Raw genomic sequence first — 81,603 nt, 5'->3', positions numbered from 1 at the left:
CCGATACCGGAGGCCCTCACCTGTTCACCGGCGCCACGCCGTTCACAACCTCCCCGAGAGTTACAGCTAGCCCATCGCCGCAGTGACCGCCTGGGCGATGAAGCGCACGGCGTCGTTGCGGCTCACTGAAGCCATCAGTTGCGCAGCTGCCTGGATTTCCGGGCCGACCAAACACGTCGGCCCGTCGGTCAGGTTGGCGAATGCCGCCGCCACCACTTCCGCGACGGCTGCCGCACCCGGCGGCACCTGGTCCGGGGAGTCGATCTGGCCGCGTTCGTGCTCGAGCTTGCGCAGCGCGGGGGTGTCGGTCTTGCCCAGGATCAGCCCGAGCACGTCAATGCCCTTGTCGTGCAACTCGGTCCACAGTGCCTCGGCGAACACCATGTCGAACGCCTTGCTGGCCCCGTAGGCCACCATGTTCGGCCCGCCGGCGAATCCGGCGCCGGACCCGAAGATGACGATGCCGCCGCGGCCCTTGTCGACCATCGGCCGGGCGTAGTGATGGCACAGCTGCATCGGCACCACGCAGTTGCGCTGCACCATCGATTCGGCATCGGCAATTGGGCTGGTGAGGAACGGCGCGAAGTGGGGATCGGCGCCCGCGCAGTACACCAGAAACCCGATGTCGAGGCCTTCGGTGGCTTTGGTCACCTCGGCGGCGGCCCCGGGTGCGGCCAGATCGATTGCCAGCGTGCGGGTTTGCACACCGGTGCGGGCTGCGATGCCGGCCGCGACCTCATCGAGAACCGTTTGACGCCGGGCCAGCAGCACCACGTTGAGTCCGCGCCGGGCCAGTTCGTCGGCCATCGCTGCGCCGACCCCGTCGGAAGCGCCCGCCACGAGCGCCCAGGGCCCGTACTTGTCTGCGAATTCCATGCGCATCTCCCTAGACCGCGATGACCCGGACCGGGGTGAAGCGCCGTCGCGCGATCTGCCAGCCTCGTTCGGTGCGTATCAGTTCGTCGTCGTAGAAGCCGATGGCGTTGACGCCAGAGTTGTTGTCCTGCGCCATGATCAGTCCATCGATGTATGTCCGCGCGGTTGCGGTGTCGCCCTCGATGGTGATCGCGTGGTTGCTCAACCGGTGCATGGTGTGTCCGGCCATCGCGTGGGATTGATCCATGAACTCGGTGACCGCGTCCGCTCCGGTCCAACTGCCGATCTCGCCGTAGTCCAGCACACAGTCCTGCGTGAACACGGTGCGAAACAGCGGCCAGTCCCGGCGGTCGATCCCGGTGGCGTAGCGCACCAGTACCTCGATGATCTCTTCGCGGTCTGTCATGCCTGATCTCCATTCGGATGCACGATGATTCGCGCCGGACCTGCCGACCGGCGGGCCAGGTCGAGCGCGTCGGGAACCTCGTCGAGCGTGACAGTCATGCCGATGCTGGGCGTCGGGTCCAGATCTCCGGCCACGATGGCGTCCAGAGTTCCGTACCAGTCCTGCGGCCACGGCCCGCCGCCGAACTGCAGGGTCACCCCCTGGCGGGTGGCGGTGGTGATGTCGAGGGTGTCGCCGGTGTACCAGCCGCCCGCGCAGTAGATGCGGGTGCCCATGTCGGCGTCCTCGACGATCTTCTGGATCAGACCGGCGGCGCCGACGCATTCGAACACCACGGCCGGGCCCCACAGGTTGTGTTCGGCGCGTACCTTGCGCCAGACGTCCAGCGGCGCGCGCTCAGCCGGGTCGACGGCAATATGGGCGCCAAAAGCCTTGCAGGCCAGAGCGCGCCGTTCCGCCTGGTAGTCCGAGACGATGATCGGTTCGACACCGCGGCGGGCCAGGGCCGCGACCGCGGACAGCCCGATCGCCCCGGCGCCGATCACGATGGGGATCTCGCCGGGCTCGAGACGGGCCGAGCGGACGTAGAACTCGCCGACCGCGAAGGCGTCGGTGAGCGCGACGGCGTCGTCGGTGGCGCCGGACTGGTCCGGGACGGCTCGAGCGATGGATTCGGCCACCACCAGCAGTTCGGCGAAGCTGCCGGGGGTGTCCGGGTGTTGGCCGATGATGTGTGCGCCGTCGGCTCCGCCGTTGACGAGCCTGATGGGGATCGACGTGACCCGGGTGCCCACGGGGAACTGATCGCCGCAGCCGGGCCCGTGCCCGATCACCTCACCGATGAACTCGTGGCCCAGCACCACGTCCCGGTCGGCGTCATAGAGCGAGCGGCCGGTCGGATCGTTGAGCCCGAGTTCGGGGTGGTCCATGAAGTGGACGTCGGATGCGCAGATAGCGGTACTGGTGACCCGGAGCAGGAGTTCACCGGGACCTGGTGCCGGATCGGGGATCTCGCGCACTTCCAGCGCACCTTGCCGCAGCACCACCGCCCGCATCTGGCCCTACCGTTTCTCTAATATTCGAGATAATCTCTCGAATTACCAAGCCTGACTGTAGGAACTGCCGAGAGGGGAGTCAAGGGTGCGTGGCGCGAGTTCGGCACCGACGAGTCGGGTGCTCGACGTCATCGAGTTGGTGGCGAGTGCCGGAGATGCGCGGCTGCGGTTCTCCGATGTGGTCAGCGCCCTCGACCTGACCCAGGCCACCGCACACGCGATCCTCAAGACGTTGTGTGACCGGGGCTGGCTGATCCGTGATCCCGCCACCTTGACGTTCGTCCTCGGGCCGGGGCTGGCCGTGGTGGCTGCCCGCACCGAGGCGGCGCGACCGCTGGCACACGCGGCCCGCATTGCCGCGCAAGAACTCTCACAGCAGCTCGGGCATGCCGCTTCGGTACTGGAGCGGGTCGCTGACGAGCTGGTGATCACTGCCTTCGAAGGTGCCGGGCCGCGCCCGTCGGGCACCCCGGGTGACCGGATTCGGTATGCCCCGCCGTTCGGTGTCGCCTTCGCCGCCTGGGACTCGGCCGCCGAGCAGCGCGCCTGGATCGGGCGCGCGCCCACAGCGGGTGAGGCGCTCACCGAACGGCTGGTCGAGGTGCTGGCCCAAACCCGGGCGCGGGGCTTCGACGTCGACTGGACGACGCCGGAGCTGACCCGGGCGGCGCAGATGGTCGGCTCGCTGTCGAGCGACGGGTTGCCCGACCACGTCCGCGGCATCACCGATCAACTGCTCGCCGAATTCACCACGATCGGGCTGGCGCCGGCCGGTGACGCCGTGGGCAAGTCGCAGCCAGTGGCCACGATCGCCGCGCCGGTGTTCGACCCTCAGGGCCGGGTCGCGCTGATTCTGTGCGTGCACCCCTTGCGTCCCATGACCGCCCGGCAGGTGGACACCGCCGGACAGCGCGTCAGACGGGCCGCCGATCGGCTGAGCCGACGGTGAACGTGAACTCCGCGACCCCTGCGACGCCGCCGGACACCACGTCGCCGGGCTGCATCGGACCGACGCCGGCCGGGGTGCCGCTGTAGATCAGGTCACCGGGTGCGAGGTCGACAGCCGTCGAGATCGCGCTGATGACTTCCGGTACGGACCAGATCAGGTCCTTGAGATCCCCGTGCTGCCTGAGCTCGCCGTTGACCCGCAGCCAGATCTCGCCGCTGTCGGGGTGACCGACTTCGGCGACCGGACGGATCGGCGTGCACGGTGCCGACGCGTCGAACCCCTTGGCCCAGTCCCACGGCCGGCTGAGTTTCTTGGCCTCGTCCTGCAGATCGCGCCGGGTCAGGTCGACGCCCACCCCGTAGCCCCAGACCAGAGCCAACGCGTCGGCCGGCGCCACCTCACGGCCACCGGCGCCCAGCGCCACCACCAACTCGATCTCGTGGTGAAACGACGAGGTCAGCGACGGGTAGGGGATCGTGCCCGCGGCGCCGATCACCGCGTCGGCCGGCTTCATGAAGAAGAACGGCGGCTCGCGGTCAGGGTCCTTGCCCATCTCACGCGCGTGGGCGGCGTAGTTACGTCCGACGCAGAACACCCGCCGGACCGGGAAGCGGCCCTCACCGGTGCTCACGGGAAGCGAAGCCTGCGGTGGTGGTGGGATCACGTACTCGGTCATGCGGTCATCTTCCCGGCGTCGCCCGAGGCCGGCGAGTCGCACCCGCGCCGGGGCGCAGTTCTGAGTGGCATGATTGTGGCATGAATCGCACACGTCTGAGCACTACCGTAGATGCGGAGTTGCTCGGCAGCGCGCGTAGGGCACGGTCCGGGATCACTGACGCAGCACTGATCGACGAGGCCTTGAAAGCCTTGCTCGCACGTCATCGTTCCGCCCAGATCGACGCCAGTTACCGAGCCTATGAGAGCCACCCGCCAGACGAGCCTGATGAGTGGGGCGACCTGGCTTCGTGGCGACGCGCCGCAGGCGACTCGTGAGCGGTCTGCCCGCCCGCGGCGAGCTGTGGTGGTGTGAGCTGCCTCAAATCGGCCGGCGCCCAGTGGTGGTGTTATCCCGTGACGCGGCCATCCCGAGGCTCCGACGCGCGCTGGTCGCACCGTGTACGACGACGATCCGCGGGCTGCCCAGCGAGGTTGTCTTGGAACCAGGGACGGATCCCGCTCCCCGTCGCTCGGCCGTCAATCTGGATTCGGTCGAGAGCGTTTCGATCGCAGTCCTGGTCGATCGCCTAGGCCGATTGGGCGATGTCCGCATGCGGGAGATCTGTGCGGCGCTGGCGGTAGCGGTCGACTGCGCGGACTGATTCGATACGCCGCTACCCTTACAGGAGTGTCCGACCGTCAAGACCTGCGTGCGCTGCGGGCCCGCCTCGACGGCCTGACCATCCGGGACGCGGCGCGGCTCGACCGCAGGCTGAAGAACCTTCGCGGCGGTGACATCTCCAAGGTGGCCGAGCAGATCGCTGACGCCGAAGCGCTGGTGCTCACCCGTCAGGCCGCCGTCCCGGCCATCACCTATCCGGACCTACCGGTCAGCGAACACCGCGACGAGCTGGCCAAGGCCATCAGCGAAAATCAGGTGGTCGTGGTCGCCGGCGCCACCGGGTCGGGCAAGACCACCCAGCTGCCCAAGATCTGCCTCGAACTGGGCCGGGGCATCCGCGGCACGATCGGCCACACCCAGCCCCGGCGGTTGGCGGCCCGCACCGTGGCCCAACGCATCGCCGACGAACTCGGCACCCCGCTGGGCGACGCCGTCGGCTACACGGTGCGCTTCACCGACCAGGCCAGCGACTCCACCCTGATCAAACTGATGACCGACGGGATTCTGCTCGCCGAGATTCAAAGAGACCGCCGGCTGCTGCGCTATGACACCCTGATCCTCGACGAGGCCCACGAACGCAGCCTCAACATCGACTTCCTGCTCGGCTATCTACGTGAGCTATTGCCGCGCCGCCCCGACCTCAAGGTCATCGTCACCTCGGCCACCATCGAGCCGGAGCGGTTCTCGGCCCACTTCGGGGACGCCCCGATCGTCGAGGTGTCGGGGCGGACTTACCCGGTCGAGATTCGGTACCGGCCACTGGAAGTCCCCGTCGCGCCATCGGACGAGGATGATCCCGACGACCCGGACCACGAGATCGTGCGTACTCCGGCTATTGATCTTCGCGCAAGCGGCTCATCCGAGCCGCGCGACCCGACTGAAGCCATCGTCGACGCCGTCCACGAGCTGGAGTCGGAACCGCCGGGTGACGTGTTGGTGTTCCTGTCCGGAGAGCGCGAAATCCGGGACACCGCAGAGGCATTGAAGGACCTGCGGAACACCGAGGTGCTGCCGCTGTATGCTCGGCTTTCCACCGCCGAACAGCAGAAGGTGTTCCAGCCCAGCCATAGCGGGCGGCGAATCGTGTTGGCCACCAACGTGGCCGAGACCTCACTGACGGTGCCGGGCATTCGTTACGTCGTCGACCCGGGCACCGCGCGGATCTCCCGCTACAGCCGGCGCACCAAGGTCCAGCGGCTACCGATCGAGCCGATTTCGCAGGCCTCGGCGGCCCAGCGGGCCGGCCGCTCGGGGCGCACCGCACCGGGCGTGTGCATCCGGCTGTACTCCGAAGAGGACTTCGAATCCCGGCCCCGCTACACCGATCCGGAGATCCTGCGGACCAACCTGGCCGCCGTCATCCTGCAGATGGCCGCCCTGCAACTCGGCGACATCGCAGAATTCCCTTTCTTGGACCCGCCCGACTCCCGCAGCATCCGCGACGGGGTCCAGTTGCTGCAGGAACTCGGCGCGTTCGACACCAAGGGTGCCTTGACTGATATCGGGCGTCGCCTGGCCCGGCTGCCGCTCGACCCGCGGGTCGGCCGGATGATCTTGCAGGCCGATACCGAAGGGTGTGTGCGCGAGGTGCTGGTGCTCGCGGCCGCGCTGTCCATCCCCGATCCGCGTGAACGCCCGAGCGACAAGGAAGAGGCCGCCCGGCAGAAGCACGCCCGGTTCGCCGACGCCGACTGCTCCTCTGATTTCGAGGCGTACCTGAACCTGTGGAACTACCTGCGAGAGCAGCGAAACCAACGCTCCGGCAATGCCTTCCGGCGGATGTGCCGCGAGGAATTCCTGCACTACCTGCGGATCCGGGAGTGGCAGGACCTGACCGGTCAGCTGCGCAGCATCGCCCGCGATATCGGGATCCGTGAGGGCGATGAGCCCGCCGAGCCGGCCAGCATCCACGCCGCGCTGACCGCGGGCCTGTTGTCGCACGTCGGGCTGCGCGAGGGGGAGTCCCGCGACTATGCCGGCGCCCGCAATTCCAAATTTGTACTGGCGCCGGGTTCGGTGCTGACGAAGAAGCCGCCGCGCTGGATCGTGGTGGCCGACCTGGTCGAGACCAGCCGGCTGTTCGGCCGCATCGCCGCCAAGGTCGAGCCCGAGGCGATCGAGCGGGTGGCCGGACATCTGGTGCACCGCAACTACAGTGAGCCGCACTGGGAGGCCAAGCGCGGCGCCGTGGTCGCGTTCGAACGCGTCACGCTGTACGGACTGCCGCTGGTGCCGCGCCGCAAAATCGGGTACACCCAGATCGAACCGGACCTGTGCCGTGAGTTGTTCATCCGGCACGCCCTGGTCGAGGGGGATTGGCAGACCCGGCACCACTTCTTCCGCGACAACGCCCGACTTCGTGCCGAGCTCGAGGAGATCGAGGAACGGGCCCGCCGGCGCGACCTGCTGGTCGGCGACGACGACATCTATGCCTTCTACGACGCCCGCATCCCCGCTGACATCGTTTCCGCGCGGCACTTCGACGCCTGGTGGAAGAAGCAGCGGCACAAGACACCTGACCTGCTCACCTTCACCCGCGACGACCTGCTGCGTTCCGAGGACGGTGCGGACAACCCCGACACCTGGCAGGCCGGCGATCTCGAACTCCCGCTGACCTACCGTTTCGAGCCGGGCGCCGCCGACGACGGCGTCACCGTGCACGTGCCGGTGGGGGTGCTGGCCCGGCTCGGCGGTGACGGCTTCGCCTGGCAGGTCCCGGCTCTGCGGGAGGAACTGGTCACCGCACTGATCAAGTCCCTACCCAAGGATCTGCGGCGCAACTTCGTTCCTGCGCCCGACACCGCGCGGGCCATCCTCGGTGACATCGATCCCTCCGCAGGGTCACTGTTGGACGAGGTCCAACGTGAACTACGCAGGCGCAGTGGCATTCTGGTACCGATCGACGCGTTCGATCTGAGCAAGGTACCGGATCACCTGCGGATGACGTTTGCGGTCGAGACCGCCGAGGGCAAAGAGGTGGCCCGCGGCAAGGACATCGACGCCCTGCGCGAACGGTTGGCGGTGCCCGTCGCGCAGGCCGTGGCCGACGCGCTGGGCGGTGACCTGGAACGCACCAGGCTGCGGGCATGGCCCGAGGATCTCGACGAGTTGCCGCGGACGGTGGAGAACGTCAGCGGCGGACACACCGTCCGCGGCTACCCCGCCTTCGTGGATGCCGGGAAAGCCGTCGACATCAAGGTGTTCGCGAACCCGGCCGAGCAGGCCGCGGCCATGGGTCCGGGCTTGCGTCGACTGCTGCGGCTCACCGCGCCGTCTCCGGTCAAGGCGATCGAACGAAGTTTGAGCACCCGGACCCGGTTGGCGCTCAACGCCAATCCGGACGGCACTCTGGCCGCCCTGCTGGAGGACTGCGCGGACGCTGCCGCCGACGTCGTGCTCGGAAAACCGGTGTGGACCAGAGCCGAGTTCGCAACCATCGTGGAGCGGGCCGGCAAGGAACTCACGCCCACCACGCAAGCCGCGGTGACCCGGGTGGAGAAGGTGCTGGCCGCCTCGCACGAGGTGCAGGTTGCGTTGCCAGACAAGCCGTCAGCCGCCCAGGCGGACGCGGTCGCCGATATCCGGTCGCAGCTGGAGCGGCTGCTGCCCACGGGTTTTGTCACGGTGACCGGTATCGCCCGGCTCGCCGACCTGACCCGGTATGTCACCGCGATCGCCCGCCGGCTGGAACGGCTGGCGCAGGCCCCGGCCGCCGACCGGGAGCGGATGGCCCGGGTGCATGCCGTCGAGGACGACTACGACGATCTGGTGGCCGCCTTGTCACCGGCCCGCGCCGAGAATCCCAAGGTTCGTGATATCGCCTGGCAGATCGAGGAATTGCGGGTCAGCCTGTGGGCACAGCAACTCGGGACACCGCGACCGGTCAGCGAGCAGCGCATCTACAAGGCGATCGACGCCGTCACCAAATAGCGGCCGTCGCCCTCCCAATACCCGCCGAAACGGCATTCCAGCAGGGGTCTTCTCGTACTTTTCCTGCTGGAATGCCGTTTCGGCGGGAGGTTCAGGGGTGGAGCTCAGCCGATGGCGTGCTCGAGACGGCCAACCCCGTCGAGCGTCAAGGTGAGGGTGTCACCGGGGCGCAGCCAGTGCCCGGTTTCCATGCCGCTGCCGCCGGGCAGCGTTCCGGTACCGAAAAGCTCACCGGGGTATAGCGGTTCGCTGCGGGAGGCATGAGCCAGCACTTCGCCCAGACTGAACTGCATCCCGGCGCTGCTGACTGTGCTGACCACGGTTCCGTTGAGCGCCACCGACCCGGTGAGGCTGTCGATACGGGGCAGGATCTCGTCGGCCGTCACCGCCGTGTCCGACATCGAGCTGGCGAAATGCTTGGACTTCTGCGGTCCGAAACCGCTGAGCATTTCCGCGCGCTGCACGTCGCGGGCGCTGAAGTCGTTGAGCACGACGAACGCCCCGATCGCCTGGGCCGCCTCCTCGGGTGCCGCGTTGAACAACGGTGCGGCCAGGACGAATCCGATCTCCAGCTCGAAGTCCAGCGCCTGCGTATAGTCCGGCACCGCGACCGGGGTGCCGGTGGGTACAAAGGACTGGGCGTTGGACATGTAGTAGATCGGCTGCCGGTAGAACAGCGGCTTTGGTTTGAACTGCGGCACCGGGCGGCCGGTGACGCGCTCGTAGAGCGAGGTCACCCGGTACAGCCCGGGGTGAAAACGCCGGATCAAGCCGCGGGCCGCGTCGATGTTGTGCTGTTCGTAGAGCATGAAGTCACGGAAGGACAGCGGCTGCACCGGAAGGAGATGAGCACTGCGTTCGAGCTGACGATCGGCTGCCGCGGCCAGCCAGGCATCGTCGAACACCTGGCCGCCGAGCGCAGCGGCATCGGGGTACGCGACCCAATCACCGTCGGGATCAAGGGTTTGCACGCCGATACCGGAGCCGGTGCGGACCCGTCGCAGCTTCATCGAACACCTCCGAGACGGGGACGCAGGAATGCCGTGACAAGACCGGCCACCAGCTCGGGCTGCTCAAGCCAGGGCCAGTGCCCCGCGCCCGGTACCGACTGCACCGCACAGCTGCGGAAGATCCGGCGGTAGTCATCGGTCTGTGCAAGGGGCACGTAGCGGTCGTCGGCACCCCACACCACCAAGACGTCACCCCGGTAATCGGCCAGCCTGTCGACATATGGCGCAAGGGCATTCGGTCCGGTCGACCGGTACAGCTTGGCCACCGCCTGGGGCGTGCCGCGGGCGAACATGTGCTCGGCGATCGTGTCCACTGCTCCGGCGGGCAGCCCGGGGTCGCGCCTCGCGAGCAGCCAACGGGCCACGGCCGGATTGCCCATTCGTGACAACGTCTCGGCGACCACGGGTGTTCGCCACAGCTTGGCGGCGAAGTGGTTGATGGTCACGGGCGTGTTGATCAGGGTGATGCTCGCGACCGAATCGAGATGGTCCACGGCCCATGCCAGTGCCCAGGGCCCGCCGAAGTCGTGGGCCACCAGATGGGCACGTTCGACACCGAGTTGGCGCAGGATCGCGTCGAGGTGCGCCGCGTAGGCAGCCACGGTGTAGGGCCACTGGGCCGGTTTGTCGGCGGCGCCGAAACCCGGCATCTCCGGGGCGATCACCCGGGCAAACCCGGCCACCGGCGTCAGCAATCGGTCCCACCGGGCCCCGGCGTTGTTGCCGTGTACGAACACGACAGCCTCGTCTGCCCGCACTCCTTCTCGCGCTGGCGGGCCGGCGACGAGCACTGGCGACCGCACGCCGTCGACAGCCAGCGTGCGGTGTTCGACGGTGCCTTCCATCAGCGGAATTTTACGGTTGGCCCGCACCGGCCGCGTGCTTTCAACCGATCAGTGCGCGACGGCAGGTAGCGTCACCGACCGTGGATCGCAAGCGGGTGGTGATCGCCGGGCTCGGCGACTCCGGTGTGCTCACTGCGATCCGGCTGGCACCCCGCTTCGACGTTGTCGGTATCTCGCTGAATCCCGGTCTGGTCTCCGGGCAGGAGTTGGGTACCCGGCTGGCCCGCCCCGATGATTGGGCACGCAACTATTGGATCGCCTTCGACAGGTTCCGGGCGCTCGACGGCGTGCGGACCGTGCACGGCACGCTGACCGGAGCCGACCTGTCGGCTGGGACCGTCAACCTGCGTGACGTCGATGGCAGCCCGCGGGTGGAAGGCTACGACGCGCTGATCATCTCCAGCGGAGTGACCAACGGCTTTTGGCGGCAGGGTGTTCTGCAGTCGGCCCCGCAGGTCGCTGCCGGGCTGCGGTCCACGCACGACCGGTTGAGCGCTGCGCGGTCGGTGGCGGTGATCGGCGGCGGCGCGGCCGCCGTCAGCAGCGCGGTCAACCTCGCGGTGCGGTGGCCGCAGACCCGGGTCGCGCTGTACTACCCGGGGGAACATGTTCTGCAGCAGCATCATTGGCGGGTGCGGCGCCGTGTCGAGCTCAGGCTCACTGCTGCCGGTGTCGCGCTGCACCCAGGGTATCGAGCGGTCATACCCGACGGATTTGACTGCGCGGTCATCACATCGGAACCGGTCTCTTGGAGCACCGGCCAGCCGCCGCTGACCGTCGACGCAGTGCTGTGGACCATCGGCGCGGTGCGTCCCAACACCGGGTGGCTGCCGCGGCACATCCTTGACGACACCGGGTTCGTGCGAGTGACGCCGGAACTGGAAGTGCCCGGTGTCGATGGCGTGTTCGCGGTCGGCGATGTCGCGGCGACCGACCCGTTGCGATCCTCGGCCCGCAACCGCGCCGATGGATTGCTCGCCCACAACGTGGCCGCCCACTTCACCGGCCGGCGCATGCGCAGCTACCGCCCTCCGGCCCGGCGGTGGGGATCGGTGCTCGGCGTGCAGCCCGACGGGTTGGAAGTGTTCGCCCCCAACGGGTTGTCGTTTCGGTTTCCGGCCTGGTCGATCGACCGGGTCCTGCAACCGTGGATCGTCCGCCGCGGCATCTACCGGGGCGTGCGGGCCCGGGATCAGGGCCTCGTCACCAAGGGCTGATCGACGGGCACCACGTAGGTGGACAGCATCAAGGTCCGCACGCTGCCGACGTTCCGGGCGTTGTGAACCACGTTGGCCGGGATGAGGAACGGATCGCCGGAATGCAGATGCTGGGTGGGCCGGTCGTCGAAGAGCATGTCCACATCCCCCTGGACGATGTAGCCCAATTCCGGCCCCGGGTGGCTGTGACGACCGGATTCCTTGCCCACCGGGATCTCGAACCTGGTCTGGATGATCTCGAATCCGGGGGTGGGCGCGGCGGAACGCTGCAGCTCGGTGCGCGAGACGCCCGCGGTGGGATCGTCAGCGGAGTTGTCGGCGTGCGCGACGGGGCTCGTCAGTGCAGCAGCGGTCAAGGCGAGGGCGGCCAGGGCGAAGCGTGCGCGTGTCATGTCTCCATGACAGCCCCTGAGATGCCATCACGTCCAACGATGACTATCGATCAAAGTCATCTGTAATAGCGATGATGCCCCCGCGTGCTACGCACGCGGAAGCGCTACCGGCACCGTCTGCAGGCCTGGGGACACCGGAGCGACCGGCGTCGCCGCGCGGGGGACACCTGCCACGCCGGGAACTCCGGCTACCCGAGGTACTCCGGCCACGCCGGGAGCCTGGCCGACCCCAGGCACTGCGGGCACTGCGGGCGCCGCTGCGACTCCGGGAATCTGGCCGACCCCGGGAATCTGGGCGGGAACGGGAGCTTGGCCGGGCACCGGAGGAACCTGGCCCGGCGCCGGCGGTGGCGCGGCCGCCGCGGCAGCATTCTCGTTCAGCACCCGCAACAGGTCCGGCTTCATCTGCTGCAACTGCGATCCCCAGTAGCCCCAACTGTGGGTTCCGTTGGGCGGGAAGTTGAACACCGCGTTGCGTCCGCCCGCGGCGACATACGCCTGCTGGAACTTCTTGTTGGTGTCGATCGTGATGTTCTCCAGGAACTGCGCGCTGTACATCGTGCCGAAGTTGCCGCCGGGAGCGTCCAGGTCGGACGGGGCGCCATTGCCGCAGTACACCCACACCGCGGTGTTGTTGGCCACCAGCCGGTTGATGTTGACCATCGGGTCGTTACGGCGCCAGGCGGGATCGTTGGAGGTGCCCCACATGTCGGTGGCGTTGTAGCCGCCGGCGTCCTTCATGGCGAACCCGATCATGGTGGGCCACAAGCCTTGTGACGGGTTGAGGAATCCGGACAGGGCACCGGCGAAGATGAACTGCGTGGGATGCCAGATTGCCAGGGTCAGCGCCGCCCCGCCCGACATCGACAGTCCCACCACAGCATTGCCGGTCGGCGCGACATCCCGTTTGGCCGCCAGATACGCCGGCAGCTCCTGGGTCAGAAAGGTTTCCCACTTGTAGGTGGTGGTGCCTGCGCTGCCGGTCGCGGGGCGGTACCAGTCGCTGTAGAAGCTGGACTGCCCACCCACCGGCATCACCACCGATATCCCGGACTGGTAATACCATTCGAATGCAGCGGTGTTGATGTCCCAGCCGTTGTCGTCGTCCTGGGCGCGCAATCCGTCGAGCAGGTACAACGCATGCGGACCGCCACCCTGGAACTCGACGGTGATGTCGCGGCCCATCGCGGCCGACGGCACCTGCAGCCGCTCCACCGGCAGTCCGTCGCGCGAATAAGCTGCCGCCGTGGGCAGCGGGGCGGTCAGCGCCATCGCAGGCAGCGCCAGCCCCGCCATCACGGCAGCCACCAGGCGACGCGATTTCCGACTGAATCCTCGCAGTCTCACACCGGCACGCTAACAACGGCGAAGCGGTGAGGATCAGGGCCGCGCCCGGCGTAACTCCTCCGTTATCAAGGTGATTCGGTTCCGATGCCGGAGGCGGAGGGGTTGAATGCGGCCGGATCCGCCAGGGGGATGAGCAGGCTCGACGGGGTATCCCCGCCCTGGCGGACCCGGTAGGTACCGGCGAACAGTGCCTCACGGGCCGGCGCCGTGGGGACCAGATGCGGGAAGTCGAAGGTGGTCAGGGTCAGCCGCAGGCGATGGCCGGGTTCGATCTGCGCGGCGGTGGGAAAGATCTCGACGTCATAGCGGGTGAGTTCGCCGCGGACGACGGGCGCGGCCGCGGCGCGGGTGCTCAGGTGCTGTGGTCGCAGTGGCATGCCGTCGGGCAGATACCACGTCGTCTCGGGGTCCAGCGCTCGATGCGATCCGAGCAGCGCACCCTGGCTCAGCGGTCGGCTGGCGCCATCGGGCGCCACGTCGTCGAGGTGGGCCACCCAGAGGGTCTCGGTGGTGTCGGCGGTCGCGTACACCGTCAAAGTGATTGGGCCGGCGATGAGTTGGGCGGTGTCGAACTCCGCTGTGGTGTAGGTCAGGGCTTCTCGCTGGATCCGGCGGTTGTCCAGGTCGTAGCGGATTTGCCGGCCGCGCTGGGCGGCCATGAAGCTGCCCATCCCCAGACTCCACTGTTCCAGGCTGCGACCCGAGATCGGACCGCGCATCGTGTAGCGCAGCGTGGCCGCGGTCTGCGTGTCCGCCGGCCCGTCGGTGAGATGTCCGCCTTCGGACAGGTACAGCCGGGTCGGCGTGGCTTCGGGGAACGGGTAATCCCGTGCCTGGTACCAGGTTCGGCTGCCGATGGCTTGGAAGCGGATGGGTGCACCGGTCACTTCGGCGTCGGCGTCGTCCTTGAGCCAGCGGTCAAACCAGCGCAGCTGCAGCGCATGTAGGTGCAGACCGTCCAGGTCCGAGACGTGGTACCAGGGACCCATGATCAGCTGCACCCGGTCCGAGAGCGGCTGGCCCGGCTGCATCGGCGCGTTCGGCGGCCGGCCCGCGTAGGCGTTCTGCAGTGCGGCGTAGTTCAGTGGGGCGCCGCGCTGGAACGCGTCGTGCCAGCCACCGACGAGGAAGACCGCGACATTGTTGCGCGCGATCTCGGGCAGCACGCTGGAAGCTCGCATGGTGTCCCAGAACGGCCCGTCGTAAGCGGCGTCGCCGCCGGCGGCAGCGTCGGCAATCATGGTGCGGAAGTACTGGCGCTGGTCCCGTCCGCGTTGGCGGACCGCGGCCAGCCCGCCGACCCGGGGACGCTCGTGCGCGCCGCGCTTGGCGAATTCCAGCACCGGGTTGACCACATTGAGCAGCGAATAGACCGCACCGTAGGCCCGCACGGTGCGCATGTGGGGCACCCCGCCCATGGTGACCACGTCACGGTAGAAATCGTTGGCGGCCATCACCGGGAAGATCGCCTTCAACGGTGAATCGGGGCCCACCGCGGCCGCGGTGAGAAGCTGGTTGATGGCCAGATAGGAGATCCCGAACATGCCGACCCGGCCGTTCGAATTCGGCAGTCGTGCAGCCCAATTCACCAGATCAACGCCGTCCTGAACCTGGACGGAGCCCAGCATCTCGAACGATCCGCCGGAGGCGCCGGTGCCCCGCACGTCGGCCATCACCTCGATGTAGCCGCGGCGGATCAGATACGGGGTGGCCCCGCCGCCGATCTGGGCGGCCGGCGGCGGAGCCTTCTTTCCGTAGGGCGTGATGGACAGCAGCACCGGGAACGGGCCGGGCGCCGGGGCCCCGGTTTCGGGGACGGTCGGATAGTGGATGTCAGCCCGCAACACGGTGCCGTCGGAGGCGCGGACCGCGACGTTGTGATGGACCCCGACGCCGTAGCGGGCCGGTGGCGCGGTCCACTCCGGTTCCAGCGGTGACGGGGTGCGCTTGCGGACGCGTGCCGCTTTCTGCCCCGCCACCTGCGGGTTTCGGTTGTCTCGGGCCCGCTGCCACCGGATCGCCATCCGTCCTCCTCGACGTGTTGAGCTCAATCCACGGTACCGGCGGTACCGCAGCGGTCCGCGGGTGTTCAGCCGGCCATGAACTCGCTGTAGGCCGACGCCAGTTCCGGCGACAACGCCGTCACGTTGCACGCCCGTTGGGTATCCCCGATGGGCGCCAGGATGCCGCGCAGGTCGTGGTACTCCTGCGGATTGGCGGTGAAGTACCCGCGCAGCGTGGCAGCTGCCTCCGGGCGCGGCTGCGTGAACGCGGTACTGACGGCCTGGTTCGCGCCGGGGTGGCTGTCCAGGTAGGCGCGCGCGGCACCGGTGGTGGTGCTGACGGTGCCGGCGACGCCGCTGGCACTGCAATCGGGTGCCGCAGCCGCCGTCGGTGCGCCGATCATTGCCGCGGCAACGCCGCCGAGCAGGCCCGCGGCACACGTGCCGGCAATTGAGCGGCGCGCAGTGATACCAGTGAATTTCATGATCATTTCCTTCGGCATGTGATGTCGCGATGGAATATCGCGAAGGCCCCCGCCCGAGTTCGAAAGTAACCGTAATGCCGTTGAGCAAAACATTTCTGGAGTGAAACGGCTGTGACGGGTGTGGTGGTGTTACGCCTGCCGAGGTGAATTGCGCCTCAATTACCGGGAATCGGCGAATGATGATCTTGAAATGTCTCAGAGGCCGGCGCCGGTTCTTAATTGATCGTGATGTGGCGCCGAGAATGTGGTGACCAAATCGTTATCTGCAGCACCGCACAGCTAACTGTGTGGCTCACCGTTTGAGGGTTAGCCCGGACAGGGAGTTGCGCAGCCCGCCATCCTGGTAGATCTGCACGCCGGCCACGGCGAGCATCACCGCAGCGGTAGCCAGGTGCACGACCGCGTCGGTCAGGTTGTTGGGGAAGGCGAATACATAGGCCACCTGATTGGAGAAGAACGCCCAGATTCCCGGCAGGGCGCCCGCGACCGCGGCGAGCAGCAGATAGAGGACGGCCCAGGATTTGCGCCGGCACAAAATCAGGCCGGGGCCGAACAGGGCCAGGCCGGCCACCGCATGCCAGCCGTTGTAGTCCATGCCGAGGATCGGTGTGGTCGGGGCGTCCGGGCCGATCGCGAAACTCGGCTCGGCAATGAATCCGATGATTGCCTGCACCACGTGGAAAAGCGAGATGACCAGCAGTCCCCATTGTGCGAAGCTCCATCGCCGCATGAGGCGAACGCTACGTCTACTACAGCGTGTAGTCAACGGGTCTGCGCAGGCGGGATCGGCGTTCAGCCCAACGGGATCTCGTCGGCGATCCGGTTCAGCACCGCGGGGTAACGGTTGGGCTCGCGGTGTGCGCCCGGCTTGCCGCTGCTGACGATCGCAGCCGACAGGCTGCGCGCAGGATCGGCCCACAGCGCGATGTCGACCAATCCGGTGTGCCCGAAGGCGCCGGGGGTGTGGTGGCCGAAGGGGCCGAATCGTTTGCCGCCCAGCATGTATCCGGTACCCCAGCGCATGGGTTTGAGCCCGGTCGCGACATCCGGGCGCATCCGGCGGCACGGCTTTGTCGCGGCCTGCAGGGTCTCCGGCTTCATGATCCGCACCCCGTCGAGTTCTCCCCCGCAGCGCAGGATTTCGGCGAACCGGGACAGCTCGTCGGCGTTGGACACCGTGGTGGACGACGGGATGACGCTGGTGAGGAACAACGGCGTGTTGCTGAGCGGGATGATGCGGTCCAGTGTCCCGCCCACCGCGGCGCGGAACGCCGCGGCGATCGGTGCGGGCAGCGGTTTACCGGTGACGTGGCTGGGCGCCACCAGCGGAACCTCTTCGGGGGCAACGCCGTAATTGGTCCACCGGAAGCCCAGCGGGTCGAGGATCTCGGTCGCCAGGATGTCGCGGATGTTGCGTCCGGTGGCCGCCGAGACGATCTCGCGGACCAGCGGGCCCCACGTCAGCCCGTGGTAGATGTGCACCAGGCCGGGTCGGTACACCGGCTTGAGCAGGGCCAGTTGTTCACGGGTGTACTCACTGTCGTCGACGCGGGTGACGTCGGGCCGCGGCCCGGTGTGGATCGGAACTCCGGCACTGTGGGTGATCACGTGCCGGATGGTGGTGCGGTCCTTGCCGTGGCTGGTGTAGCTGGGCAGGTAGTCGCAGACCCGGTCGTCGAAGGAGAAGTGGCCCTGCTCGACGAGCATGTGCACCACGGTGGTGCTGATCGCCTTGGCTGCCGAGTACACGCAGAACGGGGTCTGGGTGGTGACCGGGATCTTCTCCGCGTCGGGGGCATCGGTGGGTCCGTTGCCCCAGCCGTGGCCGATGGCCCGGTTCAGGACGGTTTTTCCGTTGCGCCGCAAGCACACTTGGATCGCCGGGTGCAGGCCGGCGCCGTACCAGTGCCGTACCGATTCCCAGATCCGCTCGACGGCTCTCGGGTCGATCTCCGAATGGTCCTCGTCGCCGATGTCGGTGACCGCATCCAGATCGGTGGGTAGCGCGATCTTGCCGGTGGGGGCTGGTTGGCTCATTCGCTCTTCCTGGTCAGGGTGGCCGACAGATGGTGCTGCAGGGGGAGTCCGACCGCACCCATCTGCAGGCTGTAGGTGAGTTGGTCACCATCGACGTGCACGGAACGCGACAGTGCCGCAACGTTCTTGGCCGACGCGGTCAGGCCGATGGTGGTGGCGGTGAGTTCCAGGTCGAGACGTCCGTCGACGACATCCACCGTGCCCTCGGAGATCTCGGTGATACCGGTCGGGTGTGCCAGCACCCATTCGACCCGCCGGGGTTCGGGGACGCGCAGGTATCCGGTCTCGGCGTGCAGCGGCCGGCCGTCATCGCGGGCCCTGGTGCGTTGGCTGTAGGTCAGGAACGGTTTACCGACGTGGCCGAAGGTGATCTCTTCGAGGTATTCGAAGGACTCGATCGTCGGGTATTCACCGGCGCCGGGCCCGGCCCATGTGCCGAGCAGCGGGGCCAGCACGGTCAGGTTGGGGTGAAGGTCGGGCACACCGACAGGGTACGGCGACGGTCGGCTCACGCCACCGGGTGCAGGGTCAGCAACAGCCGCACCAGCTCGACCTGGCGGTGGGTGTCGGTCTTGTCGAACACCCGGTGCAGGTGGGTGCGCACGGTCGTGATGGACACCGACAGGTCTTCGGCGATGTGTTTGGGATCGGCGCCGTGCGCGACCCGGAGTGCGATGTCGGCCTCGGTGCGGGTCAGGTGGTACAGGCGTTGCAGGAGTGCACTGCTGGGTTCGGCTTCGTGTCCCGGGTCGATCAGGACCACCAGGGCCCGCCGGCGGTCCGGCTCGTCCTGCCGGTGCAGGGGCAGCACGTGGATGACGAATGGTCGTTCCCCCGAGGGTCTTTGGGCCGTGAAGGAGAATCCGGCGCGGATGCCGTCGGAGGTGCCGGTCAGGGCCGAGTGCAGGGCGCGGCTGAGGGTCCGGTTCGTCGGTGCGTGGGCCGCCGTGATGCGGCCGGAGGTCACCGCAAGGCCGTCGCCGGCACGCAGCACCGCTTCGGCGGCCGCGTTGAGATTGAGCACCTGGCTGCCCGCGCCGACCACCGCGATGCCGTGGTCCACGGTGTCCAGGGCGGCGTGCAGGTCGGCGTCCTCGTGGGCGACATCGTCGAGCGTGCGACGGGCCCGCAGGGCCTGCTGCAGGTGCGGGACCAGGCCGCTGAACTGCCGGACCCGCTCCCGGGTGCCGAATGGTTCGGAACTGAGATCGGTGTGCAGCAGGAAGCAGGCCGGGTGCGGGCCCTGCGAAAGCCGGACGAACATGCCGTCCTCCAGCCCGTTGGGGTGCAGCCAGTCGGCGTAGAACTCCGATTTGCGGTGCGGGACGACGAGTTCTGTCCCGGTGCGGATCGTGCCCACGGCACCCTTCTCGACGGCGGCCATCGGCGAGTCGAGGCGGTGGTAGTACTCCGAGTAGCTGGTGGCCGCACCCACCGGCAGGATCGAGTTCTGGATGGACCAGATCGAGCGGTCGGCGGTGAGCAGTGCGCCGCCGTTGCCGCCGATGGCGCGGTTCACGTCGCGGATCGTGGACTCCCAGTGTTGGGGAGCGATCGCGGCGGCGTAGATGCCGGCTACGAGGCGTGAGAAACCTTCGACGGTGAGCATGTCACGGGTCTCGTTCGATCGTCGGTGGAGGCATAGCTGGCGTGGGTCGGTGGAACCGGCAGGTGCTGACGTAGGAGTAAATCTAAGTCAATATCCACCGGATGGATGACGTCTCCTCGAGATTGGGGTGGTTTTCTGCGGTGACGGATGGCGCCCGCTGCGGATCGCCGGGTCGCCCAACACCTAGCCAGCGAAGGGGGCTTGCCATGTTTTCGATCACTCCGCCCCGGCCCGCGGGGATTGCTCACCCGCCGTGGCATCAGCCGATCGACGGACACGACCACGGACGGCATCCCGGTGAGTGTGCGTCGCGGTTGATCTATTTCGAGTGGTCGGTCATGGCGCGCGAAATGGATCGGCTCTGAGCTGACGGTTGCGCCGGACGGAGCACCGAGTGCTGATCTACGCTCGCGGGTATGACCGATCACGATAAAGCTGCGGCCCGGCGCGAGATTGCCGATGCTCTGCTCAACGCACTGAACCGGCGCCACGAAGTGCTCGACGTGATTGTGGACGCCGACGATCGCGCAGCCGCCGTCGAAGCGGTGGCCGGATTGCTCGGCACCTCGCACCTCGCGTCTGAAGCCGTGGTGGGGTTGTCGTTCGCGCAGATCACCAAGGATTCGCGGCGCGGGATTGCCGCCGAGCTCGATGATCTGAACTCGCAGCTGAGTTTCACCGTGGCCGAGCGTCCCGCGGCCTCCGGCGATTCCCTGGAGCTGCGGGCGTTCAGTCCCGACGAAGACCGTGACGTGTTCATCGCGCGGACCACCGACGTGGGTGCCTCCGGTGACGGGTCCGGGGCTCCGGCGGCCGATGTGGACGACGAGATCCGGGCGGCACAGTCCCGGGTGGACGCCGAGGAGGCGGCCTGGTTCGTGGCGCTGGAGGGCGGCCAGAAGGTCGGCATGGTCTTCGGCGAGCTGACCCACGGCGAGGTCAACGTCCGGATCTGGATCGTCCCGGAATACCGCAAGCGTGGCTACGGCACCGCTGCCCTGCGCAAGTGTCGCTCGGAGATGGCGACCTACTTCCCGGCCGTGCCGATGGTGGTGCGCGCGCCGGGCGCCGAGCCGCCGGCCTGAGGCAGGCCGGCGACGATCATCCGGGCCATGGCTTCGGCCCGCTCCGGCGGGTAGCTGCGTCCGTCGGACAGGATCGGGTAGACCACGCCGCCGAGCAGGGCGTCGGCCGCTGTCGACGCCAGGTCGGCATCGATGTGCTCGGCCATCAGCCGAGTGCGCACGGACTCCTGTAGGGGCCGGCTGAAACCGGCCCGCAGCCGCGCGGCGGTGTCGTCGTGTTCCAGGGAGGCCGCGGTCAGGATGCGCAGCATGGCGTTGCCGCGTTTGGTGGTCAGGGCCGAGGCCAGCCGGCCGGCCCACGACACCAGATCCGCGGTGAGGTCGCCGGTGCGGGGCATGGCGGCCAGGATCTTGTCCGCGTCTTCCAGCAGCACGTCGGCGACCAGGGCGGGACGGCTCGGCCACCAGCGGTAGATCGTCTGCTTGCCGACCCCGGCCCGGGCGGCGACGGCCTCGATGCTCAGCCCGTCGAAGCCTCGCTCGAGCAGCAGTGCCCGGGTGGCGTCGATGATCGCGACCCGCGACTTTTCGCTGCGTCGCCGCGGTGGCGAGGCCGGGTCTTCGGCTTCACTCATCGGTCATCCTTGAGTCTTTACACGGAAAGCTACCGGCCGTAGTCTCCCACAAGACGAGACGTAGCGTCTCGTGAGTATCGGAATGGACGACGAACGCAAGGGCGCATGGCAAAAACGAAACTGGTCATCGGGGCCAGCGGTTTCCTCGGTTCGCATGTCGCCCGGCGGCTGGTCGAACGTGGCGAGGATGTTCGGGTGCTCATCCGCAGCACCAGCTCCACCCGGGGGATCGACGACCTCGACGTCCAGCGCTGCGTCGGTGACATCTTCGACCCCGAGTCGGTGCGCGCCGCGATGGACGGGTGCGACGTCGTGTACTACTGCGTGGTCGACGCCCGGGCCTGGCTCAGCGACCCGGCGCCGCTGTGGAAGACCAATATCGAAGGGCTGCAAGAGGTCCTGGATGTCGCCGTCGAGGCCGGGCTGGACAAGTTCGTCTTCACCAGTTCGATCGCCACCATCGGTATCGCCGAATCCGGCTGCGCCACCGAGGAACTGCCGCACAACTGGCTGGACGTGGGCGGCGACTATGTGCACACCAGGGTGCTCGCCGAGCAGATGGTGCTGCGCTACGCCCGCGAGCATGACCTGCCCGCGGTGGCCATGTGCGTCGCCAACACCTACGGCCCGGGCGATTGGCTGCCGACCCCGCACGGTGGAATGGTCGCCGCCGCGGTCCGGGGCAAGCTACCGTTCTACGTCAAAGGTGCTGCGGCCGAGAGCGTCGGGATCGCCGACGCCGCCGAGGCGCTGATCCTGGCCGGCGAGCGGGGGCGGGTCGGCGAACGCTACATCGTGTCCGAGCGGTTCATCACCGCCCAGGAGATCTACCACACCGCCTGTGCCGCAGTGAATGTCGAACCACCTCGGCGCGGCGTGCCGATCCGGCTGCTGGCCGCCGCCGGCACCGTGGCCGATCCGCTGGCGCGGCTGCGCAAGAAGGAGAACCAGCTCAGCCCGCTGACCGTGCGGTTGATGCACGTGATGTCGCCGATGGACCACGGCAAGGCGGTGCGGGAACTGGGCTGGCAGCCCAGGCCGGTGACGGAATCCATCGCCGAGGGTGCCCGCTTCTTCGCGGCCAGGCGGCGGCGCGCATGAGCCACGTCTCCATCGCCCTGACCCCCGAACAGCAGCAGCTGGAGACGGCCGTCGCCCGGTTCGCGGCCCGGCACGCACCGGTGGACGCCACCCGGGAGCAACTGGAGGCGTTGGCGGCCGGCACGCTGCCACCCTGGTGGGCTGACCTGGTGGACAACGGCTTTCATGCCGTGCACCTGCCGGAATCCGTGGGCGGGCAGGACGGCGGCCTGGCGGACATGGCCTGCGTGCTGGAGGCGGCCGGGGCGGCCTTGCTGTCGGGCCCACTGCTCACCACGGCGGTCGCCGGTGCCGTGGCGGCGAGCCTGCCCGGTTGTCCGGCCGCCGACACCCTGCTCAAGGAGATCGCCGCGGGTACGCCGGCCGTCGTGGTGGCCGCCGAGCATGCGCAGCTGCGGGGCTGTCGTGACGAGCACGGCTGGCGGCTGACCGGGACGTCCGGCCTGACGCCGGGCCTGTGCTCGGCCCAACGCCTCGTGGTGCCGTTCGCCGACGAGACAGGCGCCCGCCTCTGGGTGGTTCTCGACGCGGCGACGGTGGAGGTGGAATCGCGGCGCGGCACCGACCTGACCACCGATCTGGGGATCCTGCGCCTGCACGATCACGCGGTGCCCGGCGCGGCCACGCTGACCGGGCTGGACGCCGACCGGGTCAGCGCGACAACCGTGGCGTTCACCGCGGCGACGGCGGCCGGCATCACCCAGTGGTGTGTCGATGCCGTCACCGAACACCTGTGCACCAGAGAACAATTCGGCAAGCCGATCGGGACGTTCCAGGCGCTACAGCACAAGGCGGCGATGCTGCTGGTGAACAGTGCGCTGGCCACGGCGGCGGCGTGGGACGCGGTCCGGGCGCTGAGCGCACCCGACCCCGACCAGCACCGGTTGACGGCGTGTTCTGCCGCGGTGATGGCGGTCATGCCGGTGCCCGGTCTCGTGCTCGAGGCGCTCACCATGCTGGGCGCGATCGGGTTCACCTGGGAACACGATCTGCACCTGTATTGGCGCCGGGCCACCAGCCTGGCCGCCTCCGTCGGCCCGGTGGCACGCTGGACCCGCGCCCTCGGTGAGCTCTCCTCCAGTGCCACCCGGGACGTGACGGTCGACCTCGGAGTCTCCGACGCCGACTTCCGGGCCCGGGTCGCCGACGTGCTGGATCAGGCTTTGACGGTCTCCGACAAGGGTTTCGGGCGCCAAGGTGACTACCCGGAGTTCTCCGTCGGGGCGCGGCGGGAACTGCTGGCCGACGCTGGGCTGATCGCGCCGCACTGGCCGGCGCCGTGGGGCTGCGACGCCACCGTGCGCCAACAGCTCATCGTGGACGAGGAATTCGGCAAGCGCGATCTGGTGCGGCCGTCGGTGGGCATCGCCGAATGGATTCTGCCGAGCCTCATCGCGGCCGGATCTGCGGAATTGCAACAACGTTTCATCCCGGCCACGCTGCGCGGCGACCTGGCCTGGTGCCAGCTGTTCAGCGAACCGGGTGCGGGGTCGGACCTGGCCGCGCTGAGCACGCGCGCGGTTCGGATCGAGGGCGGCTGGCGCATCAACGGACACAAGATCTGGACCTCGCTGGCCCACCGCGCCGATTTCGGGGCGCTGCTGGCCCGCACCGACCCGGACGCACCCAAACACCGGGGCATCGGCTACTTCATCCTCGACATGCGTTCGCCCGGAGTGGAATCCCGGCAGATCACCCAGTCCAGCGGACGCGCCGAGTTCAACGAGGTGTTCCTGACCGACGTGTTCGTCCCCGATGATGCGCTGCTCGGCGAGCCCGGCGCGGGCTGGCAGCTGGCGATCAACACCATGGCCCACGAACGGGTGGCCATCAGCGGTTACGTGAACATCGACCGGATGGGGGCGCTGCGCGAACTGGTGAGGACGAGCCCCGATCCCGATCCGGTGCTGCACGCCATCGGCGAGATCGATGCCTACACCAACGCCCTCAAGGCGCTGGGGGTGCGGGAGACCTTGCGTCTGCTCGACGGGCAGGCCCCGGGACCGGCGTCGAGCATCGCCAAGGTCGCCACCAACGTGATGTTGCGTCGGGCCGCTGAGCTCACCCTCGGACTCACCGGGCCCTTGGCGCTGGAGTCCGACAGCAGGCCTCCGGTGGTGGCGCCGTATCTGGACTTGCCCGCCGAGCTGATCGGTGGCGGCACCACCGAGATTCAGCTCAACATCATCGCCCAGATGATTCTGGGTTTGCCCCGAAAGTGAGGTACGCACATGGGTTTGCGTGGTGAGGCCGCGATCGTCGGCTATGTCGAGCTGCCGCCGGAGAAAGTGAGCAAGGCGGGGCCGGCCCCGTTCACCCTGGAGCAGTGGGCGCTGTTGGCGGCCGCGGCGCTGGAAGACGCCGGCCTGCCGGCCGAGCAGGTCGACGGGATCATCACCTCGCACCTGGGTGAGTCGGAGATCTTCGTGCCCTCGACGGTGGCCGAATACCTCGGGGTGCGGGCGAACTTCGCCGAGCTGGTGGACCTCGGCGGAGCCAGCGCCGCGGGCATGGTGTGGCGCGCGGCCGCGGCGATCGAACTCGGCCTGTGCGACGTGGTGCTGTGCGCGTTGCCGGCGCGCTACATCACCCCGGCCTCGGAGCTGAAGCCGAAGCCACTGACCGACGCGGTGTTCTTCGGCTCGTCCAGCAATCAATTCGGTTCGCCCCAGGCCGAATTCGAGATCCCCTACGGCAACCTCGGCCAGAACGGCCCGTACGGGCAGGTGGCGCAGCGGTACGGCTACGAGTACGGCTACGACGAGCGGTCGATGGCCAAGATCGTGACCGACCAGCGCACCAACGCCAACCACACCGACGGCGCCATCTGGAAAGACACCCCGCTGAGCATCGAAGATGTGCTGGCCAGCCCGGTGATCGCCGACCCGCTGCACATGCTGGAGATCGTGATGCCGTGCGTGGGTGGGGCGGCGGTGGTGGTGGCCAGTGCCGAGCTGGCCGGCCGGGCCCGCAACCGGCCGGTGTGGGTCAAGGGTTTTGGTGAGCACGTGCCGTTCAAGACACCTACCTACGCCGAGAACCTGCTGGACACCCCGATCCGCAAAGCGGCCGACACCGCGTTCGGGATGACCGGGCTGACCCGCGACCAGATGGACATGGTGTCGATCTACGACTGCTACACGATCACGGTGCTGCTCAGCCTGGAGGATGCCGGATTCTGCGAGAAAGGCAAGGGCATGTCCTTCGTGGCCGATCACGACCTGACCTTCCGCGGAGATTTTCCGCTCAACACCGCGGGTGGCCAACTCGGTTTCGGGCAAGCCGGTTTGGCCGGCGGCATGCACCACGTGTGCGACGCCACCCGTCAGATCATGGGCCGGGCCGGCGCGGCGCAAGTGCGCGACTGCAATCGGGCGTTCGTGTCCGGTAACGGTGGCATCCTGTCCGAGCAAACCACCCTGATCCTGGAAGGCGAGTGACGCCGATGACCGGATTCGCCCGGCCGATGCCGGTGAAAACCCCGACCAGCGCACCGTTCTGGGAGGCGTTGGCGCAGCACCGCATCGTCATCCAGTACTCACCGTCGGCGCAGGCCTACGTGTTCTATCCCCGGGTGCTGGCGCCCCGCACGCTGGCCGACGACCTGCAGTGGCGGGAGATCTCGGGGCTGGGCACGCTGTACTCGTACACGGTGGCCCGGCGCCCGGTGGGCCCGCACTTCGCGGATGCGGTTCCGCAAATTCTCGCGATCGTGGAATGGGATGAGGGGCCGCGATTCTCAACGGAGATGGTCGATGTGGCCCCCGAGGATCTCAGCGTCGGGATGCGGGTGAAACCGGTGTTCTGTGACTATCCCGACGCGTTTGCCGGAGCCGGTGTGACGATGCTGCGCTACACGCGGGCTTGATCACAATACTTGGCAGGAGGCTCACAGGGGAGCAGTATGGAGTCATGCTAACAATACGAAAACTCGTGGGGTCAGTGTTCGTAGCGGGAGCCGCAGCGGTGGTTGCAGCCGGACCGGCCGCCGCTCTGATAACTGACGCACCCACTGCGACAACGACGATCAGCGCCACCCCCAGCGGCAGCGGTGATGCCGGCGGCGGCGGTGGCTGTGACAGCGGTCCGGGCTGGCAGGGCTGTGGCGGCTGGAATCCGGCCCAGGGCGGCTGGGGTCACGGCTGCCTCAACGGCATCTGCGGTGGCTGGGACGGCCAGCGCGGCTGGGGCGGCTGATAACCCGGACTGAGAACGCCGGGCGCACCGGAGCGCCATGACCACCACATGGACGTCCCGTCGCCTCGGCGATCTCACCGGCAAGCGGATCATCGTGACCGGCGCGACCAACGGCGTCGGCCTCGGCACCGCAAGGGCGCTCGCCGGCGCCGGTGCGCACGTCATCCTCGCCGTGCGCAACACTGCGCTGGGCGCGCAGCGCGCCGCCGAGATCGGTGGATCCACCGAGGTGATCGAACTGGACCTGGCCGAGCTGTCCTCGGTGCGAGCCTTCCCCGGCCGTCTCGACGGCGACGTCGATGTCCTGATCAACAACGCCGGGGCCCTCACTCAACATCGCACCGACACGGTCGACGGTTTCGAGATGACCATCGGCACAAACCTGCTCGGGCCGTTCGCGTTGACCAACCTGCTGTTCGGACGGATCCGGACACAGATCGTCAACGTCGGCTCGGACGCACACAAGTCGGCGACACTACGGCTCGACGACATGCACCTGCGCCACCACAAGTGGACGGTGATGGGGGCCTACAGTCGGTCGAAGCTCGCCGTGATGTTGTGGGGACTCGACCTCGACCGCCGGCTCCGTGCTGCGAAATCCCCTGTCACCACCCAACTCACGCACCCCGGCTGGGTCGCCTCCAACCTGCCGAACGTCTCGGACAAGCCGCTGATGAGCGCGGTGCAACGCGGCGTCAAGGCGGTGGCCGATGTTTTCGCCAACGACATCGACGCCGGGGCCGCGCCGACGCTGTACTGCCTGAGTGAACCGATCCCACCCGGAAGTTACGTCGGCGTGGACGGCAGGTTCGGTCTGCGCGGCGGGCCGGTGCTGATCGGACGGTCGGCTCTGGCGTGCGACTACGAGATCGCGGCTCGGGTGGTCGAATTCGCCGAGCGGGAGACGGGCACCGTCATTCCGGTCTAATTGCCCGCGCCGGGCGCTGTCAGCACCTGGGCTGCCGGGCCGAACATGACCTGCTTGATGGCACCGAGAGTGCCGGAATCCTTGCCGCCCAACGGGCGCAGGAGTTCGGTGGCCGCAATGGTCACCGCCCCCTCGGCGGCGGTCGCGTCGACCAGCCCATGGCCGTGCGCGTCGTGGCCGCCGAACCGGCGCCCGGTCGTCATCGACGCCACGGCCGCCTGTGGGGTGAGCTTGGCCTGGATCAGGGCCGCCATTCCCGGGGTGAACGGGATCCGGATGTCCACCTCGGGGAAGCAGAAGAATCCTCGATCGGCGCGCATCACCCGGAAATCGTGGGCGATCGCGAGCATGGCGCCGGCGCCGAAGGCGTGACCCACCACGGCCGCCGCCGTCGGGATCGGAAGCGTCAGCACCCGGGCCAGCAGCGCCTGTACCCGGCCCACGTACCAATCGCCCTGATCACTGTGGGCGCCAAGCCAATCCAAATCCAGTCCGTTGGAATAGAACTTGCTGTCGGCGGTTGTCACAAGACCGTGCGCGGCTCGGTCCAGGACGGTGTCGAGATGGGCGTTGACCTCATCGAGGAACGCGGGGGAGAACCGGTTCTCGTCGTCGCCGAGATCCAGGATGGCGATGTCGCCGTGGTAATCGAGGGTGGCGGTCATGAGATTCCTTCCGTGCGGGGCAGTGTCGGGATCGATCGGGGTGTTGGGCCCACCTTCAGCACGGCATCGACGGCCGCAGCGAGGTGATCGCGGGCGGTGGTGTTTGCGAGGCGATTGCGGTGCAGCAGGATGGCTGTCGGCAGATCGACGATGCACGTCGTCACGGTGTCCACGGCCGCCCGGTCACGTCGGCCCCAGGTGCTCGTCGACAGTTCGATCATCAAGTCCACCAACTGTTTTTCCAGGGCCTGCACTTGCTCGGCGAGCTCTTTGGGCAGATCGGGCCCCAGCACCTGCTGCCGCCGGATCTGCAACAGCAATCGCGCCGATGTGGGATGGCGCTCGGCGAAGATCACCGGTGCACCGGCGGCCGCGGCAATCGCGTCGGGACCCTGGCCGGCCGCGTCGACCAGCTCACGTTGCAGGGTCAGAAACCGCCGGCCGGCACGCAACCAGACCTGGCCGAGCAACCCGGCCCGGGAGCCGAACGAGTGATACAGCGCGCCGTTGGACACCCCGACCGCCGCACCGAGGGCCCGGACGGTCACCGAGGCCGGCCCGGACTGCACGGCCAGCGATTCCGCGGCGTCGAGCACCGCATCCGGATCGTAGACGCGAGGGCGTGGCACGGACCCACCATAACAGAGCAACTGCTCTGTTATAAGGGGAGCGGTTGACGGCCACTAAGGTGACCCTTAGTTTGTGGGGGTAACTTTCCGTCGGAGGTGATCATGGCCGGACCCGGTGTCGCCGCTCGCGTGGGAGGCCGCCCGCCGCTCATCGCAGTGTCCGACATCGTCGGGGCCGGGCGTGAGCTCGGGATGCGCAACCTCAGCATCAACGGGGTGGCCGCCAAGCTCGGCGTCTCGGCGACCGCGCTGTACCGGCACATCAGCGGCCGCTGGGAGCTGGAACGGCTGGTCGGGGAGAGCCTGCTCGCGGAGCTCGAGCTGACCGACGATCCGGCTCGCCCGGTCGACGAACACCTGCTGGCCTTCGGGGTCAGCCTGCATGGGTTCGCGCTGGCCAACCCCGGCCTGGCCACCTACATGCAGGTGCTGTTCCCGCGCGGGGACGCCGGTGCCCGGCTGCTGGCCGACGAGATCGCCGCACTGGGCCGGCGCGGCTACACTGCCGAGCCCGCCGCGCTGCTCAGCAGCTCGGTGGCGGTGCTGGCCATCGGCCTGGCCGCCCAGCATGAGCTCAAGGCCGAGGCCAGCGGCAGCGATGACGGATTCGTCGTGGAACGCGACGCCGCGGCCGAACGGCTGGCCGGCGACGCCGCCCTGGCCCCGGTGCACACCGCAGGAACACAGTTGAGCAGCCGGCAATACCTGGAGCTGCTGATGAACGCACTGATTCGGGGACTGCTGAGCGCTGTGGTGCCCGACCGGCCGATTGCAGACATCGTGGCGGATCTGACCGCCACGGGAGAGGACCGCTGATGGCACGCGGATTTCAGGGAGTGATGATGCGCGGCTTCGGCGCGCGCGATCACCAGGCGACCGTGATCGGCACCGAAGAGGTGACGCCGAATCTGCTGCGGATCCGGATGGTGTCCCCCACGGTGTTCGACGACGCGGTGGCCACCCCGGCGTCCTACCTACGGTTCTGGGTGCCCGACCCGGACGGCTCCAAGACCGAGTACCAGCGCGCCTACACGATGACCGAGATGGACCCCGACACCGGGCATTTCACGATCGACGTGGTGCTGCACGAACCGTCGGGCCCGGCCGCGAAGTGGGCCCGCGCGGCCCAACCCGGCGACACCATCCCGGTGATGTCGCTCGGCTCACCGGGATTCAGCGTGCCGGAGGACCTTCCGGCCGGATACCTGCTCATCGGTGACGCCGCCGCCATCCCGGCCATCAACGGCATCATCGGGGCGCTGCCGCACGACATCCCGATCGAGCTGTACCTCGAGCAGCATGACGAGCACGACCTGCTCATCCCCATCACCGAGCACCCCCGGCTGCGACTGCACTGGGTGGTGCGCGAGGACACGACGTCGCTGGCAGCCGCCATCGAGGCCCGGGACTGGTCGGATTGGTACTGCTGGGTGACGCCGGAGGCCGGCTCGCTCAAACACCTGCGCACCCGGCTCAAGAACGAATTCGGCTTCCCCAAGACGGAACTGCACCCGCAGGCGTACTGGACCGAGGGTCGCGCGATGGGTACCGATCGCGACGAGAGCCAGACCGGGGATACCGCCGGCAACGCCACCGAGAGCAATGGCGCGGCCGCCGCGAGCGCTCCCGCGGCGGAGGCGAAGCCGGCGCCGGCCGCACCTGTTGCGCAAGGCAATTGGCGGGCCCAGGCCGCGGGCCGGTTGCTGGCCCCGCTGAAGAACCAGCTGATCGTCTCCGGTGTGCTGCAGGCGATCATCACCCTGGTGCAGCTCGCGCCGTTCGTGCTGCTGGTCGAACTGGCCCGGCTGTTGCTGTCGGGGGCGGACGCCGACCGGCTGTGGACGCTGGGGCTCACGGCCGTCGGGTTGCTGGGTACCGGGACCTTCCTGGCCGCCGCGCTGACGCTGTGGCTGCACTGGATCGACGCCCGCTTCGCGCGCGATCTACGGACCCGGATGCTGACGAAGATGTCGCGACTTCCGTTGGGCTGGTTCACCGCCCGCGGCTCGGGCTCGATCAAGCAACTCGTGCAGGACGACACCCTGGCCCTGCACTACCTCGTCACGCACGCCATCGGTGACGCGGTCGCGGCGGTGATCGCACCGGTGGCGGTCCTGGTGTACCTGTTCGCGGTGGACTGGCGGCTGGCGCTGGTGCTGTTCATCCCGGTGTTGACCTACGTCGTGCTGATGTCGGTGATGACCATCCAATCCGGACCGAAGATCGCCCAGTCGCAGCGTTGGACCGAGCGGATGGGCGGCGAGGCCGGAGCCTTCCTCGAAGGTCAGCCGGTGGTCCGGGTGTTCGGCGGTGCCGCAGCGTCGAGCTTCCGCCGTCGCCTCGACGAGTACATCGGCTTCCTGGTCGCCTGGCAGCGGCCGTTCACCGGCAAGAAGTCGTTGATGGACCTGGTCACCCGGCCCGGTACGTTCCTCTGGTTGATCGCGGTGGTGGGTACGCCGATGATCGTCTCCGGCGCGATGGACCCGGTCGACTTGCTGCCGTTCCTGTTGCTGGGCACCACCTTCGGGATCCGGCTGCTGGGGATCGGCTACGGACTGGGCGGGATTCGCGGCGGCATGCTGGCCGCCCGGCGGATCCAGACCGCCCTCGACGAGTCCGAACTCGACGTGCAGGCCGACGCGGCGGCCGCGGCCCCCGGGCAACCCGGCGCCGTGGTGTTCGACCACGTGACCTTCGGGTACCGCCCAGAGGTCCCGGTCATCCAGGACGTGTCGCTGACCTTGAAACCGGGCACCGTCACCGCGCTCGTCGGCCCCTCGGGCTCGGGGAAGTCCACCCTGGCCGCGCTGTTGGCCCGCTTCTACGACGTAGATCAGGGGTCGATCAGCCTGGCCGGCACCGACATTCGTGCGCTGACCGCGGACGAGCTGTACCGCCAGGTCGGGTTCGTGCTGCAGGAAACGCAATTGGTGCAGGGCAGCGTTGCGGAGAACATCGCGCTGGCCGAACCGGATACCGGCGCCGACCGGGTGCAGGAGGCCGCCCGCGACGCCCAGATCCACGAGCGGATCCTGCGGCTGCCCGACGGCTACGACACCGAACTCGGCGCGGCCTCGGCGCTGTCCGGCGGTGAGCGGCAACGCCTCACCATCGCCCGCGCCATCGTGGCCGACACTCCGGTGCTGATCCTCGACGAGGCCACCGCGTTCGCCGACCCGGAGTCGGAATACCTGGTGCAGCAAGCACTCAACCGGCTGACCAAGGACCGCACCGTGCTGGTGATCGCCCACCGGTTGCACACCATCACCCACGCCGACCAGATCGTGGTGCTCGACGGCGGACGCATCGCCGAGATCGGCACCCACGAAGAACTGCTGGCCGCCGCCGGGCGCTACCACCAACTGTGGGAAAGCGGCCGGTCACTGCGTCCCAGCGACACCGTCACCGCCGGGGAGGCAGCCCGATGATCCGCACCCTGATCGCCCTGGTTCCGGCCGCGCTGCGCGGCAAGCTGACCCTGTATTCAGTGCTGACGCTGGTCTCGGTGCTGGTCCGGGCAGCGGGCACGGTGCTGCTGGTCCCGCTGGTGGCCGCGTTGTTCAGCGGAGCCCCGTCGGACGCCTGGCCCTGGCTGGGCTGGCTGACCGCGGCCACCGTGATCGGGTGGGCGGTGGACACCACCACTTCGCGGCTGGGTTTCGACCTGGGCTTCGCGGTGCTGGACAACACCCAGCACGACGTCGCCGATCGGCTGCCCAACGTTCGGCTGGACTGGTTGACGTCCGCGAACACCGCCACCGCGCGCCAGGCCATCGCCTCGACCGGACCGGAACTGGTCGGTCTGGTGGTCAACCTGCTGACACCGCTGATCGGGGCGGTGCTGCTGCCCGCCGCCATCGCGGTGGCCCTGGTGGCGGTCTCGCCCCCGCTGGGGCTGGCCGCCCTGGCCGGGGTGGTGGTCCTGCTCGGTGCGCTGTGGGGCTCGGGACGGCTCAGCCGCAAGGCCGACGCCGTCGCCGACGCGACCAACAGTGCGTTCACCGAGCGGATCATCGAATTCGCCCGTACCCAACAGGCTTTGCGTGCGGCGCGGCGCGTCGAGCCGGCCCGCAGCCTGGTGGGTGGGGCGCTGGCGGCCCAGCACGGGGCCAGCGTGCGCCTGCTGGGGATGCAGATCCCGGGGCAGTTGCTGTTCAGCCTGGCCAGCCAGCTGGGTCTGATCCTGCTGGCCGGTATGGCCACGGTGCTCACGGTGCGGGGCGAGCTGACCGTGCCCGAGGCCATCGCACTGATCGTGGTGATCGCCCGCTATCTCGAACCGTTCGCCGCCCTGAGCGAGTTGGCCCCGGCGATCGAGTCCACTCGGGCCACCCTGGACCGGATCCGGACCGTGCTGAATGCGCCGGAGCTGACCGCGGGCAGCGCGACGCTGTCTGATCTGCAGGCCGCCCCGCGCATCGAATTCGACCATGTGAGTTTCGGTTACGGCACCACCCCGGTGCTCGAGGATGTCAGCTTCGTGTTGCAGCCCGGGGGTATCACCGCGATCGTCGGGCCTTCCGGCTCGGGCAAGAGCACGGTCCTGTCGCTCATCGCCGGACTGCATCAGCCCACCGCGGGTCGGGTCTTGATCGACGGTGTCGACACCGCCCAGATGGATACCGAAACCCGCAGGGCCGCAATAAGTGTGGTCTTCCAGCATCCCTACCTGTTCGACGGGTCGATCCGGGAGAACATCCTCGTCGGGGACCCCGGTGCCGATGCCGAGCAGCTTGCCGCCGCGGTGCGGCTGGCCCGGGTGGACGAGCTGACCGCGCGGTTGCCCGGCGGTGACGCCGCCAAGGTGGGCGAGGCCGGCACGGCCCTGTCCGGCGGTGAGCGCCAACGGGTCAGCATTGCCCGCGCCCTGGTGAAGCCCGCGCCCGTGCTGCTGGTGGACGAGGCGACCAGCGCGCTGGACACCGAGAACGAGGCCGCGGTGGTGGATGCCCTGACCGCCGACGAGCGGTCCCGGACCCGGGTGATCGTCGCGCACCGGTTGGCCAGCATCCGGCACGCCGACCGGGTGCTGTTCCTGGACGGGGGACGCATCGTCGAGGACGGCAGCATCGACGACCTGCTGGCCGAAGGCGGGGGCCAGGGCCGCTTCCGGGAGTTCTGGACGCAGCAGCGTGAGGCCGCCGACTGGCAGATCGCCCACTAGTCCTTCGCCCGGGCCGCCTGGGGCCGGAGACTTGAAACCAACCTACTGTAACCATTACAGTTAGGCGTCCCGGAGTGATGTCGGGGCAGGTTTCGGTGTTCCGGCGGGAGGTCAGGTGACGACGTCGCAAGTGGTGTTCGACCCGTTCTCGGCGGACTTCTTCAACGGTCCGTACGAAACGTATCGACGCATGCGGGAAGAGGCGCCGGTCTATTACAGCGCCGAGTACGACTTCTACGCGCTGACCCGGCACACCGACGTGGCGGCCGCGTTCCGGGACTTCGAGACGTACTCGTCGGCCTACGGTGTGGACCTGGCCATGGTGCGCACCGGGGAGAAGGCGCCGGCGAAGATGATCATCTCGCTTGACCCGCCCGAGCACCGGCAGATGCGCAGCCTGGTGAACAAGGTCTTCACCCCCCGGGCGATCGGGGCGCTGCGCGACATGGTGTCCGAGCAGATCGACCGCTACCTGGCCGGCGTCGACCCGCAGGGATTCGATGTGGTCTCCGACTTCTCGGCGTTCTTCCCGGTCGAGGTCATCACCGCGATGCTCGGCGTGCCGCCGGAGGCGCGACAGCAGGTGCGGCTGTGGATCGACGAGTCACTGCACCGGGACGTGGGCCAGATCGAGATGTCGGAATCCGGGATCGAGGCCATGGCCCAGTCCTGGCTGATGTACTACGACCTGATCACACAACGCCGCGCCGAACCACGCGACGACATGATCAGCGGGCTGATCGCGGCCGAGGTCGAGCGGGAAGACGGCGAGATCAGTCGGCTGCGGGGCTCTGAGATCGCCGGTTTTGCCACGCTTTTGGGCGGTGCCGGAGCCGAAACCGTGACCAAACTGGTCGGCGCCGCCGCGGTGATGTTCGCCCGCCATCCCGAACAATGGCGGATCCTGGCCGCCGACCGCAGCAAGATCCCGGCCGCGATCGAGGAACTGCTGCGCTACGAGGCACCGGCCCAGTACAACGTGCGGCGGTCACAGCGCGATATCCACCTGCATGGCACCACGATTCCGGCCGGCAAGCCGGTGTTCCTGGTCGGTGGATCGGCGAACCGTGACCCCGAGGCCTGGACGGATCCCGATGTCTTCGACATCGACCGCAACCGGACCGAGGCCCAGAACTTGGGTTTCGGGTACGGCATCCACAGCTGCCTGGGTGCGGCGCTGGCCCGGCTGGAGTGCGGCATCGCACTCGACAAGCTGCTGGACTTCATGCCGGCCTACGAGGTCGACTGGGATCGATGTGAGCGGGTGAGCATGCAGAACGTCGTCGGATGGTCGCACGTCCCGGTGCGGGTGCTGCGATGAAGAGCGAGAAAGCCTGCGGCACCGTGGGATACCGCATGCACGTGATCGCACGCGACGCCGCGGAACTCACCGCCAACGCCGGCGGCCTGATCGTCGACCGGATGATGAGCGGCTGGCGGGTGAGTGTGCAGCTCCTCGAATCCGATACCGCCGCGGGCGCGGCCCGGCCGGTGCAGATTCTCGGTGCCGAGTTGGTCGACGGCGCGGTGGCGGCCGCCCGGCCGGACGAAGAGAAATGCGTGTTGGTGCTGGGCGGTGAGATGTACCGGGACGCGACGACGCCTGAGGTACAACAGATTTTGTCCGGCTGCGCCGAGGTGCTGGTGTGGGGCGCAGTTGCCGACCAGGCCCATCGGTTCGGGCATCAGCTGAGTGCGGCCGCGCGGGCGTTCAAGGCCCGGGCCGGCGCCGCGGCAGGCATTGCGGCCGATACCGTCACCGCCGCCGAGACATTCACGTCCATGAACGCCCAAGCGGGCACCACCCTGCGGGCCTGACCGAGATCGACTCTGCGCCGAGGGCGTGGGGTTCTCGGCCCCTTCCGCCCTCGGCGCAGACTCGACGACAGATCAGGACTGGGCGAACTGCTGTTTCTGCTCGTAGAGCTTGGCCCACTCGGCCCGCGGCCGGATCGAGGTGTCCACATCGGTGGCCTTGGCCCGCAGTGCACCGACGGTGGCCTGGTCACGCGGGGTCAGCGCGAACGGATCCCAGCCGAAGAACCGGGCCGAGTTCTCCCAGGTGATCTTGTTGATGTCGGAATCGCTTGCGCCGGCAGCGTTCAGCTCGGCCAGCACCTGCTCGGGCGCATCGGGCCAGAAGCAGTCCGAGTGCGGGTAGTCGCACTCCCAGGCGATGATGTCGATGCCGATCTCGTGGCGCAGCTTGAGCGAGGTCTTGTCGGTGACGTAGCAGGCCAGTGAGTGCTCGCGGAACACGTCGGACGGCAGCTTGTCGCCGAAGTCGCGGCGCAGCCACTTCTGGTTGGTGTAGTGGCGATCGCTGCGGTCCAGATAGAAAGGAATCCAACCGATTCCACCTTCGGAGAAGGCGAACTTGAGGTCGGGGTAGTTCCGCATGGCCGGGCCCCACAGCAGATCCTGGGCACACATCGCCGACACCTGGGTGGCCAGGATGATCAGGTTGTCGATCGGCGCGTCCTTGGCCATCGAGATGGCGCCGAAACCGGTGCCGATGTGCAGGCACATCACCACGTTCTCTTCGGACAGGGTGCGGAACACCGGGCCCCAGTAGTCCTCGTCGAAGTAACTGGGCAGGCCCTCCAGGTGCGGCAGCTCCGGCATGGTGACCGCGCGGCAGCCCTTGGCCGCCACCCGGCGGATCTCACGGCACATGGCCTCGGGATTCCACGTCGGCAGGATCGCGATCGGGATGAACCGTCCGGGCGCCGAACCGGCCCACTCGTCGATGTGCCAGTCGTTGTAGGCCGACACCATCACCAAGGTGGCCTCTTCGCGGTGCATGTTCAGGTGGCGTGCGGAGAAACCGGTGAAGGTCGGGAAGCACATCGAGGCCAGGATGCCGTTGCGGTCCATGTCGCGCACCCGCTCGTGCACGTCGTAGACGCCCGGACGCATCTCGGCGAAGCCGGCCGGGTCGCGGCCCCACTCCTCGGCCGGCCAGGACACCACGGCATTGAGCCCGGACACCCCCTGCGGGCGGCCCTGGTACATCCACTGGTCGACGCCCTTGTCGTCGGTGACCACGATCGGTGCCTCGGGCTTGTACTTCTCGGGCACGTGCCGCAGGAACATGTCAGGCGGCTCGACGACATGGTCGTCGATGCTGATCAGAATCAGGTCGTCGGTCTTCATATCTAACTAGTACCCTCGGACGGCATGACCGTCTCTGCTGCTTCGGACAGAGATTTGACCGAATCGGCCAATACCCGCCACATCGATCTGCGCCGCGGCGGCCACGCGCCGTCGGGCAGCTACCTCTACGAGGGCGAAGGCCTGATCACCGGCTGGCACTTCCACGACGTACACCAGATCGAATACGCCCTCCACGGTGTCGTCGAGGTGGAAACCGAGGCCGCCCACTACCTGCTACCCCCGCAGCAGGCCGCCTGGATCCCCGCCGGCCTCAAGCATCAGGCGGTGATGAATCCCGACGTCAAGACGATCGCGGTGATGTTCGACCCGGCTCTCATTCCGGACGGCGGCGATCGCGCCCGGATCATCGCCGTCTCGCCCCTGATCCGGGAGATGATGGTCTACGCGCTGCGGTGGTCGATCGAACGCGCCCACGGTGATGACGCCTCCGACACGTTCTTCCGCGCCCTGGCCGATCTTGTCGTCGAGGCGCTCGACCACGAGGCACCGCTGAGCCTGCCCACCACCGATCACCCGATCGTGGCCGCCGCGCTGGCCTACACCAAGGAGCACCTCGACACCGCCACCGTCGAGGACGTCAGCCGGGCGGTCGCGGTGTCCGAACGCACGCTGCGCCGCCTGTTCGCCGAGACGATCGGAATCTCTTGGCGCACATATCTTCTGCACGCCCGCATGCTGCGGGCGATGGCGCTGCTGGCCGGGCCGGACCAATCGGTGCAGGCCACCGCGACAGCCGTGGGCTTCGAGAACTTGAGCTCATTCACCCGGTGCTTCACCCAGTTCTGCGGGCAGACACCGTCGGCGTACCGGGCGCGGGCCCGCGAGGAGTACTAGCCGCGGCAGCTGAGCTCCATGCTGTCGCTGTCGCGGGCCAGGAAATTCACGCTGACATACCCGTTGCCGGCGTCGCGCACATAGTCCAGGTAGGGCTGCGTGTCCGCCATCGAGGTGTTGTCCGCGACCAGCAGGGCCCCGGTTGCCAGCTGGGGCTCGAGGAGTTTCAGCACCGGCAGGTAGAGCTCTTTCCAGCCGTCCAGCAGGACGAATCCGATCTCGCCGCGAACGGACTTGAGCGTCTCGAGGGCGTCGCCTTCGAGCACGGTGATGACGTCGTCCAGACCGGTCTCGGCGAATGTCTTTGTGGCCGCGGCGATCTTGGCCTCACTGAGCTCGGTGGTGAACACCCGGCCGGTGCCGTTGTCGCGCACCGCCGATGCCAGATGCAGAGCCGACAGCCCGAACGACATCCCGAACTCGACCACCACCGCCGGTTTGGTGGCCCGCACCAGCGAGTACAACAGGCGGCCGGCCTCCCGCGTCACCGGCATGTAGATGTCGCTGAGGGCGTCGGCCCGCTCCTGCGCGCTGGCACCCGACAAATTCGCGAAGCGGCCGGACACATCGTCACGCAATTTCGTGAACTGCTCGTCGGCCGCGGCGTACATCCGGTCCAGTGCGCCTGCGACCGAGGCGTCGTTGAGGGTAGTCACGCTGACGAACCTACGCTCAACCGTGAATTATGGCCGGTGTGCGAAAACCACGAGTACTGCCGTTGTTGTGTGCGATCGTCTTGACCCTGGCCACGCTGCTGGCGCCGGTCGCCGGCGCCGGCGGCTACCGCTCCATCACCCTGACATTCGTTCGTCACGCCCAGTCGGCGGGTAACGCCTCGGGCCTGATCGACAGCTCCACCCCGGGCCCACCGCTGACCGACCTGGGGCGCAGCCAGGCCGTCGCCAGTGCGCAGCGCCTGGCACCGCAGCACTACGACGGGATCTTCGCCTCGACCATGATCCGGACCCAGCAGACCGCCCAGCCGATGGCCGACACGTTGGGCGAGCCGATCACCGTGCTGCCCGGGCTGCACGAGGTCGAGGCCGGCATCTACGAGGGGCAGCCCGAGGCGAGTGCGGTGGACACCTACTTCTCCGCGCCGCAACGGTGGCTGCGCGGCGACCGGACCGCCCGGATACCCGGATCCATCGACGGTGACGAGTTCGACGCCCGGTTCGACGGCGCGGTGCAGCAGATCTACGACAGCGGCGACGACAAACCGGTCGCCTATTCGCACGGGGCCGCGATCATGTTGTGGGTACAGATGAACGTCGCCAATCCGAACCCGCAGCTGCTGATGCAACACCCGCTGGACAACACCGATTACGTGGTGATCAAGGGCAATCCGACCGACGGCTGGACGCTGGCCGACTGGGACGGCGCCGGCACCGGCGAGTGACTGTGAGCCACCCGCGGCGACCGCGGCGGATGCGGCGCCGGTCACGTCTGGCTTGTACCGCCGCCGGACGCGGTTAGTGTGAGCCATGGCATCTCCAGATGGGAGCGCGGCGGTGAGGTTTCTGCGATGAGGTTTCGTTTGTTGCCATACGTGACTGTCGAGGTCGACGACCGGGTACGGCTGCGGGCGCGGAGCGCCGGCGAGCGGCTGCGGGTCAACCTCAGGGCGTACCTGCGCAGCGCCGCAGACGACGTCGAAAGCGCCAGCGGCCGGGTCCGCGATCTGTGCGACACCGCGGTGAATCGTGTCGACTCGGCGGTGGCCAGTGTCAACGACAAGATCGCCCCAGCCCCGCAGGTCCTGCCCGGCGCTGCGACCAGTGGATCCACCGGTTCCGCCGACGAGCCCCCGAAGCGGCACCTGCAGGTGGTCTGAACCCGCGGGCCCAACCCCGGGCGGCGCCATCGGCGTCAGCGTTCTACGGTTGAAGGGCACTGGCCTACTCCCTGTGGAGGGGCCGACACAATCGGCCCGGAAGGGGTTGACGAGGCTTGCTCGGCAACAGTCTCGCGGTGCTGTTTGCCCTCTGCGCAGCGGTTTTCGCGGCGGTCGGCATCGTCGTGCGGCAGCGTGCCACGATGGACGTGCCGCCCGAGAAGGGCGTCAGCTCGGTCATGTTGCGCACCTTGCTGCGCCGCAAGCTCTGGTGGGCCGGCACCGCGTCCGCAGTGGCCGGTTACGGTTTCCAGGCATTGGCGCTCGCGTTCGGATCGCTGCTCCTGGTCCAACCGGTGTTGGTGTCGGCCCTGTTGTTTGCGCTGCCCCTGAGCGCACGGCTGGCCCACCGCCGGGTCACCGGCGCGGAGTGGGCCTGGGCCCTGCTGCTGACCGGGGCGTTGACCGTGTTCGTCGCCCTGGCCCGGGCCAGCACCGGCACCTATGCGGTGTCGGTGTCGACCACGGTGATCGTCGCCGTGGTGTGCGCGGCCGCGGTCGCCGCGTGCGTTCTGGCCGCCACCCGCAGCAGTGACTGGCGCCGCGCGGTCCTGTTGGCGTTCGCGGTGGGTGTGATGTTCGGCGTCGTCGCGGTGTTGACGAAGATCGTGATGCACACGATCGCGACGGGCAGTGTGCTCACCGTGCTCACCACCCCTGCGCTCTACCTGGTGCTGATCCTCGGCGTGGTGGCCACCCTGCTGCAGCAGTCGGCATTCCACGCCGGCTCACTGCAGACCTCGGTGCCCACCATGCTGGTGCTCGAGCCCGTGGTCGCAGTTGTGCTCGGGTCGGTCGTGCTGGGCGAACATCTGCTGATCACCGGCTGGGAACCGGTGACATTGGCGATTTCCGTCGGCGCGATGGCCGCCGCCACAATCTCGCTGGGCCGTGACGAGGGTGCCTACGAGGAGAGCCTGGAAGCCGAGATCACCGGGCCGATTCGGATCGCTACGGATTGATCGTGTGTTCGCCGATCTGGCGACCCCACACATACTCGGCGGTCAGCGGCTGGCCCAGTTCGAAGTGGTTGTAGGGCGCGATCGACGCGCCGGTGTCCAGCACCAGATACGGCGCCGGCCACAATTCCTTGGTGATCGGCTGCCAGCAGCCCGGCCGGCCCTCGGGACCACCCTTGGCGTTCACCCGTGGCAGGTTGTCGGGATAGACCCAGGGGTTGCCGGCGCCGACCAGGAAATCGTGCAGCTCGAACCCGTAGCCGTTGCGGGTCTGCTGGGCGAACTTCGGGGCCGCCTCGGCGTAGTTGTGGATCATGCAGTACCACGCCGGGCTGTTGCGGTCGAGCATTGCGCTGACCGGCAGCAGGTCCTGGGCGCCGCGCACCAGGTACGGTCCGCCACGCTCGAAGATGTCCCCGCCGGTGTTGCCGAATCCGACCGCGGCCACCAGCGCCTGATCCAGGTTCGCCCGCTGCTGGTTGAGCGTGCGCGCGGTGGTGACGGCGTTGGTCAGGCCGTCGAACAGGTCCGGTCCGGCGTCGGCGTAGATCTCGCCCAGGTCGGCCAGCCCGGAGAGGTCGCGACGGATCTGCGGCATGCGTCCGTTGAGGTCGGTCAGGATGTCGTTGCCGTTGACGATCGACTGGCCGAACTTGTCGCCGAGCCCGTCAAGCGCCTGGGCGGTGGCGGTCAGGGTTTCGTTGAGCTTGATCGGGTCGATCTGCTCGGAGATCGCGGTGATCGTCTCGAACAGCGTGTTGAACTCGGTGGTCACGCCCTGAGCGTGAATCGGTGTGGCGGGGGAGACCCGCTGCGGCGAGGGATTGTCGGGCGCGGTGAACGAGATGTACTTGTTGCCGAACACCGTGGTGGCGCGCAGCTCGGCCGAGACGTTCTCCGGGATCAGGTGCAGGTACTTGGGCTTGACGTCCAAGGTCAGCCTGGCCTGGGACTCACCGTCGGTGTCCACCACGTCGACGGCGGTGAGCCGGCCGATCGGGACACCGTTGAAGGTCACCTTCGAGCCCGGATCCATCGACAGGCCCGAGCGGTTGGACAGGACCGTGAGCTGCGTCTTTTCCTCGAATGCGCCGCGGAACTGCATCCACGTCAACACCAGCACCGCGACGAACAGGATGGCCATGCCCGCACATGCCGACTTGTACGGGGGGTCATAACGCCAGTGCTTGAACCGCTGTTCGAAGCGGTCCCGCACCGTCGCGGTGGATGAGGCCACGCGCAAACCTCCGATTTATTGACGCAGCCAACAACGCATCAGGCCTGCAAACTCTCCCAAACAACCAGAGACAACTGCAACCGGCAGGTCCCTGTTGCGGCCAACGTCAAATTGCCGACAGCGGGAGACCCGTGTCACAGCGTAGGCGCTGATCAGGTATTTCTGCCGTCATTCAGGGTGACTATCTGCCCGACGATGTCGCCGGCGCCCGCCGCGGCGCGCGACCCGTACGTTGCTGCAATGGCAGGCCGGGGCTCATTTGCCGGACAGTGGCAGCGTCGACCGGCTACTGGATGTCGCCACGATTCGCCGGCCGACCGTAGAGTGGGTCGACCCGTGAAAGGACGATTTCGGATGTTGACGCCGTTGCCGGCAGAGGACTGGGACGAACACGCACGTGAGGCGCTGGCCTCCACCGTGCCGCCGGAACGGCGCCGCCCGGACAAGGTGGGCAACGCGCTGTCGACGTTGGTGCGCCACCCGAAACTGGCCGGCGCGTTTCTGCCGTTCAACAGCTACCTGCAGTTGTCCTCGACCCTGCCCGAAGGGGTCCGGGAGCTGGTGATCCTGCGTACCGCTTTTCGGCACGGTTGCGGGTACGAGTGGGGTCACCACAGCGCGATCGCGCGGTCGCTCGGTTTGACCGAAGCTGACCTCTCTGCCGCCCAAACCGGCTCAGCGGCAGACGAATTCGACCAGGCGGTGATCGACGCGGTCGACGAACTGCACAGCGGGTCCCGGATCTCGGCCGAGGTCTGGGAGCGTCTCGGGCAGCGCCTCGACGACCAGCAGCGAATGGACCTGATGTTCACCTTCGGCGGCTACAGCGCGCTGGCCTATGCCCTCAACACCTTCGACGTCGAGTTGGAGGACGGCGCAGGTACCGACGAGTTCTACGTCTCCATGGGCAACGCTTAAGCAGAGCGGTGCGCCCGGGCCGCAGCGGCCTCGGGCATCGGCTCGTAACGGGCGAAGGCCCGGGTGAACGCCCCGGCTCCGTGCGACAGTGACCGCAGGTCGATGGCGTAACGGGTGAGCTCGACCTCGGGGATCTCGGCTTTCACCAGCGTCCGGTCGTCATCGGCCCGGTCGGTGCCCAGTACCCGGCCGCGCCGGCCGACCAGATCGCTCATCACCGCACCCACCAGGTCGTCGGGCACCACCACGGTCACCTCGGCGATCGGCTCGAGCAGGCTCACTCCGGCCGCGGCGGCAGCCTCGCGCAGCGCCAGCCCGCCGGCCATCTGGAACGCGAAATCCGAGGAGTCGACGCTGTGCGCCTTGCCGTCGACCAGCGTCACCCGGATGTCCACCACGGGATAACCGGAATCCCCGTGCTCACCGCCGACCCCCTTCTCCATCTGGGCCCGCACGCCCTTCTCGACGCTCGGGATGAACTGGCGCGGTACGGCGCCGCCCACGACCTTGTCGACGAACTCGAACCCGCTGCCCTCCGGCAGCGGTTCCACCTCGATGTCGCACACCGCGTACTGCCCGTGGCCACCGGACTGTTTGACGTGCCTGCCGTGCCCTTTCGCCTTGCCGCGCAGGGTTTCCCGCAGTGGTACCCGCAATTCGACGGTATCCACCGACACCCCGTAGCGCCGGGACAGCGCGTCGAGCACCACGCCCGCGTGCGCCTCACCCATGCACCACAGCACGATCTGATGGGTCTGGGGGTTCTGTTCGATACGCAGCGTCGGATCCTCGGCGGCCAATCGCTGCAACCCGACCGAGAGCTTGTCCTCGTCGGTCTTGGCCCGCGGTGCCACCGCGACGGGCAACAGCGGATCGGGCATCGTCCACGGACGCAGCACCAGTGGATCGGCCTTGTCGCTGAGCGTGTCTCCGGTCTCGGCGCGGCTGAGCCGGCCGATCGCGCAGATGTCGCCGGCCACCACCGACGGCGCCGGACGCTGCTGCTTGCCCAGCGGGAAGGACAGCGTGCCGATGCGCTCGTCCTCGTCATGATCTGCATGCCCGTGCGACCCCTCGGGGGCCACCGAGCCGTTGAACGCAGAAAAATGGCCCGACACATGCACGGTGGCGTCGGGCCTGATGGTGCCGGAGAACACCCGGACCAGGCTGACCCTGCCGACATACGGATCCGACGTCGTCTTCACCACCTCGGCCAGCAGCGGCCCGGACGGATCGCACGCCATCGGCTTACGGGAGGCGCCGTTGACACCGAACACCTCGGGCAGCCGGTGCTCGGGCGGTGACGGGAAGCCACGGGTGATGACCTCCAGCAACTCCAGCGTGCCGACCCCGGACCCGCTGCACACCGGGATCGCCGGGAAGAACGAGCCGCGGGCCACGGCCTTCTCCAGGTCGGCAATCAACACCGATTCGTCGATCTCCTCGCCGCCCAGATAGCGCTCCATCAGCGTCTCGTCCTCGGACTCCTCGATGATCCCTTCGATCAGGGCGCCCCGCAGTTCGGCGATCTCGTCGTCGAAAGTGCCGTCGGGCGGCCGGGTGGTGCGCGTTCCGCCGGCGTACTCGGAGTGCGTGCGGGTGAGCAGCCCGATGACCCCCTCCCCGGCCGGGAAGTACAGCGGCGCCACCTTGTCGCCGAAGGTCTGCTGGGCTCCGGCCAGCGCGTTGGCGTAGTTGGCCCTGGCGTGATCGAGCTTGGTGATGACCACCGCGCGCGGCATGCCGACCGCCGCGCATTCCTGCCACAGCGCCTTCGTCGGCTCGTCGACGTCCTCGTTGGCCGCGATGACGAACAACGCGCAATCGGCGGCGCGCAGCCCGGCGCGCAGCTCCCCGACGAAATCGGCGTAGCCGGGAGTGTCGATGAGATTCACCTTGATCCCGTTGTGCCGCAACGGGGCCAGTGCCAGGCCCACCGAACGCTGCTGGCCGATCTCGGCCTCGTCGAAGTCGCACACCGTCGATCCGTCGACCACCGATCCCGCACGGTTCAACACTCCCGCGGCCACCAGCAGCGCCTCCACCAGGGTGGTCTTCCCCGAGCCCGACGGCCCGACGAGAGCGACGTTGCGAATGGCCGCGGGACTGTCCGCGGTGGGTACAGCTCCATTACCGGCCGAGTGGGTCTTGTCCGCCATGGCAGTCCTCCTGGAGTCCCCGGGGCGCCCCGCTGCGGCCCGCCGGACCTGCCATCCACAATTCCCCGATGTGACCTACAGCACAAGGCTCATGGCGCCCCTGACCCCGCCAGCCTGGACACCCGGAAGCTCACCGTCGGTTTCTACGCAGTGGCTGCTCATCGACCAGATGCACGACCCTGGGGTGGAAAACGACGCAGCACGACGCCGACGCAGCACGATGCCGGTAACCAGCCAGCCGTTCACACCTGCCAGGACGCCCAGCGCGTGACCTGGACGGTGATCACCGGACCGTTCAGCGCGATCCGCTCGTACTGCGGATATTTCGCGCGTAACAGCGCGTAGCCGGTGGCCATCTGCTCACCGCCGTGGTGCACCGCGGCCTGTCCGTCGGCACGCACCCACCACAGCTGCGTCCAGTCGTCGCCGTAGTGGTCGGCCAGCAGGCTGACCCGGGCATCGTTGTCGATGTTGGCCAACCGGCGAAGTCGTTGCGTGGTCTTGGGTTTGGCGTCCACCGCGGTGTAGATCGTGGCGCCCTCGGCGTCGCCGTACACCGCGAAGACCACCGGGACCAGATGTGGTGCGCCGTCCGGTCTCAGGGTCGAGAGGACGGCAAGGGGTGCCGTGGCAAATCGCTTGGCGGCCCGATTTGCGGCATCCAGATCAGCCATCACTCCAGACTATGTGGATGACGCCGGCAACGTCTCAGGGCGGCGGCGGTACGTTGTCGGGCAGCGCACCGTCATCCGGGAGCGGCGGCAGCTTCATCAGCTCGTCGTAGATCAGGTCCTCGCCCTCACCAGGCGGGGCGGGCCGGCTCGGCATGACGATCGTGGGCCGGTAGTCCTCCGGCGGATTCTCGACGGGTGCGACGCAGCCCACGCCGTAGGTGGTGGGGGTGGGCACTCCCGCGTTGTCGACACAGCAGGTCGTGGCGATCGCGTCGATGTTCTGGTCGGGGCCTGGTGCCGCTGTCGAGGTACACGCCTCGTACCCCTGCACGTCGAAATCCGCCGAGGCGGGTGCGATCGCTGCCTGACCTGCGGCGCAGACGGCTACGAAGGTGGCGGCTACGGCGAGCGGACGCCGCCGACGTGCGAGGCTCTTGCGGATGGCCGTCATGGCCGCCACCCTAATCAGCCGGTGTCGCCGCTCAGTTGCGGGGATGCCGCGGTTGCGGTGCCACGCTGATCGGCGAGCGGGTGACCGGGGTGCGGGTCACCCCGATCTCGGGCTTCTTGGTGGGGCGCGGCCGGTGGGTGGGCCGGTACACCGGGGCCTGCCCGGTTTCCTCGGGCGGGGCGGGCGGTGGCTCGGCCGGAGCCGGCGGCACCCCGACCCGCAGCGAAGGTGAGGGTGGCTCAGAGGTGGCCGACGGGGACGGGGACGACGACGGTGTCGTTGTCGGTCTGGGCTCGTCGGCTGGTGCCGGATCCCGCAGCAGCAATAACACGACCGAAACCGTGATCGCCGCTGCGGCCAGGGCGGCGGCGATCAGCGCGATCGTGGCCGGACGGGTGGCATACCAGGGCGCCGGAGCGGGTTTGAAGGACCAGTCCTCCAGATCGAAGTCGTCGAACCCTCGCGACGGGTGGGCGATGTCGCCGCCGCGGCCCGGACCGGTCATCACGCGATGTTATCGGCCCTGACAATGACCGGCTCGCCCACGGACGTCGCGGTAGGGTGCCGGTGCACGTTGGCTGCGGACTCGTTCACTTCTGCGACAGGTTCGCGCAACCGTCGCGCCACGACGGCGCATCTTGACCACCGGAGGGTTTGGCAGTGATCAAAACCAGGATCAATACCAGGTTCGCGAAGGTATCCGCCCTGGGCGCCGCGGCCCTCGTCACCGTGGGACTGGCCGCGTGTGCCCCGCCGCAGAAAGAGGGCGCCGGCGCGAAGACCGACACCGGGGTCAAGGTGTCCGAGGCCACCTCGGCAGCCGATTTCGGTGGCATGGACAAGCTCGTCGAGGCGGCCAAGGCCGAAGGCGAGCTCAATGTGATTGCGCTGCCGCCGGATTGGGCCAACTATGGCGAGATCATCAAGGCCTTCTCGGACAAGTACGGCATCACGGTGAACTCGGCGCAGCCCGACGCGTCGAGCCAGGAAGAGATCAACGCAGCCAACCAGCAGAAGGGCAAGAGCACCGCGCCGGATGTCTTCGACCTCGGACAGTCGGTGGCACTGGCGAATACGTCGATGTTCGCGCCCTACCGGGTAGCCGTGTTCGACGACATCGATCCGAAGTTCAAGGATGCCGACGGCACCTGGGTCAACGACTACGGCGGTTTCATGTCCATCGGGTTCGATTCCACCAAGGTGCCGCCGATCACCGCCATCGACGACCTGCTCAAGCCCGAGTACCACGGCAAGGTCGCACTCAACGGCGACCCCACCCAGGCCGGCGCCGCCTTCGCGGGCGTGGTGATGGCGGCGGTGTCGCAAGGCGGGTCCGCCGACGACATCGCCCCCGGCGTCGAATTCTTCGCCAAGCTCAACGAGGCGGGCAACTTCCTGCCTCTCGACCCGACGCCGGCCACCATCGAATCCGGTCAGACGCCGGTGGTGATCGACTGGAACTACCTCAACGGCACCGAAAGTCAGAAGGTGCCCGGCTGGCAGGTGATGGTGCCGCATGAGGCGTTGGTGGCCGGGTACTACCACCAGGCGATCAGCAAGGACGCACCGCATCCGGCGGCCGCCCGGCTGTGGCAGGAGTTCCTGTTCAGCGACGAAGGCCAGAACCTCTACGCCAAGGGCGGTGTCCGCCCGGTGCGGGCGGACAAGATGCTGTTGGCCGGCACGGCCGACCGCGCGACGTTCGGCCAGTTGCCGATCATCGACGGTCCGGTGACCGTCCCGACCCAGGAGCAAACCGACACGGCCAAGGAGTATCTGTCCGACAACTGGGCCAAGGCGATCGGCTAGGCCAGACGTATGCCGGATCAGATCTCTGCTCGGCGAGCGCGGGCGGCCCTCCGCGACGCCCTCCCACTGCTGCCGTTCGTGGCCGTGGTGACGGTGTTCCTGATCATTCCCACGGTCACGGTGATCGTCATGGCCTTCTTCGCCGACGGCTCCTTCTCGCTCGATCGGATCGCCGCACTGTTCACCGGCACCGCACTGTCGGCGCTGGGCAAGAGCATCGTGCTGTCGGCCTCCACCGCGCTGTTGGGTGCGGTGTTCGGTGCAGTACTGGCCTGGCTGATCGTCAGTAGTCCGCCGGCGTCGATGCTGCGGCGTTCGGTGTTGGCGCTGTGCAGTGTGCTGGCCCAGTTCGGCGGGGTGGCACTGGCTTTCGCGTTCCTTGCCACGATCGGGCTCAACGGGGTGTTGACGCTGTGGGTGGCCGAGCATCTCGGCTGGGATCTGGCCGGCTCCGGCTGGCTGTACGGGCTGCCCGGGCTGATCCTGGTCTACACCTACTTCCAGATCCCGCTCATGGTCATCGTCTTCCTGCCGGCGTTGGAAGGGCTGCGCACCCAATGGCGGGAGGCTGCGGTGAGTCTCGGCGCCTCTGGCTGGCAGTACCTGCGCGACGTGGCCGTGCCGTTGTTGACGCCGGCCTTTCTGGGGGCGGCATTGTTGTTGTTCGCCAACGCCTTTGCCGCCTACGCCACCGCGGCGGCGCTGGTCAGCCAGGGCAGCCCGATTGTGCCGTTGCTGATCCGGGCCGCCCTGACGAGTGAGGTGGTGCTCGGGCAATCCGGATTCGCCTATGCGCTGGCCTTGGAGATGGTCGTGGTGGTGGCCGTGGTGATGCTCGCCTACAACGTCCTGATGCGGCGGACCGCAAGGTGGCTGCGATGAACCGGGTTGTCCGGTCGGCACTGTGGCTGCTGTTCGGCCTGTTCTTCCTGTTCCCGCTGTACGCGATGGCCGATTTCTCCACCCGCAACGTGATCGCCGGGGGCCGCACCGCTGCGGCCTGGCGCAACCTGGTGGCCGACGAGGCGCTGTACCAGGCGATCGTGGTCTCGCTGCTGCTTGCGGTGCTCACCGTGGCCGTCATGCTGGTCCTGCTGGTGCCCACGATGGTCTGGGTGCGGCTGCGGGCCCGCTGGGCCGGCGGCATCGTCGAATTCCTGTGCCTGTTGCCGTTGATGATCCCGGCGCTGGTGATCGTGGTCGGACTGCGCAACGTATACCTCTGGGTCACTTACCTTCTCGGTGAGTCGCCCCTCACCCTGACCTTTGTCTACGTGGTGCTGGTGCTGCCGTTCGCGTACCGCGCACTGGATTCGGCCCTGGCCGCCATCGAGTTGCAGACCCTCTCGGAGGCCGCCCGCTCGCTCGGGGCGAGCTGGATCACCACGATCGCCAAAGTGATCGTCCCCAACATCTGGTCCGGAATCCTGTCGGCGGCTTTCATTTCCATCGCGGTGGTGCTCGGCGAATACACCATCGCGTCGTTGAGCGGCTTCGACACCCTGCCGGTCCAGATCGTGGCGATCGGCAAGAGCGACGGTCCCACGTCGGTGGCGGCTTCGCTGGCCACGTTGCTGCTCGGCTTCGTGTTGTTGTTGGCCTTGGGCGCCCTGACCCGGGGCCGCCGCCGGATGTCAGGAGTCAAGGGTTGAGTACCGGCGTCGAACTTCGCGACCTCACCCGCGACTACGGCAACGTCAGCGCGCTCGACGGGTTGAGCCTGACGATCCACCCGGGTGAGTTGGTGGCGTTGCTCGGACCGTCGGGCTGCGGCAAGACCACCGCGCTGCGGATCCTGGCCGGGCTCGAAGAGGCCACCTCCGGTGCGGTGCTGGTCGGCGGACGCGACATCAGTGCGGTGCCGGCAAACAAACGTGACATGGGCATGGTGTTCCAGGCCTACAGCCTGTTCCCGCACCTGACGGTGTCCGACAACGTCGGCTTTGGCCTCAAGGTGCGTGGAAAGCCCAAGCGGCACAGGCTTTCCCGAGCGGCGGACATGCTGGACCTGGTGGGGCTGAGCGCGCACAGAGACAAGTACGCCGGCGAGCTCTCCGGCGGGGAGCAACAGCGGGTGGCACTGGCCCGGGCGCTGGCCATCGAGCCGCGGGTGCTGCTGCTCGACGAGCCGCTGTCGGCCCTCGATGCCAAGGTGCGTACCCAGTTGCGTGACGAGATCCGACGGATCCAGCTGGAGGTCGGCATCACCACGTTGTTCGTCACGCACGATCAGGAAGAGGCGCTGGCCGTTGCGGACCGCGTCGGCGTGATGAGCCATGGCAAACTCGAGCAGCTCGCGGCCCCGGCCGAACTCTATGCCCGCCCGTCCACCCCGTTCGTCGCCGAATTCGTCGGCCTGCACAACAAGGTGCCCGCCCAAGTGCGCAGTGGGTGGGCCCGGCTGCTCGGCACCGAGGTCCCGACGCTCCGCGGTTCGGTGACGGCCGGGCCGGGTACCGCGATGGTGCGGCCCGAATCGGTCCGGGTCCGTGCCGATCCGGCCGGACGGGTTCTAGTGGCGTCGGTGGTGTTCCTGGGGCCGATGTCGCGGGTGTATCTGACGCTTCCGGATCACACGGTGATCTACGCGCAACTGCCCACCTCACGGGCCCGGGCTTTCGAGCCCGGCGAGGCGGTCACCGTCGGCCTGGAATCGGCGCCGGTACTGGTGATCTGAGCCGCCGGCGGCAGGCTCAGACGTCGGCCCTAAACATCTTTGACCGGTTCGATTCCCAGGTCGCGATAGGTGACCAGGGCCGCGAACGGTACCCCGCGCGCGGCGAACCGTCCGGTGGCGACGTCGCCGCGGTCGACCATCGGGATGACGCCGGTGACAACGGCGCCCACGGAGGTGACCCGCTCATAGGCGATCTCGGTAGAACCGCCGGTGCTGATCACGTCGTCGACCAGCAGCACCCGGGTGCCCGGCTCCAGCCTGGTCCCTTCGATCCACTGCTCGCGCCCGCGTGACTTCTGCTCCTTGCGCACCGAGAACCAGGCCTTGCCGGTCACCATCGCCACCCCGTGGGCCAGCGGGTCGGCGCCCATGGTGAGCCCGCCGACCGCGTCGAACTCGATGCCGCGGGCGGCGGCCAAATCGGCGACCGCGCGGCTGACGATCGCCATCCGCTCGCCGGTGTCGATGGCGTACTTGCCGTCGATGTAGTCGTGGCTGAGCTGTCCGCTGGCCAACCGGAACGGCTCTTCACGATGTTCGTAGCCGCGGGTGCGGATCAGGTCGAAGGCGGCTTGCCAGGTATCCGGGCGCTCAGGCATACCCGCGATCGTATTGCACGGGGCGGGAGACGAGTTGCCTGGACTCAGGCCTGCCGGGCGCGCCGGGCCAACTCGACTGTGGCCGCCCGCAACTCGCCGTATGACGTCAGGGGCGCGGCATAGCCGACCCGGGTGTAGGCGGTTCCCCGCTCGCTGGTGACCCGCAGATCGAGGCCGTAGCGGTCGGCGCCGGTACACACGGCCACGTCGGCGTCGGGGTAGCCGCCGAGGGTGCGGGCCATCTCGGCCAGCGAATCGGCATGCCCGGAGTTGAGGTGCTCGACCGCGCCCGCGGCGTGCGGCGCCACCGGATCCGGCTCGGCGGCGGTGTAGGCCTCGCCGCTGGTCGAGTCCATTCGGCCGTACCCACCGACCCAGCGGACCCGCTGCACCCGCAGCACCCAGAGGGAGAAGTCGCTGAAGTCGACGTAATAGCGGGCCGCTGCCACCGCATCCAGATGGGCCGCCCGCGCCGCGGCCAGTTCGTCGCCGGTGGGCCGTTCGGCTACCCCGGCCAGTGTGATGCGGCTGCTGGCCAACGGATCCGACCCGGAATCGGGTGCCACGATCGAGATGCTGGCCCGCGGGTCGGCGAGGAGATTGCGGCCGTGCTCGGCCAGGTTCGACACGCACAGCACCGGGGCACCGGCCAGCAGGCCGTAGGTGACGAAGGACGCCCACGGATCGCCGTCGGCGCTGAGTGTGGCCAGGGTGCCCGCGTTCGTCGACGCGGCGACGGTGCGCGCTTCCTCGGCCGCAGACGGACGTGCCCCCTGGGCCACCTCCGTCAGTGGGGGAGGAGCCGAGGGGGCATCACCCGGGTCGCCATGGTCTCGTGTCACGTGGCGAACCCTACCGTCCGTGTGTCAGCCGCCGGTCTGCCTTGGCGGCCAGCCGCCGTGCCTATCTTGGCGGCTCAGCCGCCGGGTCTGCCTTGGCGGCTCAGCCGCCGAGTGCCGCGATGAGGTCCTTGATCTGGGCGGTCTCGGACTCGGTCGCGGGCTCTTCGGCCTCGACCGCCTCGATGAGGTCCTTACGCAGCCCGACGCCGTTGGCGGCTTCCTCGGTGGACAGCTTCGCGTTGCCGCGCGCGACGTAGAGCCGCTGACCCAGCGTGGCGCCCGGACCTTCGGACGCGACCGTCATCAGTTCGTCGTAGCGGTGCCGCACACCGGACAGCGCGACGATGACCGACGGGGTGACGCGACTACGGCCGGCGGCTTCCGACAGCGAGGCCTGCAGCTTGCGCAGACCGCTGAGGACCACCCCGGCGCGATCCGCGAACTCCGGGTCGCCGACGGGCGGTAGTGCGTCGATGGCGGCGATGTACATGTGCATCGCGGCATCGGACAGTCCAACGATTACTGGTGCTTCACCGTCATTTGGTGCGGACTCACCCACAGGCCATCCCTCATCGAGTGTTCGTGATCGCCGGCCCGGGGCCGGCGAAGAGATCAAATGCGGGAAAAACGTAACCCTTCGCGGTCTCTTATTCAACCGTTAGTTTTTCCGCAAACACCTCGGGTATGGCGAAACACGTTGCTGCAGGATCAATTCGGGATGGCACGATGCGCACCAGGTGTCGCCGCCGGTGGAAGTGGGTACGTTGGGAGGCTGATGGACAACGCCGCTCACGACCCCCCTGCAGACGGTCACCCGGTGGTCGATCATCCGACCGCCGAGGATTTCAGCCATGCCAGGACGCTGCCGGCGGACCGGGACTGGTTCAAACGGGCGGTGTTCTACGAGGTGCTGGTCCGGGCGTTCTACGACTCCAACGCCGACGGCGTGGGCGACCTGCGGGGCCTGACCCAACAACTCGACTACCTCAAGTGGCTGGGGGTGGACTGCCTCTGGTTGCCGCCGTTCTACGATTCGCCGCTGCGTGACGGTGGCTACGACATCCGGGACTTCTACAAGGTGCTGCCCGAGTTCGGCACGGTGGAGGATTTCGTGACGCTGCTCGACGGTGCGCACCGCCGTGGCATCCGGGTCATCACCGACCTGGTGATGAACCACACCTCCGACTCCCATGCGTGGTTCCAGGAGTCGCGACACCACCCCGACGGCCCGTACGGCGACTTCTACGTCTGGAGCGACACCAGCGACCGCTACCCCGACGCGCGCATCATCTTCGTCGACACCGAGGAATCGAACTGGACCTTCGACCCGGTGCGCCGCCAGTTCTATTGGCACCGGTTCTTCGCGCACCAGCCGGACCTGAACTATGACAACCCGGCCGTGCAGGAAGCGATGATCGACGTGCTGCGGTTTTGGCTGGACCTCGGGATCGACGGTTTCCGGCTCGACGCGGTGCCGTACCTGTTCGAGCGCGAGGGCACCAATTGCGAGAACCTGCCCGAAACGCACGCCTTCCTCAAACGCTGCCGCAAGGTGGTCGACGACGAGTTCCCCGGCCGGGTGCTGCTGGCCGAGGCCAACCAGTGGCCGGCCGATGTGGTGGAGTACTTCGGGGATCCGAGCACCGGCGGCGACGAATGCCACATGGCGTTCCATTTCCCGTTGATGCCACGGATTTTCATGGCGGTGCGGCGGGAGTCACGGTTCCCGATCTCGGAAATCCTGGCCCAGACACCGGCAATCCCGGACATGGCGCACTGGGCGATCTTCCTGCGTAACCACGACGAGCTGACGCTGGAGATGGTCACCGACGACGAGCGTGACTACATGTACGCCGAGTACGCCAAGGATCCGCGGATGAAGGCCAACGTCGGCATCCGGCGCCGGCTGGCCCCGCTGCTGGAGAACGACCGCAACCAGATCGAGCTGTTCACCGCGCTGCTGCTGTCCCTGCCCGGATCCCCGATGCTGTACTACGGCGACGAGATCGGCATGGGCGACATCATCTGGCTCGGCGACCGCGACAGTGTGCGCACCCCGATGCAGTGGACGCCGGACCGCAACACCGGGTTCTCCACGGCGAACCCGGGCCGGCTCTACCTGCCGCCCAACCAGGATGCGGTGTACGGCTACCAGTCGGTGAATGTCGAAGCGCAGCGGGACAGTTCGACGTCGCTGCTGAACTGGACCCGCAGCATGCTCGCGGTGCGGGGGCGGCACGAGGCGTTCGCGGTGGGCGCGTTCCGCGAGCTCGGCGGCTCCAACCCGTCGGTGCTGGCCTTCGTGCGCCAGCTCGACGGGGACGCCGGTGCCGACCGGGGCCCCATCCTGTGCGTGAACAACCTGTCGCGGTTCCCGCAGCCGATCGAGCTGAACCTGCAGGAGTGGAGCGGGTATACGCCCATCGAGATGTCCGGTTACGTCGAGTTTCCCAGCATCGGTCAGCTGCCGTACCTGCTGACCCTGCCGGGGCACGGTTTCTATTGGTTCGAGCTCCGCGAGCCCGAGCATGATCCGGGAGCACAGCAATGAGCATCGAATTCGGTGAGTGGCTGACACAGCAGCGCTGGTATGCCGGCCGCGGGCGTGAGTTGGTCTCGGTCACACCGACTCTGGTGCTCGCGCTCAACGGGGACCTCGACCTGACACTGCTGGGGGTGTCCTATGCCGACGGGACCACCGAGCGCTACCAGGTGCTGGTGAAGTGGGACGCCGACCCGATCGACGAATACAGCTTGCTGGCCAGGATCGGTGACGACGGCGGACGCACCGCCTACGACGCGTTGTACGACCAGGACGCCGCGCGGTACCTGCTGGAGATGATCGACCGGTCGGCCACGGTGGGCGAACTGCGCTGTAGGAAGGAGCCGGGGGCGGCGCTGCCGCTCGATGCGCCACCCCGGGTGTCCTCGGCCGAACAGAGCAACACCAGCGTGGTGTTCGGCCAGGATGCCGTTCTCAAGGTGTTTCGCCGGGTCACCCCGGGGGTGAACCCCGACGTCGAGCTCAACCGGGTGCTGGCCAGGGCCGGCAACCCGCACGTGGCCAGGCTGCTGGGATCGGTCGACATCGACTGGGGCGGTGAGCCGTTCGCGTTGGGGATGGTGACCGAATTCGCCGCCAACTCGGCCGAGGGCTGGGACATGGCCACCGCCAGCACCCGCGATCTGTTCGCCGAAGGCGACCTGTACGCCGATGAGGTGGGCGGTGACTTCGCCGCCGAGTCCTACCGCCTCGGAGAGGCGGTGGCCTCGGTGCACGCCTGCCTGGCCGAACAGCTCGGCACGGAGCCGGCGACCTTTCCGGCCGAGTTGGTGTCCGCCCGGCTGGCCACCGCGGCGGAGACGGTACCGCAACTGCGCCAACATGTTTCATTGATCGAGGACCGCTACCGCAAGCTGGCCGACGAGCAGGTGACGGTCCAGCGCATCCACGGGGATCTGCACCTCGGTCAGGTGCTGCGCACGCCGGAGCGCTGGTTGCTGATCGACTTCGAGGGCGAGCCCGGCCAGCCGCTGCCGCAGCGGCGCAGCCCGGATTCCCCGCTGCGCGACGTCGCGGGGATGCTTCGATCCTTCGACTATGCGGCGTACGCCCGCCTGGTGGACCTGTCCACCGACGACGACCGGGCCCGCCAACTCGCGGCCCGGGCCCGGGAATGGGCCGACCGCAACAGCGCGGCATTCTGCGACGGCTACGCCGCGGTGGCCGGTACCGACCCGCGCGAGCACGCGAGCTTGCTGGCGGCCTACGAGCTGGACAAAGCGGTGTACGAGGCGGCCTATGAGGCGCGGTACCGGCCCAGCTGGTTGCCCGTCCCGTTGGGGTCGGTGGCCCGCCTGCTCTCCTGATTGTGTTCGGTCACGTCGATCGCTTATCTTCCTTAGCATGCCTAAACAGCCTGCGCGCCGTTCGGCGGCCGGTGGGCTGCTGATCGCCGTTCTCGCGGCGGCGGGCGTCAGCGTCTCACTCATGCAAACCCTGATCATCCCGTTGATCCCGCAACTGCCCGCCCTGCTGAACACCAGTGGGGCGAACGCCTCGTGGGCGATCACGGTGACGCTGCTGACCGGCGCGGTGTCCACGCCCATGCTGGGCCGACTCGGCGACATGTACGGCCCCAAATGGATCCTCGTGCTGTGCGCCGGGCTGCTGTTCGTCGGATCGCTGGTCGCCGCGATGACCACCTCGCTGATCCCGATGATCATCGGCCGCGGTCTACAGGGTTTCGGCGTCCCGGTCATCCCGCTGGGCATCAGCGTGCTGCGCGCCGCACTGCCGCCGGAGCGGGTGGCCTCGGCGATGGGGCTGATGAGCGCATCGCTGGGCGTGGGCGGTGCGCTGGGCCTGCCGCTGTCGGCGGTGATCGCCGAGCAGTTCAACTGGCATGCGCTGTTCTGGTGTGCGGCCGGGCTCGGCCTGGCCTCGGGCATCCTGTTCGTGCTGCTGGTGCCCGATCTGGAGCCGGTCTCTGCTGATCACCGCTTCGACCCGCTCGGCGCGGTCCTACTCGGGATCGGCCTGGTGATGTTGTTGCTGCCCATCTCGAAAGGCGGGATGTGGGGCTGGGGCAGCGCCACCACGCTGAGCCTGTTCGCCGCAGCCATCGTCACATTCGCCGTCTTCACCTGGTGGCAGTACCGGGTGCCCGCACCGATCGTGGACATGCGCACCACGTTGAAGCGTCCGGTGCTGCTGACCAATCTCGCCTCGATCGCCGTGGGTTTCGGCATGTTCGCGATGTCGCTCGTCGGCCCGCAGCTGCTGGAGATGCCTCGCGAAACCGGCTTCGGGCTGGGGCAGAGCATGGTCGCCACCGGGCTGTGGATGGCCCCGGGCGGTCTGGCGATGATGGCGGCAGCGCCGGTTGCGGCGCGCGTGATCGCCGCGCGCGGACCAAAAGTCGTGCTGGTGATCGGAAGCGCGATCATCGCCGCCGGCTACTTCGCGGGGATCGTGCTCCTCGACACCCCGGTCGGGGTGCTGGTGCTGGGCCTGATCGTCAGCTTCGGCGTCGGGTTCGCGTTCGCTTCGCTGCCCGCCCTGATCAACGCCGCAGTGCCGGTGTCGGAAACCGCGTCCGCCAACAGCATCAACTCACTGGCCCGCTCCCTGGGCACCTCGACCTCCAGCGCGGTGATGACCGCGGTGCTGGCCCAGATGACGGTGGTCTTCGCCGGCCAGACGCTGCCGTCGCCGGCCGGGTTCCGCGTCGCCCTGCTGATCGCCGCCGCCGCCGCGGTCGGGGCCGCCCTCATCGCCACGGCGATACCGAACGGGCCCCGGCCGCAGCGGCTGCTGTCACAGCGTGGCGATCTCGTAGCTGTCGAGCTGGCCGACCAGCGTCCGTAGCTGATCTGCCGAGGAGCCCAACGTGTGCTCGATGGCGGTAAGCCGGGCCGCGTAATGGCCGACGGGGTATTCGGCGGTGACGCCGATGCCGCCGTGCAGCTGGATCGACTCCTGCGAGATGTGCCGCCCCGAGCGGCCGATCTGGAGCTTGGCCCGGGCCGCGATCACCGGATCCAGGTCGCCGTCGGCGATCGACATCGCCGCATAGGTGCCCATGCTGCGGGCCAACTCAAGCGACATGTACATGTCGGCGGCCCGCTGGGTCAGCGTCTGGAACTTGCTCAGCGTGACCCCGAACTGCTTGCGGGACTTGAGGTAATCGGTGGTCAGCCGCAGCGACTCGTCCATCACGCCGACCGCCTCGGCGCACAGGCCGGCCGAGATCCGCACCAGTGCGTTGGCGATCGCCCCGCTGGCGTCGGCAGGCTCACCGAGCGGCTCGGCGGGCGTGGCCTCCAGCGTGATCTGGGCCCCGCGCTGGCCGTCGAAGGTCCGGTAGCCCTGGCGGCTGACGTTCGCGGCGTCGACCAGGAACAGTCCGGTGCCGCCGTCGGGAAGTGCTGCACTGACGACGAGCGTGTCGGCGACGTCACCGGCCAGCACCGGGTTCTTGGTGCCGCTCAGCGTCCACCCGTCGCCGTTGCGCGTCGCGGCGGTCGTCACACCGGCGGTGCCGCGCACGCCCGGCTCGGCGTGGGCGAAGGCCAGGATCTTCTGGCCGGCAGCGACCTCCTCGAGCAGTGCGCGCTGGGCGTCGGTGCCGACCTCGGCGATGATCGCGCCGGGTCCCAGCGCGCCGTGCAGCACGGGCTCGGGCGCCAACCGGCGTCCGATTTCGCCCAGCACCGCCATGATTTCGATCTGGCCACCGGAATCCTCGTCGAATCCGAGTCCGAGGATCCCGACCTCGGCCAGCTGTCCCCACACCTGGCGGTCGAATCCGGGCTCGGCGTCCACCACCTTGTTGCGCTTCTCGGTGTCGTAGCCCGACAGCAGGTCACGGGTGGTGTCGGCCAGCAGGGTCTGTTCTTCGGTCAGCTGAAAGTCCATGGCTCAACTCACAATCCGAGAATGGTGGAGGCGATGATGGTGCGTTGTACCTCGTTGCTGCCGCCGTAGATGGAGGTCTTGCGGTAGTTGAGGTAGTGCGGGGCGGCGTGCTGGGCCCAATCCGGTGAGGCGATGTCGCCGGCCTCGTAGGGCAGCGAATCGGCGCCGGCCACCTCCACCAGCAGCTCGGTGGCGGTCTGCTGCAGCTGGCTGCCGCGCAGCTTGAGCACCGAGGAGGCCGGGCTCGGCTTGCCGTCGGCGGAATCCGACGTCACCCGCATCTGGGTGAGTTCCAAAGCCAGCACGTCATTTTCGGCCTCGGCCAGCCGGGCGGCGAACAGCGGATCGGACAGCAGACCGTTGGCCTTCGCTCTGGCCTTCACGTCGGCGAGGCGGACCTTGGTGCGGGCCACCTGGGCGATGCCGGTCCGCTCGTTGCCGAGCAGGAACTTCGCGTACGTCCACCCGTGGTTCTCTTCGCCCACCAGTTGATCGGCCGGCACCCGGACATCCTCGAAGAACACCTCGTTGACCTCGAAGCTGCCGTCGATCAGCTTGATCGGGCGCAGCGTGATGCCCGGGGTGTTCATGTCCATCAGCAGGAACGAGATACCGGCCTGCTTCTTGGGCGCCTGGGGGTCGGTGCGGACCAGGCAGAAGATCCAGTCGGCGTACTGGCCCAGGGTGGTCCAGGTCTTCTGGCCGTTGACGATGTAGCTGTCCCCGTCGCGCACCGCGGTGGTACGCAGCGAGGCCAGGTCAGAACCGGCCTCGGGCTCGGAGAAGCCCTGGCACCACCAGATATCCAGCGCCGCGGTGGGCGGCAGGAAGCGTTCCTTGACCTCCTGCGAGCCGAACTCGGCGATCACCGGGCCGACCATTCTGGCGTTGAAGGTCAACGGTTCGGGGACGCTGGCCAACTGCATCTCGTCGAGCCAGATCTGATGCTGGTTCGGCGTCCAATCCTTGCCGCCCCATTCGACGGGCCAGTTGGGTACCGCCAGACCGTGCTCGTGCAGGATTTTGTGCGCGGTGACGATGCCCTCTTTGCCCAGCGGCAGTCCCAGCCGGTTTCGTTCCCGAAGCTCGGCCGGAATCTTGGTGGTGTAGAAGGTGCGCAGCTCATCGCGGAAAGCTGCTTCCTCCGGTGTGAGCGCCAGTTGCATGACCGTCTCCCTCTCGGTGGATCTGACAGCACCCTAAACCATCCGGTTGGTTGGCCTTAACGGACCAGCCTCCGTAGCAGTGCCGAGGCCACCACGATGCCCAGCACCGCGGCCGCGATCAGCACGCTGATGTCGAGTACCCAGTTCGTCGGGGTACCGATCAGCAGTCCGCGCAACGCGTTGACCTCATAGCTGAGCGGATTGACGGTCGACAGCCAGCGCAGCCAGGTCGGCATGATGTCGACGGGGTAGAGCGCGTTGGACGCGAAGAACAACGGCATGGTGATTGCCTGGCCGATGCCCATCAACCGGTCCCGCTTGCGCACCAACCCGGCCAGTGTCATCGACAGACACGCGAAGAACGCCGCACCCAGCGCCACCACTGCCATGGCGGCCAGGATGCGCAGCGGGTTGACCGTCATCGCGATGCCCATCAGATAAGCCAGCAGCACCACCCCGAGCACCTGCACCACCGAGCGCACCCCCGCGGCGAACGCCTTGCCCGTCACGAGTGCCGAGGCGGGTGCGGGTGTCACCATGAGCTTGGCCAGGATGCCCGCATCCCGGTCCCAGATGATCTGGATGCCGTAGAAGATCGAGATGAACAGCGCAGATTGGGCGATGATGCCCGGTGCCAGAAAGGTCAGGTACTCCACGCCGCCGGTATCCACCAGATGCAGTCGGCTGAAGGTCTGACCGAAGATCAGCAACCACAGCGCCGGCTGGACCATCCGGGTGAACAACTCGGTGCGGTCGTGACGCAGCTTCTGCAGCTCGACGAGGGCGAATGCGGCCATCCGCATCGCCATGGCACGCGCCCGGCGGATCCCGCGCGGGGCCAGGACCAGAGTCTCAGCTGACACGACGCGCCGTCCTTCGGGTCGAGCGCACCTCGCGCATGCCGCCGGACTGCGTGCCGGTCTCGGTCAGGTCGGAGCCGGCGTAGTGCCGGAAAACGTCCTCCAGGGTGGCATGTTCGGCGACGGTGGCCTTCAGTTCGGCCGGCGTGCCGACGGCCTGGAGCCGGCCGTGGTGCATGAGTGCGACGCGGTCGCACAGTGCGTCGGCCTCACCCATGTAGTGCGTGGTGAGCAGGACGGTCATGCCGAACTCGGCCTGCATCCGGTCGACTTGGGTCCAGACGCTGTCGCGGGCGATGGGATCCAGCCCGACCGTCGGCTCGTCGAGGATCAGCAGCTGCGGCCGGTTGACCAGAGCCTGGGCCAACTCCAGGCGGCGCACCATGCCGCCGGAGTAGGTTCCGGCCACCGCCTCGGCCACATCGGACAGCTGCATGGCGGCCAGGGCCTGGTCCACCCGTTCGGTGCGTTCGGTGCGTGGCACGTCGTACAACCGTGCGAACAACTCGACGTTCTGCCGGCCGGTCAGGGCGGCTTCGATCGAGAGTTGTTGTGGCACATAGCCGATGTTGTACCGGATGTCCATGGTGTTCCGCCGGGTGTCGAGGCCGAAGATCCGCACCTCGCCCTGCTGCACGGGCGTCAGGGTGGTCAGCACCCGCACCGCCGTGGTCTTGCCCGCGCCGTTGGGGCCGAGCAGGCCCAGGGTTTCACCGCGGTGTACCTGCAGGGTGAGATCGTCGACCGCGGTGAACGAGCCGTACCGGTGGGTCAGGTGGCTGCAGTCGATGGCCGGGGCCGGGGTGGTCATGCTTCCCTCTCGTGCAGCAGCCGGGTCAGTTCGGTCATGACGGCCAAACCGCGTGCCAGGTCGTTGATCTGAGCGTCGTCGAGCTGTGTCAGAACAGCCTCCAGGGCGGCCCGGCGGGCCGCTCGTGATTCGTCGGCGATGGCTTGTGCGGGTGGGGTGAGCCGCAGCTGGGCCACCCGGCGATCGGTGTTATCCGGGGTTCTGATCAGCAGTCCGTCTGCGACCAGGCGGGACACCAAGGTCGACGCGGTGTTGGGCGCCAAGTTGAGCTCGCCCGCCGACTCTCGCACCGAGATGCCGGGTCTGCGCCCGACGAGGCGGAGTAATTCGCCCTGGGACTGGGTCAATCCGGCGGCATCGAAACCGCCGCCGGTCGATCGCCGCAGCTGCCTGCGGAATCGGCCCACGACGCCGAAGAGGTCGCCGACGAGATCGCGTCGCGTTTCCATGCCCCGCACAATACCTCTGTGACAGAGGTATATGTCGCCAGGTGGACGCGAGGTGAACGCCGAATGAATCGATTGGATGAACGAAATGTCGCTGCGGCAAATCCGCTGAGAAGCCGCAGCCGTGGCCGCAGGGTAGTTGCCGCCGCTCTTCGGCTCGTACCCCCCAGCCCGCCCGGCCGGTGACATCGAGCGCATGCTCAACATCTACTTAGGCGGCCACGGCTGCTACATCTTCAAGGTACCAGACTTCCTGGTAAGAGCAGTGAGATCGACTCGATGAGCAACGCCGAAATTGACGATCAATGTGATTCGGCCTGCAGCACCAGCACCGCCCGCGCATCCACGGTGACCTTGCTATCCGCAGGAGCGGGAGAACGCGTCGAGTTTGCCGAGGTGCTGATCGCCGGAACCCAGCCGGCCGCGAATTGTGCCGGTGGTAAAGCGAACTCGATGGGCTCGTAGTGCGCGTTGAAGCACAGCAGGAACGACTCGTCGACCACGCGTTGGCCGCGGACGTCAGGGTCGGCGATGCCCTGCCCGTTCAAGTACACCGCCACCGATTTGGCGTACCCGGTCGCCCAGTCCTCGGCCGTCATGTCGGAACCGTCGGGGGCGAACCAGGCGATGTCGGGCAGTCCCTCCGCCCCCTGCTCACGCACCGGCCGGCCGTCGAAGAACCTGCGGCGCCGGAACACTGGATGCGCGCGCCGCAGCGCCGACACCGACCGGGTGAACTCGAGCAGATCGGTGTCGGCTGCGGGCCAGTCGATCCAGGAAGTGTCGTTGTCCTGGCAATACACGTTGTTGTTCCCGCCCTGGGTGCGTCCCAGCTCATCGCCGTGCGAGAGCATCGGAACACCTTGGGACAGCAGCAGAGTGGCCAGGAAATTACGCTGCTGCTGAGCGCGCAACGTGGTGACGGCCGGATCGTCGGAGGGGCCCTCGGCGCCGCAGTTCCACGACTTGTTGTTGCTTTCCCCGTCGCGGTTGTCCTCGCCGTTGGCCTCGTTGTGCTTCTCGTTGTAGGACACCAGATCCCGCAGGGTGAAGCCGTCGTGCGCGGTGACGAAGTTGATCGAAGCGAACGGCCGGCGACCGGTTTGTTCGTAGAGATCGGCCGAACCGGTCAGCCGGTAGGCGAACTCGTCGAGGGTCGCCGGCTCGCCGCGCCAGTAGTCGCGGACCGTGTCGCGGAATTTGCCGTTCCACTCGGTCCATTGCGGCGGGAAGTTGCCCACCTGGTAGCCACCCGGGCCGACGTCCCATGGCTCGGCGATCAGTTTGACCTGGCTCACAACCGGATCCTGTTGCACCAGTTCGAAGAACGCGCTCAGCCGGTCGACATCGTAGAACTCCCGGGCCAGGGTGGCGGCCAGGTCGAAACGGAACCCGTCGACATGCATCTCGGTGACCCAGTAGCGCAGCGAGTCCATGATCAGCTGCAGGGTGTGCGGGTGGCCGACGTTGAGGCTGTTGCCGGTGCCGGTGTAGTCCATGTAGTACTGCAAGTCGTCATCGACGAGCCGGTAGTAGGCGGCGTTGTCGATGCCGCGCATCGACAGCGTCGGGCCCAGGTGATTGCCCTCTGCGGTGTGGTTGTAGACGACGTCGAGGATCACCTCGATGCCGTTGGCGTGCAGCTCGCGCACCATGGCCTTGAATTCCTGGACGTGCCCGCCCGGGGTCGTGGCCGAGCTGTACCGGGGGTCGGGCGCCAGGAAGCCGATCGTGTTGTAGCCCCAGTAGTTCGACAGCCCCTTGTCGACCAGGGTGGAGTCGTCCACGAAATGGTGGACCGGCATCAGCTCGATCGCGTTGACCCCCAGCGCCTTCAGATGTTCGATGATCGCCGGGTGGGCCACGCCGGCATAGGTGCCGCGAAGTTGCTCGGGGATGTCGGGATGGGTCTGGGTGAGCCCTTTGACATGGGCCTCGTAGATGACGGTGTCGGCGTACTCGTGGCTCGGCGGGTGGTCGACACCCCAGTCGAAGTAGGGGTTGATCACGACGGCCTTCGGCATGTGGGCAGCCGAGTCGTCGTCGTTACGGCTGTCGGGATCGTCGAAGTTGTAGGAGAACAGCGGCTGGCCCCAGTCGAAGGAGCCCTCGATCGCCTTGGCATAGGGATCCAGCACCAGCTTGTTCGGGTTGCAGCGATGACCCGACGCCGGGTCGTAGGGGCCGTGCACCCGGTAGCCGTAGCGCTGGCCCGGTTCGACGCCGGGAATGAAGCCGTGCCAGACGAACCCGTCCACCTCGGGCAGCGTCACCCGGGTTTCGTGCAGTACCCCGGACTCGTCCGGGTCGAACAGGCACAGCTCGACCCGCTCGGCGATCTCGCTGAACAAGGCGAAATTGGTGCCCGAGCCGTCGTAGGTGGCGCCCAGCGGGTAGGCCTTGCCCCGCCACGTTTCCAGTCTGTCCGACCCAGCCTGATCCGTGGAAGTCACAAATCGACCATACGGCGCTCGGGGGCCGGCGGCCCGGTGAATGTGCGACGCTGGTCAGCCATGACCAGTGGCACCGATCTGCCCGATTATCGGACCTTGCAGGTCAGCTGCGATGCGTCGGTTGCGACGATCACGCTGAACCGTCCGCGACAGCGCAACGCGTTCGGCGGTGGGATGCGCGAAGAGCTGGCCGACGCCTACCGGCGCTGCGACGCCGACGACGCGATCCGGGTGATCGTGCTGACCGGCGCCCCGCCGGCGTTCTGCGCCGGCGCGGACCTGGGCGCCGGGGACCGCACCTTCACCGAGCCGGCAGCGGAGTTCAGCGCGGCCGGTGTGTCGGTACCGGCCTGGACCCTGGCCAAGCCGGTGATCGCGGCGGTCAACGGACACGCCATCGGCATCGGGCTGACCCTCGCATTGCAGTGCGACATCCGGATTTTCGCGGCCGATGCGCGCTACGGGGTGGTGCAGGCCCGGCGTGGCATGGTCGGCGACGCCTACTCGCACTGGATCCTGCCCCGGCTCGTCGGACTGGCCAACGCCGCCGAGATCCTGCTGACCGGCGCCACGTTCGACGGTCACCGCGCCGTCGCGCTCGGTCTGGGCAGCCGCGTCCTGCCGGCCGAGCAGGTGCTGCCCGCCGCGCTGGAGCTCGCCCGCGACATCGCGGTGAACACCGCGCCGATGTCGGTGGCGGCCAGCAAGCGATTGCTGTGGGATTCGTACGATCTGGACCGCGCCGCCGTCGGCGCCCGGGAAACCGAGATCCACCTGCAGTTGATGGCGCACGACGACGCGCGCGAAGGGGTCCGGGCCCATGCTGAGCGCCGGGAACCGCGCTGGACCGGCCGACCCGTCGACCCGACTAGCTGATTTCCACTCCGGCGGAACGTAATTCGGCCAACGCGGCCGTGGTGCTCGCCGGCGCCACCCCGGCGGTCAGCCCGGTCAGCACCCGGGCGTGCAGGCCGGCCTTGACCGCGTCGGCGGCAGTGGCGGCGACGCAGTAGTCGGTGGCGATGCCCACCACGTCCACCGCCTCGACGCCACGCGCGGCCAGCCAGTCCGCCAGCGTGGTCCCGGTCCCGTCGACACCTTCGAAGCCGCTGTAGGCCGCCGAATAATGCCCCTTCTCGAACACCGCTTCGACCGCGGTGGGATCGAAATCTGGGTGGAACGCCGCCCCTTCCGTGCCGGCCACGCAGTGCCGCGGCCACGAGCGCCGATAGTCGGGGGCGTCGGAGAAATGGTCGCCCGGATCGATGTGGAAATCCTTGGTGGCCACCACATGGGCGTATCCGTGGTCGGCCAGCAGCGCGGTGATGGCCCGCGCCACCGCGGCGCCCCCGGCGACGGCGAGCGAGCCGCCCTCGCAGAAGTCGTTCTGCACGTCGACGATGACGAGTGCCCTGGTCGCTGTGGGCGTCTGCATACTTCGACGCTACCCGCCAAACAGCAGGTAGAGGCCGGTGAAGGTGTAGCCGACCATCACCAGCATCGTCGCGAGCTGGCCGGTGAGCTGGTGCGGTTTGGGCAGCAGTCGCAGGGCACGATCGTGCGCGGCGATCACCCCGGCGACGTGACCGGCCAGCACGAAGCCGACCTTGAGCGTGGCCAACAGTGACGGGTGTGCCGACAGAAAATAGCTGACCTGCACATCGTGCAGCCCGAACAGCAGGATCAGGGTCTGCTGTCCGCGCTCCACCAGGTACGACAGGTAGTGCGCGAACACGTAGCCGACGACGATCGGGATCAGCGAATGCGCCATCAGCCCGGGCAGCTCACGCCGGAGCCGGCGGTCCACCCCGCCCGTCGTGCGGGTCGCCGCCCAGAACGTCACCGCCACCGTGGCGGCGAACACCAGCAGACCCGCGGTGCGGATCAAGCTGGCCGCCGGTGCCGACCCGGCATGCGCGTCGACGAAGTTGCGCCACTGGGGCATTGCCGAGAAACTGTCGAACGCGGTCGAGCCCAGCAGCACGGCCAACACGGCGACCAACCCGGGCCGGATCGGCATCGACGGCAGGTGGTCGAACGGGTTGCCCAGCACGATCCGGCCGTCCTGACGGCGCAGCGGCGAGAGCCGCGAGGCGGCCGTGCTGTACACCTCGAACGGGTCGGCATTGTCCAGCCACCGCGGCCCGCAGCACAGGGCGCCGGTGAGCGTGACCGCCAGGTAGACCAACAGCCAGTTACGAATGGCCGCAACCGATCCCGGGTTCGGGCTGGCCAACTCCAGCCAGACGAACGCAAACAACCCCGCCGCCGCCGGCCAGTATCCCAGCCACGGCGGATAGACCAGCCGGGCACGCAGCGGAAGGAACCGGCACACCGCACGGACCGGGGAGATCAGTCGCCACACCGGACCGAACACCACCGAGGCGGCGACCAACCCCACCCACAGCAGCACGTAGAACACCCCGGGCAGGGGATTGGCCGCCGGCTCGCGGGTGAACCCGGTGTACGCCACCCAGCCGGTCAGCGCGAGCGCGAGCAGGGCGACGGCCCAGCGGGTGACGACGGAATCCAGCACCGACGTCACCCAGGGCGGTAGCGCAACGCCCGGCTTGTCCGGATCGAACCGGGGCCGGCGCCAGGCCAGCGCCACCACCGCAAAGGTGAACGTCAACGTCCAGGCCGCACCGATCAACGCGTACGTGTACGGGATAGGCAGGTCGGTCGAACCGCCCAGACCGTGGGCCAGCAGCGCCGTCGGCCCGGACGTCACGGCTGTACGTGCACGCTGGCGACGGTGCGGTTCAGGTGATGCAACTCGATGTCGACGGTGCCCGGCACCTCGACGGTGAACTGGAACTGCTGGCCCTTGCGGGCCTCGACCGCGAAGGTGTGCTCGGGATGAGAGTGCACATGGAGTTCGTCGGTGGCGTCGCTGTTCACCCGCAGCACGATCGGCTCGCCGACCTTGCCGTCCAGCCGCTCGTTGGTCGGGGTGACCTCGCCGCCCTCGATGGTCACGTCGATGACCAGCCGCGCGGGCGCCTGCTGCTGGTCGGTCATGTCCGACGGGCTGACCGTGGTCGCCGACGGCACGGCCGAACCGGTTGCGCTGTCGGTCTTCTCGGTGTCACCGGTGCCACCGCACGCCGCAGTCATCAGGGTGAGGACGGACGCCAGGACGACGGCACTGCTTCTGAGGTTCATCACGGTGAACCATCCTCACCCGAGGAGTCGTCCTCGTCATCTCGGCTGACCTGCCGCCTGTCCCGCATTGCCACATACACCACCACCCCCACCACAACCACCGCCGGGGCGAACGCCGGCAACGCCAGCAGCAGGGTGTGGTCGGCCTGATAGGTCATGGCAGCCCGGCGGGTTCGCGGCCGGCCGCCAGCTCGCGGGCATTGATCCGGCCGGCCCCCCAGCTCAGCCCGGCGATCAGGATCAAGGTGCACACCAACACCACCAGCGAGGCCACGTTGTACAACCACGTCGGGTGGTCGAGGTTGCGTTCACGCTGCAGGATCGTGATCTCCTGGACGAACTCCCGGCTACTCGAGCTCAGCGCCGGCGTCTCGGTGGCGCCGATGCCCGGATCGGCGGGCAGGTAGATCGGCACCCCGGCCATGGTGGTGCCGTCCTGCACGCGCAGCAGCGTCTTCCAGCTGCCGGACACCGGGATCGGTTGCGTCGAACGGTAGTGGCCCGGACCGACCTGCTCGAGCCGGTTGATCACCAGGCCGTGCTGGTTGGCCAGGCCGCCCTGCCACGCCAGGATCGAAACCCATTCCGGGTCATCGCTGACCAGATGGTCCGGGCTGAGCCGGACGTCGGCCGAGACCCAGCGCTGCCCGTCGCGCTCGGGAAGGTCGGTCAAAGTGATGGTGGCACTGGCGTTTTGCGGAACCTCGGTGCGCAGGCCGTTGGCCACCGCGCCGCCGATCACGAGCACGGTGAGCACCACGATCGAGATGCCGACCGCGGGCCGGGGCAGCGGCTGACCGGTGAGCACCAGGGCCAGCAGCGCCCCGCACAGACCCATCCCGACGGCCACCGGAATCGCCATGGACAGCGCCTCACCCCACATGCTGACGGGCCACGGATAGTGGTAGACCGCGCCGATCCACAGCGATTCCAGCCACAGCCCGACGGTGGCCACCCCGAGCCCGCCGACCGCACCAAAGAGGATGGGCCGCTTGACGAGTGGGGTCAGCGCGATGAGCTCGACCACCAGCGCGGGGCCGAGGTAGAGCGCGAACCAGCTCGTCGGGGCGCCGAGGCCGGGGCCGACGACAAAGGCGACGGCACCGCGCAGCACGATGGCGAAACCCGCGGCGATGAGCGCGCCACCCGGACCGAGCACCAGCCTGGCCGCGACTGCGGCCAGCGCGGCCGCGCCCGCGATCATCATCGGCTGCAGCACCAGCCGGAACTGTTCGACACCGAAGTCGTATTCGATCTGGAACACCGAGAGGCCGATGAACAGCCCGCCGAATGACAGGTAGTAGAGAAACTTGTTGAACCTGGTGTCCTCGGGTGCGTCCGGCCCCATCGCCACCCGGCCCTCGTGTTCGAGCAGCAGCACGGCGATCAGCGACAGGCCGGCACCGCCGATCAACATCAAATGCGTTGGGCCCCAAAGCGTGACATCCTGGCCGAAGATCCGGTGCCAGATGTCGTCGAGCGGGAAGCCGATCAGCGCGTACAACCCGCACAGCGCCATCAGCACGCCGCCGACCGGGGCGTACCAGGTGCGGGTGATCCGGATGGCGGCCGGCCCGGGCTTGTCGTAGGGCAGCACGATGGCCATCGAACCGGCGATGAACAACAGGAACAGCCCGATCAGGATGAAGTAGTGCGCCGGGTTGGCCAGCGGCCCGGCGTCGCGGCCTTTGCCGATGTGCAAGCTGACATCCCAGATGAAACCGAACAGCGCGCAGATGATGGTCGCGGTGAACAGGAACACCTGCAGCGCCACCCACGGCGGTCGATGGAACTTGCGGCCGAGCCGCTCGGCGAAGTTGTTCAGCCAGGTGATGCGCCGGTTGCGGTGCAGATAGCCGATCCACAGCAAGGCGACGGTGACGATCATGGCGACCACCGACATGCCGATCACCTGATCGAGCGCGGCGCCGCCGCCCTCAGTGCCGGCGGCAGCGGTGAACGTGACGCCCGATGAGCCCATCATGACCGGAATGTTGCCAGAACTGGGCAGCCTGAAACAGGGCCTTCGTCAGCTCCACAGGGTGTTCGGGCGGTCCGCGCGCTTGCCGTCGACGAACACGTCCACGTGTTCGTCGAAGAAACAGACCCGGTCGCGCACAGGCTCCGCGTCGATCAGGGGTTCGTGGTAGGACCAGGCCAGGTCGGCCGGACCGCCGGGCAGCGAGTAATAGGTGGCCCGGCCCTTGTATGCGCAGTATGTGACGGAGTCGCTGACGTCCAGTGCGGTGGTGATGTCCTCGCGCGGCAGGTAGTAGCGGACCGGTAGGCCGGTTTCGAACAGCAGTGTGGGACTGCGGGATTCGGCCAGCAGCTGTCCCTCGTGTTCGATGCGGATGTGCCGTCGGCTGCGTCGGACGTCGATCCGGTGATAGGGATCGTGCGGGTGCGAGACGATCGGCTCGTCCTCCTCCCGCCATTCGAATGTGGCGAAATCCAGGATCAGGTAGCCGGCCAGCTCCACGTCGTCGGGCTGGTAGGCCGCCGCGGCACCGGTTTCGTCGCCGGCGATGACGTCGAATACCGTGCCCGCGCAGGTGTGTGCGGTGAACGGCACCGACGGGTCCAAGAACCCGGGGATCTCGTCGTCGCCGACGTCTCCGCCCGCCGGGACCAGCTGCGCGGTCAACGCCGAGCGCGGCACCGCGTACGTCGGGACCACCCGGCGCGGTTCCCACACCAGGACCGCCGCGTCGGTGTCGGCCACCGGCTCCCCGCCCAGGCACACCCGGATACGTTTGGCGGTGGCCTGGTATCGCAGGTCGCCCAGCGTGCTGCCCAGCAGATCGGCCATCTTCACCGCCATCGGCTCATTATCGACGCCGGGGCTGGTGTCTGTCTGCTACTTGACGTCCACGTACACCGTGCGGCGGGTGACGGCGCTCAGCGTGTCGGCGCGGCTGTAGTTCGGTCCGGGCCGCACGGCCACCACCGAGGCCTGATCCAACGGGGTGGTGCCGAGGCGATTGACGATCACGGTGTAGCCCTGGGACTGAAGGTTTTTGATGGTCTTCTCGGCATCGCCCGGGCCGTTGGGTGCGGCGCCGGCCGGGGCTCCCATCGCGATGCCGGCGGCCGTCAAAAAGGCGATGGCGGCGGCCAGGATTCGAGAGTTTCGCATTGCTGTGTCCTCATTTCACGTCTCCGCTACGCTGCGGTATGCCGGGTGAAACCGGTAGTCGAGAAGATTTGATTTCCGATGGCGGAAATTGATGGATCAGATGACCGGATCTGTGTGAAGCCAGCGAAACTGGCGGCCTTACGGCTACGGCAGCGCGACGGGATCACCTGTGGCCCGACGGTCGCGGTGGTGGCTGGTGCCCTGCTGGACCACACCTACCGCGCGGAGTTGCTGAATCCCGGCGGCGACACCTGGTTCGCCGCGGAGCAGGGCCGAATCCACGCCTCGGTCAACCGGATCTGGCCCCGGCAACTCGGGACCACCCCGGCGGGCATGGCTCGCGCGCTCACCGCGCACAGCAGCAAGTACGGAGCGACCTACCGGTGGCGCCGGTTCCGCGGTGCCCGCGACTCGTTGGCGGATGTATGTGGTGCTGTCACCGACGGGTGGCCGGTGGCGATGCTCATCGGTGAGCGCGGTATTCCGCGGCACTGGGTGTTGATCGTCGAGGCCGCCGACGGCGTGCTGCAGTGCTATGAACCGTCGTCGGGGTATGTGTTGCCGATCGACGTGGCCGCGGTGCGTGGTGCCCGGCTGACCGGGCTGGGATTTCCCCGTCCGTTCGCGTTCGTCGTTCCCGAATGAGAGGTGACCGAGAGTATGGCCCGAAAGTATGCGACCGCAGACACCGTGGGGATCGGCGAGCTGCTGGACTTCGTGCGCCCGCGGCACCGGATGGTGCTCAGCACGTTCCGTGCCGACGGCACGTTGCAGAGTTCGCCAGTGACCGGCGGGGTGGACGAACGGGGCCGCATCGTGATCGCGAGCTATCCGCGGCGGGCCAAGGCCGCCAATCTCCGGCGCACGCCGCAGGCCAGCGTGACCGTGCTGTCCGACGAGTTCAACGGGCCTTATGTGCAGGTGGACGGCGATGCGGAGGTGATCGGACTGCCCGATGCGGTCGAACCGCTCGTCGACTATTTCCGCGCCGTCGCCGGTGAGCACCCGGATTGGGACGAGTACCGCCAGGCGATGGTGGACCAGGGCAAGTGCCTGATCCGGATCACGCCCACCCGCTGGGGGCCGGTTGCCACGGGTGGTTTCCCGCCGCCGTGAGCAGCCAGCCGACGCGTTGCGTCCGCTAGCCGGTCAAACTATAGTCTGGACACATGTCCAGAGGGTTCGGAGTCGACGCGTTGAGCGTGTATTCCCAGCTCAGCACCATTCCGGCCATCAGGTGACCTGACTATGCGTATTGCGTTGCTGTCTTATCGGAGCAAGACCCATTGCGGCGGGCAGGGCGTCTACGTGCGCCATCTCAGCCGCGGTCTGGCCGAGCTCGGCCATCACGTCGAGGTGTTTTCCGGCCAGCCCTATCCCGAGGGGCTGGATCCGCGGGTCACCCTCACCAAGGTGCCCAGCCTGGACCTTTACCGTGAGCCGGACCCGTTCCGGGTGCCCCGGCCCAGCGAGATCCGCGACCGGATCGACGCGCTGGAACTGGCGACGATGTGGAGCGCCGGGTTCCCGGAGCCGCGCACCTTCACCATGCGGGTGGCCCGGATCCTGGCGGCGCGGCGCGACGAATTCGACGTGGTCCACGACAACCAGAGCCTGGGCTCGGCGCTGCTGAAGATCGCCGAGGCCGGCCTGCCGGTGGTGGCCACCGTGCACCACCCGATCACCCGGGACCGGGTGGTGGAGATCGCCGCGGCCAAGTGGTGGCGCAAGCCGCTGGTGCGACGCTGGTACGGCTTCGCCGAGATGCAGAAAAAGGTGGCCCGCCGCATCCCCGAGCTGCTCACCGTCTCGTCGTCCTCGGCCGCCGACATCGCCGAGGACTTCGGGGTGACCCCCGATCAGCTGCACATCGTGCCGCTGGGCGTGGACACCGAACTGTTCCGGCCGGCCGAACAGCGGGTGAGCGGACGCATCATCGCGATCGCCAGTGCCGACGTTCCGCTCAAGGGCGTCAGCCATCTGCTGCACGCCGTGGCCCGGCTGCGGGTGGAACGCAACCTGGACGTGCAGTTGGTGTCCAAGCTCGAACCCAACGGCCCCACCGAGAAGCTCATCGCCGAGCTCGGCATCTCCGACATCGTGCACAGCTCGAGCGGCCTGTCCGATGAGGAGCTCGCCGCGCTGCTGGCGTCCGCCGAAGTGGCCTGCATCCCATCGCTGTACGAGGGTTTCTCGCTGCCGGCGGTGGAGGCCATGGCCAGCGGCACCCCGATCGTGGCCAGCCGCGCGGGTGCGCTGCCCGAGGTGGTCGGCGAGGACGGCACCTGCGCCCGGTTGGTGCGCCCGGCCGATGTCGACGAGCTGACCGCGGTGCTCGGCGAACTGCTCGACTCACCGCTGGAACGCCGCCGGCTCGGCGCCGCCGGGCGGCAGCGGGCACTCGACGTCTTCAGTTGGGAATCCGTTGCTGCGCAGACAGTCTCGGTGTACGAGATGGCCCGCGAACGGGTTGGGTCAAGCACCCGCGGAGCAGAAGAAGGAAAGGTGACCTCATGCTGACCGTCGATTTCGACCGTCTCGGTGTCGGGCCGGGTACCACGGTGATCGACGTCGGCTGCGGCGCAGGCCGGCACACTTTCGAGGCCTACCGGCGCGGCGCCAATGTCGTCGGCTTCGACCAGAGTGCCTCCGACCTCAACGATGTCGACACCATGCTGCAGGCCATGCGCGAAGCGGGCGAGGTGCCGCTGTCGGCGAAGGGCGAAGCCGTCAAGGGTGACGCGCTCGACCTGCCCTACACCGACTCCAGCTTCGACTGCGTCATCGCCTCGGAGATCCTCGAGCACGTACCGGAAGATGATCGAGCCATTGCCGAACTGGTGCGGGTGCTGAAACCCGGTGGCACGCTGGCCATCACGGTGCCACGCTGGCTGCCCGAGAAGGTGTGCTGGCTGCTGTCGGACGAATACCACGCCAACGAGGGCGGACACATCCGCATCTACAAGGCCGATGAGTTGCGTGACAAGGTGCTCGCCCACGGGCTGACACTGGCCCACACCCACCACGAGCACGCGCTGCACGCGCCGTACTGGTGGCTCAAATGTCTGGTCGGCACCGAGAAGAACAGCCACCCGGCGGTGAAGGCCTACCACCAGCTGCTGGTCTGGGACATGATGGGCCGGCCCTGGTTGACCCGTACCGCCGAGTCGCTGCTGAACCCGGTGATCGGCAAGAGCGTGGCGATGTATTTTGTCAAGCCGGACCTGCGCACACCCGAATTCAACGGCTAGGCCCGCGCTGTGCTGGAGCTTGAGATCCCCGGTGTGCCGGGAGTTTTGACACCTGAAGACTGCTTGCAGACGGCGCGTTCGATCGCCGCGACCCAGGAACCCTCAGGCGCGCTGCCATGGTTCGACGGCGGGCACACCGACCCGTGGGATCACGTCGAGAACGCCATGGCGCTCACCGTGGCCGGGCTCATCGAACCGGCCCGCGCCGGCTTCGACTGGTGCCGCACCGAACAGCGCGCCGACGGATCCTGGCCGATCCAAATGCGCAACGGCGTCATCGAGGACGCCAACAGCGACAGCAACTTCTGCGCCTATGTCGCCACCGGGGTGTGGCACCACGTGCTGATCACCGGAGACCGCGCCTTCGCCGAGTCGATGTGGCCGGTGGTGACCCGGGCCCTCGACTTCGTCCTGGGTCTGCAGGCATCGGGCGGCGAGATCTACTGGGCCGCAAGTCCGTCCGGCCCCGTTGCAGAGGCGCTGCTGACCGGCTGCGCCAGCATCTACCACAGCATCCGGTGCGGGCTGGCGCTGGCCGATTACCTCGACGATCCGCAACCGGAGTGGGAGGTCGCGGTCGGCCGCCTCGGGCACGCCATCGCCGAACATCCAGAGGCGTTCTCCGCCAAAGACACCCATGCCATGGAGTGGTACTACCCGGTGCTCGGCGGGGCACTGCTCGGAGACGCGGCAAAGTGCCGGATCGACGAGCGCTGGGACGATTTCGTGGTGCCCGGTCTGGGTATCCGCTGCGTCGACCACCGGCCCTGGGTCACCGGCGCCGAGACCTGCGAACTGGTCATGGCTCTCGACGCGATCGGCGACACCCGGCGCGCCCACGAACAGTTCGCCGCCATGCACCATCTGCGTGAGGCCGACGGATCGTATTGGACCGGGCTGGTTTTCGCCGACGGTAAGCGCTGGCCCGAGGAACGCACCACCTGGACCGGGGCCGCCATGATTCTGGCCGCCGACGCATTGTCCTCGACCACGCCGGCCAGCGGCATCTTCCGGGGCGTGGGGCTGCCGCGTGGCCTGGAGGGCGAGTACGACTGTGAGTGTGTGGTCAGCGACCGCTAATCCAGCTGCCCCGGCTCACCCGAGGTTCGCTGCAGCACGCGCATCGACCCCATGGCCATGACCTCGTCGAAGGAGCCGGTCGCCAGCGCCCGCTGATAGATGTGGAACGGTGCCTGGCCCCCGTCGTTCGGGTCGGGGAACACGTCGTGGATGACCAGCGCGCCACCCACCTCCACCCAGCGGGCCCAGCCGTCGAAGTCCCGCTGTGCGGCCTCCTCGGTGTGGCCGCCGTCGATGAACAACAGCCGCAACGGCATTCGCCAACCCCGGGCCACCACCGGCGACTTGCCGACCACCGCGACCACATGCTCATCGAGGCCGGCGGCGTCGAGGGTGTGGCGCATGGTGGGCAGGGTGTCGAACAGTCCGGTGACCGGATCGACCATCGAGGTGTCGTGGTACTCCCAGCCCGGCTGATGCTCTTCCGAACCGTGGTGGTGGTCGACGGTGTAGAGCACCGAATTTGTCTCCTGCGCGGCGGCGCCCAGCATCACCGTCGACTTGCCGCAGTAGGTGCCGATCTCGACCCCGACACCTCCGCCGAGGTAGCGCACCCCGGCGTCGTAGAGGGCTCGGCCTTCGTCGGCCGGCATGAAGCCGATGACCTGCTCGGCGAGGGTGAACAGGCGTTCGGCGCGGGGCGGCAAATCGGTCTGGGCAGTGCTCATGAGCACTCAACATACCGTTGCTGGCGACCATCGGTTGTAGTAGCGTCCGGACACGTGTCCGAGACGGCCCTGGAGTCGACCCGCCGCCGTCTGAGTGCCCGGCAGGCCGACACTGTCGAACGCCTGGGGAAGGCCGCGGTAGAGCTGATAGCGCGCGACGGCTTCGCCGGGCTGACGGTGCGGCGCGTGGCCGCCGAGGCCGGGGTCGGAGCCGCGACCGCGTACACCTACTTCTCGTCCAAGGAACATCTGGTGGCCGAGGTGTTCTGGCGCCGGCTCTCGGCAGCGCCGGCGGCCGCGCACACCTCCGACGATCCGGCCACCCGGGTGGTCGAGGTGTTGCAGCACATCGCCACGCTGGTGGCCGACGAGCCCGAGTTCGCCGGGGCGGTGACCAACGCCCTGCTCGGCAAGGATCCCGACGTCGACGTGTTGCGCCAGCGCATCGGTGCCGATATCCGGGGCCGGTTGGTGGCTGCGCTGGGGCCCGAGGTGGACCTGGACGTCATCGAGGCCCTGGAGCTGCTCTACACCGGAACCCTGGTGTGGGCCGGGATGGGATATGACCCCTCGGCGGCGGTGGCACGTCGGCTGGAGAAGTCAGCGCGGTTGCTGCTCAGCTGAATTGGCGGTCATGATCGCCTGTGACGCGGCCACCGCGGGCCCGTAGATCTCGTGGATGTCGCGGCCGTCCTCGACGATCAGGGCGGTAAGTTCCCGCAGCCCGCCGAGCAGGATGATGGCCATCGGCTGGGTGAGCCGCGGCAGGCCGGCGCGCTGGAACCCGGCGCTGCCGCTGAGCTCGATCAGCAGCTCGGTGAGCGCGTGCATGGCCTCCCGTTGCAAGGGCCGGGCTCTGGTGCCCAGCGCGGGCAGCTCGCGAATCCAGCTGAGCGTGATGGCCGGGGCGGACGCGATGTGATCGACATAGGCGCCCACCGCCTGTCCGATCTGATCGGTCCACGCTGCCTCGGGGTCGACCGCGGTTGCGATCCGTTCGACGAGCGCGGCGTTGTTGGCCCGCAACAGCTCGAGGAAGCCATCCTCTTTGGTGCCGAACTGGTCGTAGAACGTGCGCTTGGACGTGCGGGCGTGCCGGACGATGTCGGCCACCGTGGTGTCCCGATAGCCCTTGTCGGTGATCGCCGCGGCCAGCCCGTCGAGCAGCCGGAGGCGGTAGCTGTCGACCGGTGGATCGGCATGGCTCAGCGCCCTCATCGAAGCCGACCCCCTTGCGCTAGCTGGTACCTGGGAGTACCGTACCTCACAACGCTGGTACCGAGCGGTACCAAGACTGGCTGGAGATGGTATGACCGACCTCGTCGCTACCGAGAAGACCAGGGTTCCGCCGCCTGCCCGGGTGCCGCAGCCGCTGCAGGCCATTGGTTTCGCGCTGGCCAGGCGCTGGGTGGTCAAGCAGATCGCCCGCCGCCAGGGCGACGTGTTCAGCCTCAAACTCCCGATCTTCGGACCCACCGTGATGGTCGCCGACGCCCAGTTGGCCAAGCAGCTGTTCGCCGCCAACACCGACGACGTCGGCAACATTCAGCCCAACCTGAGCCGGATCCTCGGATCCGGCTCGGTGTTCGCCCTCGACGGCACCGACCACCGGCGCCGCCGCAAGCTGCTCACCCCGCCGTTTCATGGCAAGAGCATCAAGAACTACGAGGCGATCTTCGAAGAGGAAGCCCTGCGCGAAACCGCGAACTGGCCGGAAGGTCAGGAGTTCAAGACGCTCGAACCGATGATGCGCATCACCCTCAACGCGATCCTGCGCGCGGTGTTCGGCGCCGACGGCGAACAACTCGACGAGCTCCGCCGCATCATCCCGCCCTGGGTCACCCTGGGATCGCGGCTGGTGGTGGTGCCCACCCCGGCCCGGACCTACGGCCGGTTCAGTCCATGGGGACGGTTGGCCACCTACCGCCGCCGCTACGACGCCGTCATCGACCGGCTCATCGACCGGGTGGAGGCCGACCCGGACTTCGACCAGCGCGACGACATTCTGGCGCTGCTGTTGCGCAGCACCTACGAAGACGGATCGGCGATGTCCCGCAAGGACATCGGTGACGAGCTGCTGACCTTGCTGGCTGCCGGGCACGAGACCACGGCCTCGACCCTGGGTTGGGTCTTCGAGCGGATCAGCCGCCATCCGCGGGTGCTGGCCGAGCTGGTGGCCGAGGCGGCCACCGACGACAACGAATACCGGCAGGCCACGATCCTGGAGGTGCAACGCAACCGCACCGTCATCGACTTCGCCGGCCGCCACGTGTATGCGCCGTCAATCCGGCTGGGGGAGTGGGAGATTCCGCAAGGTCACTCCGTCATCGTGGCGATCTCGCAAATCCAGGAGGGGGCGAATGACTTCCCCGATCCGCAACGGTTCGACCCGCAGCGCTTCGTCGGCACCCGACCCGGCCTGGGTTGGCTGCCCTACGGGGGCGGCACCCGGCGCTGCGTCGGTGCGGTGTTCGCCAACGTGGAAATGGACGTGGTACTGCGAACAGTGCTGCGCCACTTCGTCATCGAAACCACCACCGCGCCCGGCGAGAAGGTGCACTCCCGCGGCGTCGCCTATACGCCGAAGTCCGGCGGGCGCATCGTGGTGCGGCGCCGAGCCACCCCGCTGGGCGCCTGAGCCGCTACTACTGGTTGGCGGTCTGCCGCTTGGGCAGCTTCCAGCCCGGCCGCGGGAAGTGGCAGGTGTACCCGTTCGGGTAGTGCACCAGGTAGTCCTGGTGCTCGGGCTCGGCCTCCCAAAAATCGACGGCAGGCGTCACCTCGGTGACCACCTTGCCCGGCCACAGCCCGGAGGCGTCGACATCGGCGATGGTGTCCAGCGCGATCCGCTTCTGCTCGTCGTCGAGGTAGAAGATCGCCGACCGGTAGCTGGTCCCGACATCGTTGCCCTGCCGGTCCTTGGTCGACGGATCGTGGATCTGGAAGAAGAACTCCAGCAGTGCCCGGTAATCGGTCTTCGTCGGGTCGTAGACGATCTCGACGGCTTCCGCGTGGCCGGGATGGTTGCGGTACGTCGGATGGTCGTTGCGGCCGCCGGTGTAGCCCACCCGGGTGGACACCACACCGGGCTGCTTGCGGATCAGATCCTGCATGCCCCAGAAGCAGCCGCCCGCCAGGATCGCTGTCGAAGAATTACCCATGCACCCCATTGTGCTCCGCGGTTACCGTGGGGGTCATGCGTGTCGTCTTGTCCGCAGCCGCCGCCGGGCTACTCCTGCTGGCCGGCTGCCCCGACGCGGTGGCCGAACCGAATCCCATCGCGGTGCCGGAGGTGCCGCTCGATCCGACGCGGACCGTCTTCGTCGACAACCCGGCGATCGTCGACCCGCACCAGACCCGGATCGAATCCTTCAGCCGCGACGGGGATGGCCTGTTCGTCAACTTCACCGCGGGGACCCCGGACTGTTTCGGCGTGCACCTGATCACCCGGGAAACTCCCGATACGGTGACGATCGAATTGCGCGGCGGAACGCCGCCGGAGTCCGTCGGCCGCATGTGTATCGCCCTCGCCGTAGCCGGCACCGCCGAGGTGGCACTGCAGGCCCCGCTGGGCGCCCGACCGGTGTCGGCCGTGCAGTGACAGGTCTCGACAAACGTTGGTAGAACGTGTTCTAGTTTTGGGGTGACGAGCAGGTCTTTCAGCCGCGAGGAACTCGCCGCCGCCTTCGAAACCTTCGAGCAGACCGTGGACCGGGCTGCCCAGACGAAGAACTGGGACATCTGGGCCGACCACTACACCGTCGACGTCGACTACATCGAGCACGCCGTGGGCACGATGAAGGGCCGCGAGCAGGTGCGGCCGTGGATCTGGCAGACAATGACCACCTTCCCGGGCAGCTACATGACCGCATTCCCGTCACTGTGGTCGGTGATCGACGAGCCGACCGGTCGCATCATCTGCGAACTCGACAACCCGATGCGCGATCCGGGTGACGGCACCATCATCAGCGCCTCCAACATCTCGATCCTCACCTACGCCGGCGACGGCCTCTGGTGCCGTCAGGAAGACGTCTACAACCCGCTGCGATTCGCCTCCGCGGCCCGCAAGTGGTGCCGCAAGGCCGCCGAGCTCGGCACCCTGACCGAGGAAGCCGAGGCGTGGTTGAAGAAATTCGGGGGCGGCAAGTGAGCGCCAAGCTGGTCATCGGCGCCAACGGGTTCCTGGGCTCGCATGTGCTGCGGCAACTCGTCGCCGCAGGTGACGGATCCGAGATTCGGGCCATGGTGCGGCCGAACGCCAACACGATCGGGATCGACGACCTCGAGGTCACGCGATTCGAGGGCGATGTCTTCGACACCGAAGCCCTGCGCACGGCGATGACCGGATGCGATGTCGTCTACCACTGCGTCGTCGACGCCCGCGGCTGGCTGCGCGACCCGGCGCCGCTGTTCCGCACCAACGTCGAGGGCACCCGCAACGTGCTCGAGGTGGCCGCCCAGGTCGACGGCCTGCGCAAGTTCGTCTACACCAGCAGCTATGTCACCGTCGGGCGCAAGCGCGGCAAACGGTCCACCGAGGCCGACATCGCCGACGCATCGAAGGTGACACCCTACGTGCGCTCACGGATACAGGCCGAAGATCTGGTGCTCCACTACGCGCGGGAGCGCGGCCTGCCCGCCGTCGCGATGTGCGTGTCCACCACCTACGGCAGCGGTGACTGGGGCCGGACCCCGCACGGGGCCATCATCGCCGGTGCGGCATTCGGCAAGCTGCCGTTCGTGATGAGCGGTATCGACCTGGAGGCCGTGGGCATCGACGACGCGGCCCGCGCGATGTTGTTGGCCGCCGACCGGGGCACCCCCGGTGAGCGGTACCTGATCTCGGAGAAGATGATCAGCAACGCCGAGGTGGCGCGGCTTGCCGCCGAGGCCGCCGGCGTCGCCCCGCCACAGCGTTCGATCCCGCTGCCGGTCTCCTACCTTCTGGCTGCCGCGGGCACCATCAAAGGCAAGCTGCGCGGCACCGACGAACGCCTGTCGCTGGAATCGCTGCGGCTCATGCGGGCCGAAGCTGAGCTCGACCACTCCAAGGCAGTCCGCGAACTCGGTTGGCAGCCAAGGCCGGTCGAGGAATCAATTGCCGAAGCCGCGAAGTTCTGGGTGGGCCTGCGGGCGGCCAAGCGCGCGCAGAAGAGCCGCTGAACACCACGCCGAAAGGTGTTAAGCCACTGGGCGGCAAGCGTATTGCAGCCTAGCCTGGCGGATATGACCGACAAGCTGAAAGTCGACCTGTCCGGCGCCCCGCAGACGATGCTGGCGACGTTCTACGCCAAGGCCCTCGACGCCGGGATGCCGCATCCGATCCTGGGTGACCAACTGGCCAAAGAGATCGCCGACCGGATCGACTACGACTGGAGCCGCACATCGATCACCGAGGCGAACTCACCGTCGGTGACCACCCGCAGCGCCCACTTCGACCGATGGACCCGCCAGTTTCTGGCCGTGCACCCCGAGGCCGTCGTGCTGCACCTCGGCTGCGGACTGGATGGCCGCTTCTTCCGGCTGCAGCCGGGACCGGGAGTCGAGTGGTACGACATCGACTATCCCGACGTCGCGCAGCTGCGCGAGCAGTTGTATCCGCCGGCCGAGCACTATCACGTGGTGGCAGCCTCGGTCACCGACCCGGCCTGGCTGCACGACATCCCCTCCGACCGGCCGACACTGATGCTCGGCGAAGGCCTCACGATGTACCTCACCGAACCCGACGGGGTCGCCCTCCTGCGCCGCATCGTGGACGGCTTCCCGTCGGGGGAGCTGCAATTCGACGCGTTCAACACCCTCGGCATCAAATCGCAGTGGAGCAACACGGTGGTGCGACGCTCCGGTGCCAAACTGCACTGGGCCATCAACAAACCCGAGGACATCCTGCGGGCGGTGCCGGGCACCCGGCTGCTGGCCTGGAGCTCACCGTTCGACGATCCGGTGTTCAACACCCTGGCCTGGTACTACCGGCTGATGCTGGCCGTCATGAAGCCGGTCCCGGTGCTGCGCTACATGGCGCAGTATCACCGCTACGCATTTTGAGTACTGAATCGAAAAGTAAAG

At 68.0% G+C, this 81,603-nt stretch carries 83 protein-coding genes and 1 pseudogene; 41 read left to right on the top strand and 43 right to left on the bottom strand.

Annotated elements, in window-relative coordinates; all coding sequences use genetic code 11:
* Positions 1-66 precede the first annotated feature (66 nt).
* From FR943_RS26060 to FR943_RS26050, 3 genes are read right to left on the bottom strand one after another with little or no spacing between them, the layout of a single operon-like run.
* Positions 67-876, bottom strand: a complete 810-nt coding sequence (locus FR943_RS26060; RefSeq protein WP_217161205.1) for an SDR family NAD(P)-dependent oxidoreductase — start codon at positions 874-876, stop codon at positions 67-69.
* Positions 877-886: 10 nt separating this feature from the next.
* Positions 887-1,282: a nuclear transport factor 2 family protein gene (locus FR943_RS26055; protein ID WP_217161204.1), complete on the bottom strand. Its 396-nt coding sequence runs from the start codon at positions 1,280-1,282 to the stop codon at positions 887-889.
* A complete protein-coding gene (locus FR943_RS26050) occupies positions 1,279-2,337 on the bottom strand; it encodes a zinc-binding dehydrogenase (RefSeq protein ID WP_217161203.1) in 1,059 nt (352 codons plus the stop codon). Before FR943_RS26050 ends, FR943_RS26055 begins: the two co-directional genes overlap by 4 nt.
* A gap of 118 nt (positions 2,338-2,455) precedes the next feature.
* Between FR943_RS26050 and FR943_RS26045 the strand changes: the two genes are divergently transcribed.
* Positions 2,456-3,286, top strand: a complete 831-nt coding sequence (locus FR943_RS26045; RefSeq protein WP_217161233.1) for an IclR family transcriptional regulator — start codon at positions 2,456-2,458, stop codon at positions 3,284-3,286.
* On the opposite strand, the gene FR943_RS26040 is transcribed toward FR943_RS26045, so the two are convergent.
* Positions 3,252-3,962, bottom strand: coding sequence for a fumarylacetoacetate hydrolase family protein (locus tag FR943_RS26040; protein ID WP_217161202.1), 711 nt, complete (start codon positions 3,960-3,962; stop codon positions 3,252-3,254). The genes FR943_RS26045 and FR943_RS26040 overlap by 35 nt on opposite strands.
* Before the next feature lie 65 nt (positions 3,963-4,027).
* Between FR943_RS26040 and FR943_RS26035 the strand changes: the two are divergent.
* The 3 genes and pseudogenes from FR943_RS26035 to hrpA all read left to right on the top strand — a co-directional run.
* Positions 4,028-4,279 (top strand): annotated as a pseudogene (locus tag FR943_RS26035) (type II toxin-antitoxin system antitoxin MazE5); the annotation flags it as partial.
* Positions 4,276-4,605: a type II toxin-antitoxin system PemK/MazF family toxin gene (locus FR943_RS26030; RefSeq protein WP_217161200.1), complete on the top strand. Its 330-nt coding sequence runs from the start codon at positions 4,276-4,278 to the stop codon at positions 4,603-4,605. The pseudogene FR943_RS26035 and the gene FR943_RS26030, both read left to right, overlap by 4 nt.
* Before the next feature lie 26 nt (positions 4,606-4,631).
* The gene (gene hrpA / locus FR943_RS26025) at positions 4,632-8,555 is read left to right on the top strand and encodes an ATP-dependent RNA helicase HrpA (RefSeq protein ID WP_217161199.1); all 3,924 of its coding nucleotides are present in this window, start codon (positions 4,632-4,634) and stop codon (positions 8,553-8,555) included.
* A gap of 104 nt (positions 8,556-8,659) precedes the next feature.
* Here hrpA and FR943_RS26020 read toward each other — a convergent pair whose 3' ends face one another.
* Positions 8,660-9,565: a fumarylacetoacetate hydrolase family protein gene (locus tag FR943_RS26020; RefSeq protein ID WP_217161198.1), complete on the bottom strand. Its 906-nt coding sequence runs from the start codon at positions 9,563-9,565 to the stop codon at positions 8,660-8,662.
* A complete protein-coding gene (locus tag FR943_RS26015; RefSeq protein ID WP_217161197.1) occupies positions 9,562-10,410 on the bottom strand; it encodes an alpha/beta fold hydrolase in 849 nt (282 codons plus the stop codon). Before FR943_RS26015 ends, FR943_RS26020 begins: the two co-directional genes overlap by 4 nt.
* Positions 10,411-10,490: 80 nt before the next feature.
* Here FR943_RS26015 and FR943_RS26010 point away from each other — a divergent pair, with 80 nt between their 5' ends.
* A complete protein-coding gene (locus tag FR943_RS26010) occupies positions 10,491-11,627 on the top strand; it encodes an FAD-dependent oxidoreductase (RefSeq protein ID WP_217161196.1) in 1,137 nt (378 codons plus the stop codon).
* Here the strand turns inward: FR943_RS26010 and FR943_RS26005 are convergent.
* From FR943_RS26005 to FR943_RS25970, 8 genes are all read right to left on the bottom strand, one after another.
* On the bottom strand, positions 11,603-12,019 hold the full coding sequence (locus tag FR943_RS26005) for a cupin domain-containing protein (protein WP_217161195.1): 417 nt from the start codon (positions 12,017-12,019) through the stop codon (positions 11,603-11,605). The two genes, FR943_RS26010 and FR943_RS26005, sit on opposite strands and share 25 nt — an antisense overlap.
* Before the next feature lie 87 nt (positions 12,020-12,106).
* On the bottom strand, positions 12,107-13,315 hold the full coding sequence (locus FR943_RS26000; protein ID WP_217161232.1) for an esterase family protein: 1,209 nt from the start codon (positions 13,313-13,315) through the stop codon (positions 12,107-12,109).
* A gap of 116 nt (positions 13,316-13,431) precedes the next feature.
* On the bottom strand, positions 13,432-15,390 hold the full coding sequence (locus tag FR943_RS25995; RefSeq protein ID WP_217161194.1) for a CocE/NonD family hydrolase: 1,959 nt from the start codon (positions 15,388-15,390) through the stop codon (positions 13,432-13,434).
* Between the two features lie 65 nt (positions 15,391-15,455).
* Positions 15,456-15,854, bottom strand: a complete 399-nt coding sequence (locus FR943_RS25990; protein WP_217161193.1) for a heme-binding protein — start codon at positions 15,852-15,854, stop codon at positions 15,456-15,458.
* Between the two features lie 292 nt (positions 15,855-16,146).
* Positions 16,147-16,584 carry a DUF4383 domain-containing protein gene (locus FR943_RS25985; RefSeq protein ID WP_217161192.1) on the bottom strand — a complete coding sequence of 146 codons (438 nt, stop codon included), beginning with the start codon at positions 16,582-16,584 and terminating at the stop codon, positions 16,147-16,149.
* A 62-nt stretch (positions 16,585-16,646) separates the two neighbouring features.
* The gene (gene lipE, locus FR943_RS25980; RefSeq protein WP_217161191.1) at positions 16,647-17,891 is read right to left on the bottom strand and encodes a lipase LipE; all 1,245 of its coding nucleotides are present in this window, start codon (positions 17,889-17,891) and stop codon (positions 16,647-16,649) included.
* Positions 17,888-18,373 (bottom strand): peroxynitrite isomerase, encoded by a 486-nt coding sequence (locus tag FR943_RS25975; RefSeq protein ID WP_217161190.1) that lies wholly within the window; start codon positions 18,371-18,373, stop codon positions 17,888-17,890. The genes lipE and FR943_RS25975 overlap by 4 nt, the downstream gene beginning before the upstream one ends.
* 26 nt (positions 18,374-18,399) lie before the next feature.
* Complete coding sequence (locus FR943_RS25970) at positions 18,400-19,500, bottom strand: helix-turn-helix transcriptional regulator (protein ID WP_217161189.1); 1,101 nt, start codon at positions 19,498-19,500, stop codon at positions 18,400-18,402.
* Positions 19,501-19,916: 416 nt separating this feature from the next.
* Between FR943_RS25970 and FR943_RS25965 the strand changes: the two genes are divergently transcribed.
* Positions 19,917-20,585 (top strand): GNAT family N-acetyltransferase, encoded by a 669-nt coding sequence (locus FR943_RS25965; protein WP_217161188.1) that lies wholly within the window; start codon positions 19,917-19,919, stop codon positions 20,583-20,585.
* Here FR943_RS25965 and FR943_RS25960 read toward each other — a convergent pair.
* Positions 20,528-21,160 carry a TetR/AcrR family transcriptional regulator gene (locus FR943_RS25960; protein WP_217161187.1) on the bottom strand — a complete coding sequence of 211 codons (633 nt, stop codon included), beginning with the start codon at positions 21,158-21,160 and terminating at the stop codon, positions 20,528-20,530. The two genes, FR943_RS25965 and FR943_RS25960, sit on opposite strands and share 58 nt — an antisense overlap.
* A 105-nt stretch (positions 21,161-21,265) precedes the next feature.
* Between FR943_RS25960 and FR943_RS25955 the strand changes: the two genes are divergently transcribed.
* The 6 genes from FR943_RS25955 to FR943_RS25930 are packed head-to-tail and all read left to right on the top strand — an operon-like array spanning position 21,266 to position 27,386.
* On the top strand, positions 21,266-22,261 hold the full coding sequence (locus FR943_RS25955; protein WP_217161186.1) for an NAD-dependent epimerase/dehydratase family protein: 996 nt from the start codon (positions 21,266-21,268) through the stop codon (positions 22,259-22,261).
* Positions 22,258-24,483: an acyl-CoA dehydrogenase family protein gene (locus FR943_RS25950; protein ID WP_217161185.1), complete on the top strand. Its 2,226-nt coding sequence runs from the start codon at positions 22,258-22,260 to the stop codon at positions 24,481-24,483. Before FR943_RS25955 ends, FR943_RS25950 begins: the two co-directional genes overlap by 4 nt.
* Before the next feature lie 9 nt (positions 24,484-24,492).
* Complete coding sequence (locus FR943_RS25945; RefSeq protein ID WP_217161184.1) at positions 24,493-25,701, top strand: thiolase family protein; 1,209 nt, start codon at positions 24,493-24,495, stop codon at positions 25,699-25,701.
* 5 nt (positions 25,702-25,706) lie between these two features.
* A complete protein-coding gene (locus FR943_RS25940) occupies positions 25,707-26,129 on the top strand; it encodes a Zn-ribbon domain-containing OB-fold protein (RefSeq protein ID WP_217161183.1) in 423 nt (140 codons plus the stop codon).
* A gap of 44 nt (positions 26,130-26,173) precedes the next feature.
* The gene (locus FR943_RS25935) at positions 26,174-26,458 is read left to right on the top strand and encodes a hypothetical protein (protein WP_217161182.1); all 285 of its coding nucleotides are present in this window, start codon (positions 26,174-26,176) and stop codon (positions 26,456-26,458) included.
* Between the two features lie 37 nt (positions 26,459-26,495).
* The gene (locus FR943_RS25930; RefSeq protein WP_217161181.1) at positions 26,496-27,386 is read left to right on the top strand and encodes an SDR family NAD(P)-dependent oxidoreductase; all 891 of its coding nucleotides are present in this window, start codon (positions 26,496-26,498) and stop codon (positions 27,384-27,386) included.
* Here FR943_RS25930 and FR943_RS25925 read toward each other — a convergent pair.
* Both FR943_RS25925 and FR943_RS25920 read right to left on the bottom strand, forming a co-directional pair.
* Positions 27,383-28,051, bottom strand: a complete 669-nt coding sequence (locus tag FR943_RS25925; protein ID WP_217161180.1) for an enoyl-CoA hydratase-related protein — start codon at positions 28,049-28,051, stop codon at positions 27,383-27,385. The two genes, FR943_RS25930 and FR943_RS25925, sit on opposite strands and share 4 nt — an antisense overlap.
* Positions 28,048-28,680, bottom strand: coding sequence for a TetR/AcrR family transcriptional regulator (locus tag FR943_RS25920; RefSeq protein WP_217161179.1), 633 nt, complete (start codon positions 28,678-28,680; stop codon positions 28,048-28,050). Before FR943_RS25920 ends, FR943_RS25925 begins: the two co-directional genes overlap by 4 nt.
* 102 nt (positions 28,681-28,782) lie before the next feature.
* Between FR943_RS25920 and FR943_RS25915 the strand changes: the two genes are divergently transcribed.
* From FR943_RS25915 to FR943_RS25895, 5 genes are all read left to right on the top strand, one after another.
* A complete protein-coding gene (locus FR943_RS25915) occupies positions 28,783-29,496 on the top strand; it encodes a TetR/AcrR family transcriptional regulator (protein ID WP_217161178.1) in 714 nt (237 codons plus the stop codon).
* The gene (locus FR943_RS25910; protein WP_217161177.1) at positions 29,496-32,111 is read left to right on the top strand and encodes an ABC transporter ATP-binding protein/permease; all 2,616 of its coding nucleotides are present in this window, start codon (positions 29,496-29,498) and stop codon (positions 32,109-32,111) included. Before FR943_RS25915 ends, FR943_RS25910 begins: the two co-directional genes overlap by 1 nt.
* Positions 32,108-33,847: an ABC transporter ATP-binding protein gene (locus FR943_RS25905; protein ID WP_217161176.1), complete on the top strand. Its 1,740-nt coding sequence runs from the start codon at positions 32,108-32,110 to the stop codon at positions 33,845-33,847. The genes FR943_RS25910 and FR943_RS25905 overlap by 4 nt, the downstream gene beginning before the upstream one ends.
* 115 nt (positions 33,848-33,962) lie before the next feature.
* The gene (locus tag FR943_RS25900) at positions 33,963-35,168 is read left to right on the top strand and encodes a cytochrome P450 (RefSeq protein WP_217161175.1); all 1,206 of its coding nucleotides are present in this window, start codon (positions 33,963-33,965) and stop codon (positions 35,166-35,168) included.
* Positions 35,165-35,665 carry a hypothetical protein gene (locus tag FR943_RS25895; RefSeq protein WP_217161174.1) on the top strand — a complete coding sequence of 167 codons (501 nt, stop codon included), beginning with the start codon at positions 35,165-35,167 and terminating at the stop codon, positions 35,663-35,665. Before FR943_RS25900 ends, FR943_RS25895 begins: the two co-directional genes overlap by 4 nt.
* 72 nt (positions 35,666-35,737) lie before the next feature.
* On the opposite strand, the gene FR943_RS25890 is transcribed toward FR943_RS25895, so the two are convergent.
* Positions 35,738-37,003, bottom strand: a complete 1,266-nt coding sequence (locus tag FR943_RS25890) for an amidohydrolase family protein (RefSeq protein WP_217161173.1) — start codon at positions 37,001-37,003, stop codon at positions 35,738-35,740.
* Between the two features lie 24 nt (positions 37,004-37,027).
* On the opposite strand from FR943_RS25890, the gene FR943_RS25885 reads away from it, so the two are divergent.
* The gene (locus FR943_RS25885) at positions 37,028-37,858 is read left to right on the top strand and encodes an AraC family transcriptional regulator (protein ID WP_217161172.1); all 831 of its coding nucleotides are present in this window, start codon (positions 37,028-37,030) and stop codon (positions 37,856-37,858) included.
* On the opposite strand, the gene FR943_RS25880 is transcribed toward FR943_RS25885, so the two are convergent.
* Positions 37,855-38,469, bottom strand: a complete 615-nt coding sequence (locus FR943_RS25880) for an O-methyltransferase (RefSeq protein ID WP_217161231.1) — start codon at positions 38,467-38,469, stop codon at positions 37,855-37,857. The genes FR943_RS25885 and FR943_RS25880 overlap by 4 nt on opposite strands.
* Before the next feature lie 74 nt (positions 38,470-38,543).
* Between FR943_RS25880 and FR943_RS25875 the strand changes: the two genes are divergently transcribed.
* From FR943_RS25875 to FR943_RS25865, 3 genes are all read left to right on the top strand, one after another.
* On the top strand, positions 38,544-39,257 hold the full coding sequence (locus tag FR943_RS25875) for a histidine phosphatase family protein (protein WP_217161171.1): 714 nt from the start codon (positions 38,544-38,546) through the stop codon (positions 39,255-39,257).
* A 126-nt stretch (positions 39,258-39,383) separates the two neighbouring features.
* Positions 39,384-39,692, top strand: coding sequence for a hypothetical protein (locus FR943_RS25870; protein WP_217161170.1), 309 nt, complete (start codon positions 39,384-39,386; stop codon positions 39,690-39,692).
* Between the two features lie 116 nt (positions 39,693-39,808).
* The gene (locus FR943_RS25865) at positions 39,809-40,714 is read left to right on the top strand and encodes a DMT family transporter (RefSeq protein WP_217161169.1); all 906 of its coding nucleotides are present in this window, start codon (positions 39,809-39,811) and stop codon (positions 40,712-40,714) included.
* On the opposite strand, the gene FR943_RS25860 is transcribed toward FR943_RS25865, so the two are convergent.
* Positions 40,704-41,855: an MCE family protein gene (locus FR943_RS25860; protein ID WP_217161230.1), complete on the bottom strand. Its 1,152-nt coding sequence runs from the start codon at positions 41,853-41,855 to the stop codon at positions 40,704-40,706. The genes FR943_RS25865 and FR943_RS25860 overlap by 11 nt on opposite strands.
* Positions 41,856-42,302: 447 nt before the next feature.
* On the opposite strand from FR943_RS25860, the gene FR943_RS25855 reads away from it, so the two are divergent.
* Entirely contained in the window at positions 42,303-42,866 is a 564-nt protein-coding gene (locus FR943_RS25855; protein WP_217161168.1) for a carboxymuconolactone decarboxylase family protein, read from the top strand.
* Here the strand turns inward: FR943_RS25855 and FR943_RS25850 are convergent.
* The 4 genes from FR943_RS25850 to FR943_RS25835 form a co-directional block, all read right to left on the bottom strand.
* On the bottom strand, positions 42,863-45,025 hold the full coding sequence (locus FR943_RS25850) for an elongation factor G-like protein EF-G2 (RefSeq protein ID WP_217161167.1): 2,163 nt from the start codon (positions 45,023-45,025) through the stop codon (positions 42,863-42,865). The two genes, FR943_RS25855 and FR943_RS25850, sit on opposite strands and share 4 nt — an antisense overlap.
* Positions 45,026-45,267: 242 nt before the next feature.
* Positions 45,268-45,699 carry a TIGR03668 family PPOX class F420-dependent oxidoreductase gene (locus FR943_RS25845; RefSeq protein ID WP_217161166.1) on the bottom strand — a complete coding sequence of 144 codons (432 nt, stop codon included), beginning with the start codon at positions 45,697-45,699 and terminating at the stop codon, positions 45,268-45,270.
* 34 nt (positions 45,700-45,733) lie between these two features.
* Positions 45,734-46,150, bottom strand: a complete 417-nt coding sequence (locus tag FR943_RS25840) for a hypothetical protein (protein WP_217161165.1) — start codon at positions 46,148-46,150, stop codon at positions 45,734-45,736.
* Positions 46,151-46,181: 31 nt separating this feature from the next.
* Positions 46,182-46,655 carry a hypothetical protein gene (locus FR943_RS25835; RefSeq protein ID WP_217161164.1) on the bottom strand — a complete coding sequence of 158 codons (474 nt, stop codon included), beginning with the start codon at positions 46,653-46,655 and terminating at the stop codon, positions 46,182-46,184.
* A gap of 155 nt (positions 46,656-46,810) precedes the next feature.
* Here FR943_RS25835 and FR943_RS25830 point away from each other — a divergent pair, with 155 nt between their 5' ends.
* From FR943_RS25830 to FR943_RS25815, 4 genes are read left to right on the top strand one after another with little or no spacing between them, the layout of a single operon-like run.
* Positions 46,811-47,959: an ABC transporter substrate-binding protein gene (locus tag FR943_RS25830; protein WP_217161163.1), complete on the top strand. Its 1,149-nt coding sequence runs from the start codon at positions 46,811-46,813 to the stop codon at positions 47,957-47,959.
* Between the two features lie 9 nt (positions 47,960-47,968).
* A complete protein-coding gene (locus tag FR943_RS25825) occupies positions 47,969-48,841 on the top strand; it encodes an ABC transporter permease (RefSeq protein ID WP_217161162.1) in 873 nt (290 codons plus the stop codon).
* On the top strand, positions 48,838-49,611 hold the full coding sequence (locus tag FR943_RS25820; protein WP_217161161.1) for an ABC transporter permease: 774 nt from the start codon (positions 48,838-48,840) through the stop codon (positions 49,609-49,611). The genes FR943_RS25825 and FR943_RS25820 overlap by 4 nt, the downstream gene beginning before the upstream one ends.
* Positions 49,608-50,636 (top strand): ABC transporter ATP-binding protein, encoded by a 1,029-nt coding sequence (locus FR943_RS25815; RefSeq protein ID WP_217161160.1) that lies wholly within the window; start codon positions 49,608-49,610, stop codon positions 50,634-50,636. The genes FR943_RS25820 and FR943_RS25815 overlap by 4 nt, the downstream gene beginning before the upstream one ends.
* A 29-nt stretch (positions 50,637-50,665) precedes the next feature.
* Here the strand turns inward: FR943_RS25815 and FR943_RS25810 are convergent, their stop codons facing one another.
* From FR943_RS25810 to FR943_RS25800, 3 genes are all read right to left on the bottom strand, one after another.
* A complete protein-coding gene (locus tag FR943_RS25810; protein ID WP_217161159.1) occupies positions 50,666-51,235 on the bottom strand; it encodes an orotate phosphoribosyltransferase in 570 nt (189 codons plus the stop codon).
* A gap of 44 nt (positions 51,236-51,279) precedes the next feature.
* Complete coding sequence (locus FR943_RS25805; protein WP_308170654.1) at positions 51,280-52,077, bottom strand: HugZ family pyridoxamine 5'-phosphate oxidase; 798 nt, start codon at positions 52,075-52,077, stop codon at positions 51,280-51,282.
* A gap of 100 nt (positions 52,078-52,177) precedes the next feature.
* The gene (locus FR943_RS25800) at positions 52,178-52,567 is read right to left on the bottom strand and encodes a hypothetical protein (protein WP_217161228.1); all 390 of its coding nucleotides are present in this window, start codon (positions 52,565-52,567) and stop codon (positions 52,178-52,180) included.
* A gap of 285 nt (positions 52,568-52,852) precedes the next feature.
* On the opposite strand from FR943_RS25800, the gene treS reads away from it, so the two are divergent.
* From treS to FR943_RS25785, 3 genes are read left to right on the top strand one after another with little or no spacing between them, the layout of a single operon-like run.
* Entirely contained in the window at positions 52,853-54,628 is a 1,776-nt protein-coding gene (gene treS, locus FR943_RS25795) for a maltose alpha-D-glucosyltransferase (protein WP_217161158.1), read from the top strand.
* Positions 54,625-55,947 (top strand): maltokinase N-terminal cap-like domain-containing protein, encoded by a 1,323-nt coding sequence (locus FR943_RS25790; protein ID WP_217161157.1) that lies wholly within the window; start codon positions 54,625-54,627, stop codon positions 55,945-55,947. The genes treS and FR943_RS25790 overlap by 4 nt, the downstream gene beginning before the upstream one ends.
* A gap of 37 nt (positions 55,948-55,984) precedes the next feature.
* Positions 55,985-57,448 (top strand): MFS transporter, encoded by a 1,464-nt coding sequence (locus FR943_RS25785; protein WP_217161156.1) that lies wholly within the window; start codon positions 55,985-55,987, stop codon positions 57,446-57,448.
* Here the strand turns inward: FR943_RS25785 and FR943_RS25780 are convergent.
* From FR943_RS25780 to glgX, 6 genes are all read right to left on the bottom strand, one after another.
* Positions 57,398-58,498 (bottom strand): acyl-CoA dehydrogenase family protein, encoded by a 1,101-nt coding sequence (locus FR943_RS25780; protein ID WP_217161155.1) that lies wholly within the window; start codon positions 58,496-58,498, stop codon positions 57,398-57,400. The genes FR943_RS25785 and FR943_RS25780 overlap by 51 nt on opposite strands.
* An 8-nt stretch (positions 58,499-58,506) precedes the next feature.
* Entirely contained in the window at positions 58,507-59,664 is a 1,158-nt protein-coding gene (locus FR943_RS25775) for an acyl-CoA dehydrogenase family protein (RefSeq protein WP_217161154.1), read from the bottom strand.
* A gap of 56 nt (positions 59,665-59,720) precedes the next feature.
* On the bottom strand, positions 59,721-60,473 hold the full coding sequence (locus FR943_RS25770) for an ABC transporter permease (RefSeq protein ID WP_246585281.1): 753 nt from the start codon (positions 60,471-60,473) through the stop codon (positions 59,721-59,723).
* Between the two features lie 43 nt (positions 60,474-60,516).
* Positions 60,517-61,335, bottom strand: a complete 819-nt coding sequence (locus FR943_RS25765; RefSeq protein ID WP_217161152.1) for an ATP-binding cassette domain-containing protein — start codon at positions 61,333-61,335, stop codon at positions 60,517-60,519.
* Positions 61,332-61,784: a MarR family winged helix-turn-helix transcriptional regulator gene (locus tag FR943_RS25760; RefSeq protein WP_217161151.1), complete on the bottom strand. Its 453-nt coding sequence runs from the start codon at positions 61,782-61,784 to the stop codon at positions 61,332-61,334. Before FR943_RS25760 ends, FR943_RS25765 begins: the two co-directional genes overlap by 4 nt.
* A gap of 299 nt (positions 61,785-62,083) precedes the next feature.
* Entirely contained in the window at positions 62,084-64,201 is a 2,118-nt protein-coding gene (gene glgX / locus FR943_RS25755; protein WP_217161227.1) for a glycogen debranching protein GlgX, read from the bottom strand.
* A gap of 93 nt (positions 64,202-64,294) precedes the next feature.
* Between glgX and FR943_RS25750 the strand changes: the two genes are divergently transcribed.
* Positions 64,295-65,110, top strand: coding sequence for an enoyl-CoA hydratase/isomerase family protein (locus tag FR943_RS25750; RefSeq protein WP_217161150.1), 816 nt, complete (start codon positions 64,295-64,297; stop codon positions 65,108-65,110).
* On the opposite strand, the gene FR943_RS25745 is transcribed toward FR943_RS25750, so the two are convergent.
* From FR943_RS25745 to FR943_RS25715, 7 genes are read right to left on the bottom strand one after another with little or no spacing between them, the layout of a single operon-like run.
* Positions 65,103-65,669 (bottom strand): isochorismatase family protein, encoded by a 567-nt coding sequence (locus FR943_RS25745; RefSeq protein ID WP_217161149.1) that lies wholly within the window; start codon positions 65,667-65,669, stop codon positions 65,103-65,105. The two genes, FR943_RS25750 and FR943_RS25745, sit on opposite strands and share 8 nt — an antisense overlap.
* Positions 65,670-65,678: 9 nt before the next feature.
* Positions 65,679-66,965 carry a hypothetical protein gene (locus FR943_RS25740; protein WP_217161148.1) on the bottom strand — a complete coding sequence of 429 codons (1,287 nt, stop codon included), beginning with the start codon at positions 66,963-66,965 and terminating at the stop codon, positions 65,679-65,681.
* Positions 66,962-67,402 carry a hypothetical protein gene (locus FR943_RS25735; protein WP_217161147.1) on the bottom strand — a complete coding sequence of 147 codons (441 nt, stop codon included), beginning with the start codon at positions 67,400-67,402 and terminating at the stop codon, positions 66,962-66,964. Before FR943_RS25735 ends, FR943_RS25740 begins: the two co-directional genes overlap by 4 nt.
* Positions 67,399-67,557, bottom strand: coding sequence for a hypothetical protein (locus tag FR943_RS25730; protein WP_217161146.1), 159 nt, complete (start codon positions 67,555-67,557; stop codon positions 67,399-67,401). The genes FR943_RS25735 and FR943_RS25730 overlap by 4 nt, the downstream gene beginning before the upstream one ends.
* Entirely contained in the window at positions 67,554-69,380 is a 1,827-nt protein-coding gene (locus FR943_RS25725) for a hypothetical protein (RefSeq protein ID WP_217161226.1), read from the bottom strand. The genes FR943_RS25730 and FR943_RS25725 overlap by 4 nt, the downstream gene beginning before the upstream one ends.
* A 48-nt stretch (positions 69,381-69,428) precedes the next feature.
* Positions 69,429-70,223: a DUF427 domain-containing protein gene (locus tag FR943_RS25720; protein ID WP_217161145.1), complete on the bottom strand. Its 795-nt coding sequence runs from the start codon at positions 70,221-70,223 to the stop codon at positions 69,429-69,431.
* Between the two features lie 36 nt (positions 70,224-70,259).
* On the bottom strand, positions 70,260-70,538 hold the full coding sequence (locus FR943_RS25715; protein WP_246585256.1) for a hypothetical protein: 279 nt from the start codon (positions 70,536-70,538) through the stop codon (positions 70,260-70,262).
* Positions 70,539-70,652: 114 nt separating this feature from the next.
* Between FR943_RS25715 and FR943_RS25710 the strand changes: the two genes are divergently transcribed.
* The 5 genes from FR943_RS25710 (at position 70,653) to mmpH (ending at position 74,869) form a co-directional block, all read left to right on the top strand.
* Positions 70,653-71,183, top strand: coding sequence for a hypothetical protein (locus FR943_RS25710; RefSeq protein ID WP_217161144.1), 531 nt, complete (start codon positions 70,653-70,655; stop codon positions 71,181-71,183).
* Between the two features lie 15 nt (positions 71,184-71,198).
* Positions 71,199-71,654 (top strand): PPOX class F420-dependent oxidoreductase, encoded by a 456-nt coding sequence (locus FR943_RS25705; protein WP_217161143.1) that lies wholly within the window; start codon positions 71,199-71,201, stop codon positions 71,652-71,654.
* A 132-nt stretch (positions 71,655-71,786) separates the two neighbouring features.
* Entirely contained in the window at positions 71,787-73,058 is a 1,272-nt protein-coding gene (gene manT, locus FR943_RS25700) for an MMP alpha-(1->4)-mannosyltransferase (RefSeq protein ID WP_217161142.1), read from the top strand.
* Positions 73,052-73,789 carry a class I SAM-dependent methyltransferase gene (locus FR943_RS25695; RefSeq protein WP_217161141.1) on the top strand — a complete coding sequence of 246 codons (738 nt, stop codon included), beginning with the start codon at positions 73,052-73,054 and terminating at the stop codon, positions 73,787-73,789. The genes manT and FR943_RS25695 overlap by 7 nt, the downstream gene beginning before the upstream one ends.
* 9 nt (positions 73,790-73,798) lie before the next feature.
* Entirely contained in the window at positions 73,799-74,869 is a 1,071-nt protein-coding gene (gene mmpH, locus FR943_RS25690; RefSeq protein WP_217161140.1) for an MMP endo-(1,4)-3-O-methyl-alpha-D-mannosidase, read from the top strand.
* On the opposite strand, the gene FR943_RS25685 is transcribed toward mmpH, so the two are convergent.
* Positions 74,866-75,537 (bottom strand): class I SAM-dependent methyltransferase, encoded by a 672-nt coding sequence (locus FR943_RS25685; RefSeq protein ID WP_217161139.1) that lies wholly within the window; start codon positions 75,535-75,537, stop codon positions 74,866-74,868. The genes mmpH and FR943_RS25685 overlap by 4 nt on opposite strands.
* 54 nt (positions 75,538-75,591) lie before the next feature.
* On the opposite strand from FR943_RS25685, the gene FR943_RS25680 reads away from it, so the two are divergent.
* Positions 75,592-76,161, top strand: a complete 570-nt coding sequence (locus FR943_RS25680) for a TetR/AcrR family transcriptional regulator (RefSeq protein ID WP_217161138.1) — start codon at positions 75,592-75,594, stop codon at positions 76,159-76,161.
* On the opposite strand, the gene FR943_RS25675 is transcribed toward FR943_RS25680, so the two are convergent.
* Positions 76,138-76,755: a TetR/AcrR family transcriptional regulator gene (locus FR943_RS25675; RefSeq protein ID WP_217161137.1), complete on the bottom strand. Its 618-nt coding sequence runs from the start codon at positions 76,753-76,755 to the stop codon at positions 76,138-76,140. The genes FR943_RS25680 and FR943_RS25675 overlap by 24 nt on opposite strands.
* A gap of 91 nt (positions 76,756-76,846) precedes the next feature.
* Between FR943_RS25675 and FR943_RS25670 the strand changes: the two genes are divergently transcribed.
* Complete coding sequence (locus tag FR943_RS25670) at positions 76,847-78,175, top strand: cytochrome P450 (protein WP_217161136.1); 1,329 nt, start codon at positions 76,847-76,849, stop codon at positions 78,173-78,175.
* A 7-nt stretch (positions 78,176-78,182) separates the two neighbouring features.
* Here the strand turns inward: FR943_RS25670 and msrA are convergent, their stop codons facing one another.
* Positions 78,183-78,698, bottom strand: coding sequence for a peptide-methionine (S)-S-oxide reductase MsrA (gene msrA / locus FR943_RS25665; protein WP_217161135.1), 516 nt, complete (start codon positions 78,696-78,698; stop codon positions 78,183-78,185).
* Positions 78,699-78,733: 35 nt separating this feature from the next.
* On the opposite strand from msrA, the gene FR943_RS25660 reads away from it, so the two are divergent.
* The 4 genes from FR943_RS25660 to FR943_RS25645 all read left to right on the top strand — a co-directional run bounded on the left by FR943_RS25660 (position 78,734) and on the right by FR943_RS25645 (position 81,582).
* Entirely contained in the window at positions 78,734-79,138 is a 405-nt protein-coding gene (locus FR943_RS25660) for a hypothetical protein (RefSeq protein WP_218046173.1), read from the top strand.
* 42 nt (positions 79,139-79,180) lie between these two features.
* Positions 79,181-79,687: a nuclear transport factor 2-like protein gene (locus tag FR943_RS25655; RefSeq protein ID WP_217161134.1), complete on the top strand. Its 507-nt coding sequence runs from the start codon at positions 79,181-79,183 to the stop codon at positions 79,685-79,687.
* Complete coding sequence (locus FR943_RS25650) at positions 79,684-80,700, top strand: NAD-dependent epimerase/dehydratase family protein (RefSeq protein WP_217161133.1); 1,017 nt, start codon at positions 79,684-79,686, stop codon at positions 80,698-80,700. Before FR943_RS25655 ends, FR943_RS25650 begins: the two co-directional genes overlap by 4 nt.
* Before the next feature lie 63 nt (positions 80,701-80,763).
* Positions 80,764-81,582, top strand: coding sequence for a class I SAM-dependent methyltransferase (locus tag FR943_RS25645; RefSeq protein ID WP_217161132.1), 819 nt, complete (start codon positions 80,764-80,766; stop codon positions 81,580-81,582).
* Positions 81,583-81,603 lie beyond the last annotated feature (21 nt).

Source organism: [Mycobacterium] fortunisiensis, from assembly GCF_019050325.1.
GTDB classification, from domain to species: Bacteria; Actinomycetota; Actinomycetes; order Mycobacteriales; family Mycobacteriaceae; genus Mycobacterium; species Mycobacterium fortunisiensis.
Note: the sequence above shows the minus strand (reverse complement) of the source record. Positions and strands in the feature narration are given on the sequence as shown.

Bases quoted from the DNA above. Each gene is read 5' to 3' on its own strand.
- FR943_RS25770 (WP_246585281.1), bottom strand. From the start codon at position 60,473: ATGGCGATGCGGATGGCCGCATTCGCCCTCGTCGAGCTGCAGAAGCTG.
- FR943_RS25685 (WP_217161139.1), bottom strand. From the start codon at position 75,537: ATGAGCACTGCCCAGACCGATTTGCCGCCCCGCGCCGAACGCCTGTTC.
- FR943_RS25790 (WP_217161157.1), top strand. From the start codon at position 54,625: ATGAGCATCGAATTCGGTGAGTGGCTGACACAGCAGCGCTGGTATGCC.
- FR943_RS25950 (WP_217161185.1), top strand. From the start codon at position 22,258: ATGAGCCACGTCTCCATCGCCCTGACCCCCGAACAGCAGCAGCTGGAG.
- FR943_RS25930 (WP_217161181.1), top strand. From the start codon at position 26,496: ATGACCACCACATGGACGTCCCGTCGCCTCGGCGATCTCACCGGCAAG.
- FR943_RS25970 (WP_217161189.1), bottom strand. From the start codon at position 19,500: ATGCTCACCGTCGAAGGTTTCTCACGCCTCGTAGCCGGCATCTACGCC.
- FR943_RS26055 (WP_217161204.1), bottom strand. From the start codon at position 1,282: ATGACAGACCGCGAAGAGATCATCGAGGTACTGGTGCGCTACGCCACC.
- FR943_RS25670 (WP_217161136.1), top strand. From the start codon at position 76,847: ATGACCGACCTCGTCGCTACCGAGAAGACCAGGGTTCCGCCGCCTGCC.
- FR943_RS25915 (WP_217161178.1), top strand. From the start codon at position 28,783: ATGGCCGGACCCGGTGTCGCCGCTCGCGTGGGAGGCCGCCCGCCGCTC.
- FR943_RS25925 (WP_217161180.1), bottom strand. From the start codon at position 28,051: ATGACCGCCACCCTCGATTACCACGGCGACATCGCCATCCTGGATCTC.
- FR943_RS25825 (WP_217161162.1), top strand. From the start codon at position 47,969: ATGCCGGATCAGATCTCTGCTCGGCGAGCGCGGGCGGCCCTCCGCGAC.
- FR943_RS26050 (WP_217161203.1), bottom strand. From the start codon at position 2,337: ATGCGGGCGGTGGTGCTGCGGCAAGGTGCGCTGGAAGTGCGCGAGATC.
- FR943_RS25715 (WP_246585256.1), bottom strand. From the start codon at position 70,538: ATGCGAAACTCTCGAATCCTGGCCGCCGCCATCGCCTTTTTGACGGCC.
- FR943_RS25985 (WP_217161192.1), bottom strand. From the start codon at position 16,584: ATGCGGCGATGGAGCTTCGCACAATGGGGACTGCTGGTCATCTCGCTT.
- FR943_RS25720 (WP_217161145.1), bottom strand. From the start codon at position 70,223: ATGGCGGTGAAGATGGCCGATCTGCTGGGCAGCACGCTGGGCGACCTG.
- FR943_RS25945 (WP_217161184.1), top strand. From the start codon at position 24,493: ATGGGTTTGCGTGGTGAGGCCGCGATCGTCGGCTATGTCGAGCTGCCG.
- FR943_RS25835 (WP_217161164.1), bottom strand. From the start codon at position 46,655: ATGACCGGTCCGGGCCGCGGCGGCGACATCGCCCACCCGTCGCGAGGG.
- FR943_RS26060 (WP_217161205.1), bottom strand. From the start codon at position 876: ATGGAATTCGCAGACAAGTACGGGCCCTGGGCGCTCGTGGCGGGCGCT.
- FR943_RS25745 (WP_217161149.1), bottom strand. From the start codon at position 65,669: ATGCAGACGCCCACAGCGACCAGGGCACTCGTCATCGTCGACGTGCAG.
- FR943_RS25725 (WP_217161226.1), bottom strand. From the start codon at position 69,380: ATGGGCTCATCGGGCGTCACGTTCACCGCTGCCGCCGGCACTGAGGGC.
- FR943_RS25880 (WP_217161231.1), bottom strand. From the start codon at position 38,469: ATGTACGCCGCGGCCGACGAGCAGTTCACGAAATTGCGTGACGATGTG.
- FR943_RS25840 (WP_217161165.1), bottom strand. From the start codon at position 46,150: ATGACGGCCATCCGCAAGAGCCTCGCACGTCGGCGGCGTCCGCTCGCC.
- FR943_RS25875 (WP_217161171.1), top strand. From the start codon at position 38,544: ATGGCCGGTGTGCGAAAACCACGAGTACTGCCGTTGTTGTGTGCGATC.
- FR943_RS25675 (WP_217161137.1), bottom strand. From the start codon at position 76,755: ATGAGGGCGCTGAGCCATGCCGATCCACCGGTCGACAGCTACCGCCTC.
- FR943_RS25965 (WP_217161188.1), top strand. From the start codon at position 19,917: ATGACCGATCACGATAAAGCTGCGGCCCGGCGCGAGATTGCCGATGCT.
- FR943_RS25820 (WP_217161161.1), top strand. From the start codon at position 48,838: ATGAACCGGGTTGTCCGGTCGGCACTGTGGCTGCTGTTCGGCCTGTTC.
- FR943_RS25810 (WP_217161159.1), bottom strand. From the start codon at position 51,235: ATGCCTGAGCGCCCGGATACCTGGCAAGCCGCCTTCGACCTGATCCGC.
- FR943_RS25695 (WP_217161141.1), top strand. From the start codon at position 73,052: ATGCTGACCGTCGATTTCGACCGTCTCGGTGTCGGGCCGGGTACCACG.
- FR943_RS25765 (WP_217161152.1), bottom strand. From the start codon at position 61,335: ATGACCACCCCGGCCCCGGCCATCGACTGCAGCCACCTGACCCACCGG.
- FR943_RS25705 (WP_217161143.1), top strand. From the start codon at position 71,199: ATGGCCCGAAAGTATGCGACCGCAGACACCGTGGGGATCGGCGAGCTG.
- FR943_RS25845 (WP_217161166.1), bottom strand. From the start codon at position 45,699: ATGGCTGATCTGGATGCCGCAAATCGGGCCGCCAAGCGATTTGCCACG.
- FR943_RS25905 (WP_217161176.1), top strand. From the start codon at position 32,108: ATGATCCGCACCCTGATCGCCCTGGTTCCGGCCGCGCTGCGCGGCAAG.
- FR943_RS25885 (WP_217161172.1), top strand. From the start codon at position 37,028: ATGACCGTCTCTGCTGCTTCGGACAGAGATTTGACCGAATCGGCCAAT.
- FR943_RS25940 (WP_217161183.1), top strand. From the start codon at position 25,707: ATGACCGGATTCGCCCGGCCGATGCCGGTGAAAACCCCGACCAGCGCA.
- FR943_RS26005 (WP_217161195.1), bottom strand. From the start codon at position 12,019: ATGACACGCGCACGCTTCGCCCTGGCCGCCCTCGCCTTGACCGCTGCT.
- FR943_RS25870 (WP_217161170.1), top strand. From the start codon at position 39,384: ATGAGGTTTCGTTTGTTGCCATACGTGACTGTCGAGGTCGACGACCGG.
- FR943_RS25855 (WP_217161168.1), top strand. From the start codon at position 42,303: ATGTTGACGCCGTTGCCGGCAGAGGACTGGGACGAACACGCACGTGAG.
- FR943_RS25890 (WP_217161173.1), bottom strand. From the start codon at position 37,003: ATGAAGACCGACGACCTGATTCTGATCAGCATCGACGACCATGTCGTC.
- FR943_RS25775 (WP_217161154.1), bottom strand. From the start codon at position 59,664: ATGCAACTGGCGCTCACACCGGAGGAAGCAGCTTTCCGCGATGAGCTG.
- FR943_RS25730 (WP_217161146.1), bottom strand. From the start codon at position 67,557: ATGACCTATCAGGCCGACCACACCCTGCTGCTGGCGTTGCCGGCGTTC.
- FR943_RS25990 (WP_217161193.1), bottom strand. From the start codon at position 15,854: ATGAAATTCACTGGTATCACTGCGCGCCGCTCAATTGCCGGCACGTGT.
- manT (WP_217161142.1), top strand. From the start codon at position 71,787: ATGCGTATTGCGTTGCTGTCTTATCGGAGCAAGACCCATTGCGGCGGG.
- FR943_RS25780 (WP_217161155.1), bottom strand. From the start codon at position 58,498: ATGGACTTTCAGCTGACCGAAGAACAGACCCTGCTGGCCGACACCACC.
- FR943_RS26000 (WP_217161232.1), bottom strand. From the start codon at position 13,315: ATGGCGGGGCTGGCGCTGCCTGCGATGGCGCTGACCGCCCCGCTGCCC.
- FR943_RS25660 (WP_218046173.1), top strand. From the start codon at position 78,734: ATGCGTGTCGTCTTGTCCGCAGCCGCCGCCGGGCTACTCCTGCTGGCC.
- FR943_RS25935 (WP_217161182.1), top strand. From the start codon at position 26,174: ATGCTAACAATACGAAAACTCGTGGGGTCAGTGTTCGTAGCGGGAGCC.
- FR943_RS25850 (WP_217161167.1), bottom strand. From the start codon at position 45,025: ATGGCGGACAAGACCCACTCGGCCGGTAATGGAGCTGTACCCACCGCG.
- FR943_RS25750 (WP_217161150.1), top strand. From the start codon at position 64,295: ATGACCAGTGGCACCGATCTGCCCGATTATCGGACCTTGCAGGTCAGC.
- FR943_RS26020 (WP_217161198.1), bottom strand. From the start codon at position 9,565: ATGAAGCTGCGACGGGTCCGCACCGGCTCCGGTATCGGCGTGCAAACC.
- msrA (WP_217161135.1), bottom strand. From the start codon at position 78,698: ATGGGTAATTCTTCGACAGCGATCCTGGCGGGCGGCTGCTTCTGGGGC.
- lipE (WP_217161191.1), bottom strand. From the start codon at position 17,891: ATGAGCCAACCAGCCCCCACCGGCAAGATCGCGCTACCCACCGATCTG.
- FR943_RS25785 (WP_217161156.1), top strand. From the start codon at position 55,985: ATGCCTAAACAGCCTGCGCGCCGTTCGGCGGCCGGTGGGCTGCTGATC.
- FR943_RS26040 (WP_217161202.1), bottom strand. From the start codon at position 3,962: ATGACCGAGTACGTGATCCCACCACCACCGCAGGCTTCGCTTCCCGTG.
- FR943_RS25800 (WP_217161228.1), bottom strand. From the start codon at position 52,567: ATGTACATCGCCGCCATCGACGCACTACCGCCCGTCGGCGACCCGGAG.
- FR943_RS25760 (WP_217161151.1), bottom strand. From the start codon at position 61,784: ATGGAAACGCGACGCGATCTCGTCGGCGACCTCTTCGGCGTCGTGGGC.
- FR943_RS25960 (WP_217161187.1), bottom strand. From the start codon at position 21,160: ATGAGTGAAGCCGAAGACCCGGCCTCGCCACCGCGGCGACGCAGCGAA.
- FR943_RS25995 (WP_217161194.1), bottom strand. From the start codon at position 15,390: ATGGCGATCCGGTGGCAGCGGGCCCGAGACAACCGAAACCCGCAGGTG.
- FR943_RS25860 (WP_217161230.1), bottom strand. From the start codon at position 41,855: ATGGCCATCCTGTTCGTCGCGGTGCTGGTGTTGACGTGGATGCAGTTC.
- FR943_RS25645 (WP_217161132.1), top strand. From the start codon at position 80,764: ATGACCGACAAGCTGAAAGTCGACCTGTCCGGCGCCCCGCAGACGATG.
- FR943_RS25955 (WP_217161186.1), top strand. From the start codon at position 21,266: ATGGCAAAAACGAAACTGGTCATCGGGGCCAGCGGTTTCCTCGGTTCG.
- FR943_RS25910 (WP_217161177.1), top strand. From the start codon at position 29,496: ATGGCACGCGGATTTCAGGGAGTGATGATGCGCGGCTTCGGCGCGCGC.
- FR943_RS26015 (WP_217161197.1), bottom strand. From the start codon at position 10,410: ATGGAAGGCACCGTCGAACACCGCACGCTGGCTGTCGACGGCGTGCGG.
- treS (WP_217161158.1), top strand. From the start codon at position 52,853: ATGGACAACGCCGCTCACGACCCCCCTGCAGACGGTCACCCGGTGGTC.
- FR943_RS25895 (WP_217161174.1), top strand. From the start codon at position 35,165: ATGAAGAGCGAGAAAGCCTGCGGCACCGTGGGATACCGCATGCACGTG.